The 111081-nt window shown below is 61.7% G+C and carries 118 protein-coding genes, 5 tRNA genes and 1 riboswitch (1 of these 124 only partly in view); of the genes, 38 read left to right on the top strand and 85 right to left on the bottom strand.

Annotated features, from left to right (window positions below):
- A protein-coding gene (locus tag CAG18_RS20610) for a C13 family peptidase (RefSeq protein ID WP_043936054.1) crosses the window boundary here: on the top strand, positions 1–1166 show its 3' portion. The gene continues 568 nt to the left of window position 1, outside the view; 1166 of the gene's 1734 nt are visible here — the last part of the coding sequence; the start codon falls outside the window, past its left edge; it ends in the stop codon at positions 1164–1166.
- Positions 1167–1193: 27 nt separating this feature from the next.
- Positions 1194–1838 carry an oxidoreductase gene (locus CAG18_RS20605; protein ID WP_085721432.1) on the top strand — a complete coding sequence of 215 codons (645 nt, stop codon included), beginning with the start codon at positions 1194–1196 and terminating at the stop codon, positions 1836–1838.
- Between the two features lie 108 nt (positions 1839–1946).
- Here the strand turns inward: CAG18_RS20605 and CAG18_RS20600 are convergent, their stop codons facing one another.
- The 4 genes from CAG18_RS20600 to CAG18_RS20585 form a co-directional block, all read right to left on the bottom strand.
- The gene (locus CAG18_RS20600) at positions 1947–2234 is read right to left on the bottom strand and encodes a YceK/YidQ family lipoprotein (RefSeq protein WP_015268804.1); all 288 of its coding nucleotides are present in this window, start codon (positions 2232–2234) and stop codon (positions 1947–1949) included.
- Positions 2231–2860 (bottom strand): flavin prenyltransferase UbiX, encoded by a 630-nt coding sequence (gene ubiX, locus CAG18_RS20595; RefSeq protein WP_013970698.1) that lies wholly within the window; start codon positions 2858–2860, stop codon positions 2231–2233. The genes CAG18_RS20600 and ubiX overlap by 4 nt, the downstream gene beginning before the upstream one ends.
- Positions 2857–4206 (bottom strand): UDP-N-acetylmuramate:L-alanyl-gamma-D-glutamyl-meso-diaminopimelate ligase, encoded by a 1350-nt coding sequence (mpl, locus tag CAG18_RS20590; protein WP_085721431.1) that lies wholly within the window; start codon positions 4204–4206, stop codon positions 2857–2859. The genes ubiX and mpl overlap by 4 nt, the downstream gene beginning before the upstream one ends.
- A 66-nt stretch (positions 4207–4272) precedes the next feature.
- Complete coding sequence (locus CAG18_RS20585; RefSeq protein ID WP_085721430.1) at positions 4273–6261, bottom strand: sigma-54-dependent Fis family transcriptional regulator; 1989 nt, start codon at positions 6259–6261, stop codon at positions 4273–4275.
- A 255-nt stretch (positions 6262–6516) separates the two neighbouring features.
- On the opposite strand from CAG18_RS20585, the gene CAG18_RS20580 reads away from it, so the two are divergent.
- The 17 genes from CAG18_RS20580 to CAG18_RS20500 all read left to right on the top strand — a co-directional run bounded on the left by CAG18_RS20580 (position 6517) and on the right by CAG18_RS20500 (position 24700).
- Complete coding sequence (locus CAG18_RS20580; RefSeq protein WP_012270312.1) at positions 6517–8037, top strand: aldehyde dehydrogenase family protein; 1521 nt, start codon at positions 6517–6519, stop codon at positions 8035–8037.
- A 234-nt stretch (positions 8038–8271) separates the two neighbouring features.
- Positions 8272–9720, top strand: coding sequence for an ethanolamine permease (gene eat / locus CAG18_RS20575; RefSeq protein WP_013970695.1), 1449 nt, complete (start codon positions 8272–8274; stop codon positions 9718–9720).
- Between the two features lie 46 nt (positions 9721–9766).
- Positions 9767–11161, top strand: a complete 1395-nt coding sequence (locus CAG18_RS20570; protein ID WP_013970694.1) for an ethanolamine ammonia-lyase subunit EutB — start codon at positions 9767–9769, stop codon at positions 11159–11161.
- Between the two features lie 8 nt (positions 11162–11169).
- Positions 11170–11988, top strand: coding sequence for an ethanolamine ammonia-lyase subunit EutC (gene eutC / locus CAG18_RS20565; protein ID WP_038410336.1), 819 nt, complete (start codon positions 11170–11172; stop codon positions 11986–11988).
- A 108-nt stretch (positions 11989–12096) separates the two neighbouring features.
- Positions 12097–12555: a GNAT family N-acetyltransferase gene (locus CAG18_RS20560; protein ID WP_003257044.1), complete on the top strand. Its 459-nt coding sequence runs from the start codon at positions 12097–12099 to the stop codon at positions 12553–12555.
- A gap of 250 nt (positions 12556–12805) precedes the next feature.
- Positions 12806–13453, top strand: a complete 648-nt coding sequence (locus CAG18_RS20555; protein ID WP_015268798.1) for a DedA family protein — start codon at positions 12806–12808, stop codon at positions 13451–13453.
- Positions 13454–13462: 9 nt separating this feature from the next.
- Positions 13463–14278, top strand: coding sequence for a zinc-dependent peptidase (locus tag CAG18_RS20550; protein WP_013970691.1), 816 nt, complete (start codon positions 13463–13465; stop codon positions 14276–14278).
- A 93-nt stretch (positions 14279–14371) separates the two neighbouring features.
- On the top strand, positions 14372–14899 hold the full coding sequence (ppa, locus tag CAG18_RS20545) for an inorganic diphosphatase (RefSeq protein WP_003255365.1): 528 nt from the start codon (positions 14372–14374) through the stop codon (positions 14897–14899).
- Between the two features lie 369 nt (positions 14900–15268).
- Complete coding sequence (locus CAG18_RS20540; protein WP_015268796.1) at positions 15269–15970, top strand: helix-turn-helix transcriptional regulator; 702 nt, start codon at positions 15269–15271, stop codon at positions 15968–15970.
- Between the two features lie 432 nt (positions 15971–16402).
- On the top strand, positions 16403–17554 hold the full coding sequence (locus CAG18_RS20535; protein ID WP_085721429.1) for an efflux RND transporter periplasmic adaptor subunit: 1152 nt from the start codon (positions 16403–16405) through the stop codon (positions 17552–17554).
- Positions 17551–18237: an ABC transporter ATP-binding protein gene (locus CAG18_RS20530; protein ID WP_054573491.1), complete on the top strand. Its 687-nt coding sequence runs from the start codon at positions 17551–17553 to the stop codon at positions 18235–18237. The genes CAG18_RS20535 and CAG18_RS20530 overlap by 4 nt, the downstream gene beginning before the upstream one ends.
- Positions 18237–19448: an ABC transporter permease gene (locus CAG18_RS20525; protein ID WP_054573497.1), complete on the top strand. Its 1212-nt coding sequence runs from the start codon at positions 18237–18239 to the stop codon at positions 19446–19448. Before CAG18_RS20530 ends, CAG18_RS20525 begins: the two co-directional genes overlap by 1 nt.
- A complete protein-coding gene (locus CAG18_RS20520) occupies positions 19448–20644 on the top strand; it encodes an ABC transporter permease (RefSeq protein WP_054573492.1) in 1197 nt (398 codons plus the stop codon). Before CAG18_RS20525 ends, CAG18_RS20520 begins: the two co-directional genes overlap by 1 nt.
- 366 nt (positions 20645–21010) lie before the next feature.
- Positions 21011–22756: a copper resistance system multicopper oxidase gene (locus CAG18_RS20515; protein WP_054573493.1), complete on the top strand. Its 1746-nt coding sequence runs from the start codon at positions 21011–21013 to the stop codon at positions 22754–22756.
- Between the two features lie 14 nt (positions 22757–22770).
- Positions 22771–23076: a hypothetical protein gene (locus CAG18_RS20510; protein WP_223998038.1), complete on the top strand. Its 306-nt coding sequence runs from the start codon at positions 22771–22773 to the stop codon at positions 23074–23076.
- Complete coding sequence (locus CAG18_RS20505) at positions 23066–24013, top strand: copper resistance protein B (protein ID WP_054573495.1); 948 nt, start codon at positions 23066–23068, stop codon at positions 24011–24013. Before CAG18_RS20510 ends, CAG18_RS20505 begins: the two co-directional genes overlap by 11 nt.
- 9 nt (positions 24014–24022) lie before the next feature.
- Entirely contained in the window at positions 24023–24700 is a 678-nt protein-coding gene (locus CAG18_RS20500; protein WP_085721428.1) for a c-type cytochrome, read from the top strand.
- 172 nt (positions 24701–24872) lie between these two features.
- On the opposite strand, the gene CAG18_RS20495 is transcribed toward CAG18_RS20500, so the two are convergent.
- From CAG18_RS20495 to CAG18_RS20485, 3 genes are all read right to left on the bottom strand, one after another.
- Positions 24873–25136: a DUF3077 domain-containing protein gene (locus CAG18_RS20495; protein ID WP_085617830.1), complete on the bottom strand. Its 264-nt coding sequence runs from the start codon at positions 25134–25136 to the stop codon at positions 24873–24875.
- 156 nt (positions 25137–25292) lie between these two features.
- The gene (locus CAG18_RS20490) at positions 25293–25535 is read right to left on the bottom strand and encodes a hypothetical protein (RefSeq protein WP_085721427.1); all 243 of its coding nucleotides are present in this window, start codon (positions 25533–25535) and stop codon (positions 25293–25295) included.
- A gap of 375 nt (positions 25536–25910) precedes the next feature.
- The gene (locus CAG18_RS20485; protein ID WP_013970683.1) at positions 25911–27116 is read right to left on the bottom strand and encodes an RtcB family protein; all 1206 of its coding nucleotides are present in this window, start codon (positions 27114–27116) and stop codon (positions 25911–25913) included.
- A gap of 91 nt (positions 27117–27207) precedes the next feature.
- Positions 27208–27349: riboswitch (FMN riboswitch) on the top strand.
- An 80-nt stretch (positions 27350–27429) separates the two neighbouring features.
- Here CAG18_RS20485 and ribB point away from each other — a divergent pair.
- The 4 genes from ribB (at position 27430) to dxs (ending at position 31487) form a co-directional block, all read left to right on the top strand.
- A complete protein-coding gene (gene ribB, locus CAG18_RS20480) occupies positions 27430–28080 on the top strand; it encodes a 3,4-dihydroxy-2-butanone-4-phosphate synthase (protein WP_054572940.1) in 651 nt (216 codons plus the stop codon).
- 207 nt (positions 28081–28287) lie between these two features.
- Positions 28288–28530, top strand: coding sequence for an exodeoxyribonuclease VII small subunit (locus tag CAG18_RS20475; RefSeq protein WP_003255380.1), 243 nt, complete (start codon positions 28288–28290; stop codon positions 28528–28530).
- Positions 28527–29414 (top strand): (2E,6E)-farnesyl diphosphate synthase, encoded by an 888-nt coding sequence (gene ispA, locus CAG18_RS20470; RefSeq protein WP_015268783.1) that lies wholly within the window; start codon positions 28527–28529, stop codon positions 29412–29414. Before CAG18_RS20475 ends, ispA begins: the two co-directional genes overlap by 4 nt.
- 177 nt (positions 29415–29591) lie before the next feature.
- A complete protein-coding gene (gene dxs, locus CAG18_RS20465; RefSeq protein ID WP_024086183.1) occupies positions 29592–31487 on the top strand; it encodes a 1-deoxy-D-xylulose-5-phosphate synthase in 1896 nt (631 codons plus the stop codon).
- 132 nt (positions 31488–31619) lie between these two features.
- Here the strand turns inward: dxs and CAG18_RS20460 are convergent, their stop codons facing one another.
- The 12 genes from CAG18_RS20460 to nrdR all read right to left on the bottom strand — a co-directional run bounded on the left by CAG18_RS20460 (position 31620) and on the right by nrdR (position 40358).
- The gene (locus CAG18_RS20460) at positions 31620–32432 is read right to left on the bottom strand and encodes a cobalamin-binding protein (RefSeq protein ID WP_085721426.1); all 813 of its coding nucleotides are present in this window, start codon (positions 32430–32432) and stop codon (positions 31620–31622) included.
- Complete coding sequence (locus CAG18_RS20455) at positions 32432–32851, bottom strand: hypothetical protein (protein WP_015268780.1); 420 nt, start codon at positions 32849–32851, stop codon at positions 32432–32434. Before CAG18_RS20455 ends, CAG18_RS20460 begins: the two co-directional genes overlap by 1 nt.
- Positions 32848–33465 carry a GTP cyclohydrolase II gene (gene ribA, locus CAG18_RS20450; protein WP_015268779.1) on the bottom strand — a complete coding sequence of 206 codons (618 nt, stop codon included), beginning with the start codon at positions 33463–33465 and terminating at the stop codon, positions 32848–32850. Before ribA ends, CAG18_RS20455 begins: the two co-directional genes overlap by 4 nt.
- Positions 33466–33629: 164 nt before the next feature.
- Positions 33630–34373, bottom strand: coding sequence for an ABC transporter substrate-binding protein (locus CAG18_RS20445; RefSeq protein WP_015268778.1), 744 nt, complete (start codon positions 34371–34373; stop codon positions 33630–33632).
- A 16-nt stretch (positions 34374–34389) separates the two neighbouring features.
- Complete coding sequence (locus CAG18_RS20440) at positions 34390–34893, bottom strand: phosphatidylglycerophosphatase A (protein ID WP_004376077.1); 504 nt, start codon at positions 34891–34893, stop codon at positions 34390–34392.
- Positions 34890–35858 (bottom strand): thiamine-phosphate kinase, encoded by a 969-nt coding sequence (gene thiL, locus CAG18_RS20435; protein WP_015268776.1) that lies wholly within the window; start codon positions 35856–35858, stop codon positions 34890–34892. Before thiL ends, CAG18_RS20440 begins: the two co-directional genes overlap by 4 nt.
- Before the next feature lie 18 nt (positions 35859–35876).
- Positions 35877–36377 carry a transcription antitermination factor NusB gene (nusB, locus tag CAG18_RS20430; protein ID WP_013970674.1) on the bottom strand — a complete coding sequence of 167 codons (501 nt, stop codon included), beginning with the start codon at positions 36375–36377 and terminating at the stop codon, positions 35877–35879.
- Positions 36374–36850 (bottom strand): 6,7-dimethyl-8-ribityllumazine synthase, encoded by a 477-nt coding sequence (gene ribE, locus CAG18_RS20425; protein ID WP_003255395.1) that lies wholly within the window; start codon positions 36848–36850, stop codon positions 36374–36376. Before ribE ends, nusB begins: the two co-directional genes overlap by 4 nt.
- A gap of 92 nt (positions 36851–36942) precedes the next feature.
- Positions 36943–38034, bottom strand: a complete 1092-nt coding sequence (gene ribBA, locus CAG18_RS20420) for a bifunctional 3,4-dihydroxy-2-butanone-4-phosphate synthase/GTP cyclohydrolase II (protein ID WP_003259341.1) — start codon at positions 38032–38034, stop codon at positions 36943–36945.
- An 18-nt stretch (positions 38035–38052) separates the two neighbouring features.
- A complete protein-coding gene (locus tag CAG18_RS20415) occupies positions 38053–38718 on the bottom strand; it encodes a riboflavin synthase (RefSeq protein WP_003255399.1) in 666 nt (221 codons plus the stop codon).
- A gap of 42 nt (positions 38719–38760) precedes the next feature.
- Positions 38761–39891, bottom strand: a complete 1131-nt coding sequence (gene ribD / locus CAG18_RS20410) for a bifunctional diaminohydroxyphosphoribosylaminopyrimidine deaminase/5-amino-6-(5-phosphoribosylamino)uracil reductase RibD (protein WP_085721425.1) — start codon at positions 39889–39891, stop codon at positions 38761–38763.
- Positions 39892–39893: 2 nt separating this feature from the next.
- Positions 39894–40358, bottom strand: a complete 465-nt coding sequence (gene nrdR / locus CAG18_RS20405; RefSeq protein ID WP_003255402.1) for a transcriptional regulator NrdR — start codon at positions 40356–40358, stop codon at positions 39894–39896.
- Positions 40359–40464: 106 nt separating this feature from the next.
- Here nrdR and CAG18_RS20400 point away from each other — a divergent pair, with 106 nt between their 5' ends.
- Genes CAG18_RS20400 through trxA form a run of 3 tightly spaced genes read left to right on the top strand, consistent with a single transcriptional unit; the run spans position 40465 to position 42493 of the window.
- Entirely contained in the window at positions 40465–40917 is a 453-nt protein-coding gene (locus CAG18_RS20400; RefSeq protein ID WP_039614618.1) for a YbaY family lipoprotein, read from the top strand.
- Between the two features lie 48 nt (positions 40918–40965).
- Entirely contained in the window at positions 40966–41589 is a 624-nt protein-coding gene (locus tag CAG18_RS20395) for a methyltransferase (protein ID WP_256573421.1), read from the top strand.
- 31 nt (positions 41590–41620) lie between these two features.
- Positions 41621–42493 carry a thioredoxin gene (gene trxA, locus CAG18_RS20390; RefSeq protein ID WP_013970670.1) on the top strand — a complete coding sequence of 291 codons (873 nt, stop codon included), beginning with the start codon at positions 41621–41623 and terminating at the stop codon, positions 42491–42493.
- Between the two features lie 131 nt (positions 42494–42624).
- Here the strand turns inward: trxA and CAG18_RS20385 are convergent, their stop codons facing one another.
- Entirely contained in the window at positions 42625–42969 is a 345-nt protein-coding gene (locus CAG18_RS20385) for a hypothetical protein (RefSeq protein WP_085721424.1), read from the bottom strand.
- A gap of 130 nt (positions 42970–43099) precedes the next feature.
- On the opposite strand from CAG18_RS20385, the gene CAG18_RS20380 reads away from it, so the two are divergent.
- From CAG18_RS20380 to CAG18_RS20360, 5 genes are all read left to right on the top strand, one after another.
- Complete coding sequence (locus CAG18_RS20380; protein WP_085721423.1) at positions 43100–43678, top strand: DUF2796 domain-containing protein; 579 nt, start codon at positions 43100–43102, stop codon at positions 43676–43678.
- Positions 43679–44389 carry an ABC transporter ATP-binding protein gene (locus tag CAG18_RS20375; protein ID WP_015268771.1) on the top strand — a complete coding sequence of 237 codons (711 nt, stop codon included), beginning with the start codon at positions 43679–43681 and terminating at the stop codon, positions 44387–44389.
- Entirely contained in the window at positions 44389–45654 is a 1266-nt protein-coding gene (locus CAG18_RS20370) for an ABC transporter permease (RefSeq protein ID WP_085721422.1), read from the top strand. The genes CAG18_RS20375 and CAG18_RS20370 overlap by 1 nt, the downstream gene beginning before the upstream one ends.
- Positions 45655–45804: 150 nt before the next feature.
- Entirely contained in the window at positions 45805–46299 is a 495-nt protein-coding gene (locus CAG18_RS20365; RefSeq protein WP_015268769.1) for a DUF3299 domain-containing protein, read from the top strand.
- A gap of 109 nt (positions 46300–46408) precedes the next feature.
- On the top strand, positions 46409–47092 hold the full coding sequence (locus CAG18_RS20360) for an OmpW family protein (RefSeq protein WP_015268768.1): 684 nt from the start codon (positions 46409–46411) through the stop codon (positions 47090–47092).
- Here CAG18_RS20360 and CAG18_RS20355 read toward each other — a convergent pair.
- On the bottom strand, positions 47080–48285 hold the full coding sequence (locus tag CAG18_RS20355; RefSeq protein ID WP_015268767.1) for an MFS transporter: 1206 nt from the start codon (positions 48283–48285) through the stop codon (positions 47080–47082). The genes CAG18_RS20360 and CAG18_RS20355 overlap by 13 nt on opposite strands.
- A gap of 102 nt (positions 48286–48387) precedes the next feature.
- Between CAG18_RS20355 and CAG18_RS20350 the strand changes: the two genes are divergently transcribed.
- Positions 48388–48831, top strand: a complete 444-nt coding sequence (locus tag CAG18_RS20350; RefSeq protein ID WP_015268766.1) for a helix-turn-helix domain-containing protein — start codon at positions 48388–48390, stop codon at positions 48829–48831.
- A 114-nt stretch (positions 48832–48945) separates the two neighbouring features.
- Here the strand turns inward: CAG18_RS20350 and CAG18_RS20345 are convergent, their stop codons facing one another.
- The gene (locus CAG18_RS20345) at positions 48946–49878 is read right to left on the bottom strand and encodes an NAD-dependent epimerase/dehydratase family protein (protein WP_015268765.1); all 933 of its coding nucleotides are present in this window, start codon (positions 49876–49878) and stop codon (positions 48946–48948) included.
- Positions 49871–50755 carry a sugar nucleotide-binding protein gene (locus CAG18_RS20340; protein WP_085721421.1) on the bottom strand — a complete coding sequence of 295 codons (885 nt, stop codon included), beginning with the start codon at positions 50753–50755 and terminating at the stop codon, positions 49871–49873. The genes CAG18_RS20345 and CAG18_RS20340 overlap by 8 nt, the downstream gene beginning before the upstream one ends.
- Positions 50756–51019: 264 nt before the next feature.
- Between CAG18_RS20340 and CAG18_RS20335 the strand changes: the two genes are divergently transcribed.
- On the top strand, positions 51020–52060 hold the full coding sequence (locus CAG18_RS20335; protein ID WP_043935265.1) for a hypothetical protein: 1041 nt from the start codon (positions 51020–51022) through the stop codon (positions 52058–52060).
- 17 nt (positions 52061–52077) lie between these two features.
- The gene (locus CAG18_RS20330) at positions 52078–52872 is read left to right on the top strand and encodes a TSUP family transporter (protein ID WP_013970658.1); all 795 of its coding nucleotides are present in this window, start codon (positions 52078–52080) and stop codon (positions 52870–52872) included.
- An 8-nt stretch (positions 52873–52880) separates the two neighbouring features.
- Here the strand turns inward: CAG18_RS20330 and CAG18_RS20325 are convergent, their stop codons facing one another.
- Complete coding sequence (locus CAG18_RS20325; RefSeq protein WP_015268762.1) at positions 52881–53690, bottom strand: helix-turn-helix transcriptional regulator; 810 nt, start codon at positions 53688–53690, stop codon at positions 52881–52883.
- 178 nt (positions 53691–53868) lie between these two features.
- Between CAG18_RS20325 and CAG18_RS20320 the strand changes: the two genes are divergently transcribed.
- Positions 53869–55311 (top strand): sodium:alanine symporter family protein, encoded by a 1443-nt coding sequence (locus tag CAG18_RS20320; protein ID WP_013970656.1) that lies wholly within the window; start codon positions 53869–53871, stop codon positions 55309–55311.
- A 71-nt stretch (positions 55312–55382) separates the two neighbouring features.
- Positions 55383–56372, top strand: a complete 990-nt coding sequence (locus tag CAG18_RS20315) for an asparaginase (protein WP_039614609.1) — start codon at positions 55383–55385, stop codon at positions 56370–56372.
- A 38-nt stretch (positions 56373–56410) separates the two neighbouring features.
- Here the strand turns inward: CAG18_RS20315 and CAG18_RS20310 are convergent.
- The 9 genes from CAG18_RS20310 to CAG18_RS20265 all read right to left on the bottom strand — a co-directional run bounded on the left by CAG18_RS20310 (position 56411) and on the right by CAG18_RS20265 (position 67454).
- Positions 56411–56506 (bottom strand) — tRNA-Sec (locus CAG18_RS20310).
- A 6-nt stretch (positions 56507–56512) separates the two neighbouring features.
- Positions 56513–58435 (bottom strand): selenocysteine-specific translation elongation factor, encoded by a 1923-nt coding sequence (gene selB / locus CAG18_RS20305; RefSeq protein ID WP_085721420.1) that lies wholly within the window; start codon positions 58433–58435, stop codon positions 56513–56515.
- Positions 58432–59859 (bottom strand): L-seryl-tRNA(Sec) selenium transferase, encoded by a 1428-nt coding sequence (gene selA, locus CAG18_RS20300; protein ID WP_085721419.1) that lies wholly within the window; start codon positions 59857–59859, stop codon positions 58432–58434. The genes selB and selA overlap by 4 nt, the downstream gene beginning before the upstream one ends.
- A gap of 158 nt (positions 59860–60017) precedes the next feature.
- On the bottom strand, positions 60018–60938 hold the full coding sequence (gene fdhE, locus CAG18_RS20295; RefSeq protein WP_085721418.1) for a formate dehydrogenase accessory protein FdhE: 921 nt from the start codon (positions 60936–60938) through the stop codon (positions 60018–60020).
- A 4-nt stretch (positions 60939–60942) separates the two neighbouring features.
- The gene (locus tag CAG18_RS20290) at positions 60943–61599 is read right to left on the bottom strand and encodes a formate dehydrogenase subunit gamma (RefSeq protein WP_013970651.1); all 657 of its coding nucleotides are present in this window, start codon (positions 61597–61599) and stop codon (positions 60943–60945) included.
- Complete coding sequence (gene fdxH / locus CAG18_RS20285) at positions 61596–62546, bottom strand: formate dehydrogenase subunit beta (protein ID WP_054572947.1); 951 nt, start codon at positions 62544–62546, stop codon at positions 61596–61598. Before fdxH ends, CAG18_RS20290 begins: the two co-directional genes overlap by 4 nt.
- Complete coding sequence (gene fdnG, locus CAG18_RS20280) at positions 62546–65614, bottom strand: formate dehydrogenase-N subunit alpha (protein ID WP_137108957.1); 3069 nt, start codon at positions 65612–65614, stop codon at positions 62546–62548. The genes fdxH and fdnG overlap by 1 nt, the downstream gene beginning before the upstream one ends.
- 271 nt (positions 65615–65885) lie before the next feature.
- A complete protein-coding gene (locus tag CAG18_RS20270) occupies positions 65886–66647 on the bottom strand; it encodes an SDR family NAD(P)-dependent oxidoreductase (protein WP_085721417.1) in 762 nt (253 codons plus the stop codon).
- Positions 66648–66668: 21 nt separating this feature from the next.
- A complete protein-coding gene (locus CAG18_RS20265; RefSeq protein ID WP_085721416.1) occupies positions 66669–67454 on the bottom strand; it encodes a TSUP family transporter in 786 nt (261 codons plus the stop codon).
- 199 nt (positions 67455–67653) lie between these two features.
- Here CAG18_RS20265 and CAG18_RS20260 point away from each other — a divergent pair, with 199 nt between their 5' ends.
- Positions 67654–69036 carry a PLP-dependent aminotransferase family protein gene (locus CAG18_RS20260; protein WP_061303915.1) on the top strand — a complete coding sequence of 461 codons (1383 nt, stop codon included), beginning with the start codon at positions 67654–67656 and terminating at the stop codon, positions 69034–69036.
- Positions 69037–69179: 143 nt separating this feature from the next.
- On the opposite strand, the gene CAG18_RS20255 is transcribed toward CAG18_RS20260, so the two are convergent.
- Together CAG18_RS20255 and CAG18_RS20250 are read right to left on the bottom strand one after the other, a co-directional pair.
- Positions 69180–69722 (bottom strand): single-stranded DNA-binding protein, encoded by a 543-nt coding sequence (locus CAG18_RS20255; RefSeq protein ID WP_085721415.1) that lies wholly within the window; start codon positions 69720–69722, stop codon positions 69180–69182.
- A gap of 9 nt (positions 69723–69731) precedes the next feature.
- On the bottom strand, positions 69732–71126 hold the full coding sequence (locus CAG18_RS20250) for an MFS transporter (protein WP_061551338.1): 1395 nt from the start codon (positions 71124–71126) through the stop codon (positions 69732–69734).
- A 129-nt stretch (positions 71127–71255) separates the two neighbouring features.
- Here CAG18_RS20250 and uvrA point away from each other — a divergent pair, with 129 nt between their 5' ends.
- Entirely contained in the window at positions 71256–74090 is a 2835-nt protein-coding gene (gene uvrA, locus CAG18_RS20245; RefSeq protein ID WP_085721414.1) for an excinuclease ABC subunit UvrA, read from the top strand.
- 136 nt (positions 74091–74226) lie between these two features.
- Here the strand turns inward: uvrA and bfr are convergent, their stop codons facing one another.
- The 50 genes from bfr to birA form a co-directional block, all read right to left on the bottom strand.
- Positions 74227–74691 carry a bacterioferritin gene (bfr, locus tag CAG18_RS20240; RefSeq protein ID WP_003257116.1) on the bottom strand — a complete coding sequence of 155 codons (465 nt, stop codon included), beginning with the start codon at positions 74689–74691 and terminating at the stop codon, positions 74227–74229.
- Positions 74692–74855: 164 nt separating this feature from the next.
- Positions 74856–76295 (bottom strand): catalase, encoded by a 1440-nt coding sequence (locus CAG18_RS20235; protein WP_085721413.1) that lies wholly within the window; start codon positions 76293–76295, stop codon positions 74856–74858.
- A gap of 172 nt (positions 76296–76467) precedes the next feature.
- Positions 76468–76854 carry a 50S ribosomal protein L17 gene (gene rplQ / locus CAG18_RS20230; protein ID WP_003255451.1) on the bottom strand — a complete coding sequence of 129 codons (387 nt, stop codon included), beginning with the start codon at positions 76852–76854 and terminating at the stop codon, positions 76468–76470.
- 42 nt (positions 76855–76896) lie between these two features.
- A complete protein-coding gene (gene rpoA, locus CAG18_RS20225; protein ID WP_003255452.1) occupies positions 76897–77898 on the bottom strand; it encodes a DNA-directed RNA polymerase subunit alpha in 1002 nt (333 codons plus the stop codon).
- 22 nt (positions 77899–77920) lie between these two features.
- The gene (rpsD, locus tag CAG18_RS20220) at positions 77921–78541 is read right to left on the bottom strand and encodes a 30S ribosomal protein S4 (RefSeq protein WP_003257114.1); all 621 of its coding nucleotides are present in this window, start codon (positions 78539–78541) and stop codon (positions 77921–77923) included.
- Between the two features lie 15 nt (positions 78542–78556).
- Positions 78557–78946: a 30S ribosomal protein S11 gene (gene rpsK, locus CAG18_RS20215; protein ID WP_003255454.1), complete on the bottom strand. Its 390-nt coding sequence runs from the start codon at positions 78944–78946 to the stop codon at positions 78557–78559.
- A gap of 18 nt (positions 78947–78964) precedes the next feature.
- Positions 78965–79321, bottom strand: a complete 357-nt coding sequence (gene rpsM / locus CAG18_RS20210) for a 30S ribosomal protein S13 (protein ID WP_003257112.1) — start codon at positions 79319–79321, stop codon at positions 78965–78967.
- 131 nt (positions 79322–79452) lie between these two features.
- Positions 79453–79569: a 50S ribosomal protein L36 gene (gene rpmJ / locus CAG18_RS20205; protein WP_002555468.1), complete on the bottom strand. Its 117-nt coding sequence runs from the start codon at positions 79567–79569 to the stop codon at positions 79453–79455.
- A 28-nt stretch (positions 79570–79597) separates the two neighbouring features.
- Complete coding sequence (gene secY / locus CAG18_RS20200; protein ID WP_003257108.1) at positions 79598–80929, bottom strand: preprotein translocase subunit SecY; 1332 nt, start codon at positions 80927–80929, stop codon at positions 79598–79600.
- On the bottom strand, positions 80930–81364 hold the full coding sequence (gene rplO / locus CAG18_RS20195) for a 50S ribosomal protein L15 (RefSeq protein WP_003257107.1): 435 nt from the start codon (positions 81362–81364) through the stop codon (positions 80930–80932).
- Between the two features lie 3 nt (positions 81365–81367).
- Positions 81368–81544, bottom strand: a complete 177-nt coding sequence (rpmD, locus tag CAG18_RS20190; RefSeq protein ID WP_003255463.1) for a 50S ribosomal protein L30 — start codon at positions 81542–81544, stop codon at positions 81368–81370.
- 2 nt (positions 81545–81546) lie between these two features.
- Positions 81547–82047, bottom strand: coding sequence for a 30S ribosomal protein S5 (gene rpsE, locus CAG18_RS20185; RefSeq protein WP_003255465.1), 501 nt, complete (start codon positions 82045–82047; stop codon positions 81547–81549).
- A 3-nt stretch (positions 82048–82050) separates the two neighbouring features.
- Entirely contained in the window at positions 82051–82401 is a 351-nt protein-coding gene (gene rplR / locus CAG18_RS20180; protein WP_009397496.1) for a 50S ribosomal protein L18, read from the bottom strand.
- A 10-nt stretch (positions 82402–82411) separates the two neighbouring features.
- Entirely contained in the window at positions 82412–82945 is a 534-nt protein-coding gene (gene rplF, locus CAG18_RS20175; protein WP_009681972.1) for a 50S ribosomal protein L6, read from the bottom strand.
- A gap of 12 nt (positions 82946–82957) precedes the next feature.
- Positions 82958–83350 carry a 30S ribosomal protein S8 gene (rpsH, locus tag CAG18_RS20170; RefSeq protein ID WP_009681971.1) on the bottom strand — a complete coding sequence of 131 codons (393 nt, stop codon included), beginning with the start codon at positions 83348–83350 and terminating at the stop codon, positions 82958–82960.
- Positions 83351–83559: 209 nt separating this feature from the next.
- A complete protein-coding gene (gene rpsN, locus CAG18_RS20165; protein WP_013970638.1) occupies positions 83560–83865 on the bottom strand; it encodes a 30S ribosomal protein S14 in 306 nt (101 codons plus the stop codon).
- A 13-nt stretch (positions 83866–83878) separates the two neighbouring features.
- Complete coding sequence (gene rplE / locus CAG18_RS20160) at positions 83879–84418, bottom strand: 50S ribosomal protein L5 (protein WP_003257095.1); 540 nt, start codon at positions 84416–84418, stop codon at positions 83879–83881.
- Positions 84419–84438: 20 nt separating this feature from the next.
- The gene (gene rplX / locus CAG18_RS20155; protein ID WP_013970637.1) at positions 84439–84753 is read right to left on the bottom strand and encodes a 50S ribosomal protein L24; all 315 of its coding nucleotides are present in this window, start codon (positions 84751–84753) and stop codon (positions 84439–84441) included.
- Positions 84754–84764: 11 nt separating this feature from the next.
- Positions 84765–85133: a 50S ribosomal protein L14 gene (gene rplN, locus CAG18_RS20150; RefSeq protein ID WP_002555479.1), complete on the bottom strand. Its 369-nt coding sequence runs from the start codon at positions 85131–85133 to the stop codon at positions 84765–84767.
- Between the two features lie 23 nt (positions 85134–85156).
- Entirely contained in the window at positions 85157–85423 is a 267-nt protein-coding gene (gene rpsQ / locus CAG18_RS20145) for a 30S ribosomal protein S17 (protein ID WP_003255478.1), read from the bottom strand.
- A 2-nt stretch (positions 85424–85425) separates the two neighbouring features.
- Positions 85426–85617, bottom strand: coding sequence for a 50S ribosomal protein L29 (gene rpmC, locus CAG18_RS20140; RefSeq protein WP_002555481.1), 192 nt, complete (start codon positions 85615–85617; stop codon positions 85426–85428).
- The gene (gene rplP / locus CAG18_RS20135) at positions 85617–86030 is read right to left on the bottom strand and encodes a 50S ribosomal protein L16 (RefSeq protein WP_003255479.1); all 414 of its coding nucleotides are present in this window, start codon (positions 86028–86030) and stop codon (positions 85617–85619) included. Before rplP ends, rpmC begins: the two co-directional genes overlap by 1 nt.
- Positions 86031–86042: 12 nt before the next feature.
- Positions 86043–86729, bottom strand: a complete 687-nt coding sequence (rpsC, locus tag CAG18_RS20130; RefSeq protein WP_003255481.1) for a 30S ribosomal protein S3 — start codon at positions 86727–86729, stop codon at positions 86043–86045.
- 13 nt (positions 86730–86742) lie between these two features.
- Positions 86743–87075, bottom strand: coding sequence for a 50S ribosomal protein L22 (gene rplV, locus CAG18_RS20125; protein ID WP_003103908.1), 333 nt, complete (start codon positions 87073–87075; stop codon positions 86743–86745).
- Positions 87076–87086: 11 nt separating this feature from the next.
- Positions 87087–87362 (bottom strand): 30S ribosomal protein S19, encoded by a 276-nt coding sequence (gene rpsS / locus CAG18_RS20120; protein ID WP_003255482.1) that lies wholly within the window; start codon positions 87360–87362, stop codon positions 87087–87089.
- A 16-nt stretch (positions 87363–87378) separates the two neighbouring features.
- On the bottom strand, positions 87379–88203 hold the full coding sequence (gene rplB, locus CAG18_RS20115) for a 50S ribosomal protein L2 (protein WP_015268750.1): 825 nt from the start codon (positions 88201–88203) through the stop codon (positions 87379–87381).
- A gap of 14 nt (positions 88204–88217) precedes the next feature.
- On the bottom strand, positions 88218–88517 hold the full coding sequence (gene rplW / locus CAG18_RS20110) for a 50S ribosomal protein L23 (RefSeq protein ID WP_003255484.1): 300 nt from the start codon (positions 88515–88517) through the stop codon (positions 88218–88220).
- A complete protein-coding gene (rplD, locus tag CAG18_RS20105; protein WP_008089819.1) occupies positions 88514–89116 on the bottom strand; it encodes a 50S ribosomal protein L4 in 603 nt (200 codons plus the stop codon). The genes rplW and rplD overlap by 4 nt, the downstream gene beginning before the upstream one ends.
- Before the next feature lie 12 nt (positions 89117–89128).
- The gene (gene rplC, locus CAG18_RS20100) at positions 89129–89764 is read right to left on the bottom strand and encodes a 50S ribosomal protein L3 (RefSeq protein ID WP_003257089.1); all 636 of its coding nucleotides are present in this window, start codon (positions 89762–89764) and stop codon (positions 89129–89131) included.
- Between the two features lie 80 nt (positions 89765–89844).
- Entirely contained in the window at positions 89845–90156 is a 312-nt protein-coding gene (gene rpsJ, locus CAG18_RS20095) for a 30S ribosomal protein S10 (RefSeq protein ID WP_003186070.1), read from the bottom strand.
- A 141-nt stretch (positions 90157–90297) separates the two neighbouring features.
- Positions 90298–91491: an elongation factor Tu gene (tuf, locus tag CAG18_RS20090; RefSeq protein ID WP_013970626.1), complete on the bottom strand. Its 1194-nt coding sequence runs from the start codon at positions 91489–91491 to the stop codon at positions 90298–90300.
- A 27-nt stretch (positions 91492–91518) separates the two neighbouring features.
- Positions 91519–93666, bottom strand: coding sequence for an elongation factor G (fusA, locus tag CAG18_RS20085; RefSeq protein ID WP_015268748.1), 2148 nt, complete (start codon positions 93664–93666; stop codon positions 91519–91521).
- 30 nt (positions 93667–93696) lie between these two features.
- Positions 93697–94167, bottom strand: a complete 471-nt coding sequence (gene rpsG, locus CAG18_RS20080; protein ID WP_003246741.1) for a 30S ribosomal protein S7 — start codon at positions 94165–94167, stop codon at positions 93697–93699.
- A gap of 106 nt (positions 94168–94273) precedes the next feature.
- Positions 94274–94645, bottom strand: coding sequence for a 30S ribosomal protein S12 (rpsL, locus tag CAG18_RS20075; protein WP_003257088.1), 372 nt, complete (start codon positions 94643–94645; stop codon positions 94274–94276).
- Positions 94646–94856: 211 nt separating this feature from the next.
- Positions 94857–99056: a DNA-directed RNA polymerase subunit beta' gene (gene rpoC / locus CAG18_RS20070; RefSeq protein ID WP_013970632.1), complete on the bottom strand. Its 4200-nt coding sequence runs from the start codon at positions 99054–99056 to the stop codon at positions 94857–94859.
- Positions 99057–99120: 64 nt separating this feature from the next.
- The gene (gene rpoB / locus CAG18_RS20065) at positions 99121–103194 is read right to left on the bottom strand and encodes a DNA-directed RNA polymerase subunit beta (protein ID WP_013970631.1); all 4074 of its coding nucleotides are present in this window, start codon (positions 103192–103194) and stop codon (positions 99121–99123) included.
- A 220-nt stretch (positions 103195–103414) separates the two neighbouring features.
- Positions 103415–103786 (bottom strand): 50S ribosomal protein L7/L12, encoded by a 372-nt coding sequence (rplL, locus tag CAG18_RS20060; RefSeq protein WP_013970630.1) that lies wholly within the window; start codon positions 103784–103786, stop codon positions 103415–103417.
- A gap of 78 nt (positions 103787–103864) precedes the next feature.
- Positions 103865–104365 carry a 50S ribosomal protein L10 gene (gene rplJ, locus CAG18_RS20055; RefSeq protein WP_003257082.1) on the bottom strand — a complete coding sequence of 167 codons (501 nt, stop codon included), beginning with the start codon at positions 104363–104365 and terminating at the stop codon, positions 103865–103867.
- 197 nt (positions 104366–104562) lie between these two features.
- On the bottom strand, positions 104563–105258 hold the full coding sequence (gene rplA, locus CAG18_RS20050) for a 50S ribosomal protein L1 (protein ID WP_013970629.1): 696 nt from the start codon (positions 105256–105258) through the stop codon (positions 104563–104565).
- Positions 105258–105689, bottom strand: a complete 432-nt coding sequence (gene rplK / locus CAG18_RS20045) for a 50S ribosomal protein L11 (RefSeq protein WP_003255500.1) — start codon at positions 105687–105689, stop codon at positions 105258–105260. The genes rplA and rplK overlap by 1 nt, the downstream gene beginning before the upstream one ends.
- Positions 105690–105808: 119 nt before the next feature.
- A complete protein-coding gene (nusG, locus tag CAG18_RS20040; protein WP_003255501.1) occupies positions 105809–106342 on the bottom strand; it encodes a transcription termination/antitermination protein NusG in 534 nt (177 codons plus the stop codon).
- A 9-nt stretch (positions 106343–106351) separates the two neighbouring features.
- Positions 106352–106720 (bottom strand): preprotein translocase subunit SecE, encoded by a 369-nt coding sequence (secE, locus tag CAG18_RS20035; protein WP_003257081.1) that lies wholly within the window; start codon positions 106718–106720, stop codon positions 106352–106354.
- Positions 106721–106764: 44 nt separating this feature from the next.
- Positions 106765–106840 (bottom strand) — tRNA-Trp (locus CAG18_RS20030).
- Between the two features lie 54 nt (positions 106841–106894).
- Positions 106895–108088, bottom strand: a complete 1194-nt coding sequence (gene tuf, locus CAG18_RS20025) for an elongation factor Tu (protein WP_013970626.1) — start codon at positions 108086–108088, stop codon at positions 106895–106897.
- A 78-nt stretch (positions 108089–108166) separates the two neighbouring features.
- Positions 108167–108242 (bottom strand) — tRNA-Thr (locus CAG18_RS20020).
- Between the two features lie 29 nt (positions 108243–108271).
- Positions 108272–108345, bottom strand: a tRNA-Gly gene (locus CAG18_RS20015).
- Positions 108346–108369: 24 nt separating this feature from the next.
- Positions 108370–108453, bottom strand: a tRNA-Tyr gene (locus tag CAG18_RS20010).
- A 152-nt stretch (positions 108454–108605) separates the two neighbouring features.
- Positions 108606–109031 carry a hypothetical protein gene (locus CAG18_RS20005; protein WP_023662661.1) on the bottom strand — a complete coding sequence of 142 codons (426 nt, stop codon included), beginning with the start codon at positions 109029–109031 and terminating at the stop codon, positions 108606–108608.
- 7 nt (positions 109032–109038) lie between these two features.
- On the bottom strand, positions 109039–109788 hold the full coding sequence (locus CAG18_RS20000) for a pantothenate kinase (RefSeq protein ID WP_085721412.1): 750 nt from the start codon (positions 109786–109788) through the stop codon (positions 109039–109041).
- Entirely contained in the window at positions 109778–110737 is a 960-nt protein-coding gene (gene birA / locus CAG18_RS19995; RefSeq protein ID WP_085721411.1) for a bifunctional biotin--[acetyl-CoA-carboxylase] ligase/biotin operon repressor BirA, read from the bottom strand. The genes CAG18_RS20000 and birA overlap by 11 nt, the downstream gene beginning before the upstream one ends.
- Between the last annotated feature and the right edge of the window lie 344 nt (positions 110738–111081).

Here is a 111081-nt window from a genome sequence, read left to right as displayed (position 1 = left end):
ACGGCGAGCAGTACATCGGCGAGTTCAAGGACAACCGCCTGGAAGGCCGTGGCCGCTACGAAAATGCCGATGGTGATGTGTGGATCGGCGAATTCAAGGACGGCTCGCTGGTTGGCGAAGGCGAACTGCTGGGCAGCGATGGCAGCCACTACAAAGGCACCTTCGCCGACTGGCGCCTGTCGGGCCAGGGCAGCCTGCAACTGGCCGACGGCAGCAAGTACATCGGTGGCTTTCTCAACGATGCCTACCACGGCCAGGGCCGGCTGATCCTGGCCAACGGCAAGGTCGAAAGTGGCACCTGGAGCAACGGCGTGCGCGTACGGGACCAGAACGGCAAGCTGTTGCCCGACCCGCTGGACCTGACGCTGCTCAACCAGGGCCGTTTGCTGGATGAAGCGCTGGCCCGGGTACCGCGCTCGGCGCCACCAGTTCAGCTATACAGCCTGGTGGTGGCCGGCGATGGCCAGCAGAGCGTGTTCATGCGTGAAGCCGACTATGTCAGCAACATGCTCAAGGTGCGCTTTGGCGCCAGTGGCCAGGTGACCCTGGTCAACCACCGCGACCACATGACCACCCGAGCCATGGCCACACGCGAAAACCTGACCCGCGCCGCCCGTACCCTGGCCGAGCGCAGCGGCCCCGAAGACCTGGTGTTCATCTATCTCACCAGTCATGGCAGCCAGGACCATCAGCTGGTACTCGACCAACCGCGCCTGCAGTTGGCCGATCTGTCTGCCGACGAGCTGGCGAGCGCGCTGGCACCGCTGAAGAACCGCGACAAGGTGATTGTCATATCCGCCTGCTATTCAGGGGGCTACATCACGCCGCTCAAAGATGAGCGCACGCTGATCATGACCGCCGCCCGGGCCGACCGCGTGTCTTTCGGTTGCTCGGAAGAAGCCGATTTCACCTATTTCGGCGATGCCCTGTTCGCCGAAGCGCTGAACCAGACCGACGACCTGAAACAGGCGTTTGAACTGGCGCGCGCCAGCGTTGCCGAAAGAGAACAAAGGGAAGGTTTCGAGGCCTCCGAACCGCAGCTGTGGGCGCCGCCGAACGTGCTTGAGCACTGGCAGCACCTGCGCCGGCAACAGGCCGAAGAAGCATTGCGTAACGCCGCACAGGCCAACGTGGGGGAACAGGCGGAAACGCCACGCAGCCACTAAGCTTGTGTGTAACAAGGGAGAGACATCATGTATTTGACGCCTCAGCATGTCCTGCTTGCCGGTGCCACGGGTCTGACAGGTGAACACCTGCTCGACCGTCTGCTCAACGAGCCCACCATCACTCGCGTACTGGCGCCTACCCGCCGGCCATTGGTCGAGCACCCGCACCTGGAAAACCCGGTAGGCGACCCGGCTGTGTTCCTTCCACAACTGGGTGGGCGGGTCGATATCGCCTATTGCTGCCTGGGCACCACACTGAAGCAGGCCGGTTCCGAATCGGCCTTCCGCGCGGTGGACCTGGACATGGTGGTGGCTTTCAGCAAGCGTGCCCGGGAGTTGGGCGCGCGGCATCTGCTGGTGGTCAGTGCATTGGGCGCCGACCCGAAATCGTCGATTTTCTACAACCGGGTCAAGGGTGAGATGGAGGAGGCACTCAAGGCTCAGGATTGGCCGCAGCTGACCATCGTGCGGCCGTCGTTGCTGCTGGGTGAGCGGGTCGAGCCTCGGCTTAGTGAACAGTTGGCTTCGCCGTTTGCCAAGCTGATACCCGGGAAGTATCGGGGGATCGAGGCTTGTACCTTGGCCCGGGCGCTGTGGCGGCTGGCGCTGGAGGAAGAGGACGGGGTGCGGATTGTGGAGTCGGATGAGTTGCGCAGGTTGGGCAAGAAGTAGGCTTCACTTGTGATGGCCTGTTCGCGGGCACGCCCGCTCCCACAGGTACAGTGATCACAAGAAGATTACACAGATCCTGTAGGAGCGGGTTTACCCGCGAAAGGGCCCTTACAGGCCACCAGTGGCCTGGAAGCCTACACCGGCCGCTGTCAGCAACGACAACGGCAGCAACAAGGTATCGAGCAACATGCTACCCGGCAGGTCCAGCCCCGGATACGCTGGCGCCTCAGCCCCGTAACGATCCCGCGGGCAGCACCCGCCATTGATCACATACAAGTCCAACCGGGTACCGGCATACACCACCGGTGCCCCGGGTTTGTTGGCATCCAACGTGCGCACCGTGGCGCAGCCACCGAGCAGCACCAGCGCCAGCAAGCCCACCAGCGCTCGCTTCAATCATCCACCCCGAAGTGGTGCTCACCCCAGCGCGGCAACATGTCCTGGGGAATGTTCAGCAGGTTGAGAATGCGCGCCACCACGAAGTCGACCAGGTCGTCGATGGTCTGCGGCTGGTGATAAAAGCCCGGCGCCGCCGGCAGGATCACCGCGCCCATCTGCGACAGCTTGAGCATGTTCTCCAGGTGGATGGTGGAGAACGGCGCCTCGCGCGGCACCAGGATCAGTTGGCGACGCTCCTTGAGGGTAACGTCGGCAGCACGTTCGATCAGGTTGTTGCAGGCACCGGTGGCAATCGCCGACAACGTGCCGGTGGAACAGGGCACCACGACCATTGCCGCCGGGGCGCCGGAGCCCGAGGCCACCGGCGACATCCAGTCTTCCTTGCCATACACGCGGATCTGCCCGTCGGCAGCGCCGGTATATTCGGTGAGGAAGGCCTGCATCGCCTGTGGCTTGGCCGGCAGCACCACGTCCGTCTCGGTGGCCATCACCAGTTGCGCGGCCTTGGAGATCAGGAAGTGCACCTCGCGGTCCTCACGCACCAGGCAGTCGAGCAGGCGCAGGCCATACTGGGCACCAGAGGCGCCCGTCATGGCCAGGGTGATGCGTTCCGGCCCGCTCACTTCAGTGCCTCGGCCAGCTTGCCGTGCAGGCCGCCGAAGCCGCCGTTGCTCATGATCACTACATGGGTACCCGGGCGGGCCTGCCCCTTGACCCGCTCGATGATCGCTTCGAGGCTGTCGGCCACCACGCTGGGCACTTTGCATTGCGCGGCGGTGGCAGCCAGGTCCCAGCCAAGGTTGGCCGGGGCGTACCAGATCACCTGGTCGGCGTCGTTGACGCTTTCCGGCAGGCCGTCACGGTGGGCACCGAGCTTCATCGAGTTGGATCGCGGCTCGATCACGGCGATCACCGGGGCTTCGCCAACGCGCTTGCGCAGGCCGTCTAGGGTGGTGGCGATGGCGGTCGGGTGGTGGGCGAAGTCATCGTAGATGGTCACGCCCTGCACTTCGGCAACCTTCTCCATGCGCCGCTTGACGCTCTTGAAGGCGCTCAGGCCTTCGATGCCCATGGCTGGCACCACGCCTACATGGCGCGCCGCTGCCAGGGTAGCCAGGGCGTTGGCGACGTTGTGCTGGCCATTCAGCGCCCAGTCCACCACGCCCTGCGCTTCACCGTCGAACAGCACTTCGAAGCGCGAGCCGTCGGGGCTGAGCAGACGGGCTTGCCACTGGCCACCTTCGCCGGTGGTCTGCACCGGGGTCCAGCAACCCATACCGATCACTCGCTCCAGCGCCTGCTCGGTGGTGGGGTGGATGACCAGGCCTTCGCTGGGGATGGTGCGCACCAAGTGGTGGAACTGCCGCTCGATCGAGGCCAGGTCGGGGAAGATGTCCGCATGGTCGAACTCGAGGTTGTTGAGGATCGCCGTGCGCGGGTGGTAGTGGACGAACTTCGAGCGCTTGTCGAAGAAGGCGCTGTCGTACTCGTCGGCTTCGACCACGAAGAACGGCGTATCGCCAAGGCGCGCCGACACCGAGAAGTTCTGCGGCACACCGCCAATCAGGAAGCCCGGGCTCATGCCAGCGTGTTCCAGCACCCAGGCCAGCATGCTGCTGGTAGTGGTCTTGCCGTGGGTACCGGCAACGGCCAGTACCCAGCGGCCCTGCAACACGTGGTCGGCCAGCCACTGCGGGCCGGAAACATAGGGCAGGCCCTTGTTCAGCACGTACTCCACCGCCGGGTTGCCACGCGACATGGCGTTGCCGATGACCACCAGATCTGGCGCCGGGTCCAGCTGGGCCGGGTCATAGCCTTGGGTCAGCTCGATGCCCTGGGCTTCAAGCTGGGTGCTCATCGGGGGATAGACGTTGGCGTCCGAGCCGGTGACGCGGTGGCCAAGTTCCTTGGCCAGCACCGCCAGCGAGCCCATGAAAGTGCCGCAAATACCGAGAATGTGAATATGCATGGTCGACCTCGCAAAACATCGAGGCAGGGTAGCCCAGGGCGCGACAAATCGCACCAGATGTTTCGCTCAGTCGGCCCTGGTGATGCCGTGTTTGCGCAGTTTTCGATACAAGGTATTGCGGCTGATGCCCAAGTGCTCGGCGACACGGGTGAGGTGCCAGTGTTTTGCCTCTAGCGTCTCCAACAATGCTTGCCGCTCCGCATCCTGTAGGAGCGGCCTTGTGTCGCGATCGGGCTGCGCAGCAGCCCCTGCAAATTGGTCGGCGCGGCTGGGCCCCTGGGGCCGCTCTGCGGCCCTTTCGCGACACAAGGCCGCTCCTACAGGGACGGTGCTGTTGCGAACAATGGCTGGGAGATCCGGGAACACGATGCGGGAGTCTTCGCAAAGTGCCACCAGGGTACGCAGCACGTTGCGCATCTGCCGCACGTTGCCCGGCCAGGCGAAGTCGAGCAGTGCCTGCCGCGCCCTGGGCTCGATATCGATCGGTTCTCCCTGCGCCTCCTGACGCAGAAGAAAGTCCAGCAACTGCGCCTTGTCACTGCGCTCGCGCACCGCAGGCAATGCCACTTCCAGGCCATTCAGCCGGTAATACAGGTCCTCGCGGAAACTGCCCTGCTCCACCCGTTCCAGCAGGTCACGGTGAGTAGCGCTGACAATGCGCACGTCGACCGCCTGCGGCTCGCCACCGATCGGCACCACCTGGCGCTCCTCCAGCACGCGCAGCAGGCGGGTTTGCAGGGCCAGTGGCATGTCGCCAATCTCGTCCAGCAGCAAGGTGCCGCCATCGGCCTGCAGCAGCTTGCCGCGCATGCCTTCCTTGCGTGCACCGGTAAAGCTGCCGCCGCGGTAGCCGAACAGTTCGCTCTCGATCAGGCTCTCCGGGATCGAGGCGCAGTTGATGGCAACGAACGGCTTGCCGCGCCGCTCGCTGGCCTGGTGCACGGCCTGGGCAAAAGCCTCCTTGCCACAGCCGGTCTCGCCGCGCAGCAACAGCGGCACATCGCGCTCGAACACCCGCACGCTGCGGCGGAAGTCGTTCTGCAAGGCGGGGTCGAGCAGGCAGATAAGCGGCTCCACTTCCCGCGTGGGCCGCGGCTGGGCGGCTGGCACCGACCACACCGGGGCTCGCGCCTGGCCACGCAGGCTGGCGAACACCTGGCGCCCGTCCAGGGTATGCAGCGGCCAGGCCGTGCTGCCGCTGGGCGTGGCGCGGCTGAACAGTTCGTCGTGGCTGCAAGCGAAAAAGCGTTCCAGCGGTTTGCCCAGCACGCCACCACGCACCGTGCCCAGCAGGTTCAGCGCGCTCTGGTTGGCGGCGCAGATGCGCCCGTCACCGTCGAACGCCAGCAGGCCTTCGCTGAACAGGCCGACCGACTCCGCCTGCAGGTGAAAACGCAGCAGCCATTGCTGTTCGAAATGGCGCAGGAAATAGCAGCTTTCGATCATCTTCGCCGACAGGTTGACCAGGGCCATGGTGTGGAACTGGCTCTGCCGGGAAACGTCGGGCCGCGCCGAAGACACATCCAGCACTGCCAGCAACTCGCCATGCGGGTCGAACACCGGGCTGGCCGAGCAGGTCAGGCCGGTGTGGCGACCGCGGAAGTGCTCGTTCTGGTGAATGGTCAGCGCCTGGCGCTCGACCAGGCAGGTGCCGATGCCGTTGGTGCCCTCGCGCGCCTCGCTCCAGTCAGCGCCCAGCCACAGCCCGGCGCGCTCGAAGCTGCGCCGCTCGGTCGGCGCGCTGACGCAATTGAGGATCACCCCACGGGCATCGGTCAGCAGCACCGCATGGCCGGCCCCGGAAAGCTGCTGGTGCAGGCTGTTCATTTCATGGTCGGCAATCTGCAGCACCTGGCGCAGGCGCTCGCGGCTTTCCAGCAGGCGCCCATGCTCGAGCACCACCGGGGCCTCGATCACCGACGGGTCGAGGTGGTAGTCCTCCAGGCAGCGCAGCCAGGAGCGGGCGATGGACGGGTCACTGCCACCCTCCCCGGCCCCACCATGGGCGACGGTATGGACTTGCTGGGCATGGCGACTGAAATGATTGCTCTGCATTGTTGTAGTTCTCCGCAGATAGAGAGTCCCGCCAGCATCCTCCACCCGGGAAGGCTTTGCAATGCACCCTCCGGTTACGTGTCGCAAATGGCACAAAGTGTCACCCACACGCGTACCGGCGCTGGCACAGCGACCGTTGACCCGGCCCAAAGAACCGAGCCAAGTCATTGATTTCCCTGGCGCTCGAAACGCTGGCCCAACCTTTGCTCTACGCTTTCCAACTCCCTAACAAACACAATAGCCAGGAGACACACCATGCGTTACGCACATCCCGGTACCGAAGGCGCGAAGGTTTCCTTCAAGAGCCGCTACGGCAACTACATCGGTGGTGAGTTCGTTCCTCCGGTAAAGGGGCAGTACTTCGAAAATACCTCCCCGGTGAATGGCAAGCTGATCGCTGAATTCCCTCGCTCCACTGCCGAAGACATCGATAAAGCCCTGGATGCAGCCCACGCTGCGGCCGACGCCTGGGGCCGCACTTCAGTGCAGGACCGCTCCAACGTTCTGCTGAAGATCGCCGACCGTATCGAGCAGAACCTCGAACTGCTGGCCATTACCGAAACCTGGGACAACGGCAAGCCGATCCGCGAAACCCTCAATGCCGACATTCCGCTGGCGGTCGACCACTTCCGCTACTTCGCTGGCTGCATCCGCGCCCAGGAAGGCGGCGCCGCGGAAATCAACGAAGGCACCGTGGCCTACCACATCCATGAGCCACTGGGCGTGGTCGGGCAGATCATCCCGTGGAACTTCCCGATCCTGATGGCCGCCTGGAAGCTCGCCCCGGCACTGGCCGCTGGCAACTGCGTGGTGCTCAAGCCAGCCGAACAGACCCCGCTGGGCATCACCGTGCTGCTGGAAGTGATCGGTGACCTGCTGCCACCTGGTGTGCTCAACGTGGTGCAAGGCTATGGCCGCGAAGCCGGTGAAGCACTGGCCACCAGCAAGCGCATCGCCAAGATCGCCTTCACCGGCTCGACCCCGGTTGGCTCGCACATCATGAAATGCGCCGCCGAGAACATCATCCCGTCCACCGTCGAACTGGGCGGCAAGTCGCCGAACGTGTATTTCGAAGACATCATGCAAGCCGAGCCAAGCTTCATCGAGAAGGCGGCCGAAGGCATGGTGCTGGCGTTCTTCAACCAGGGCGAGGTATGCACCTGCCCGTCACGGGCACTGGTGCAGGAGTCGATCTACCCGCAGTTCATGGAAGTGGTGATGAAGAAGGTGCTGCAGATCAAGCGCGGCGACCCGCTGGACACCGACACCATGGTCGGCGCCCAGGCCTCGCAACAGCAGTTCGAGAAGATCCTGTCGTACCTCGACATCGCCCAGAAGGAAGGCGCCGAGTTGCTGACCGGCGGCAAGGTCGAAAAACTGGAGGGCTCGCTGGCCACCGGTTACTACATCCAGCCGACCCTGCTCAAGGGCAACAACAAGATGCGCGTGTTCCAGGAAGAAATCTTCGGCCCGGTGGTCAGCGTCACCACCTTCAAGGACGAAGCCGAAGCCCTGGCGATCGCCAACGACACCGAGTTCGGCCTGGGTGCCGGCGTGTGGACCCGCGACATCAACCGTGCCTACCGCATGGGCCGTGGGATCAAGGCTGGCCGCGTGTGGACCAACTGCTACCACCTGTACCCGGCGCATGCCGCGTTCGGTGGCTACAAGAAGTCGGGGGTCGGGCGTGAGACGCACAAGATGATGCTTGACCACTATCAGCAGACCAAGAACCTGCTGGTGAGCTACGACATCAATCCGTTGGGCTTCTTCTAAACCTGGGATGGCCTCGGGGCTGCTTTGCAGCCCATCGCCGGCAAGCCAGCTCCCACAGGGATCGCAGGGGATTCCAGACCTGCGCAGTACCTGTGGGAGCCGGCTTGCCGGCGATGAGGCCGGACCTGCAAACACAATATCCAGAGCACCAACCGCTCTGGCTCGCTTCCTGCAGTGCCCATCACCATCGGCCCGGAACCCGTCCGGCCACCAAGAAAAACAACAGGTGAATCTATGCCAAGCGATCATTCCGCCGGCTCGCCGGCAGGCTCTTCCGTCGACTTCGAAAAAGTCGGCTCGGACTATTTCCAGCAACGTGAACTGAAAAAAGGTGCCGCCGGCTGGGTCCTGCTGGTCGGCCTGGGCGTGGCCTACGTCATCTCCGGCGACTATGCCGGCTGGAACTTCGGCCTGGCCCAGGGCGGCTGGGGCGGCATGTTCCTCGCCACCCTGCTGATGGCCACCATGTACCTGTGCATGTGCTTCTCGCTGGCCGAGCTGTCGTCGATGATCCCCACCGCAGGCGGCGGCTACGGCTTTGCCCGCAGCGCCTTCGGCCCCTGGGGCGGCTTCCTCACCGGCACGGCAATCCTCATCGAGTACGCTATCGCCCCCGCCGCCATCGCCGTGTTCATCGGCGCCTACTGCCAGTCACTGTTCGGCATCGGCGGCTGGATGATCTACCTGGCGTTCTACATCGTGTTCATCGGCATCCACATCTTTGGCGTGGGTGAGGCGTTGAAGCTGATGTTCATCATCACCGCCATCGCAGCCATCGCTCTGGCCGTGTTCCTGGTGAGCATGGTGCCCCATTTTGATGCAGCCAACCTGTTCGACATCGCCAAAACGGACGCTGTGGGCGCCAGCAGCTTCCTGCCGTTCGGCTATGTCGGCGTGTGGGCGGCCATCCCCTATGCCATCTGGTTCTTCCTTGCCGTAGAGGGCGTGCCGCTGGCTGCCGAAGAAACCAAGAACCCCAAGCGTGACCTGCCACGCGGCCTGATCGGCGCCATGCTGGTGTTGCTGGCCTTCGCCCTGCTGATCCTGGTGGTCGGCCCTGGCGGCGCAGGCTCCGAAGCACTGAAAGCGTCCGGCAACCCGCTGGTAGAAGCCTTGTCCAAAGCCTACGGCGGTAGCACCTGGATGGGCGGCTTCGTCAACCTGGTCGGCCTGGCCGGGCTGATCGCCAGCTTCTTCTCGATCATCTACGCCTACTCCCGGCAGATCTTCGCCCTGTCCCGCGCCGGTTACCTGCCGCGCAAGCTGTCGGAAACCAACAAGAGCAAGGCCCCGGTACTGGCCTTGATCATCCCCGGGATCATCGGCTTTGCCCTGTCGCTGACTGGCCAAGGTGACCTGCTGATCCTGGTGGCGGTGTTCGGCGCTACCCTGTCGTACGTGCTGATGATGGCCGCGCACATCACCCTGCGCATCCGTCGGCCGAAGATGGAGCGCCCATACCGCACCCCTGGTGGCATCTTCACCTCGGGCCTGGCACTGGTACTGGCCTGCATCGCTGTGGTCGCCGGTTTCCTGGTAGACCCACGGGTGGTGATTGGCGCCGCAGTGATCTATGCGGTATTAATTGCCTACTTTGCTTTCTACAGCCGCCACCACCTGGTCGCGGGTACACCGGAAGAGGAATTCGCCGCGATCCAGAAGGCCGAAGAGGCCTTGCACTGATCGCCGCCACCCGCCGCGGGGCAACCCGCGGCTCTGGAGAGTCTGTATGGCAAGTTTCGTACACACGGTCGGCCACCTGGTCTACCGCTTCGACAGCCTCAAGGAAGTGATGGCCAAGGCCAGCCCCGCCCGCTCGGGGGACTACCTGGCGGGCGTCGCGGCCAGCAATGATGGCGAACGGGTCGCCGCGCAGATGGCCCTGGCCAATATCCCGCTGACGCATTTCCTCAACGAAGCGCTGATCCCTTACGAAGATGATGAAGTCACGCGCCTGATCATCGACACTCACGACGCCCAGGCCTTCGCCCCGGTCAGCCACCTGACCGTGGGTGGCCTGCGCGACTGGCTGCTGAGCGAAGAGGCCAACGAGGACAGCCTGCGCAGCCTGGCACCCGGGCTGACGCCGGAAATGGCCGCAGCGGTGTCGAAGATCATGCGCGTGCAGGACCTGGTGCTGGTGGCACAGAAGATCCGTGTGGTCACCCGGTTCCGTGGCACCATGGGCCTGCGCGGGCGCCTGTCGACCCGGCTGCAGCCCAACCACCCGACCGACGAGCCGGCCGGCATCGCCGCCAGCATTCTCGACGGCCTGCTGTACGGCAACGGCGACGCCATGATCGGCATCAACCCGGCCACAGACAGCATCGCCTCGATCTGCGCCCTGCTGGAGATGCTCGACGCCATCATCCAGCGCTACGACATCCCCACCCAGGCCTGCGTGCTGACCCACGTCACCACCTCGATCGAGGCGATCAACCGTGGCGTGCCACTGGACCTGGTATTCCAGTCCATCGCCGGCACCGAAGCGGCCAACGCCGGGTTCGGCATCAACCTGAACGTGCTGCAGGAAGGCTACGAAGCAGGCCTTTCGCTGAAACGCGGCACCCTCGGGCAGAACCTGATGTACTTCGAAACCGGCCAGGGCAGCGCGCTGTCGGCCAACGCCCACCACGGCGTCGACCAGCAGACCTGTGAAACCCGCGCCTATGCCGTGGCCCGCCACTTCAAACCGTTCCTGGTCAACACGGTGGTCGGTTTCATCGGCCCCGAATACCTGTACAACGGCAAGCAGATCATCCGCGCCGGCCTCGAAGACCACTTCTGCGGCAAGCTGCTGGGAGTGCCGATGGGTTGCGACATCTGCTACACCAACCACGCCGAAGCCGACCAGGACGACATGGACACCTTGTTGACCCTGCTGGGCGTGGCCGGGATCAACTTCATCATGGGCATCCCAGGCTCCGACGACATCATGCTCAACTACCAGACCACCTCGTTCCACGACGCGCTTTATGCACGCCAGACCCTGGGCCTGAAGCCCGGGCCGGAATTCGAGGCATGGCTGGCCCGCACCGGCATCTTCACCCAGGCCGATGGCCGGGTGCGGTTTGGTGACAACCTGCCGCCGGCCTTCCGCCAGGCCTTGGCACAGCTTGCATAGGGATGACCATGGACCACCGCACGCCTACCCCCGAAAACCCCTGGCTGGCCCTGCGCAACCTGACCCCGGCGCGTATTGCCCTGGGCCGTACCGGTACCAGCCTGCCTACCGGTGCGCAACTGGACTTCCAGTTCGCCCACGCCCAGGCACGCGATGCCGTGCACCTGGCCTTCGACCATGCCGGCCTGGCTACCCAGCTGAGTGACCGCGGGCGCGAAAGCCTGGTGCTGCACAGCGCCGCCAGCGACCGCAACCAGTACCTGCAACGCCCGGACCTGGGGCGACGGCTGAGCGAAGATTCGGTTGCCGTGCTGCGCCAGCATGCCCAGGCCAACCCCGGCGGGGTCGACCTGGCCATCGTCGTCGCTGACGGCCTGTCGGCGCTGGCCGTGCACCGCCACACCCTGCCGTTCCTGGCGCGCTTCGAGGAACAGGCCGCCGCCGACGGCTGGACCAGCGCCCCGGTGGTGCTGGTGCAGCAGGGCCGCGTGGCAGTGGCCGACGAGGTCGGTGAACTGCTGGGCGCACGGATGACCGTGATGCTGATCGGCGAACGCCCGGGGCTCAGCTCGCCCGACAGCCTTGGCCTGTACTTCACCTATGCGCCAAAGGTCGGCCTGACCGATGCCTACCGCAACTGCATTTCCAACATCCGCCTGGAGGGCCTGAGTTATGGCATGGCGGCGCACCGCTTGCTGTACTTGATGCGCGAAGCCTGCCGGCGCCAGCTTTCCGGGGTGAATCTGAAGGACGAGGCCGAGGTCCATAGCCTGGAGAGCGAAAACAGCACCGGCCAGAAAGGTAACTTCCTGCTCGGCAAAGGATAAAAAACATGTCACGGAAGGCGGATTGCACTTGCGCCAAGCATTGGGCAGCATGCCTTTGAAAGCTGCTGGCAATCCGCTGTTTCCCCTAATGGACTCTGAGGGCCGCACATGCGCATCATCAAGGCAACCCTGGAACACCTCGATCTGCTTACGCCGATGTTCGTCAAATACCGCGAGTTCTATGGGCAGCTACCCTACCCCGACAGTTCGCGCAGCTTCCTGGAAAAGCGCCTGAAGCGGGATGAGTCGGTGATCTACCTGGCGCTACCCGATGATGATGACGGCAAGCTGCTGGGCTTCTGCCAGCTGTACCCGAGCTACTCGTCGCTGTCGCTGAAGCGGGTATGGATTCTCAACGATATCTACGTGGCCGAGGACTCGCGGCGCATGCTGGTGGCCGACCACCTGATGCGCGAGGCGAAGAAAATGGCCAAGGAAACCAACGCCGTGCGCATGCGGGTGTCGACCAGCGCGGACAATGAGGTAGCGCACAAGACTTACGAATCCATCGGGTTTCGTGAGGATAACGAGTTCAAGAGCTATATCCTGCCGATCAGCCAGGATTGACCTGTACCGGCCTTTTCGCGGGTAAACCCGCTCCCACAGGCATAGCGGCACATCTGAAGTCGGTGCTGTACCTGTGGGAGCGGGTTTACCCGCGAAGAGGCTGGTACAGGAGTACCCCCTGCCGTAACCCCCCGCTACAAACTCCCCGGGCATGTTCCTGACTTAGCCGTATAATGGCCCACCTGTCGTGTGTGAAAATTTACCCATCCGCAGGTAACCGAGCCTACGCCCAAGAACACAGGTGCTGTACATGGATTTCAACCCGCTGGACCTTATCCTGCATCTCGATGCCTACCTCGATCTGCTGGTCACCAACTACGGTCCCTGGATCTACGCCATCCTCTTCACCGTGATCTTCTGTGAAACCGGGCTGGTGGTCATGCCCTTCCTGCCTGGCGATTCGCTGCTGTTCATTGCCGGCGCCGTGGCCGCCGGTGGCGGCATGGACCCGTTGCTGCTGGCCGGCCTGCTGATGGCCGCCGCGATCCTCGGCGACAGCACCAACTATGTGATCGGCCGCACGACGGGCGAGCGGTTGTTCAACAACCCCAACTCGAAGATCTTCCGTCGCGACTACCTGCAGCGTACCCACGACTTCTATGAACGCCACGGCGGCAAGACCGTGACCATGGCGCGCTTCCTGCCCATCCTGCGCACCTTTGCGCCGTTCGTCGCCGGCATCGCCCACATGCACTACCCGCGCTTCCTCGGTTTCAGCGTCGCCGGTTCGCTACTGTGGGTCGGCGGCCTGGTGACCCTGGGCTACTTCTTCGGCAACGTGCCATTCATCAAACAGCACCTGTCGCTGATGGTGGTGGGCATCATCATCCTGTCGCTGGTACCGATGATCCTCGGCCTGCTGCGTGGCCGTCTGGGCCGCACGGCCAAAGCGCACTGAAACTTGCCGATGTGGTCGTTCAGCGCCTGGCGGCGCAAGCGCACCCTGGCGCGCTATCCCATCACCCCCCAGCAATGGCAGGCCGTGCGCGAGCGCCTGCCAATGCTGGACGGCATCACTGACGAAGAGGATCGCTGGCTGCGTGAAGCCTGCATCCTGTTCCTGCTCGACAAGCACCTCACCTGCCTGCCCGGCGTCGAACCGGATGACGAGCAGCGCCTGTTGCTGGCGGCCCAGGCGCAGTTGCCGCTGCTGCACCTGGGCGAGCTGAACTGGTACCAGGGTTTCCACGAAATCATCCTCTACCCCGACGATTTCAAGAGCCCCCAGCGCCACCGCGATGCCAGTGGCGTGGAGCACGTGTGGGACGGTGAGCACAGCGGCGAAGCCTGGCAGCAGGGCCCGATCATCCTCGCCTGGAGCGGCGTGCTGGCCAGTGGTGGCTGGGAGGCCTACAACCTGGTCATCCATGAACTGGCGCACAAGCTCGACATGCTCAATGGTGATGCCAACGGCCTGCCGCCGCTGCACAGCGGCATGCCCGTGGATGAATGGGCAACCGCCATGCAACAGGCCTATGACGACCTCAACCGCCAGCTGGACGCCAACCCCGACGCCGAAACCGCCATCGATCCATATGCCGCAGAGAACCCCGCAGAATTCTTTGCCGTAACCAGCGAGTACTTCTTTAGTGCTCCCGACCTGCTGCAACAGGCTTATCCACAGGTCTACCGCCAGTTGTCGCTGTTCTACCGCCAAGACCCGCTGGCGCGCCTGTGCCGGCTGCAGGCCGAACACCCGGAATACCGCGAAAGCCACGCCTGACGGGGCCGCACATCAGGCCAGGCGTGGCATGCCCATGCAGAATGTGCCTATAATCGCCGCCACTTTTTTGGTCAAACACGGGGGCACTGCCCAATGAGCTACAGCAAGATTCCGGCGGGCAAAGACCTGCCGAACGACATCTACGTCGCCATCGAGATCCCGGCCAACCACGCGCCGATCAAATACGAGATCGACAAGGACAGCGATACCCTGTTCGTCGACCGTTTCATGGCTACCCCGATGTTCTACCCAGCCAACTACGGCTTCATCCCGAACACCCTGGCCGATGACGGTGATCCGCTGGACGTGCTGGTCGTTACCCCTTACCCGGTAGCCCCAGGTTCGGTTATCCGCGCCCGTCCGGTCGGCGTGCTGAACATGACCGACGACGGCGGCGGCGACGCCAAGGTCATCGCTGTTCCTCACGACAAGCTGTCGCAGCTGTACGTCGACGTGAAGGAATACACCGACCTGCCAGCCCTGCTGATCCAGCAGATCGAGCACTTCTTTGCCAACTACAAAGATCTCGAGAAGGGCAAATGGGTCAAGATCGAAGGCTGGGAAGGCGCTGACGCCGCCCGCGCCGCGATCACCAAATCGGTTGCTGCCTACAAGGGCTGATGCCGGTTGCATGAAGAACCCCGCCTCGGCGGGGTTTTTTTATGCCTGATGGATGGCTGGTCGCCCTGGCACTGGATGACCTGCCTGCGCAGCACTTTTGTGGGAGCAACTGCCTTGCTCAAATTCTAAATGCTGGCGCGATCCCTGTGGGAGCGGGCGTGCCCGCGAACACCGGCGCAGCCGGTGCCAGCCACCGCGCTGGCCTCTTCGCGGGCACGCCCGCTCCCACAGGAACCGCGCACTTGCTTGGGAGAGTAAAAAATCCTACGCAGTCCTACTCCAACGCCCTACAAACAGGCGCTTTTCACACAAGCCCCATCAACATCCGGTTCATATCCTTGCTGGCACCCCGCCGCTACACTCGCCGCCATGAACACATCCGGTGACAGACTCAAAGCCCTCCTCCACGAATGTGGCCTGACCCCTTCTGATTTCGCCGCCCAGCGCAGCGTCACGCCCCAGCACGTCAACAACTGGCTCAAGCGCGGCGTGCCCCTGGCCCGGCTGGACGAAATGGCGGACCTGTTCTGCGTGCATCGTCGCTGGTTGCGCACGGGCGAAGGCCCCAAACACCACAACCCGATCCTGCGCACCTGCCCACCGGGGCCGGCGCCCGCCAACCCGCCCACGCCGCTATCGGCGCAAGGCGGCCGTACATTGAAGGTGCCCTTTTACGAGCTGCACAACGGCCTGCTGTCGCCCGTGGCCGGCAAACACCTGTGCCTGCCCGCAAAAGCCCTGAAAGGGTTGGGAGTGCATGCCGACGACGCCATCTGCCTGGCCATGCCCGCCAGCAACATGACCCCGCTGATTCCGCTGCAAGCTACCCTGGCCATCGACCTGGGCATGACCCAGGTGGTCGAGGGCGAAACCTATGCCCTGCTGCACAACGGCGTGCTCAGGGTTAACAACCTCAGCCTCGGCCAGCACGGCACGCTGTACCTGCACAGCCATGATCGGCGCAACTATGCGGTCGAACGCTACACCGCCGCCCAGCGCCAGACACAAGGGCTGAAGATCCTGGGCTGGGTGTTCCACTGGTCGCATTTCCGCCAGCAACGGCCTGACTGAAACAAACCTGTGCCATTTTTTGCTGGGCATCCTGCGCGCGCCCTTGTATGCTACGCCCCACATTCAGCCCCGACCGGCGCAAGCCGCGGTCCAGAGGGCTCGGCGATATCCCACACGGGCATCTGCCATCTCTTTCAGGCCCTTGATGGCCACACAGTTAAGGCGATTGCGGCTTACCATAAATTAGTCGGAAGCGTCCCCGAGAAGCCGGCCACAAGCCGGCTTTTTAATGCCCGCCATTCTCATCCTCTGAACTTTCTGCAGCCTTCCCATGGCCGGGGAATCGCCGTTGCGTGAGCGAAAAAAATCTCATTCGCCATTTTTATGACGCTATACTAACGCTCATCCGAAAATAGTCGGATAAATGACGTTTCGCGTGGAGCTTTCACCCTCCTGATCTAGGCTCAAGCCATATGGGAGGAGGTGTAGTCCATGCGCAAATTATTGATTGGCTCGTCGATCCTGGCTTGTCTCGTGGTGTTGGGCGGCTGGTTGAGCCGCCCGCAGCCGTTGCCGGTCAGGCTGCTGGAAGTTGAGCGGGGGCCGGTTGAGACGGTGGTGGCCAACACGCGCGCGGGTACGCTGAAGTCCTGTCGACGCTCGCACCTGTCCTTCAATGTCGGCGGCCAGGTTGCCGAGTTGCTGGTCAGCGAGGGCCAGCGGGTCCAGCCGGGTCAGGTGCTCATGCGCCTGCGGCAGGACGAGCAACAGGCCAGGCTACAGGAAGCCGAGGCGCGGCTGGAGGCCCAGCGCAACAGCCGCGAACAGCGCTGCCAGCAAGCTCTGCTGGACCGGCGCGACCTTGATCGCCTCGGCCAGTTGGCCGACCGCAAGTTGATTGCCGCCGACCGCCTCGATCAGGCCACGACCAAGGCCAACCTGGCGAAGTTGATGTGCAGTGCCAGTGCCGTGCTGATCCGCGAGGCCGACGCCAGCCTGCAGTTGCAGCGTTCACTGCTGGAACAGACAACTCTGCGTGCACCATTCGCCGGCATCGTCGCAGAAATCAACGGCGAACTCGGCGAGTTCGTCACCCCGTCGCCGCCAGGTATTCCCACGCCGCCGGCAGTCGACCTGATCGACGACAGCTGCCTGTTTGTAGAGGCACCGATCGATGAGGTGGACGCTGCCCGGGTTCACCCCGGAACCGCCGTACGGATCAGCCTGGATGCCTTCCGTGGTCAGCATTTCACCGGCCGCGTCAGCCGCATCGCGCCCTATGTGCGCGAACTGGAGAAGCAGGCGCGCACCGTCGATGTCGAGGTGCGCTTCGACCAGCCGCCGGCAGACCTGGCCCTGCTCACCGGTTATAGCGCCGATGTCGAGATCCTCCTGGAGCAGCACACGGGTGCCTTGCGCATCCCCACCGAGACCCTGCTGGAGGGGCAGCGCGTGCTGCGATATGACCCGAGCGCCCGGGTGTTGCGCGAGGTGCAGGTGCAAACCGGGCTGAGCAACTGGCGCTGGACCGAGGTGCTTGCAGGGCTGGACGAGGACGCACGCATAGTCGCCAGCCACGAGCAGGAAGGGCTCAAGGATACCGTGGCGGTGATCCCTGTGGATGCCGCGGAGACCGAGAAATGATCCGCCTGCGCGGCGGTAGCCGCAGCTTCCAGTTGGGCGAGCAGCAGGTGATGGGGCTGGATGGCCTGGACCTGGACATCGCCGCCGGTGACTACATGGCGGTGATGGGCCCGTCAGGCTCGGGCAAGTCGACCCTGCTGAACATCCTCGGCCTGCTCGACGCGCCGAGCGCCGGCGAATACTGGCTGCAGGGCGAGGCCACGGCGTCGCTGAGCGAGGCGCGCCGCGCCCAGTTGCGCAGCCGACTGATAGGTTTCGTGTTCCAGTCCTACCACCTGATCGCACGGCTGACGGTGCTGGAAAACATCGAGCTGCCGATGGTCCTCGCCGGCATTGGTGCGGCACAACGGCGCAAGCGCAGCAGCCAATTGGTGGCACGCCTGGGGCTGGGCGAGCGCATTGCCCACCGCCCGGCCGAGCTGTCCGGTGGCCAGCGCCAGCGCGTCGCGATCGCCCGGGCGATGGTCATGCAACCGGCGCTGCTGTTGGCCGACGAACCCACCGGCAATCTCGATAGCCAGGCCGGCGCAGAGGTCTTCAGCCTGCTGGAGGAGCTCAACGGCGAGGGCCTGACCCTGATAGTGGTGACCCACGATGCCAGCCTGGGCGCCCGTGCACAGCGCCAGCTGCACATGCGTGACGGGCGGATCCACAGTATTGCGCCGCAGTGGGCGCTGGCCTGATGCGCGCTGCCGATGCCCTGGGCTTCTGGCTAGGTGCCTTGCGTGGGCATCGCTCACGCAGCCTAATGCTACTGCTGGCCATCGCTATCGGGGTGGTCGCGGTCAATCTGCTCACCGGTCTTGGCGCGGGGGCGCGGGCCTTCGTCCTGAACGAGTTCTCGCTGCTCGGGCGCGACATACTCATCGTTTTCCCGGGGCGCAAGGAAACCACCGGGCGAATGCCGCCGCTCACCGGGCTGACGCCACACGAGTTGACCTTGCAGGATGTCCAGGCCATCACCCGGTTGCCGGGCATCCGCCGGGTCGCGCCGCAGCAGGCCGGGCAGATGGAGGTAATAGTCGGCAACCGCAATCGTGAGGTGCTGACGCTGGGCACCACCCGGGACTTCTTCGCCATTCGCCAACTGACGGTCGTACAAGGCCAGCCCCTACCGACGCTGGACCCTGAGCAGGCTGAAGCCGTCTGCGTGATCGGCGGCAAACTCCGGCGCGAACTGTTCGGGGCTCGCCCGGCCCTGGGTGAATGGTTGCGCGCCGGCGACCGGCGCTTCCGGGTGGTCGGCATTCTCGGTGAGCGGGGCGAATCGTTGGGGATGGATTTCGCCGAGATGTTGATCATCCCGGTGGCCAGTGCACAGGCCTTGTTCAATAGCGAGGGGTTGTCGCGGGTGTTTGTCGAGGTGCATGGTCCGAGCTTTCTCGACCCTAGCAAGCAGCTGATACTCGCCGCGCTCAAGGAGCGTCACGAGGGTGAGGAGGACGTTACCCTGGTCAGCCAGGACAGCCTGCTCAGCGCCTTCGACCAGATACTCGCGGTGCTGACCCTGGCGGTGGCTGGCATTGCCGCGATCAGCCTGCTGGTGGCAGGCATCCTGATCATGAACGTGACCTGGATTGCAGTGAGCCAGCGCAGCGCCGAGATCGGCCTGCTCAAAGCCATAGGCGTGACGGCGGCGCAGCTGCGCCTGCTGTTCCTCGGCGAGGCAGCGCTGTTGGCCCTGACAGGGGCACTGGCAGGGCTGCTGCTGGCCGAAACCTTGCTCTGGCTGGGGCGCCTGGCGTTCGATCTGCCGCTCTATGCCCCCTGGTGGGCGCGGGCTGGAGCAGTGCTGCTGGCACTTGGCACGGCGCTGCTGTTCGCCTGGCTGCCGGCCGCTCGGGCCTCGGCGCTGGAGCCGGTGGCGGCGCTACGCCCGCCGGGGGCGCACTGATGCGCTGGCAAGATGGTTTCCGGCTGACCAGCTCGGCGCTGACCTGCCGCCCGCTGCGCAGCCTGCTGACCCTGCTCGGGGTAGCGATCGGCATAGCCGCCGTGGCGCTGCTCACGGCCATAGGCGAAGGCGTGCGCGGCTATGTGCTGGAGAACTTCTCGCAGTTTGGTACGCGGATCATCACCGTGCGCCCGGGCAAGACCCAAACCAGCGGCCTCGGCGGCCTGCTCGGCAGCGTGCGGCCACTGACCATCAGTGACACCGACGCCCTGCGGCGCTTGCCGCATGTCGAGGCGGCGGTGCCGATCATTCAGGGCAGCGGGAATATCCAGTTCGGTCAACTGAGCCGACGCAGCGACATTCTCGGTGGTGGCCATCAGATGGCGCAGGCCTGGCGCATGCAACTGAGCCTGGGCGAGTTCCTGCCCCCGGCCCGTGACGGCCGTTCGCCGCCTTATGTGGTGCTCGGCCATCAGCTGCGTACCGAACTGTTCGGGGCGCGCAACCCGCTGGGTGATCTGATACGCGTCGGCGGCGTGCGTTTCCGGGTGATCGGCGTGATGGCGGAGAAAGGCCAGTTGCTCGGTTTCAACCTCGACGATATCGCCTACATCCCGGTGGACTGGGCGGAAAGCCTGTTCAACCGTACCGGGGTGGTCAAAGCCCATGTGGTGTTTGGCGCAGGTACCACTTCACGGGCGTTGAGCCGGCAGATTCGCGAGGTGCTCGGTGAACGACACGGTGCGGAGGACTTCAGCCTGACCACCCAGGACGACATGCTGCGCAGCTTCAACCGCGTTCTCGGCACCCTGAGCCTGGCCATTGGTGCGTTGGGGGGCATTTCGCTGTTGGTCGGCGCCGTCGGCATTCTCACCATCATGACGACCACTGTGGGCGAGCGCACGGCAGAAATCGGCCTGTTGCGGGCGATTGGCGCCAGTCCGCGGCAGGTACTTGGGTTGTTTCTGGCCGAAGCGACGCTGCTGTCCCTGGCCGGTGGCGTGCTTGGCCTGATGTTGATGGGCCTGCTGCTGGGGCTACTGCACCTGGCCATGCCGAGCCTGCCCTTGGCGCTGCAACCGCTGTTTCTGCTGCTGGCGCTGCTGCTGGCGGCGGTGCTCGGCATTCTCGCCGGACTGGCTCCGGCCGTGCGGGCGGCCCGCCTGCATCCGGTGGCGGCGCTGCATATCGAGTAGTGGCCAGGCCAAAGAGCCCCTTGATGGGGCTGCTTTGCAGCCCTTCGCGGGCACGCCCGCTCCCACAGAGTACATAACCCAAAGATGTCGCAGGGCCCTGTGGGAGCGGGTTTACCCGCGAACACCGGCAAAGCCGGTGCCATAAACCGCGTCGCATTCTTCGCGGGTGAACCCGCTCCCACAGGGTGCGCGGCGTGCTTACTGAATTTGACCCACCGCAAGCTGACAGAAAAGTAATCTGAAGCTCAGCCAACTGACAGCGCAGGTCCGCTAGCGTGAAGGAAGATTGTGGGGCTTCTCGACCCACGGCTGGGGCGTTCAACCGCCTGAACACCAGCAACTTTTCGACTGACTGGACGCAACGGCATGCAAAGCAAAACCACCAGACGCTCCTTCGTCAAAGGCCTTGCCGCTACCGGACTGCTTGGCGGGCTGGGCATGTGGCGCACGCCGGTCTGGGCCGTGACCAGCCCCGGCCAACCGAATGTGCTGAGCGGCACCGACTTCGACCTCTACATCGGTGAGCTGCCGGTCAACATTACCGGCGCTGCGCGTACAGCGATGGCAATCAACGGCTCCATCCCCGGGCCCATCCTGCGCTGGCGCGAAGGCGATACCGTCACGCTGCGTGTGCGCAACCGCTTGCAGCAGGACACCTCCATCCACTGGCACGGCATCATCCTGCCGGCGAACATGGACGGCGTGCCGGGCCTGAGCTTCCATGGCATCGCCCCCGACGGCATGTATGAGTACAAGTTCAAGGTCCAGCAGAACGGCACCTACTGGTACCACAGCCACTCCGGTTTCCAGGAGCAGGTCGGGGTGTATGGCGCCCTGGTCATCGACGCGAAAGACCCTGAGCCGTTCACCTATGACCGGGACTACGTGGTCATGCTCAGCGACTGGACGGATGAAGACCCTGCAGGGGTGCTGTCCAAGCTCAAGAAGCAGTCCGACTACTACAACTACCACAAGCGCACGGTGGGCGATTTCGTCAACGATGTGAGCGAAATGGGCTGGTCCGCCGCGGTAGCCGACCGCAAGATGTGGGCCGAGATGAAAATGAGCCCCACCGATCTCGCTGACGTGAGCGGCTACACCTACACCTACCTGATGAACGGCCAGGCCCCCGACGGTAACTGGACGGGCGTGTTCAAGCCGGGCGAGAAAATCCGCCTGCGCTTCATCAATGGCTCGGCCATGACGTATTTCGATGTGCGAATTCCCGGCCTGAAGATGACGGTTGTCGCGGCGGACGGGCAGCATGTCAAACCCGTTGCGGTCGACGAGTTCCGCATCGCCGTTGCCGAAACCTACGATGTCATCGTCGAGCCCGAAAGCGAGCAGGCTTACACCATCTTCGCTCAATCCATGGACCGTACCGGGTATTCCAGGGGCACCCTGGCTGTTCGCGAAGGCTTACAAGCCCCTGTTCCCGCTGTCGATCCACGGCCGACCATTTCCATGAGCGATATGGGCATGGACCATGGCGACATGGCTGGCATGGACCATGGCAGCATGGCCGGCATGGACCATGGCAGCATGGCCGGCATGGACCATGGCGAAATGGCTGGCACCAGCGCGCCCATGCAGAGCCACCCAGAGTCCGAGACCAACAACCCCCTGGTCGACATGCAAACGATGACCCCGACGCCAAAACTGGGCGATCCGGGCATCGGCCTGCGTGACAACGGCCGCCGTGTGCTGACCTATGCCGACCTGCGCAGCACCTTCCCGGACCCGGACGGCCGCGCGCCTGGTCGCACAATCGAGTTGCACCTAACCGGCCACATGGAAAAGTTCGCCTGGTCCTTCGACGGCATCAAGTTTTCCGATGCCGAGCCACTGCGCCTCAAGTATGGCGAGCGCCTGCGCATCACCCTGGTCAACGACACCATGATGACTCACCCCATCCACCTGCATGGCATGTGGAGCGACCTGGAGGATGAGAACGGCAACTTCATGGTGCGCAAACACACGATCGACATGCCGCCTGGCTCAAAACGAAGCTATCGCGTCACGGCAGATGCCTTGGGGCGTTGGGCCTATCACTGTCACCTGCTGTTCCACATGGAAATGGGCATGTTCCGCGAAGTCCGCGTGGACGAATGAACTGGAGATCCGAGATGAGCAAACCAATGAAACGAAGCGCGTTTTTTCTCTCTGCTGCGATGGCCGGCCTGTTTGCAGTTTATGCCCCATCATCCTGGTCCGACGGCAACGATCAGCAGTCTGCCGATGCCAAGGAAGCCAGGAGTGCCCAAGGCATGGACCATGGCGCCATGAAAGGGATGGATCACAGCTCGATGAAAGGTATGAACCATGACGCCATGAAGGGTATGGACCATGGTTCGATGCAGGGCATGGACCACGGCAAGATGATGGAATCCCATGGCAGTAACAAAGCCAAGGCAGGGAAAGATGCTCAATAGCCTGGCACGACCATCGCTGTTGGCACTGACCGTTACGCTGGGGGCGCTGGGCGCTGCGCCCAGCTTCGCCGCTGAAGAAATGGACCATTCGATGATGGACCACGGCGAGATGGATCATGGCAGCATGCAGGGCATGGACCATGGCGCGATGAATCATGGAGCTATGAATCATGAGGCTATGGACCATTCGACAATGAACCAAGGCTCGGCGGATACACCGACAACAAGCCGTACCCCGATCCCGGTGCTGACCGATGCCGACCGCCAGGCAGCCTTCCCCCCATTGGGCGGGCATCAGATGCACGACAGTGCTATCAACAGCTTCTTCCTGCTGGATCAGCTCGAGTACCAGGATGCGGATGAAGGCAGCACGCTGGCCTGGGATGCTTCTGGCTGGGTAGGCGGCGATATCAACCGGCTGTGGATCCGCTCCGAAGGTGAACGCACCAACGGTGTCACCGAGGATGCCGAATTGCAGCTGCTGTACGGCCGCTCGATCAGCCCATGGTGGGATGTGGTTGCCGGGGTGCGCCAGGACTTCAAGCCTGAATCCCCCCAGACCTGGGCGGCGTTCGGTATCCAGGGCATGGCGCTTTACGACTTCGAAGCCGAAGCCACCGTGTTCATTGGCGAGAACGGCCAGACTGCCGCGCGCCTGGAGGGCGACTACGACATTCTGCTGACCAACCGCCTGATCCTGCAGCCGACCGCTGAAGCCAATTTCTATGGCAAGAACGACCCTGTGCGCGGTGTGGGTTCCGGCCTGGCCAATACCGAAGTCGGGCTACGCCTGCGCTATGAAATTGTTCGCCAGTTCGCCCCATACATCGGCGTCACCTGGAACCGCTCCTACGGCAAAACCGCTGATTTCGTCCGCGACGAGGGTGGTGATGTGGATGAAGCGCGTTTCGTGGCCGGTATCCGCATGTGGTTTTGAGAACCAGACATGAAAAGAACAATAACAACGCTTGTTGCAGCAGGCGCGGTGGCCAGCGTGGCCGTGCTGGGTGCTGCGTACTCCGGCCTGGTCAACGTCGGGGCCGATGATCCCCATTTCCCCGCCGTGCATGCCTTTCTGGCCATGGCACGGGACCGCTCGATCGCAGTACGGGCCAGGGACATCGAGGTGCCAGACCTGAAAGATGAAACGCTGATTGGTACCGGCGCCGGTAACTACAACGCCATGTGCATCGGTTGTCACCTTGCCCCTGGCGTCGAGAAGACCGAGCTCAGCCAGGCTCTTTATCCATCGCCCCCCAACCTGACCAAAAGCGGGATCGGTGGCGACCCCGCTGCAGCGTTCTGGATCATCAAGCACGGCATCAAGGCCTCCGGCATGCCGGCATGGGGCAAGAGCATGGGCGATGAATACATCTGGGGCATCGTCGCCTTCCTGGATCAGCTCCCCCAGTTGAACGCCCAGCAGTACAAAACGATGGTCGCGGCCAGTGGCGGCCACCAGCATGGTGGTGGCGAAAGTGAAATGCACAACCATGAAGGCCAGCACCGCGGCAACGTGCCTGGCCACCATGGTGAGCAGGCCTCGGGCGCAAGCCAGCATGATGAGGGGCATTCAAAGGCCCATACTCATCGCGATGGCAAGCAGCACATGCATAAAGACTGAAGGCAGGTTACGCAGCACGCGATCCGCCGGGTCCAGCGGGCCAGCAGGTGTATACCGACAGGTTTGCAGCGCCTATGAGACCGAGCGCCGCGCGGGCGGCGCTCGGTCTCATAGGCGCTGAAATTGCCAAGGCGAACACCTTGCGGCCCTCATGCGAACTGAAGGCAAGCACTCACTGCTTCATGCCCAACTCAGCATCATCCATCAGCGCCTTGGCCATCGCACTCAGGTAGTGCGCAGCCCAGATCATCATCGGTTTCTCATCCATCAGGCCGGTGATGGTCAGTTCGCGGACATAGCCCATCAACTCTGAGGACTGCTCGCGGGCATCGCGGCAGGGGATGCCGGGCTCGATGCGGAACAGTGGATGGGTGCCGTGTTCGCCTTGGTAGAAGGTGGTTTTGCCGACGGTGAACTGGGTGTCTTCTGTGGTCATTGTTGAATCCCCTGAAATTTCTCGACTGCTTGCTCTGGCCCTTTCGCGGGCACGCCCGCTCCCACAGGTACTGTGCAAGTCTTGAGTACTGTGAAGATCCTGTGGGAGCGGGCGTGCCCGCGAAGAGGTCGGAACAGGCAACACATTGCTTATGCCCTAGTGCAAAGTCCTGGGCCCAGTGGGCATCTGCACCTGAATCAATGCCGACTCCAGCAAAGCCCGCAGCGTCTCCAGTTCATGCATCGACGTCATCATCAAAATCGACGCTGGCGACTTGGGCTGCAACAACATTGCCTGATGCACCACGGTTGTGGCGCACAGCACGTAGTCCGTGGCCTGGATCAGGGTGTCTTCAAGGGAATGAATATCGTGGGGTGGATCAGGAACAATCTTAAGCATGGTGACACTCTCTATTAGGTTGGCTAGAGCTGCCACTCATGACTTGCAGTGTGATGGGTGGCAGCCACGTACGGGTCTGCAAGACCGGCAGAGAGCAAAATCCGGCAGGTTCGAAAACCTCCCGTACGCAGCCACCATTAAGCGCGCGCAATGGCATGCCATTGGCATCGGTGATCGGCATTTTGCTCTGGACAGGCTTGCAGGCCCGGTCGCTGATTTGGCAACGACAGGGCCACACTAGGCCGCCAGGAACACCACCGCAATGGCTCAAGGGCGCTAGGAAGCTATTTCAGAAATGGCCTACGCGCAACGGGAAAAATCTGATTATCAGAAGTCAAACCGCGGCTCGATTGAAGGGATATCTCGGTAAACCCGTCAGCCCTTCACACACACCACCTGCCGCAAGGTGTGCACCACCTCCACCAAGTCCTGCTGCGCGCGCATCACCGCATCGATGTCCTTGTAGGCCATGGGGATCTCGTCGATCACCTCCTTGTCCTTGCGGCATTCCACATGCGCCGTGGCCCGCCGCTGGTCTTCCACGGTGAAGCGGCTCTTGGCCTTGGTCCGGCTCATCACCCGGCCGGCACCATGGCTGCAGGAACAGAACGATTCCTCGTTGCCCAGCCCTCGCACGATGAAGCTCTTGGCCCCCATCGAGCCGGGAATGATGCCCAACTGTCCTTTCTGCGCCGACACCGCCCCCTTGCGCGTCACCAGCACCTCTCGGCCAAAATGCTGCTCGCGCTGCACATAGTTATGGTGGCAGTTCACCGCTTCCAGGCTGGCCTCGAACGGTTTGCCCAGCGCCTTGCGAGCCGCACCGACCACCGCCAGCATCATCAGTTCGCGGTTCTGCCTGGCGTAGTCCTGCGCCCACTCCACCGCTTCGACGTAGTCGGCGAAATGGCGGCTGCCTTCCTCGAAATACGCCAGGTCCTTGTCCGGCAGGTTGGCCAGGTGCTGGCGCATGTCGGCCTGGGCCAGTTCGATGAACAGGTTGCCGATGGCATTGCCCACGCCCCGGGAGCCGCTGTGCAGCATGAACCAGACACGGTCGGCCTCGTCCAGGCACACCTCGATGAAGTGGTTGCCGCCGCCCAGCGTCCCCAGGTGATGACGGTTATTGGTCTTCTCCAGCCGCGGGTACTTGTCGGTGATGGCCTTGAAGCGCCCGGCCAGCTGCCCCCAGGCCTTGTCCGCCTTGGCTGGCACATCGGCCCAGGCGCCCTGGTCACGTTTGCCGAAGGTCTTGCCATGCGGCACGGCGTGCTCGATGGCATTGCGCAGGCCATGCAGGTTGTCCGGCAGGTCGCGGGCGTGCAGCGACGTGCGCGCGGCGATCATGCCGCAGCCGATATCCACCCCCACCGCGGCGGGGATGATCGCGCCAACCGTGGGAATGACGCTGCCGATGGTCGAGCCCTTGCCCAGGTGCACGTCCGGCATCACTGCCAGGTGCTTGAAGATGAACGGCATCCTGGCCGTGTTGAGCAGTTGCTTGCGGGCGTCGTCTTCCACCGGTACGCCGTCGGTCCACAACTTGACCGGCTTGCCGCCGGCAACCTGAAGAATGTCCATGGGGCTGTCCCTCGAATGCATAGCCGAATGATACCGCCAAAGGTCGTAGAGCCGTCGGTTGCCAGCGAGGTGGCAATGTGCTGTATGCTTGGCGGGTCTTCAGGGCGGGGTGAAAGTCCCCACCGGCGGTAAATCGAAAGATGAGCCCGCGAGCGCCCCGGCCATGCCGGGGGTCAGCAGATCTGGTGAGACTCCAGAGCCGACGGTCATAGTCCGGATGAAAGAAGGCGTCAGGCAGGGGCCATCCGGGCGCCCCTGCGCGCGCATTTTGTTCGCCCCGAGACGTTCATCGATCATTCACGAGGAGCGTTTCATGTCCACCACGCACCACCCGCAATTCCCCAATGTCAGCGCCGCCATCGCCGCCTTCCGGGCCGGGCGCCCCGTGCTGCTGCTCGACGACGACGACCGCGAGGACGAAGCGGACATCATCGCCGCCGCCGAGAACATCTCGCTGCAGACCATGGCCATGATGATTCGCGATTGCAGCGGCATCGTCTGCCTGTGCCTGGACGAGGCCACCGTCGACGAACTGCAACTGGCACCCATGGTGCAGAACAACCAGGCACGCCACGGCACCGGCTTTACCGTCACCATCGAGGCGGCGGAAGGCATTACCACCGGGGTGTCCGCCCAGGACCGCATCACCACCATTGGCGCGGCATTGCGCTCTACTGCGGAGCAGCGCCATATCGTCAGCCCGGGGCATGTATTCCCGCTGCGCGCCCGCAATGGCGGGGTGCTGACCCGCCGTGGCCACACCGAAGGCTCGGTGGACCTGGCACGCCTGGCCGGGTTGCGCCCGGCGGCAGTGCTGTGCGAACTGATGAACCCCGATGGCACGATGGCCCGTGGCGAGCAGGTGGCGGTGTATGCGCGGCAATACAATCTGCCGGTGCTGACCATCGAGGAACTGGCGCGTTACCGTGAGGCCATGCTGGAGTTGGAAACAGAGCCAGCCTGATGCACCGCACGGGGCCGCTTTGCGGCCCATTCGCGGGTAAACCCGCTCCCACAGGGACCGCGCAGACTCGCAACCGGTGCAGTACCTGTGGGAGCGGGTTTACCCGCGAAGAGGCCAGCAAGTCCAACCTCAGGCTGCCGGAAGTTTGCTCCCCCCGCCCCGCTCTGCTAGTGTCGCGCCGTTCTGAATGCCACCGAGACAGTCGCCATGGCCCGCAAAAAAGCCTCCCTCGATTTCGAGCAATCCCTCGCAGACCTGCAAGCACTGGTCGAGCGCCTGGAGAACGGCGAGTTGTCGCTGGAAGAGTCGCTGGCCGCCTTCGAGCAAGGCATCGCACTGACCCGCGATTGCCAGGGCGCCCTGGCCCAGGCCGAACAGAAGGTGCAAATCCTGCTGGAACGCGATGGCGAACTGGCTGCCCAGCCCTTCGACGCGGAGCCGGAAGCATGATCGGCACCTACCAGGCCAGCTGCCAGGCGCGGGTCGACGCCGCCCTCGAACCGTTGTTCGTCGCCCCGACCAAGGAACTCGAACGCCTTTACGCCGCCATGCGCTACAGCGTGATGAACGGTGGCAAACGCGTTCGTCCGCTGCTGGCCTACGCGGCCTGCGAAGCCTTGGGTGCCCCGGCCGAACACGCCAACGGCGCAGCCTGTGCGGTGGAACTGATCCACGCGTACTCGCTGGTGCATGACGACCTGCCGGCCATGGATGACGACGACCTGCGCCGCGGCCAGCCGACCACCCACAAAGCCTTCGATGAAGCCTGCGCGATCCTCGCCGGCGACGGTTTGCAGAGCCTGGCCTTCAGCGCCCTGCTCGACCCGCGCCTGAGCCCGCAAGACGACAGCATTCGCCTGGCTATGGTCCAGGCCCTGGCCAAGGCTGCCGGCCCGGCAGGCATGGTCGGTGGCCAGGCCATCGACCTGGGCTCGGTGGGCCTGAAACTGGACCAGCAGGCGCTGGAGTTCATGCACCGGCACAAGACCGGTGCGCTGATCGAAGCCAGCGTGCGCCTCGGCGCCCTGGCCAGCGCCCGCGCCGAGCAGGCGCAACTGGATGCCCTGCAGACATATGCACAGGCGATAGGCCTGGCCTTCCAGGTGCAGGACGACATTCTCGACGTGGAAAGCGATACCGCCACCCTGGGCAAACGCCAAGGGGCCGATATCGCCCGTGACAAACCGACCTACCCGGCGCTGCTGGGCCTCGAAGCGGCCAAGGCCTATGCGATCGAACTGCGCGACCAGGCGCTGGTCGCACTGCAAGGGTTCGGCGAAAAGGCCGAACCGCTGCGGGCGTTGGCGCGTTACATCGTCGAACGCCGCAATTAAGCAACGACACCAATCCCTGTGGGAGCGGGTTTACCCGCGAATGCGATGTTGAGTTTACCGCCGCATTCGCGGGTGAACCCGCTACCACAGGGGCCGCGTAACCCGTGGTTGAATGGGCAGTATTTCCTACAATGGGGTAAACTGCCGCGTCTTCACACACCTATAACGACTCGCCTGATGCCCACGACGTTTCAAGAGATCCCCCGCGAACGCCCGGTCACGCCGTTGCTCGACCGCGCTGACACGCCTGCCGGCCTGCGCCGGCTGGCCGAAGCCGACCTGGAGACCCTGGCCGACGAACTGCGCCAGGAACTGCTCTACACCGTGGGTCAGACCGGTGGGCATTTTGGTGCCGGCCTGGGTGTCATCGAGCTGACCATCGCCCTGCACTACGTCTTCGACACCCCCGACGACCGGCTGGTGTGGGACGTGGGTCACCAGGCCTACCCGCACAAGATCCTCACCGGGCGCCGTAACCGCATGCTCAGCCTGCGCCAGAAGGACGGCATCGCCGCCTTCCCGCGCCGCAGCGAGAGCGAGTACGACACCTTCGGCGTCGGCCACTCCAGCACCTCGATCAGCGCTGCACTGGGCATGGCAATTGCCGCCCGCCTGCAGAATAGCGACCGCAAGTCGATCGCGGTGATCGGTGACGGCGCGCTGACCGCCGGCATGGCCTTCGAGGCGTTGAACCACGCCCAGGAAGTCAACGCCGACATGCTGGTGATCCTCAACGACAACGACATGTCGATTTCGCGCAATGTCGGCGGCCTGTCCAACTACCTGGCCAAGATCCTCTCCAGCCGCACCTATGCGAGCATGCGCGAAGGCAGCAAGAAAGTGCTGTCGCGCCTGCCGGGCGCCTGGGAAATCGCCCGCCGCACCGAAGAGTACGCCAAAGGCATGCTGGTGCCGGGCACGCTGTTCGAAGAACTGGGCTGGAACTACATCGGCCCGATCGACGGCCACGACCTGCCGACCATGATCGCCACCCTGCGGAATATGCGTGACCTCAAGGGCCCGCAGTTCCTGCACGTGGTGACCAAGAAGGGCAAGGGCTTCGCCCCAGCCGAGATCGACCCGATCGGCTACCACGCCATCACCAAGCTGGAGCCGGCCGACAAACCCGCCGCACCGAAGAAAGCCAGCGGCCCGAAATACTCCGCAGTGTTCGGCCAGTGGCTGTGCGACATGGCTGCCGCCGACAACCGCCTGGTGGGCATTACCCCGGCGATGAAGGAAGGCTCCGACCTGGTCGAGTTCAGCGAGCGCTACCCGGAGCGTTACTTCGACGTGGCGATCGCCGAGCAACATGCCGTGACCCTGGCGGCCGGCATGGCCTGCGAGGGCAGCAAGCCGGTGGTGGCGATCTACTCCACCTTCCTGCAGCGCGCCTACGACCAGCTGATCCACGACGTGGCGGTACAGAACCTTGACGTGCTGTTCGCCATCGACCGCGCCGGCCTGGTCGGCGAAGACGGCCCGACCCACGCGGGCAGCTACGATCTGTCATACCTGCGCTGCATCCCGGGCATGCTGGTGATGACCCCAAGCGATGAAAACGAGCTGCGCAAGATGCTCAGCACCGGCCACCTGTACAACGGCCCGGCGGCTGTGCGTTACCCCCGTGGCACCGGCCCGAACGCGCCGATCAGCGGTGACCTGGAGCCGCTGGAAATCGGCAAGGGCGTGGTCCGTCGCCAGGGCGAGAAAGTCGCCTTGCTGGTGTTCGGCGTGCAACTGGCCGAGGCCATGCAGGTGGCTGAGCAGATCAACGCTACCGTGGTCGACATGCGCTTCGTCAAACCGCTGGACGAGGCACTGGTGCTGGAACTGGCCGCAAGCCATGAGCTGCTGGTGACCATCGAAGAAAACGCCATCATGGGCGGTGCCGGTGCGGCTGTGGGTGAGTTCCTGGCCAGCCAGGCGATCGTGAAACCGCTGCTGCACCTGGGGTTGCCGGACATCTATGTCGAGCATGCCAAGCCGGCGCAGATGCTGGCTGAGTGCGGGCTGGATGCGGCTGGGATCGAGGCTTCGGTGAAGGCTCGGATGGCCAGGCTCGGCCTGTAATCCCCGGGGGCCGCTTTGCGGCCCAATCGCCGGCAAGCCAGCTCCCACCTCGACCGCGCCAGCCTCAAGTCATGCGCTATCCCTGTGGGAGCCTGGCTTGCCAGCGATCGAGGGCGCAGCCCTCGCAGAACCTCACTTGGGCGTTGACGCGTTAGCCTCGAGCAGCGCACACAAGCGCGCCGTAGCTTCGATCATCTGCCCACTAGGCCGCTCCAGGCCTTTGTCTGGCACCACCAGTAAACGATCATCGGCAACCGCACTCAGTTGCGGCCAGGCCTTCCAACTCTCCAGCTGCGCCTGATCACCCGCCAGAATGACCTGCGGATTGCGCAGCAGCACAGACTCCACATTTACCTGCGGCGCCGCCTGGGTGAGATCGGCGAAGACATTACGCGCGCCGCAAACGGCCAGGGCATCGCTGACCACCTGCCGGCCACCGAGCGTGTACAGCGGTCGGTCCCAGACCTGGTAGAACACCTGCAAGGGCTCGTCCCGTCGATACTGCTGGCGCAGCTGCCGCAGCCGGTCACGCAGGGCCTGGGCATACCGATGGCCCTGTTCGGCACGGCCGATTCGTTCGGCGATGGCTTCGATCTGCTCGATCAGCTGGTCGATGTCATGGGGTTCTGCGCTATACGTTGCGATACCCAGGCGCTTGAGCTGGTCGCGTTGGGCCGGCGGCACGCTGCCCGGCCACAGCAGCAACAGGTCGGGGCGCAGGCTGAGCAGGCGTTCGAGGTCCAGTTGCCCCTGGCGCCCCACCGAGGGCAACTCGCGCAGCGCCGCCGGCCGTTCGCCACCGTCGAGCACACCGACCAGCAGGTCATCGGCCTGCAGTTCGAGCATGATCTCGCTCATCGACGGGGCCAGGCTGACCACTCGCAGGGGTTCGGCGGGCAGTGCGGAGCAGACGAGCAGCGCCAGCAGGCCGGGCAGCAGGCGCATCAGCCGAGCTGGCGTGGAATACGATAGAGGTACAGCACCACTGCGGTGGACAACGCCAGCAGGATCTGCGGCACCGCCTCGAGGCCGACCAGCACCGACAAAGCGGCGACCCAGGCCGGGAAGCAGGCATACAACATAGCCAGGCGCCGCACCCGCGCCAGTTCGATCCAGGCGGCGGGCTCTTCTCCAGTGCCGAGCACCTTGGAAGTGGCGATGAGGGCGCGCTTGTAGGCACTGAAGCGCGGCAGGCTGAGGAACATGGTCGCCGCGCCGGCAATGAACAGTGGCATGGCCAGCACCGAGGCCAGCGCATCACCGCCACCGAAGGCCCAGGCCATCACTGGCAGCGGCACCAGGCCCACCGCCAGGTATTGCCACCAGGCCAGCGCCAGGCGCCGCTTGACCTCGGCGCGGGTCACGCCTGAGGCACCTCGCCCTGGTGCTCGTTACCCAGCATGTGGCCCAGCTTGCCGGCCTTGGTTGCCAGGTAGTAGCGGTTGTGCGGGTTGTGCCCGGTGTGCAGCGGTACGCGCTCGGCGACGACGATGCTCATGTCGGTCAGGGCTTTGACCTTGCGCGGGTTGTTGGTCATCAGGCGCAACGACTTCACGCCCAGGTGCTCCAGCATCGGCAGGCACATGGCGTAGTCGCGCTGGTCGGCGGCGAAGCCCAGGCGCTCGTTGGCCTCGACGGTATCGGCGCCACCGTCCTGCAGCTCGTAGGCGCGAATCTTGTTCAGCAGGCCGATGCCACGGCCTTCCTGGCGCAGGTACAGCAGCACGCCACGGCCTTCACGGGCGATGGCCTGCAGCGCGGCTTCCAGCTGCGAGCCGCAGTCGCAGCGCTGGCTGAACAGGGCATCGCCGGTCAGGCACTCGGAGTGCAGGCGCCCCAGCACCGGCTGGCCGTCCGCGATGTCACCCAGGCTGAGCACCACGTGCTCACGGCCAGTGGCTTCGTCGAGGAAGCCATGCATGGTGAAGGTCGCGAAGGGAGTCGGGAGTTTAGAGGCGGCAACAAAGACGACGGGCACGTTGTGCTCCTGGAATAAGTTTAAATTTCTCGTGGGCCGATTGTATCAGCAGGTTGGGGGATGTGGGCTGGCTGAATACCGTGGGGTAAGATCGAAAAGTTCGATGCTTAGCAAAGGTCTGTACTCAATCCTGTGGGAGCGGGCATGCCCATGAAACGGGGCGCTCAATGTGGTTTGCTATCCGGGCTGAACGGATACGGCTGCTGCCAGTGCTCGAAGATCGGCTTCAGCTCACCACTGCGCACCAGCTCGGTCATGCGCTTGTCGAACAGGTCGCGCAGGGCCTTGGCCTGGTCGCTGCGGGCAAAGGCCAGGTACAGCGGCAGTTCGGCCACATGGGTGCGGCGGAAGCGCTCGGGCTGGGAGGTCTGGCCGAGCACATAGTCGATCTCGGTCAGCGCATCGATGTAGAAGTCCACACGGTCATGCTCGAGCATCGGCAGGATGCCTTCGCGGCGCTGGACTTCGCGGAAGTCATGCACATCGGGCAGATAGCTACCGAAGTCGTAGCCACGCACCCAGGCCAAGCGGTAGCGGCCTATGGTCTGCCGAGTAGGCACTGGCTTGCTGACCAACCCTAGCGCGTAGATGTGGTCCATGTCGAAGTGCCAGCGCGGGTACAGGTTGTCGTCGTTCTCTTCCTTGTACGAGCCTACCCAGGCGTCAGCCTCGCCACGCTTCACCAGCCCGACCGCACGGCTGTAGGGCGCGCTCTGGGTCACTACCTTGACCCCGGCCGGCTCGAACACCTTGCGCAGCACGTCCCAGGCTACCCCGGTACCGTCGGCGTTGGTGTAGTCGAGCCACTCTTCGCTGACCAGGTGGATCTGTTTCGGCACACCCTCGGCAGCCGCCGCCCACGGGGCAAGGCTCAGCAGCATTGCCAGCAGCACGGTCCTCATGGCCATTCACACGCTCCCTGTATCAGGCAACCGCCCAAACCAGAACCTGCATCCCCAGCCAGGCAAACACGCCAGCCAGGATATCGTCGAGCATGATGCCAACGCCCCCATGCACATGACGGTCGACCCAGCGGATCGGCCACGGCTTGAGAATGTCGAAGAAGCGGAACATCAGGAACCCCGCCAGCAGCCACTGCCAGCCTTCCGGCACCAGCCAGAGGGTTATCCACATGCCGACGATCTCGTCCCAGACAATGCCTTCATGGTCGTGCACGCGCAAGTCATTGGCGACCTTACCGCATAGCCAGAAGCCGAACAGCATGCTCACGCCCAGCAACAGCCAGTAGCCCCAGTCGGGCAGCATCTGCCACAGCGGGATGAACGGTATGGCCACCAGCGAGCCCCAGGTGCCCGGCGCCTTTGGCAAGGTGCCAGAACCGAAACCGAAGGCGATGAAGTGCCACGGGTTGCGCCAGACCGAAGGCGGAACAAACTCCGCAGGCACCTGGTTGGGGTGATCGGTCACGGTGTCTCCCTAAAATGTTGATAGCCGCGTTGCCGCGGGGTGATGTCCTGGCCCTGCCGGTCGCGCAGGCTCACACCCTGCCCTTCGAGCACCCGCCCGATGACGTGGAATGCCGCCAGGCCTTGTGCCTGCAGGGATGAAAGCTCGGCTGGCGGCAAGGTGAACGCCAGCACGTAGTCATCGCCACCGGTCAGCGCCGCGTGTACGGCCGCCTCGGCGCCGAGCAAGCCCTGCAGGGCGGATGACACCGGCACCTGCTCCAGGTTCACTTCGAGCGCCACGCGGGAGCCCTTGGCGATATGCCCGCAGTCGGCCAGCAGGCCGTCGGAAATATCCAGTGCCGAAGTTGCACGCCCGCGCAGCAACTGGCCCAGGGCGAACTGCGGCGACGGCGACCAGTAATGGTCGAGCAACGGTTGCGCCAGCGCGGCATCGGCCTGGCGCTGGCCCAGCACCAGCGGCAAAGCCCCTGCCGCGTTACCCAACTCGCCCCCGACGCAAAGCAGGTCGCCCGGGCGAGCGCCATCACGGCGCAACGCCTGCCCCACCGGAACCCGGCCGAACACGGTCATGGTGATACTCAGGGGGCCGCGAGTGGTGTCGCCACCGATAAGGCTTAGCTGGCAGTGGCCGGCCATGCGGTTGAGGCCGCTGGCGTAGGCTTGCAGCCAGTCGGCGCTGACCTCGGGCAAGGTCAGGGCAAGGGTGAAGCCGATGGGGGTGGCGCCCATGGCAGCCAGGTCGCTGGCCGCCACGGCCAGCGAGCGCTGGCCGAGCAACCAAGGGTCGCACAGAGCCGGAAAATGCACCCCGGCAACCAGGGTGTCGGTGGACACCGCCAGTTGCTCGCCGGCAGGAAGGCCCAGCAAGGCGCAGTCGTCACCAATGCCAAGAGCCACGCCTTCACCGCCTTGCGCACAGGGCGCGGCGGCGAAGTAATGGCTGATCAGCTCGAACTCACCCATGGTCCGCAAGCGCCAGGATCAGCGCTTGTTCGCCTTGACTTCTGCTTCGCGCAGGTTCGGGGCCAGCTTGTCCAGCACACCGTTGACGAACTTGTGGCCATCGGTGGCACCGAAGACCTTGGCCAGCTCGACACCTTCGTTGATCACCACGCGGTACGGTACGTCGACGCGTTTGATGAACTCCCAGGTAGACAGACGCAGCACGGCCAGCTCGACCGGGTCGAGCTCTTCCAGTGCCAAGTCCAGGCATGGCTTCAGGGCGCTGTCGATTTCGCTCTTGATCGCCGGGACCCCATGCAGGATCTCGCGGAAATAAGCGCCGTCGACATCGGAGAAATCGTTATCGACCCGGAACTGCGCTTCGATCTCGTTCAGCGAATGCTGCGCCATGTGCCACTGGTACAGTGCCTGGGTCGCGAGCTTGCGGGCTTCGCGGCGCTTGGCACTCTTCGATGGCTTGCCGGCATCCGCAGGTTTTGGATCGCGCGGGTTGAAACGATCGCTTTCGTCGCTAATCACTTGGCCTCCAACTGCGCCAGCAGGCTGACCATTTCCAGAGCGGACAGGGCAGCTTCAGCACCTTTGTTGCCGGCCTTGGTGCCGGAACGCTCGATGGCCTGCTCGATGGAGTCGACGGTCAGTACGCCGAAGGCCACCGGAACACCGAACTCCATGGACACCTGGGCCAGGCCCTTGGTGCATTCGCCCGCCACGTATTCGAAGTGCGGGGTACCACCACGGATCACGGCGCCCAGGGCGATGATCGCGTCGTAGGCGCCTTGCTGGGCGACCTTCTGTGCCACCAGCGGGATTTCGAATGCACCCGGGGCACGGATGATGGTGATGTCGCTTTCGCTGACACCGTGGCGTACCAGGGCATCAACGGCACCGCTTACCAGGCTTTCGACGACGAAGCTGTTGAAGCGGCCAACCACCAAAGCATAGCGACCTTTGGGGGCGATGAAGGTACCTTCGATGGTCTTCAGGGTCATTCCGATATTCTCATCTTCAAGAGCGAGGCCGCATGCTGGCGGCCTCGACAGGGGTATGGACTCGAGCTGGAGGGCGTCACTGCCGCCTCAAGTCACTCGGAGGGCACGTATTCTACAACTTCCAGATCGAATCCGGATATCGCGTTGAACTTCATCGGCGAACTCATCAGGCGCATCTTGCGCACACCGAGGTCGCGCAGGATCTGCGAACCTGCACCCACGGTGCTGTAGGTGGTCGGTGCCTTGACTGGTGCATCGCCAGCGCTTTCGCGGATGTGCGCCAGCAGCACGTCGCCGTCCAGCGGGTGCCCCAGCAGCAATACCACGCCGCTGCCGGCCTCGGCCACGGCAGCCATGGCGGCGCGCAGGCTCCAGCGGCCCGGTTGCTTGACCAGCAGCAGGTCGCGCAGCGGGTCCATGTTGTGTACGCGGACCAGGGTCGGCTCTTCGGCGCAGATCTTGCCCAGGGTCAAGGCCATGTGCACGTCACCTTCCACCGCGTCGCGGTAGGTGACCAGGTTGAACTCACCCAGCTCGCTCTCGACCGGTTGCTCGGAGACGCGCTGCACGGTGCGCTCGTGGATCATGCGGTAGTGGATCAGGTCGGCGATGGTGCCGATCTTCAGGCCGTGCTCGGCGGCAAACACTTCCAGTTCGGCGCGGCGCGACATGGTGCCGTCGTCGTTCATCACTTCGCAGATCACGCCACTTGGCTCGAAACCGGCCATGCGTGCCAGGTCGCATGCGGCCTCGGTGTGGCCGGCACGGGCCAAGGTACCGCCAGGCTGGGCCATCAGCGGGAAGATGTGGCCAGGGCTGACGATATCTTCGGCCTTGGCGTCCTTGGCAGCGGCCGCCTGCACGGTACGTGCGCGGTCAGCGGCGGAGATGCCGGTGGTGACACCTTCGGCGGCTTCGATCGACACGGTGAACTTGGTGCCGAAGCCCGAGCCGTTGCGCGGCGCCATCAGCGGCAGCTTCAGGGTCTCGCAGCGCTCGCGGGTCATCGGCATGCAGATCAGGCCGCGGGCGTGCTTGGCCATGAAGTTGATGTGCTCAGGCAGGCAGCACTCGGCCGCCATGATGATGTCGCCTTCGTTCTCGCGGTCTTCGTCATCCATGAGGATGACCATTTTGCCCTGGCGGATGTCTTCGACCAGTTCTTCGATGCTGTTGAGCGCCACGCGGCACCCCCTTCTCAATCAGGATTTCAAGAAGCCGTTGGCGGCCAGGAAGCTTTCGGTAATGCCACTGCCCTTGCTCGGTTCGGCAGCCTTGTCACCCAGCAGCAGACGCTCCAGGTAACGGGCCAGCAGGTCGACCTCAAGGTTTACCCGACGCCCTGCACGGTAGTCGGCCATGATGGTTTCGGACAGGGTGTGCGGGACAATGGTCAGCTCGAACTCGGCGCCATTGACCTCGTTGACCGTCAGGCTGGTGCCGTCGACGGTGATCGAACCCTTGTGGGCGATGTACTTGGCCAGTTCCTTCGGTGCACGCACGCGGAACTGGATGGCGCGGGCGTTATCGCTGCGCGAGATGATTTCGCCGACCCCGTCGACGTGGCCGCTGACCAGGTGCCCGCCCAGCCGGGTAGTGGGAGTCAGGGCTTTTTCCAGGTTGACCTTGCTGCCGCTCTTGAGGTCGATGAAGGCGGTGCGCTTGAGGGTTTCGACGCTGACGTCGGCCCAGAAGCCGTCGCCCGGCAGTTCGACGGCGGTCAGGCACACGCCGTTGACGGCGATGCTGTCGCCGAGCTTGACGTCACCCAGGTCGAGCTTGCCGGTTTCGACGTATACGCGCACGTCGCCACCCTTGGGGGTCAGGCTGCGGATGGTGCCGATGGATTCGATGATGCCGGTGAACATGGGGTCTTCCTCAAAAACGTTTTGCGCAGGGCAAGCCAGGCATTATACGCGGGGTGCCGGCAGGGGGATGGCCGTGACCCGCCAGTCATCGCCCACTGCGCGCATTTCGGTAATTTTCAGCCGCGGCGCTTCGCTCATCTTGTCCAGTGGCCAGTCCAACAGCGGACGGGCCTGGGAACCGAGGAAAGTGCCGGCGACGAACAGCTGGTACTCGTCGATCAGGCCTTGCCGGGCGAAGGCGCCGACCAGGCCGGCACCGGCTTCCAGCAGGACTTCGTTGATGCCGCGGGCCGCCAGTGCCTGCAGCAACGCCGACAGGTCTACCTGGCCATTGTCACCCGGCAAGCTGAGCAGTTCGTGGCCGGCAGCGGCATAGCGCGGGTCATCTGCGACAGCGGTCACCACCAGCGCCGGGCCAGCCTGGAAAAACGGCGCATCCAGCGGCAGGCGCAGGTGGCCATCGATCAGCACTCGCAGCGGTGTGCGGCTGAGAGCCAGGGCAGTGGTTTCGGCATCCAGGCCCAGCTCGGCGCCGCGCACGGTCATCCGCGCGTTGTCGGCCAACACGCTGGTGGCGCTGGTCAGTACCACGCTGGAGCGGGCACGCAGGCGCTGCACCGCCGAGCGGGCGGCCGGGCCAGTGATCCACTGGCTTTCGCCACTGGCCATGGCGGTGCGGCCATCCAGGCTCATGGCCAGCTTGGCGCGAACGAACGGCAGACCGTGCTCCATACGTTTGAGGAAACCGGGGTTGAGTGCGCGGGCCTCGGCCTCGAGCACGCCGCTGGCCACTTCGATACCGGCCTCGGCCAGGCGCCGCAGGCCCTGCCCCGCCACTTGCGGGTTGGGGTCCTGCATGGCGGCTACCACCCGTGCCACGCCTGCCTTGACCAGCGCTTCAGCGCACGGTGGCGTGCGGCCATGATGGCTGCACGGCTCAAGGGTGACATAGGCACAGGCGCCACGGGCACGCTCACCGGCCTGGCGCAGCGCATGCACTTCGGCATGCGGCTCGCCGGCGCGCACATGCCAGCCTTCGCCGACCACCTCGCCATCGCGCACGATCACGCAGCCTACGCGCGGGTTCGGGTGGGTGGTGTACAGGCCCTTGCGCGCCAGCTCCAGCGCGCGGGCCATGTAGTGGGCGTCGAGGATGGCAGCTTGACTGGGCATGGTCACTCTTTAGCCGGCTCGCGAGCCAGGCGGTCGATTTCTTCGCGGAACTCGTCGAGGTCCTGGAAGCGCCGGTAAACCGAGGCAAAACGGATATAGGCCACTTCGTCGAGCTTGCGCAGCTCGGCCATGACCATCTCACCCACTACCAGCGATTTGACTTCACGCTCGCCGGTGGCACGCAGGCGGCTCTTGATATGCGCCAGCGCAGCTTCCAGGCGCTCGACGCTGACCGGGCGTTTTTCCAGTGCCCGCTGCATGCCGGCGCGCAGCTTTTCTTCGTCGAAGGGTTGGCGCGTGCCGTCCTGCTTGATCAGCCGGGGCAGCACCAGCTCGGCGGTTTCGAAGGTGGTGAAGCGCTCGCCGCAGGCGACGCATTCACGGCGGCGGCGCACCTGCTCGCCCTCAGCGACGAGACGAGAGTCGATTACCTTGGTGTCGTTGGCACCGCAAAAGGGACAGTGCATGGTGGCAGGCAACAAAAAAAGGGAGGGCCATGGTAGCGCATCCCACTGGCAAGACAAGCCAAAGGGGTTAACATCCATGGGAAATCTGCCCGTGAAGGACTACCCCATGCACTACCGAGCGCTCGTCGTGCTGTGCTGCGCCGCCCTGCTCGCTGCCTGCGGCAGCGACAGGCCGAAGCCCGACACCCCTCCGGCACCCACGCCAGCCCGCACGGCCAAGCCGGCCGCAGTACTGGGCCCGCTGCCGGCCTACCAGCGCGAGCTGAGCGGCACCTTGCTGGAAATCCCCGCCGGTGCCGACGTGGAGCTGGCCTTGCTGGTCATCGACGAACGCGACCGCCCACAACGCTTGCTGGCCAGCAGCAACCTGACCGGCACCGGCCAGGCCCTGCCCTACCAACTGCGCTTCAACCCCGAGGCCTTCCCCGCTGGTGCCCGGGTCGAGCTGCGCGGCCGCGCCAGCAGCTCTGGCCAGCTGATCATGCACCTGCCGCCGGTGCGCATTACCCAGGCCCAGACCCAGGCCACCGGTCCGCTGCGTTTCGAGAAGGCGCCGTAAGTGGCGCCAGTCTCCCTACAACAGCCCCTGCAATAAGCCCTCAGCGGCCTGATCGGCGAAGCGCGTCTTGTCGTCAGCGAGCTACCCGGCTGCGACCTCAAGCTGTGGCTGATCGACGACCAGAACATGGACCGCGCCTTCAGTAGCGAGGAGACTCGGCGCATTCTTGAAGATCCGCCCTACTGGAGCTTCTGTTGGGCCAGCGGCCTGGCCATGGCCCGTTATCTGGCCGAGCACCCGGAATGGGTAGCCGGCAAGCGCGTGCTGGATTTTGGCGCCGGCTCCGGTATCGCCGGTATTGCCGCCGCCCGCGCCGGTGCGCTGGAAGTGGTGGCCTGCGACCTCGACCCGTTGGCACTCGATGCCTGCCGCGCGAATGCCGCGCTGAACGGGGTGGAACTGGGTTACAGCAGCGATTTCTTCGCCGAAGACGATCGCTTCGACCTGATCCTGGTTGCCGACGTGCTGTACGACCGCGCCAACCTGCCGCTGCTGGATGCCTTCCTCGGCCGCGGGCGCCAGGCGCTGGTGGCCGACTCGCGGGTACGCGACTTCAGCCATCCGCTGTACCAGCAGCTGGGCGTGCTGGAAGCGCTGACCCTGCCGGACCTGGCCGAGCCGCACGAATTCCGCCGGGTCAGCCTGTACCACGCCAGCCGCGACACCTTATAGTGGTGTTATCCACGAGTTTGCGAGAGTCGCGATGACCCAAGACACGCCTTACATTTTCGACGCTACCGATGCCACCTTCCAGCAACTGGTTATCGAGAACTCCTTCCACAAACCGGTGCTGGTGGATTTCTGGGCCGAGTGGTGCGCGCCGTGCAAGGCACTGATGCCGCTGCTGGCGAAGATCACCGAGGGTTACCAGGGCGAGTTGCTGCTGGCCAAGATCAACTGTGACGTGGAGCAACAGGTAGTTGCCCAGTTCGGCATCCGCAGCCTGCCGACCGTGGTGCTCTTCAAGGACGGCCAGCCGGTGGACGGTTTTGCCGGTGCGCAGCCGGAATCGGCGATCCGCGCCATGCTCGAGCCGCACGTGCAACTGCCTGCCGCGCCCACCGCCTCGCCGCTGGAGCAGGCCAAGGGACTGTTTGCCGAAAGCCGTTTTGCCGAGGCCGAAGCGCTGTTGCAGGCGCTGCTGGGTGAGGACAACAGCAATGCCGAGGCACTAATCCTGTATGCCCGTTGCCTGGCCGAGCGCGGGGAGCTGGGTGAGGCCCAGGTGGTGCTGGATGCGGTCAAGACTGACGAGCACAAAGCTGCACTGGCCGGTGCCAAGGCACAACTGACCTTCCTGCGCCAGGCCGCCAGTCTGCCGGAAGTGGCTGACCTGAAAAGCCGCTTGGCGCAGAACCCGCAGGATGATGAAGCGGCTTATCAGCTGAGCGTGCAGCAGTTGGCGCGCCAGCAGTATGAAGCGGCGCTGGAAGGGTTGTTGAAGCTGTTCCAGCGTAACCGTGGTTATGAGAACGGGCTGCCGCAGAAGGCGTTGCTGCAGGTGTTCGAGCTGCTGGGCGGTGATCACCCGCTGGTCGGCGTGTATCGTCGCAAGTTGTCGGCGGCGATGTTCTGACAATGCCGGGGCCGCTTTGCGGCCCATTCGCAGCACAAGGCTGCTCCTACACCACGTGTTGCGTAGTCCCTGTAGGAGCAGCCTTGTGCTGCGAATGGGCTGCAAAGCAGCCCCCAAAATCCTGAAAGCCTTCACCCAACCCAGTGATACACCGGCGCGTCCACGCCACTTTCCACCTTGACTTCACTGCTATGCCGCAAGCGCACCAGCAGCCGCTTACCCGCCGCCGTACTTCCCGCCAGCCCTTCGAGCCGATCCAGCAATTCCGGCCCGCTCATCTGCCCCGCCAGGCGCAACACCTCACGCGCCGCAGTCCATTGCCCGTCATCCTGACGAGTTGTCGCCACGGTTTCCGCTGTTGCGGTCTGTGCCACCGCAGGCAATTCGATCCGCCGCCCCAGTTGCGCCCACTCTTCAGGCGCCAGCTCGATGGTCAGATCCACAGGCCAGTCACCAATCTGTCCACGAATTCTCATGCTGCATTCCCTGAACCCAAGTCAATGCCACCATCCTACCCCAACATGAAACCTGCGCCACGCAGGCTGGCAGCACGCGGAAAAGTTGTTATAACATAACCCGATCTTCCCGCCCGCTCCGGAGTCGTCCATGCGTCGCCTGTTGCTTGCCTTGCCCTTCGCCCTGCTGCCCCTGGCCGTGGCCCAAGCCCACGATGATGACCATGATCACGACCACGCCCACGGCACCCTCGGCGCCCACGAGCATGGCGTGGCCAAGCTCAATGCCGTGCTCGATGGCAACACTCTGGAGCTGGAGTTGGACAGCCCGGCAATTAATCTGGTCGGCTTCGAACACGCTGCCAACAGCGACGCCGACAAGGCCAAGGTCGCGGCGGTGCGCCAGCAGCTGGAGCAGCCACTGAAGCTGTTCGGCCTGCCCGCCGCTGCCGGTTGCAAGGAAGACCAGCAGGAACTGGAAAGCCCGCTGTTCGGTGATGCCCCGAAAGCCGACGACGATGGTGACGACCACGAGCACAGCCACCAGCACAGCGACATCGGCGCCCATTACCAGCTGACCTGCGCCAACCCCGACAAACTGACGCAGGTGGACCTCGCTCCGCTGTTCAAGGCGTTCCCGGCTACCCAGAAAATCACCGTTCAACTGATCGGCCCCAATGGCCAGAAAGGCGTGGAAACCACACCGGCCAAGGCCGCGGTCGTGTTCTGAATGCGCCAGCCGTTGATCGAACTGCATGACCTGGTCTTCGCCTGGCCCGGACAGCCGGCGCTGCTGGATATTCCGGCATTCCGCCTGGAAGCTGGCGAAGCCCTGTTTCTCAAGGGCCCCAGCGGCAGTGGCAAGACCACATTGCTGGGCCTGCTGGGCGGGGTGAACGTACCGGGCCAGGGCCGCATCCAGTTGCTCGGCCAAGACCTCTGCCGTCTGGGCCAGGGCGCCCGTGACCGCTTCCGGGTCGACCACACCGGTTATATCTTCCAGCAGTTCAACCTGCTGCCGTTCTTCTCGGTGCGCGAAAACGTCGAGCTGCCCTGCCGCTTCTCGCGCAGCCGCAAGGCCCGCGCTGAGCAGCGCCATGGCAGTGTCGACCAGGCAGCCAGCACCTTGCTGGCCCACCTGGGCCTGGACGACCCCGCCCTGCTCGCCCGCCGCGCCGACAGCCTGTCGATCGGCCAGCAACAACGGGTTGCTGCCGCCCGCGCACTGATCGGCCAACCCGAACTGGTGATCGCCGACGAACCGACCTCGGCGCTGGATGCCGACACCCGCGAAGCGTTCATCCGCCTGCTGTTCGATGAATGCCGCGCCGCCGGTGCCAGCCTGCTGTTCGTCAGCCACGACCAAAGCCTGGCGCCGCTGTTCGACCGCCACCTGTCGCTGGCCGAACTCAACCGCGCCGCCAAGCCCCGGGAGGCCTGATGTACCTGCTCCGCCTTGCCTTGGCCAGCCTGGCCAACCGCCGCTTCACCGCATTCCTCACCGCCTTCGCCATCGCCCTGTCGGTGTGCCTGCTGCTGGCCGTTGAGCGGGTCCGTACCGAGGCCCGGGCCAGCTTCGCCAGCACCATAAGCGGTACCGACCTGATCGTCGGCGCCCGCTCCGGCTCGGTGAACCTGCTGTTGTACTCGGTGTTCCGCATCGGCAACGCCACCAACAATATCCGTTGGGACAGCTATGAGCACTACGCCAAGGACCCGCGGGTGAAATGGGCCATCCCCATCTCGCTGGGCGACTCGCACCGTGGTTATCGAGTGATGGGCACTACCGGCGACTACTTCAGCCATTACCAGTACGGCCGCCGCCAGCACCTGGAATTGAGCCATGGCCGCGCGTTTGCCGATGATCCGTTCGAGGTGGTGCTGGGTGCCGAAGTGGCCGAGGCGTTGCACTACAAACTGGGCGACAAGCTGGTACTTGCCCACGGCGTGGCCGCGATCAGCCTGGTCAAGCACGACGACAAGCCGTTCACCGTAGTCGGAGTGCTCAAGCGCACCGGTACGCCGGTCGACCGCACGCTGCATATCAGCCTGGGCGGCATGGAAGCCATCCACATCGACTGGCACAACGGGGTGCCGGCCCGTGGCGCCGGGCGTATCAGCGCCGAGCAGGCACGGACCATGGACCTGCAGCCTGCCGCCATCACTGCGTTCATGATCGGCCTGAACAGCAAGATCGCGACATTCAGCCTGCAGCGGGAGATCAATGAATACCGCAGCGAGCCGTTGCTGGCTATCCTGCCCGGGGTAGCCCTGCAGGAGCTGTGGAGCCTGATGGGCACCGCGGAGCAGGCGTTGTTCGTGGTGTCGCTGTTCGTGGTGCTGACCGGCCTGATCGGCATGCTTACGGCGATTCTCACCAGCCTCAATGAACGCCGCAGGGAGATGGCGATATTGCGCTCGGTTGGTGCCAGACCGTGGCATATCGCAGGGCTGCTGGTGCTGGAGGCACTGTCGCTGGCGGCGGTCGGGATCGCTGCAGGGCTTGGCTTGCTGTATGCGGGAATCGCCTTGGCACAAGGGTATGTGCAGGCCAACTATGGTTTGTACTTGCCGCTGGCCATGCCGAGTGCTCATGAATGGACGTTGCTGGCTATCATCCTGGGAGCTGCGCTGTTGATGGGCAGCGTACCGGCGTGGCGGGCCTATCGGCAGTCGCTGGCCGACGGCTTGTCCATTCACCTCTGAGGGCGTGCAATGATCCAATACCTCACTGCCTTCTTCGCGGGTGAACCCGCTCCCACAAGGTCCACCACAAGCTTCAAAGCCTATGCAGGACCTGTGGGAGCGGGTTCACCCGCGAAGAGGCCAGTACAGGCAGTACAACTACTACTGGTCATGCTGCTTTCGCTGGCATCGCCCATCTGGGCCTCGGAACCCCGCGAACTTGACTGGCCCGCCCTCATCCCCGAAGGCGCCCCGGTCATCCCGCCCCAACTCGCGCCGTTGCACGACATGTCGCAGCTCAGCAACGCCCTGTCCGCCGAGTCCGCCCCACCGGCGCGCCAGCAGGCCCCCGATGCTCCAGTGGTAAAAAGCCTCGACGGCCAGCAGATCAAACTGCCCGGCTACATCGTGCCGCTGGAGGTGAGCGAAGAAGGCCGCACCACCGAATTCCTGCTGGTCCCCTACTACGGCGCGTGCATCCACGTGCCACCGCCACCGTCGAACCAGATCGTGCACATCTTCAGTGAAATGGGCGTTCGCGTAGAAGACCTCTACCAGCCCTACTGGATCGAGGGGAAGCTGCAGGTTAGAGCCTCCAGCAGCGAACTGGCCGATGCCGGCTACCAGATGGAAGCCGAGAAAATATACGCTTATGAGCTGAGATGAGAACTGTTTCGAATTCGTGACGACGCTTCTTTGAGCTGGGTCAAACTTTCTGTTTAACGGCATCCGTACCATTGGACTACTCGATTACTCACGTCCTCTGGGAGCTTCCATGAACAAGTCCTTGCTCAGCGCCGCCCTCGCGGCCCTGGCGCTCGCTGCCCCTGTCGCCCACGCCCACCAGGCGGGTGATGTCATCGTCCGTGCCGGTGCCATCACCGTTGCCCCCAACGAAAGCAGCGGCGACCTGAAATTCGACGGCAGCAAGGTATCGGGCACCAAGGCGACCTTGGACAGCGACACCCAACTGGGCCTGACCTTCGCCTACATGCTCACCGACCATGTCGGCCTCGAGTTGCTGGCGGCCACCCCGTTCAAGCACACCGTCGGCGTCAAAGGTCTGGGCGGCGGCCTGGACGGCAAGTTGGCCGATATCAAGCAACTGCCACCGACCCTGTCGTTGCAGTACTACCCGATGGAACCAACTTCCAAGTTCCAGCCGTATGCCGGCGTCGGCATCAACTACACCCTGTTCTTCGATGAGGACCTCAGTAGTGCACGCAAGCAGCAGGGCTTCAGCAACCTGAAGCTGCAAGACTCGGTCGGCATCGCCGGTCAGCTGGGCATGGACTACATGATCACCGACAACCTGCTGGTCAACGCTTCGGTCTGGTACATCGACATCGACACCAAGGCCAGCGTCGACGGCCCGTCCGCACTGGGCTACAGCAAGACCAAAGTCGACGTCGATGTCGACCCATGGGTGTACATGGTCGGCCTTGGCTACAAGTTCTGACCTGAACACTGCAGGGCGGCTTCGGCCGCCCTCGCGCGTTGCAGCCATAACCAGTACCCCAACGCGACCGCGCTGATGCCCATCCCGAGCCCACACACCGCTGCCCAACCCCAATGGGCATACACCCAACTCGCCAGCACTGCCCCCACTCCACTGCCAAGCGAATAGCAGCACATGTAGGCGCCGATCAAACGGCTGGCCATTGCGCCACGCCCGGCCAGCAGCAGGCTCTGGTTGGTGACATGCACCGCCTGCACGGCAAAGTCCAGCATCAGCACACCCAACCCGAAGGCCATCAGTGAATGCCCGACGAAGGCCGTGGGCAGCCATGACAGCACAAGCAGAATCAGCGCTACCCCGGTGGTGCGCTCCCCCAGCCCCTGGTCGGCCAGGCGACCGGCGCGCGCTGCCGCCAATGTGCCGGCAACACCCGCCAGGCCGAATAGACCGATCGCGGTATGGCTCAGCGCCAGTGGCTCGGCACTCAGGGGCATGACCATGGCACTCCAGAGCACGCTGAACGCAGCGAAGATCAACACGCCGAACAACCCGCGCTGACGTAGCAGCCGGTCGTGCCGGTACAGCCTGAACTGGGCAACGATCAGCGCCCGGTAGCCAGACCGCAGCGACACCGGTTGCCCCACGGGCAGGCTGCGCCACAGCACAAGGGCCAGCAGTATCAACAACCCTGCGGTAATCAGGTACACGCTGCGCCAGCCAGCCAGGTCGGCAAGCCCGCCCGAGACCAGCCGCGCCAGCAAAATGCCCAGCACTATGCCGCTGGTGACGGTGCCCACGGCCTGCCCCTGCTGGCCGGGGTCGGCAAGGCTCGCTGCATGCGCCACCATCACCTGCACCATGACCGCCATCAGCCCGGTGATAGCCAGGGCCAGCAGCAATAGCGCCCAGTTGGGCGCCATGCCTACCCCAACCAGCGCCAGGGCCGAGAACAGCAATTGCCCGAGCAGCAGGCGCTTGCGGTCGATCAGGTCACCCAGCGGCACGATCAGCAACAACCCCAGGGCGTAGCCCGCCTGGGTCGCGCCAACTACCCAACCGATCTGCTGCTGCGCCACGCCAAGGTCAGCGGCCATCGACTCGAGCAGAGGCTGGGCGAAATACACTGTCGCCACAGCCATGGCGCTGGTAATGGCCAGCAGCAGGGTTATCCAGCGTGTAAGTGCAGGGTTCATCGGGCTGGTCTCGTCAATCTGGTTTCGAATTGAAACCACATGCTGGCTATTTAGCAAATGTAGTTTTAATCTGCAACCAGATGATCACGAAAGGCCCCGTCCATGCTCGATGAAAACAATGCGCAATGCCCCGTAGCCCGGGCGCTGGAGGTACTGGGAGACCGCTGGGCGCTGATGATCCTGCGCGACGCATTCGATGGGCTGCGGCGCTTCAGTGAATTCCAGAAGAACCTGGGGCTGGCGAAGAACATCCTCGCCTCACGGCTGAAGTGGCTGGTGGAGAGTGGGCTGCTGACGATGCAGCCGGCGTCGGATGGCAGTGCCTACAAGGAGTATGTGCTGACCGAGAAAGGGCGATCGGTGTTCCCGGTGGTGGTTGGCTTGAGGCAGTGGGGGGAGCGGTTTCTGTTCGAGGCGGGCGAGGTGCGTTCGGAGTTGGTGGATGGTGATACGGGGCAGGCGCTGGAAACACTGCAGGTGCGGGCCCGGGATGGGCGGGTGCTGGCGGCAGGGGATTGCCTGCGAAAAGTGGTGCGGCATGAGTGATTCTGGGGCTGCTGCGCAGCCCATCGCCGGCAAGCCAGCTCCCACCGGGACCGCGTACTCGCTCTCGGGGAGCTGGCTTGCCGGCGATAGGGGCGCAAAGCGCCCCCAAGCAATTCAGCCCTTGCCCAGAAGCCGCGACAAGCCCTCGACCATCGGCGTCGCCTGCGGAAACTCGAACCGCGCCAACAAGCGCTGGTTATCCGCCCGCGAATGGCGAATGTCACCCGAACGTGCCGCCACATAGCTGACCGCCGGCAAGCTACCCACCACCTTCTCAAGCGCTGCCAGCAGCTGGTTAAGCGATGTGGCCTGGTTGAGGCCGATATTCACCGCGCCCTCCTCGACCTGCGGCTGCTCCAGCGCCTGCACCATCACCTGCACCAGGTCGCCCACGTAAAGGAAGTCCCGGGTCTGCTCACCATCACCGAATACGGTAATCGGCAAACCCTGCACAGCACGTTGGGAGAAGATGCTGATCACCCCGGAATACGGCGAGGACGGGTCCTGGCGCGGCCCGAAGATATTGAAGAAGCGGAACACCACCGGCTCCAGGCCATGCTGACGACGGTAGAAGTCCAGGTACTGCTCACTGGCCAGCTTGTCCACGGCATAGGGGGTCAGCGGCGCCTTGGGAGTGTCTTCGGCAATCGACTCGCCTTCACCATTGTTGCCATACACCGCCGCACTGGAGGCGAACAGCACCCGGCGCAGCCCATGCACGCGCATGGCTTCGCACACGTTGAGGGTACCGATGAAATTGCTCTGGTGGGTCCGCACCGGGTCCTCGACCGAGGCCTGCACCGAGGCCACCGCAGCCAGGTGCACCACGGCACTGCAGCCAGCCGTAACCTGCGTAACCAGCTCGGCATCGGCGACATCGCCTTCAACCAGTTCCAGCCGAGGGTGGCCAACCTGCAGGTTGCCCCGCTGGCCAGTGGAGAAATCGTCGAGAATGCGTACGGCGTAGCCTTTCTCCAACAACGCATCGCACAGGTGGGAGCCAATAAAGCCGGCACCGCCGGTGATCAGGATGGGGGCGTCAGCCATGGCGGTAGAACCGGTCCAGTAGAGGCGGCAAGCCGGCGCGCCAGGCGCGCGGCTTGATGCCGAAGGTATGAAGGATTTTCTTGCAGGCCAGTACCGCGTGCTGCGGCTCTTCGCTGGCATCCGGCCGTGCGGCATGTGCCTGCGGCGTCGGCGCCTGCACGGCCAGCTGCCGGTACTGGTCTGCCTCGGCGAGGATCGCCTGGCCCAGCGCCAGCGGCGTGGTCGCCTCGTTGCCGGCGTAATGGTAGGTGCCCCACAGCGGCGCACTGCAATCGAGTTGTTTGAGCACCGACAGGATCACCCGGGCGGCGTCGTCGACCGGCGTAGGGTTGCCACGCCGGTCATCGGCCAGCAGCAGCTCCTGGGGTTGCTCGGCGCGGGTAAGGAAGCGGCCCAACGCCCCGTCGATGCTTTCGTCGAGCAGCCAACCAAAGCGCAACAGCACGTGTTGCGGGCAAGCCGCGCGAACGCTCTGCTCGATACGCCACAGGGCCTGGCCACGCAGGCCCAGCGGTACCGGCTCGTCCTTTTCGCTGTAGGCCGTGGCCCGAGAACCATCGAACACCCGGTAGCTGGATGGCTGAACCAGGGTGATCTGGTGGTGCTGGCACAGCTCTGCCAACCGCTCCACAGCCCGCTCCTGCTGGGCCAGGCGCTGCTCACTGACCGACTCGGCCTGGAACCAGTCGAAGTAATAGGCCAGGTTGACCAGTGCATCGGGACGATGATCGTCGAGCAGCTGGGTGAGGCTGGCCGGCGTCCAGCCGTTCTCGGGTGGACGCGGAGCCAGGAATGCGATGTCCTCCTCGGCCCCAAGACGAATCAGCGCTTGCCCGAGGGCATTGCCACCACCCAACAGCATTAGGCGCATACGCATAGAGTCAGCAGATCCGGAGAGGTTGATTGAAGGAAAGGGGTCATTTTGCGGTTTCCGGGCGGGGAAGTCCAACACCGGACCCGTTCGATGCCACAGGCGGTAGTGATTTCAAAGTTTCACCGTTCAATACCGCAACACGCAGAAATCTCCTACGACATACCAGGAACGAGCTGACTTCCGCGCAACAGCACAACCGCATTGAATAGTTGACTCCCCCACTTGCCAGCCGGGGAGCTTCACAAAAACAAGTACAGGGAACGTTCAATGCCTCATTCAGAAGCTGCATACCTGGATTTCAGCCCGGAGCAAAGCAAAGCCATAGCCTTTGCAAGCCAGACCATTGCTGACCTGGGTGGCCCAGAGGCCAAAGGAGTAGCACTTCAGGCTCGTATATTCGCCGATCAACTCGAGCAAGCCTTGAGTGTGGAACAGCGTGGGCTGCTACAACGCTTCAGTGAAGGCCATCTATCTGCCTTGATGTACAGACATATGCCTTGTGCCGACGAGCCAATACCAGAATATCTGCCCCACATTTCCACCCTGGCGCAAAACCCACGCTGCCAATACCTTGCCTCACGCAATCAACTGCTGCTGGAGCTCGTGCGCCACCGCAGTTTCGCCTTCGATATAGATAACGAGGGTAAGCAGGTTCGCCTGGTGGGCAACTTCAAGGGCGGTGGCCGCATTCCGCGACTCGACGAAGATCCCTGCCTGAAAGTTGAAACCAGCTCGCATGCGGGCTTGCGCTTGGGGCCACACACTGAAGCGCCTTACAACTGCTCGACAATTTCCAGCAACGCTCACTCCCCTGCTCCCTCTGCACTGATTCTGACTGCGCGCTGGAACCCCGCCAATGAACCTACGCATGTCTTCCCGCTCCAGGGAATCATTGAACGCTTGGGTAGCATGGGCACACTTGCACTGACTTCAGCGTCTTTCGACTTCACCCGCAGTGACTGCTTCGGTCACGGGCAAGGCAATGCAGGCAAAGCAGTTTCAATACTGCAATTCGAGCCAAATGGTGGTTTCTCTGTTCGTTACAATAGCTATCGCTTCAGTCTGAATGACCGCGCCTGCAGCGCTGCTGCGCGCGCTTTCGACTCCTTTCAAAAAATACTGGATACCACACAACCGTTGGCGTTTGTCCTGCAGCCTGACACCGCACTGCTGATCAACAACAGCCGAGCCTTGCACGGCCGCGACATGGTTCAGGACAACCGGCGCCTGCTTATCCGTCAATTCGGATATTCCCCCTTTGCCGAACCGCTGGTGCTCGCTGAAGACCCGCTGCTGGTGCGTGGCTGATCATAGGAAAACACTCAATGATCGAATTAGATTTAACGCTTGTTCTGACCCTCGCACTGGTGGCACTGATGGCCGGCTTTTTCGATGCTATCGCCGGTGGCGGGGGCCTGATCACGCTCCCGGTGTTGTTCATTGCCGGTATCGAACCCTTGGCGGCAATTGCCACCAACAAGTTCCAGGCGGCTTCGGCTACGGTTTCGGCTACGTGCGCCTTCGCCCGCAAAGGCATGATCGACTGGAGACAAGGCAGTCCAATGGCTGTCATGTCGTTTATCGGAGGGGCGTTGGGTGCCTTGTCGATAACTTACGTGCCCAAAAGCGTTCTGCAGGCGTGCGTTCCACCTCTGCTGATCCTGATAGCCGCCTACTTTGCCTTCAGTCCAAAGCCGAATGAACAAGCGCGCAAGGCAAAGATATCGACCAGCCTGTTCTGCATTACGGTTGCACCAATCATTGGCTTTTATGACGGGATCTTCGGCCCTGGCGTAGGCTCGTTCTTCATGCTGGCCTGCGTGATCCTCTTGGGCCAGCACTTGATACAAGCCGTGTGCACCAGCAAGCTATTGAACGCAGCCTGTAATCTGGGCGCGTTGTCAGTCTTTTCACTGAGCGGGGCGATCATCTGGCCGCTGGCACTGGCGATGGCATTCGCTGCTTTTGTGGGGGCTCAACTGGGCGCACGCTGCGCAGTACACTTTGGCCCCCGTCTGATCAAGCCATTGCTGGTCTGTGTTTGCTGCATCATGGCAATCAAGTTGCTGCTCGACCCAGGCAACCCTGTTGGCGAGTGGTTACATCAACTTGTTCTCTGAAAAAAGCATCACTCGATTTCGAACAGACTGTTACGCAACGGCCCCACGCTAAGGCGCTCACGCACATCGTCATCTATGCGTGGGTCATCCGGCTGGTACAGTTTTACCTGCCGGTAGACATTGATGCGATTGATCTCCTCTCCCAGGTAGTCCCACACAACCCGAGTGCAGGCCGGGTTGCGCCGGTCTCCGCTGGATACGCCGGCCTTCAGGCCGTTGAGGCGGGTAATGCGGCTCTTGAAACTGGGGATGAGGATAGTCTGGCTCATCTCGTTGAACGTCAGCGACTCGTAATCGACCAGGAACATCCGGTCTTGCAGTTGGAACGCCGCTCCCAGATAGCGGCAACGCACCTCGGCATGGGGGTTGGTGGCGCTGGAACGCTCCTGGCGTTCCTGGCGTTCGAAAAGGAACTGCCCGCGCTCCTCCCACAGGTGCACCAATGACACCAGGACCGTGCCCGGAACCGACATGCAGTTGGAATATTCCAGGTAGTAACCGCAATAGCGCGACAGGTTCCCCGCATGGGCGTGCAACGGACGGAACAGATCACTGATCGGGTCGCCAGGCTGCTCGGCCGGGGTCGACACGCGAGCACCGATCAGGCGGCTGAACTGCTCGGGTGGCAAATTCAATTCGTAATCTTCGACCCCGAAGAAATCGCCGATGCGCTTGAGGTTGTAGGCCGTCGGGCGGCTTTGCCCACTCAGGTACTTGTTGAACTGTGCGCGGTTGATCGACAGCTGGCGGCAAACTTCGGAGATAGAGCGGTAGTGGCTGCAGGCCAGTTTGAGGTTGGTAGCGAAATGATCGCTCATGACTCGGGACTCAGGTGACGCGAATGGCGCAATTGTAGCATCAAGTTGCACCAAATCAGAGCAACCCGCGAAATTGTAACCGCTCTTGTCATAGCCAACCATGCGCCCCACGAATAGCGGTGCGCCTGCCGTCCGCTGATCTTTCCACACGAACAATAAGAATCGAGGTCATTTTCCAATGCTCGAAGTACTCAACGATTTCCTCTCGGGGAAACTTCTCATTGTGCTGATCGTAGGGCTGGGTAGCTACTTCACTATCCGCTCCCGGTTCGTCCAGTTCCGCCACTTCGGCCACATGTTCGGTGTGTTCAAGGAATCGCTGCGTGGCCAGGCAGGCCAGCTGAGCTCCTTCCAGGCCCTGATGCTGAGCCTGGCTGGCCGCGTTGGTGCCGGTAACATCGCCGGTGTCGGCATTGCCGTGACCCTGGGTGGCCCAGGCGCCGTGTTCTGGATGTGGGTCACCGCACTGGTGGGTATGTCCAGCAGCTTCTTCGAATGCACCCTGGCCCAGGTCTACAAGCGCGCCGATGGCGACGGCCTGTACCGTGGTGGCCCGGCGTACTACATCCAGCACGGCCTGAAGCTGAAAAGCATGGCCATCGTGTTCTCGGTCCTGCTGCTGGTCACCTACGGCTTCGCCTTCATCGGCCTGCAGTCGTACACCGTGACTCACTCGCTGCAGAACGCCTTCGCCTTCGACCCCAAGCACACCGGCATCGTCCTCGCCGTGCTGCTGGCCATCACCTTCATCGGCGGCATCAAGCGCATCGCCGCGGTGTCGGACCTGCTGGTACCGGTCAAGACCCTGGCGTACATCGGCGTGACCCTGTACGTGATCGGCACCCAGATCGAGCACGTGCCAGCCATGCTGGAAACCATCTTCAAGAGTGCCTTCGGCCTCGACCCGGCGTTCGGCGGCCTGCTCGGCAGTGCCATCGTCATGGGCGTGAAGCGTGGTGTGTTCGCCAACGAAGCGGGCCTGGGCAGTGCGCCAAACGTCGCAGCCGTGGCCGCCGTGAAACACCCGGGTGCGCAGGGCGTTGTCCAGGCATTCAGCGTGTTCCTCGACACCTTCGTGATCTGCACCTGCACCGCGTTGCTGATCCTATTGTCGGGCTTCTACACCCCGGGCTTCGAAGGTGACGGCATCGTCCTGACCCAGAACTCGCTGGCCGCCGTGGTTGGTGACTGGGGCCGCGTGTTCGTCAGCGTGGCACTGTCGCTGTTCGTGTTCACCTGCATCCTCTACAACTACTACCTGGGCGAGAACAGCCTGCAGTTCCTCAGCCGCAATCGTGTGGTACTGATGGTATTCCGTGGCTTGGTACTGGCGCTGGTTGTATGGGGCTCGTTGCAGGACCTGTCGACTGTGTTCGCCTTTGCCGATATCACCATGACCTGCCTGGCCTTCGTCAACCTGGTGGCCCTGGCCCTGCTGTTCAAGGTCGGCCTGCGGGTGATGCGCGACTACGACGACCAGCGCAAGGCGGGCGTCGACCAACCGGTGTTCGACTCGGCCAAGTTTGCCGACCTGGACCTGGATCGCAATGCCTGGCCTGCCAATCCGCAGGCGGAAACAGCCACTGACAAAGCAGTCGGCGAAGTCCAGACTCAACGCTGATACTCTCCCCTGCCAGCCGCCCCGTCCGTGGGCGGCTTACCTTCTTCCGCTCACCGCTACGGATACTTCCCATGCGAGCAGTAAAGAATCTCCTCGTGCTCTATACCGGGGGCACCATCGGCATGCTCGAAACCCCCGAAGGCCTGGCGCCCGCCGGTGGCTTCGAAGCACGCATGCGCGAACACTTTGCCCAGTTGGCCGACGCCCCCCAGGTGCAATGGACCTTGCAGGAACTGAACCCGCTGCTCGACAGCGCCAACATGCAACAGCACAACTGGCTGGCGATGCGCGATGCAATCGTCGCAGCGGTAGAGGTGGCTGGCCATGATGGCGTGCTCGTGCTGCATGGCACCGACAGCCTGGCCTACAGCGCCGCGGCGTTGTCGTTCCTGCTGCTGGGCCTGCCGGTGCCAGTGCTGCTGACCGGCTCGATGCTGCCGGCAGGTAGCGCGGACAGCGACGCCTGGGGCAACTTGTGCGGCGCACTGCGCCAGTTCGAACAAGGGCTGGAAGATGGCGTGCAGCTGTACTTCCATGGGCAGCTGCTGCATGGCTGCCGGGCGTCGAAGCTGCGCAGCGAGGCGTTCGATGCCTTTGCCGCGCTGCCGCGTCATCGTGACAGTGAGCGCGCAACGGCGATCCCTGCCGAGCTTGGCTACAAGCACCCGCGCCAGCCGGTCAACCTGGCGGTAGTGCCGGTGTTCCCGGGCCTGCAAGCCGGGCATTTGCAAGCACTGCTGGGCAGCGGCGTGCAGGGATTGCTGCTGGAGTGCTACGGCAGCGGTACCGGGCCGTCGGATGACCAGGCGTTACTGGATGTGCTGAGCGCGGCACGCCAGCGGGGTGTGATGCTGGCGGCTATCAGCCAGTGCCCTGAAGGGTCGGTGGTGTTCGATACCTATGCGGCGGGTAACCGCTTGCGCGGGGCCGGGCTGGTCAGTGGCGGGGGCATGACCCGGGAGGCGGCGCTGGCCAAGATGGTTGCGTTGCTGGGGGCCGGGCTGGATGTCGAAACGGCAGAGCGGTGGTTTGCCCTGGACCTGTGTGGGGAACGGGCCTGAGTGTTGCCGACGATAGGGCCCTGACAGGCAAAGGAAAATGGCGGAAGGCAGCGGGAGTCGAACCTGCCCGGGAACGGCTGCCGTCCCCAACCGGGTTTGAAGCCCGGCCGCGCCACCGGGCGCGATTGCCTTCCTTGAACTCAGTGCCTGGCCTGCTGCTGGGCCAGGGCGCTGTCGGCGCGAATGTGACGCTGATCGGCCACCCTCCGGGTCAGGCCGATGCGGTCGAAGTACTCCAGAATCTGCACACTGCGCTTGCGACCGATGCCCAACATATCGCGAAACGCGGCAACCTGCACTATCGGCGTTTCACTGGCCTGCCCCAGCAGCAGCTCTGCCATGCGCTGTAGCGTCGCCTCGGGGTAGAACAGGTCGCGCACCACCTGGTGCACCAGGCCCAACCGGGCCAGCTTGCGCAGCAACAGGCGCACATCGGCTTCGGCACAATTTTCCTCGCTCGCCAGCGTCCGGACCCAAGGCGGATCGTATTGCCCCGCCAGCAACTTCGGTTGCAGACTCGCCCATAATGCACTGTCGGCTTCGCTCAACTGCACCTTGTGATCGGGCAGGTGCAGCCAAGGCCCGCTGCTGGCAATGGCGCCGTCTTCGAGCAACTCATCCAGCAGGCTGACAAAAGCGGGCCGCTCCAGCGGCAAGGCAGCAAAGCGGCGCAGGCGGTCGCGGTCCGGGCCGAGCTGGTCGGGCTCCTGTTCATGGAACCGCACCAACTGCTCCAGCACCTGGCGCTTGAGCGCCTGCCACCGGACACTGGCAAACAGCAGTTGGCCCTGCCGCGTGGCCACCACCAGCACATCTTCCGGCAACTGCCAGGTTTCGCGCAGGCGATTGAACTGCCGTTCCAGACGTTGCGGGTCGATACCCCCGGGTGCGCTGGCAAGCAGTGCCGGCAAGGCCTGCTCCAGGTCCTCGGCATCACGCAGCACCTGCAATTGGCGCAGGCGCTCATCACTGCGACGCTGACGGCTTGGCGCGAACGGATCGAGTACCTTGCCGCCCCCCAGTGTGCGCTGGGCACGCTGATCGCGCAGCACCAAGCGGTCGCCGTGTACCGCCTGCAGCGGCGCGTTGAGCAGCAACTGGGCGAACATGCGCTGGCCTGCCACCAAGGTTTCACCCTCGAGCAAGGCTACCCGGGCCGTTACATCCTGGGTGCCCAGGTGCACGTGCACAGCGCTGAAATGCTCGAAGGTACGGGTCTCGCCCGGCAACAGGTTCAACTCGACATCCACCCGCACGCTAGGCGCATGCAGCCACTCGGGCACCAGCCAGTCCCCCCGGCGCACCTGCTCCACCGCCAGGCGTTCGGCAGCAATGTTCAGTGCCACCCGCTGGCCCGCTTCGGCCACCAGTGCGGCCTGGTTCTGCGCATGCAGGCCACGCACCCGCACCGGTTTGCCGGCCTTGCCCAGTAACAAGGTGTCACCGGCACTGACCCGCCCGGCCAGCGCCGTGCCCGTGACCACCACACCCGCACCGGTAACGGCAAAGGCGCGGTCGACGGCCAGGCGGAAACCGCCGCGCACGCTGCGCTGGCACACGCGCTGTTGCGCGGCCAGCAAGGCCTGGCGCAAGGCATCGATACCTTCGCCGGTCACACTGGACAACGGAAACTGCCGCGCACCGGCATATGGGCCCGGCGCGAGAAGTTCGCTGACCTGTGCCTGCACTTCGGCCAGGCGGGCCGGCTCTACACGGTCGCATTTGCTGATCGCCACCACGGCTTGTGGGATGCCCAGCAACTCGATGATCGCCAGGTGCTCGCGGGTTTGAGGCATCACCCCGTCGTCGGCCGCGACTACCAGCAGCACCAGATCGATACCATGGGCGCCGGCCAGCATGTTGTGGATAAAGCGCTCGTGACCGGGCACGTCGATGAAGCCGGTCAGCGCTGCGCCCTCGGTCAACGCCGCATAGCGATAGCCAAGGTCGATGGTCATGCCACGGGCGCGCTCCTCCTGGCGCTGGTCACCGGCCTGGCCGGTCAGGGCCTGGAGCAGTGCGGTCTTGCCGTGGTCGATGTGGCCGGCGGTACCAACGATCACTGTACCGGCCCCAATTGCAGGGTGGGCAACTGAGCCAGCCACTGGGCCTCGTCATCCAGTTGGCGCAGGTCCAGCCACAGGGCGTCATCGTCGATTCGGCCGAGCACTGGCACGGGCAGACCGCGCAAGGCGCGCTCCAGTACATGCAGGCTGCGCCCGCGCAACTTCTTCGACACCTGCGGGCGCAGGCACAATGCCGCGCTTGGCAGGCGGGCCACCGGTTGGCTGCCACTGCCAATCATGCCCAACGCCGGCTCCACACTGACCGCCCATTGCTCGCCGAGGCGGGCTTTGATTTCAGGGGCCAGGCGCTCGGCCTGGGCCTGGATTTCGGCCTGACTGCGGGTCAGCAGGCGCAGGCTGGGCAGGCGCTCGGCCAGGCGGTCGGGGTTGCGGTACAACGCCAGCACCGCTTCGAGTGCGGCAAGGGTGATCTTGTCGACCCGCAGCGCGCGCTTGAGCGGGTTCTTCTTGATTCTGGCGATCAGCTCCTTGCGCCCGACGATGATTCCGGCTTGCGGCCCGCCCAGCAGTTTGTCGCCGCTGAAGGTGACGATATCGGCGCCGTCAGCCAGGGCCTGACGCACAGTAGGCTCGGCGGGCAGGCCCCAGCGGGTAAGGTCAAGCAGGCTGCCGCTGCCAAGGTCTTCAAGCAACGGCAAGTCATGTTGGTGGGCGATACGCGCCAGCTCGGCGGTGGGCACCTGGGTAGTGAAGCCCTGAATGCTGTAGTTGCTGCAATGCACCCGCATCAGCAGGCCCGTACGCGGGCTGATGGCGGCCTCGTAGTCACGGGCATGGGTGCGGTTGGTGGTGCCGACTTCGTGCAGCTTCACGCCGGCGCGGGCCATGATGTCGGGGATGCGGAAGGCACCGCCGATCTCGATCAGTTCACCGCGGGAGATGATCCCCTCCTTGCGCGCACCCAGGCTGTTGAGCGCCAGCAGCACGGCGGCGGCGTTGTTGTTGACCACGGTGACGGCTTCGGCGCCTGTCAGCTCGCGGATCAGGCCCTCGATCAGGTCGTCACGGTCGCCGCGCTTGCCGGTGGCCAGGTCGAACTCAAGGTTGAGCGGGTAGCGGGCGGCGGTCTGCATGGCCTCGATGGCCTCCTCTGGCAACAGTGCGCGGCCGAGGTTGGTGTGCAACACGGTGCCGGTGAGGTTGAACACTCGGCGGACCTGGCTGCGTTGCTGGGTGGCCAAGCGTTCGCCAGTGCGGCCCAGCAGGACTTCAGCGGCCAGTTCGGCGGTGCTGAGCTGGCCGGTGCGGGCGGGGTCGCGCAGGTCGTCGAGCAGTTGCCGCAGGGTGGCGAGGACCGCGTCGCGACCGTGGCGGTCGATCAGCGGGAGGCAGGCTGGGTGGCGCAAAAGGGTGTCGATGGAGGGCAGGCGTGGGGTGTCGCTGGCTAGGCTGGAGGACATGCGGTACTACCTTGGACTGATCCGTTGTCTGTACTGGCCTCTCGCGGGTAAACCCGCTCCTACAAGGGCCGCGCAAGCCTCAAAAGCTGCGCGGGCCCTGTGGGAGCGGGTTTACCCGCGAAGAAGGCGACTCGGTCTTACAGTGTAGACACTCTCCATTACCCGGGTGCGAGCATCAGGTTCGGTGCCAACCGATGGAAGCCCTCCTCGTCCAGGCGAATGTCCAGTGCCAGGCTGGCCAGGTCATCGGCCAGCGGCTCGGCCGCCGCGTCGTTTTCCAGGTAGTTCTGCTTCAGGTAGCTCTCGCACTCCGGGCAGCACTCCGCCCGTAGCGGCGCCTTGCCCGGCGCATGGCGGTCATCGTCAAGGCTGGTATAGCGCAGGTCCTTGCTCGACTCGCAGTACACGCATTTGACCCGCACCACGTGCCATTCGCAGGCACACAGCGAACAAGCCAGGTAGCGCAGGCCATTGTGCTTGCCGCGGTTGCGCACCACCCCGGCCATCGCCGGCGAACCGCAGGCCGGGCACTGGGCCAGGCTGTCGGCGGGCTTGAGCTCTGGCGCGGGCAGCGCCAGCAACCAGCTGGACCAGGCCGCCTGCAAGGCCGCCCCAATGAACGGCACCAGTGCTGCGGGCACTGCGTCGTACTGGCCGGCGAGCAAGGCGATGCCCCAACCCTTGCGTTGATGGTCGTCACTGCTGCGCAGGGTTTGCAGCGCCTCCCCCAACGGACCGCTGGTGTCCGCGTCGAGGTGCTCAAGCAAGGCCTGCAGCCAGACCAGCCAAGGCCCTTCACGCACCAGGCTGTCCGCCGCCAGTGGCGGCAAACCATGACTTATGCACAGGCGCTGACGCTCCTCGGCCACCGGCATGCCAGCGGGCGGGTTATCCACAAGCTGCTGCTGGATACGGCACAAACGAGCCACCAGCTTCAGGTATTCGCCAAGGGCATTGCCCTCAGCCAGCTGCTCCAGACGCGCGGCGCGCAGTTCGAACAGGTTGGCGGGGGGCAGGTGCAGAAACGGCGGCATCACTGCCGACGCTTCGATCTGCCCGGGTTCGAGTATCGTGCTCAAGCGCTCATCCTTCTTTTCGTCCGTGATTGCCCGGCGTCTTGTCACCAGTCACTTCGCGGTACCACAACTCATGGTGCTTGCGCGCCCAGGCGCGGCTGACCCAGCCATGCAGCATGGCGCCGATCGAGCCCTTGATCCAGATACCGGCGTAGATGTGCACGATGATGCTGAGGATCAGCACGAACGCCGCCAGGGCGTGGAGCAGCGCAGACAGGCGAATGACCTCGATGCCGAACAAATGGCTGAAGTATGCGCGCCAGATCACCACGCCGCTGACCAGCAGAACCAGCATGCACACCAGCAGGGTCCAGAACAACAGCTTCTGCCCGGCGTTGTACTTGCCGATCGGTGGCACACCCTCCTCCTTGTTGAGCATCACCCGGTCCACCCGGCGCAGCCACAGTCGGTCATTGGCAGTGATGAAATTGGCGCGCCAGAAACGCAGCACCAGGCCGAGGAAGAACACGAACATCGCCACCCCGAGGAAGGGGTGCAGGATGCGTGTCCAGGGCCCACCGCCGAACAGGTTGCTGAGCCAGAACAGCGCCGGATGGAACAGCGCCAGCCCCGACAGGCCAGCCAGGATGAACAGGATCGCGACGACCCAGTGATTGCTGCGCTCGTTGGCGTTGTAGCGCAGGATGGGTTTGTTGTCGTTCATGGTCGCTGCTCCCCTTGCCCACCGGGCTTGGTCGGATCATAGACATGGACCGACGGGTCCACCTGGTGCACGCTTTCATCCGCAGGTGCCGGGTGTTCGTCCTCCTCCACCCGCTGTGGCCCTACCCGCACATAGTGGAAGAACCCGGCCAGCACCGCAGCCCCCATGGCCAGCAGCGCCAGCGGCTTGGTAAAGCCCTTCCACAGCCCCACCAGCGGGCTGATCACCGGCTGGTCCGGCAGGCCGGCGTACAGCTTCGGTGTGTCGGCATGGTGCAGCACATACATCACGTGGGTGCCACCGACGCCGTCCGGGTCGTACAGCCCGGCCTTGTCGTAGCCCCGCGACTTGAGGTCGACGACGCGCTCGGCGGCATGCACCTTCATCTCATCCTTCGTGCCGAACACGATCGCCCCGGTCGGGCAGGTTTTCACGCAGGCCGGCTCCAGGCCCACGGTTACGCGGTCGGAACACAGGGTGCACTTGTACGCCTTGTGGTCCTTCTGCGAAATACGCGGGATATTGAACGGGCAACCGGTGATGCAGTACCCACAACCGATGCAGTGGTCCTGGTTGAAGTCGACGATGCCGTTGGCGTGCTTGATGATTGCTCCCGGGCTTGGGCACGCCTTCAGGCAACCTGGCTCGGCGCAGTGCATGCAGCCATCCTTGCGAATCAGCCACTCCAGGTTGCCGTCGTCGCGCTCGTGCTCGGTAAAGCGCATCAGGGTCCAGGTCTCGGCAGTGAGGTCCTGGGGGTTGTCGTAGGTGCCGTGGTTGTGGCCGACCTCGTCACGCAGTTCGTTCCACTCCGAACACGCCACCTGGCAGGCCTTGCAGCCGATGCACTTGGTGGTGTCGATCAGCTTGGCGACTTCCTGCTGCTGGCGTACCGAAGGCGGTACGGTGGTGGTGGCCGAGCGGGCGATGATGTCTTGGCTGGCCATCAGAGTTTCTCCACTTTGACGAGGAACGACTTGGACTCTGGCGTCTGGGTATTGCCGTCACCCAGGAAAGGCACCAGGGTGTTGGTCAGGTAGCCATGCCGCGTAGCCCCGGTGAAGCCCCAGTGCAGCGGGATGCCGATCTGGTGCACGGTCTGGTTATTGACCTGGAGCGGGCGAATCCGCTTGGTCACTACCGCCACCGCATCGATGTGTCCGCGCTTGCTCGATACCCGCACCCGGTCGCCGGCCTTGATACCTTTCTCGTTGGCCAGCACCTCGCCGATTTCGACGAACTGCTCGGGCTGGGCAATGGCGTTGAGCCGGCAATGCTTGCTCCAGAAGTGGAAGTGCTCGGTCAGCCTGTACGTGGTCGCCGCGTACGGGAACTCGTCGTGCTTGCCGAGGGTGTCCCACACCGAGTCGAATACCCGCCCGGCCGGGTTACTGGTGGCCTTCTTGTTCTGCGGGTGCAGCGGGTTGATGCCAATCGGCGTCTCGAACGGCTCGTAGTGCTCGGGGAACGGGCCTTCGGCCATCTTGTCGATGGCGAAGAACCGCGCCACGCCTTCGGGGTTCATGATGAACGGGTTCATCCCCGCCTCGGGCGGCGAGTCGACCTTGAAGTCGGGCACATCGGTCCCGGTCCAGGCCTTGCCGTTCCACCACACCAGGCGCTTCTTCTCCGGGTCCCACGGCTTGCCTTGCGGGTCGCTGGAGGCACGGTTGTAGAGGATGCGGCGGTTGGCCGGCCAGGCCCAGGCCCAGTTCTGCACTTGGTGCATGCCGTACGGGTCGCTGTTGTCACGGCGAGCCATCTGGTTACCCTGCTCGGTCCAGCTGCCGGAGAAGATCCAGCAACCGGACGCAGTGCTGCCGTCGTCCTTGAGCTGGCCAAAGCCCGCCAGTTGCTGGCCGGCCTTGAGCACTGCGCCAGTCGGATCGGTGACGTCCGTCACCGCCCAGCCGTTCATTTCCTTGGCCAGCTCCTCCGGGGATGGCTCTTCAGGGACCTTGTATGGCCAGTTGATGTTCATCAGCGCGTCAGGATAGGCGCCGCCTTCGGCCTGGTAGCGTCGGCGCAGGCGCAGGAACAGCTCGCTCATGATGTGAACGTCGGTGCGGGTCTCGCCCGGGCCGTCGGCGCCCTTCCAGTGCCACTGCAGCCAGCGGCTGCTGTTGACCAGCGAGCCGTCTTCCTCGGCAAAGCAGGTAGTGGGCAGGCGGATCACTTCGGTCTGGATGTTGGCCGTATCGACATCGTTGAACGGCCCGGCGTTGCGCCAGAACTCCGAGGTCTCGGTGGCCAGCGGGTCCATGATCACCAGCCACTTGAGTTTGCTCAGGGCGGCAGTGACACGGTTCTTGTCCGGCAGCGCGGCAATCGGGTTGAAACCTTGGCACATGTAGCCGTTTACCTTGCCCTGGCCCATCATCTCGAACATGCGCAGCACGTCGTAGGCCGGCACATCGAGCTTGGGCAGCCAGTCGTAGCCCCAGTTGTTCTCCGCCGTGGCATTGGCGCCGTACCACGCCTTCATCAGGCTGACATGGAACTTGCCGTAGTTCTGCCAGTACGACAGTTGGCCAGGACGCAGTGGCTTGGAGGCGCGCTTGTCGATATAGGCGGCATAGTCCTGCTCGGCATCGCCGGCCAGGGTCAAGTAACCCGGCAACGAGTTGGACAGCAGGCCGAGGTCGGTCAGGCCCTGGATATTGGAGTGCCCGCGCAAGGCGTTGACCCCGCCACCCGGCATGCCGACGTTGCCCAGCAGCAACTGCACCATGGCCGCACTGCGGATGATCTGTGCGCCGATCGAGTGCTGCGTCCAGCCAAGCGCATAGAGGATCGTCATGGTCTTGCCCGGTACCGAGCAGGTGGCGATCTCTTCCCAGATCTTCAACATGGCGTCCTGCGGCATGCCACAGGTCATGCTTGCCAGTTCCGGTGTATAGCGGCTGTAGTGCTGCTTCATCAGCTGGAACACGCAGCGCGGGTGCTGCAGCGTCGGGTCGACCTTGGCAAAGCCGTCTTCACCCAGCTCGTAACCCCAGCCGGACTTGTCGGAATACACGCGCTTGGCCTCGTCGTACCCGCTGAACAGGCCATCCTCGAAGCCATAGTTCTCTTTGACGATGAACGACACATCGGTGTAGTTGCGCACGTACTCGTGCTGGATCTTGTCATTGCTCAGCAAGTAATTGATCAACCCGCCCATGAAGGCGATGTCGGTACCGGTACGAATCGGTGCGTAGTAGTCGGCCACCGAAGCGGTACGGGTAAACCGCGGGTCGACCACGATCAGCCGCGCCTTGTTGTGCGCCTTGGCCTCGGTCACCCACTTGAAGCCGCACGGATGCGCTTCTGCTGCGTTGCCACCCATCACCAGGACCAGATTCGCATTGGCGATATCGGACCAGTGGTTGGTCATGGCGCCACGGCCGTACGTCGGGGCAAGACTTGCCACCGTCGGGCCATGTCAGACACGAGCCTGGTTATCGAACCCCAGCATGCCTGTTGCGCGGATGACCTTGTGGGTCAGGTAGCCGGCCTCGCTGGAGGCGGCGGAAGCAGCAAGAAAGCCGGTGGTGAGCCAGCGATTGACCGTTTGCCCCTGGGCGTTCTTTTCGATGAAGTTGGCGTCGCGGTCCTGCTTCATCAGGTCGGCAACGCGATCGAGCGCCTCGTCCCAGCTGACCCGCACCCACTCCTTGCTGCCCGGCTTGCGTACCTCGGGGTACTGCAGGCGGCTCGGGCTGTGGATGAAGTCCAGCAGGCCAGCGCCTTTCGGGCAGAGGGTGCCGCGGTTGACCGGGTGGTCGGCGTCACCTTCGATATGGATGATGTTTTGTTTGACGTTCTTGCCCGCATCGCCCTGGCTGTACATGATCAGGCCGCAGCCGACCGAGCAGTAAGGGCAGGTGTTACGGGTTTCCTTGGTATGCGCCAGCTTGAAGTGACGCACCTGCTCGGCGAATGCGGGTGTCGGGGCCATGCCCAACGCCGCAAGGCTCGAGCCTCCAAGGCCGACGGCGGCGACCTTGAAGAACTGCCGACGGTTCAGGTCCATCGTGCACTCCTGATCAGGTGGTGGACGCACGGAACATGGCCGGCGCCTCTTGGTAGTCACGGTGGCGGCCAATTGATGGCCGCCAACAGTTAAGACTAGCCAAGAATCGAGAAGGTGCGATGACATGGGTCAGCTGAAGGCGCTGTGTTGCCTGATTCGCGGGTGAACCCGCTCCCACAGTTACTGCACATGCCCGAAGCAGGGCGCTATTCCTGTTGCAGCGGGCGTGCCCGCGAACACCGGCAACGCCCGGCCATCCACCACCGGCCGATCAGCAAGGCGGCAGGTTGCGCACCACGTTCAGCGCCGCACTGCTCTGGGCCACCGGCATGATCTCGATGGTATTGATGTTCACATGCGCCGGCTGCTCGGCAATCCAGGCCACCGTGGCCGCGATGTCCTCGGGCAGGATGGCCTCCACGTCCCGATACAGCGCCTGCACGGCATCCAGATCACCGTTCAGGCGCACCACCGAGAAATCGGTCCCCGAGCACAGCCCAGGCTCGATGTTGCTCACTCGCACGCGGGTGCCCGCCAGGTCGGCGCGCAGGTTGAGGCTGAACTGGCGAACGAAGGCCTTGCTGGCGCCATACACGTTACCGCCCGGGTAGGGATAGGTGCCGGCGATCGAGCCAATATTGATGATCATGCCGCTGTCAGCTTCCACCATCTGCGGCAGGATTCTGTGGGTGACCATGGCCAGGCCAGTGATGTTGGTGTCGATCATCCGCTGCCAGTTTTCCGCACTACTGGCCTGGGCACGGTCCACGCCCAGCGCCAGCCCGGCATTATTGACCAGCAGGTCGACCTGCAGTGACGCATCACTAATCTGCTCGACCGCCTTCTCGAGCGACACCGGGTCGGTGACATCCAGCGCCAGCGGAATGAAATTGACGCCCAGCTCGGCGGCCAGCGCTTGCAGCTTGTCCATGCGCCGGGCGCCACCGATCACGCGGTAGCCTTTGCCGATCAAGGTACGGCAGATGGCGCGGCCAAAGCCCGAGGAGGCGCCGGTTACGAATGCAGTTTTCATCAGTTGTCTCCTATCGAAGGGTCAGGCCAGGTACTTAACGCCCAGGCTGGTGAACAGGCAGAGCATCGAGAACACCAGCGCCTTGCGCACCACTTCGTTGCCCTTGCGCAGGGCCAGTGCACTGCCAAGGTGGTTGCCGAGGATGTTGCAGGCCACCAGCGGCACCGCCAGCAGGTAGACGACCTTGCCGGCAATGACGAAGGCCACCAAAGCGCCGATGTTGGATGCGAAGTTGAAGGTTTTTGAATTGGCCGAACTGGAGACCAGGTCCATGCGCAGCAGGTAGTGGAACGCGATGATGAACATGCTGCCGGTACCCGGGCCGAAGAAGCCGTCGTAGAAGCCGATGGCCAGGCAGGTCAGCGGCACCACGGTGAAGAGCATGCGCGATGACAGTTCGCGCTCCTCGACCAAGCGGTCCTTGGGGGTGAGGAAGATGAGGATGCCGAAGGGGATCAGCGCCAGGATGATCTTGCCCACGGCTTCCTGGGAGATCGAGACGATCAGGTGCGCTCCCAGGTAGGCACCGAGCAACGAGAATGGCACGCCGACCAGCGCCACCTGCCAGACCATCTTGCTGTTGGCCAGGAAGTTGCGAATGGCTGCCAGTGTGCCAAGGGTACTGACCAGTTTTTCCTGGCCGAGGGCAACCTGCGGTGACATGCCGACCAGCAGAAAGCCCGGCACCAGGAACAACCCGCCGCCACCGGCAATGCTGTCTACGAAGCCGGCAACGAAAGCGATAGCCCCAAGCATGAGCACCGCCAGCAACCAGTGTTCCGCCCAGAAAGCGCCCAGAATTTCCATAGCGAAGTCCATCCAGTGGAGTTTTCTGCCAAACACAACGCAAATGTGCATGTCCCAATCAGCGCGATGATTGTAATTACAAAAATTGAATCGATGCAATATCGAATTAAATCGACTCAATGGCGAAGATTGCCATCATTACCCGCATCTTGGCTTTCATGTTAGGCTGCGCGCAATTGCAGAATCTGGTGCCATTTCCATGTGGGTCCCTCAATACGGCGATCAAACCCAGCCGGTTTACCTGATGATCGCTAATGCCCTTGAACAGGACATCGAAAGCGGTCGGCTTGCAGCAGGCGATCGTTTGCCCACCCTCAAAGACCTTGCCGAGGCACTGAATGTAACCCCCGGCACAGTTGGAAGAGCCTACGACGAAGCCGCCAAGCGCGGCCTGGTGGTTGGAGAGGTAGGCCGTGGCACATTTGTCAGGCAGTTGCGACAGCGGTTATCCGCCCCGTCGGTGCACACACCAGCTACTGGCGAAAGCAGCCAGATCGATCTCTCGATCATCAAACCCAACGACGCCCACATGAGTGAGTGGCTGGGTGCGGCCATCAGCGAGCTGGCCACCTCTGCGGACCTGGGACAGGTACTCGACTATGTGACAGAAGGTGGTCACACCTCCCACAAACAAGCAGGTGCAGCCTGGATTCAGCGCTGGCTGCCTGATGCGCGCTGGCAACAGGTTGTACTGACCTCTGGCGCCCAGCATGGACTATTGGTGGCCATCAGCAGCCTGTCGAACAGCGACGATGTGGTGCTGTGTGAATCGTTCTGCTATCCCGGCATCATCTCCCTGGCCCACAGCATGGGCCGCCGCCTGCGTGGCGTGGCCATGGACGAGCATGGCCTTATTCCCGAGGCATTGCGCGCGGCCTGCCTGGAGCATCGCCCTTCCCTGCTGGTGTGTGTCACCACCCACCAGAACCCCACCAACTCGATCATGCCCCACGCACGGCGCCAGGCCATCGCAGAGATCGCCCGCGAGTTCGACCTGTTCATCGTCGATGACGATATCTACGGCTTCCTTGAACCCGCTCCGGATTACCAGCCACTGGCAGCGTATGCGCCAGAACGTTCGGTGTATCTCACCAGCCTGTCCAAAAGTGTGCTGCCGGCGCTGCGTATCGGTTACCTGTACGCCCCACCGCAAACCCTCTCGCGGCTATCGTCGATGGTACGCAGCAGCGTCTGGATGCCATCGCCGTTGATGGCACAACTAGCCAGCAACCTGATCAACAGCGGCATGGCCGACCAGTTGGTGCGAGAACAACAGGAAGAGGCTGCCGCGCGCCAGCAAATGGCCCAGGAGATCCTTGGCAAGTACAAGATCCGCAGCCAGCCCAACAGCTTCCACATCTGGCTGGAGTTGCCCGAGCCGTGGACCAGCGATGAATTCGCCAACCTGGCGCGTAACAACGGCGTCACTGTAGTCAGTGGCAGCCAGTTCCTGCCAGAGCGCAGCCACGCCAGCTGCGGCGTGCGCATCGCCTTGATGGCCCCCAGCCGTCAGGAGTTGGGCTTTGCCCTGACCAAGCTGGTCAGCCTGCTGGACTCGCCAGAGCCACGGTTGTTCTATTGATCAGGCTCGCTATTGGAGTGGCAGTCGGTACCAATTCATTCTCGGGCAAGCCCGCCCACAAAAAGGTACGCGGCACCGCCCATAAAAAAACCCAGGGCAACTGCCCTGGGTTTCTGGTCTTGCCAGACGCCTAACCGTTCTGATCAGAACGGAATATCGTCATCGAAGCTGTCGAAGTCAGCCGCCGGCTGCGGGGCTGGCTGCTGCGGGGCCGGGCGCTGAGGAGCCTGTTGCGGGCGCGGGGCCTGCTGGCGTGGGGCCTGGTTGTACTGCTGCGGCTGGCCGCCACCGTAGTTGCCACCACCCTGGTTGTACGGGTCACCGCCCTGCTGCTGGCTCTGCGGGCGGCCGCCGAGCAGCTGCATGGTGCCGTTGATGTCGACGATGATCTCGGTGGTGTAGCGCTTGATGCCGTCTTTTTCCCACTCGCGGGTCTGCAGCTTGCCTTCGATGTAGCACTGCGAACCTTTGCGCAGATATTCGCCGGCGATTTCGGCAACCTTGCCGAACAGCGACACACGGTGCCACTCGGTACGCTCGACCTTCTGGCCCGACTGCTTGTCGGTCCACTGCTCGCTGGTAGCCAGGCTCAGGTTGGTCACGGCGTTACCGTTGGGCAGGTAGCGGACTTCGGGATCCTGGCCACAGGTGCCGACCAGAATGACTTTGTTAACCCCACGGGCCATAACGTTCTCCTAGGCTTCGCACGCCGAAGAGGCCGGGTTTACCAGGCGCTCGAGGGTCGTACGGTCCAAAATTTTCGTATCCAGTTTGATATAGATGGCGGCTTCTTCCGCCACCACGACGGCGTCGGTCACACCTGGCACAGCCATCAGGCGCTCGGTCAGGCCGGCTTCCCGGACTGCCTCTGGCGTCAGCGGCATGCGCAGGCTGGTCACATAGGGCGGCTCGTTCATGCGCAAGGCGACGACCAACCAGATGGCACACAGTACCGCACAACCGAGGAACACCATGTTCAGCCCGCCGTGCTGGAACAACCAGCCACCGAGGATTCCTCCCAGGGCAGCGCCGAGGAACTGGCTGGTGGAGTAGACCCCCATTGCCGTCCCCTTGCCACCTGCAGGCGACACCTTGCTCACCAGCGAAGGCAGCGATGCCTCCAGCAGGTTGAATGCAGTAAAGAATACCACGGTGCCGATCACCAGTCCGCGCAAACCGTCAGCCCACTGCCAGAAGAACACCTCCACCAGCAGCAACACACTGACCGCCCCGGCCAGCACGCGTTTCATCTTGCGCTTTTTTTCGCCATAGATGATGAACGGGACCATTGCAAAAAATGAGATGAACAACGCGGTCAGGTATACCCACCAGTGCTGCTCCTTCGGCAGGCCGCCGCGCTCGACAAAGGCCAGTGGCAATGCGACGAAGCTGGCCATGAGGATGGCGTGGAGGATGAAGATGCCCACATCCAGGCGCAGAAGGTCCGGATGGCGCAGGGTCGGGCCGATGGCCTGGCGCGCCACACCCGACTCACGGTGCTGCAGGATGCTGTGGGTATTGGGCACTACAAAGGCGATCAGCAGGATGCCGACCAGGGCAAGTCCTGCCGTGGCGAGGAACAATCCTGACAAGCCAAAGGCACGAGTCAGCAATGGGCCGACGACCATGGCGACAGCAAACGAAAGGCCGATGCTCATGCCGATCATGGCCATGGCCTTGGTCCGATGCTGCTCGCGGGTGAGGTCGGACAGCAGCGCCATGACCGCAGCGGAAATCGCCCCGGCACCCTGCAGGATACGCCCGGCAATCACACCCCAGATGGAGTCGGCCTGGGCCGCCAATACACTGCCCAGGGCAAAGATGACCAGCCCCAGGTAAATCACAGGCCGGCGGCCGATGCGATCGGAAATGATCCCGAACGGGATCTGCAATACGGCCTGGGTCAGGCCATAGGCACCAATGGCCAGGCCGATCAGCGCAGGCGTGGCACCGGCCAGGTCCATGCCGTAGGTGGCCAGCACCGGCAAGACCATGAACATGCCCAGCATACGAAAGGCAAAGACCAGGGCCAGGCCGCCAGCGGCGCGGGTTTCGCCGCCACTCATACGCTCGTTGTGGGTGTCGTGCATGGATTAACCTCGTGTGAACCGGCGGCGATTCTATCAGTCCGACAGCTTGACGGCATCTACGCGACGCTTTGCCGCGTAATGGCTGGGCGCCGTATACTTCCTTGTTTATGCCCGCCGAGCGAGGCCGCAGTGGACAAGATCCTGATTCGTGGGGCACGTACCCACAACCTGAAGAACATCGACCTGACCCTGCCCCGGGACAAGCTGATCGTGATCACCGGCCTATCCGGTTCCGGCAAGTCGTCCCTGGCGTTCGACACTCTGTACGCCGAAGGCCAGCGCCGCTATGTGGAATCGCTGTCGGCCTACGCCCGGCAGTTCCTGTCGATGATGGAAAAGCCCGACGTCGACACCATCGAAGGCCTGTCGCCGGCCATTTCCATCGAGCAGAAGTCGACCTCGCACAACCCCCGCTCCACGGTCGGCACCATCACCGAAATCTACGACTATCTGCGCCTGCTGTACGCTCGCGTGGGTACCCCACGCTGCCCGGATCACGATATCCCGCTGGAAGCGCAAACGATCAGCCAGATGGTCGACCTGGTGCTGGAGCGACCGGAAGGCAGCAAGCTGATGCTGCTGGCGCCGGTGGTGCGCGAGCGCAAGGGCGAGCACCTGGCGGTGTTCGACGAGCTGCGGGCCCAGGGCTTTGTGCGTGCCCGGGTCAACGGCAAGCTCTACGAGCTCGACGAACTGCCCAAGCTGGACAAGCAGAAAAAACACAGCATCGATGTGGTGGTGGACCGTTTCAAGGTCCGCGCCGACCTGCAACAGCGCCTGGCCGAGTCGTTCGAGACCGCGCTCAAGCTGGCCGACGGCATAGCCCTGGTCGCGCCGATGGAGGACGAGCCCGGCGAAGAGACGATCTTCTCCGCGCGTTTCGCCTGCCCGGTCTGTGGTCATGCCATCAGCGAGCTGGAGCCGAAGCTGTTCTCCTTCAACAACCCCGCCGGCGCCTGCCCGACCTGCGATGGCCTGGGGGTGAAGCAGTTCTTCGACACCAAGCGCCTGGTCAATGCCGAGCTCACCTTGGCCGAAGGCGCGATCCGCGGCTGGGACCGGCGCAACGTGTACTACTTCCAGATGCTCGGCTCGCTGGCCGCGCATTACGGCTTCAGCCTGGAGGAACCATTCGGCCAGCTTTCGGCCGAGCACCAGAAGGTGATCCTGCAGGGCAGCGGCAAGCAGAGCGTCGACTTCAAGTACCTCAACGACCGTGGCGACATCGTCAAGCGCTCGCACCCGTTCGAAGGCATCGTGCCGAACCTGGAGCGTCGCTACCGCGAGACCGAGTCGGCCACCGTGCGCGAAGAACTGGCCAAGTTCCTCGGCACCCAGCCGTGCCCCGATTGCCGCGGCACCCGCCTGCGCCGTGAGGCAAGGCATGTGTGGGTGGGCGAAAAAACGCTACCGGCAGTGACCAACCTGCCGATCGGTGAAGCCAGCAACTACTTCGGCGAGCTGACTCTGACCGGACGCCGTGGCGAGATTGCGGCGAAGATCCTCAAGGAAATCTGCGAGCGCCTGCAGTTCCTGGTGAACGTCGGTCTCGACTATCTCACCCTGGACCGCAGCGCTGATACCCTGTCCGGTGGCGAAGCGCAGCGTATCCGCCTGGCCAGCCAGATCGGTGCTGGCCTGGTGGGAGTGATGTACATCCTCGATGAGCCGTCCATCGGCCTTCATCAACGTGACAATGACCGCCTGCTGGCCACCCTCAACCACCTGCGCGACCTGGGCAACACGGTGATCGTGGTGGAACACGACGAGGACGCCATCCGCCTGGCCGACTACGTGGTGGACATCGGCCCTGGGGCCGGCGTGCACGGCGGTCAGATCGTCGCCGAGGGGTCGCCGCAGGAGGTCATGGAGCACCCCGACTCGCTGACCGGCAAGTACCTGTCAGGGCGCAAGAAGATCGTAGTGCCGGCCAAGCGCACGCCGCGCAACAAGAAGCTGCAACTCAAGCTCAAGGGCGCGCGTGGCAACAACCTGCAAAACGTCGACCTTGAAATCCCGATCGGCCTGCTGACCTGCGTGACCGGGGTGTCCGGTTCGGGCAAGTCGACACTGATCAACAACACCCTGTTCCCACTGGCCGCGACCGCCCTGAATGGCTCAAGCAGCCTGGAAGCGGCACCGCATGCCAGCATGGATGGCCTGCAGCACCTGGACAAGGTAGTGGACATCGACCAGAGCCCGATCGGCCGCACCCCTCGCTCGAACCCGGCGACCTACACCGGCATCTTCACGCCGATCCGCGAGCTGTTCTCCGGTGTGCCGGAATCGCGTTCGCGCGGCTATGGTCCGGGGCGTTTCTCGTTCAACGTCAAGGGAGGCCGTTGCGAGGCCTGCCAGGGCGATGGCCTGATCAAGGTGGAGATGCACTTCCTGCCGGACATCTATGTGCCGTGCGACGTGTGCAAGAGCAAGCGCTACAACCGCGAAACCCTGGAGATCAAGTACAAGGGCAAGAACATCCACGAGGTGCTGGAAATGACCATCGAGGATGCCCGCGAGTTCTTCGACGCAGTGCCGGCGCTGGCGCGCAAGCTGCAGACGTTGATGGATGTGGGGCTGTCATACATCAAGCTGGGCCAGTCGGCGACCACGCTGTCGGGCGGTGAGGCACAGCGAGTGAAGCTGTCGCGCGAACTGTCCAAGCGTGACACCGGCAAGACCCTGTACATCCTCGACGAGCCGACCACGGGCCTGCACTTTGCCGATATCCAGCAGTTGCTGGACGTGCTGCATCGCCTGCGCGACCACGGCAATACCGTGGTGGTGATCGAGCACAACCTGGATGTGATCAAGACCGCGGATTGGCTGGTGGATCTGGGGCCGGAGGGTGGCTCGAAAGGCGGGCAGATCATTGCCTGCGGTACGCCGGAAGAACTGAGTACGATGAAGCAGTCGTATACCGGGCACTACCTGAAACCGTTGCTGGAGCGGGATCGGGCGTAAGGCCTTGGGGGGCGCTTTGCGCCCATTTCGCGACAAAAGGCCACTCCTACAGGCGATCGCGTAATCTCTGGATTGACGCGATCAAATGTAGGAGCGGCCTTGTGTCGCGATAGGGCTGCAAAGCAGCCCCAGGCTTTTACATCTGCGACTGCAGGTAATTCTCGAGGCCAATGGCCTTGATCAGCCCTTGCTGCTTCTCAAGCCAGTAGGTGTGATCTTCTTCGGTATCAGCCAACTGTGCGCGCAGGATATCGCGGCTGATGTAGTCCTTGTGCAGTTCGCACAGTTCGATGCCTTTGCACAGCGCGCCGCGTACCTTGTACTCGAGCTTGAGGTCGGCCTCGATCATTTCCGGCACGGTGCTGCCCACTTCCAGGTCATCCGCGCGCATGTCAGGGGTGCCTTCGAGCATGAGGATGCGACGCATCAGGGCATCGGCGTGCTGCGTCTCTTCTTCCATTTCGTGGTTGATGCGCTCGTAGAGCTTGGACAGGCCCCAGTCTTCGTACATACGCGAGTGAATGAAGTACTGGTCGCGAGCCGCCAGTTCGCCCTTCAGCAGCGTAACGAGGTAGTTGATTACGTCCGGGTGACCTTGCATCGCCCTGCTTCTCCATGTGAAAACGTCTATGCCATATAGTGTGAACCAGCTTTTGCCTGCGGTCACTGAAAAACCGCGCAATTAGAAGCAAAAAATCGGTTAAACAGTAGTGATATTCATTGAAAAACCGCCCAAATGAGGGCGGTTCTTCTTATCACTTCGACTTAGGCGAGATTGATGCCCAAGGCCTTGGCAACCCCTTCGCCATAGGCCGGATCGGCCTTGAAGAAGTATTGCAGCTGACGCCGGATCACGTCTTCGCTGACGCCTGCCATGGTGCCGGCAATGTTGTTTATCAGCAGGGCTTTCTGCTCATCGTTCATCAGGCGGAACAGCGCGCCGGCGTGGCTGTAGTAGTCGGTGTCCTCGCGGTGGTCGTAGCGGTCTGCCGAACCATTCAGGGCCAGTGCAGGCTCGGCGTGGCTTGGCGACTGCTTCGGCGCATCGCTGTAGCTGTTGGGCTCATAGTTCGGCGCGCTGCCGTAAGTGGCAGTGGCCATGGAACCATCACGCTGGTAGCTGTTGACCGGGCAGCGTGGTGCGTTCACCGGCAGTTGCTGATGGTTGGTGCCCACCCGGTAGCGGTGCGCGTCGGCGTAGGCGAATACCCGCCCTTGCAGCATGCGGTCCGGCGACAGGCCAACACCCGGCACCATGTTGCTCGGGCCAAACGCAGCCTGCTCGACCTCGGCAAAGTAGTTGAGCGGGTTACGGTTGAGCTCCAGCACGCCCACTTCAATCAGCGGGTAGTCCTTCTGCGACCAGGTCTTGGTCACGTCGAAGGGGTTTTCGTCGCGGCTGGCAGCCTCGGCTTCGCTCATCACCTGGATGCATACGGTCCAGCGTGGGTAATCGCCCCGCTCGATGGCTTCGAACAGGTCGCGCTGGGCGTAGTCCGGGTCAGTACCTGCCAGGCGCGCAGCATCTGCCGGTGCGAGGTTCTTGATGCCTTGCTGGGTCTTGAAGTGCCATTTGACCCAGGTGCGTTCACCCTTGGCATTGATCAGGCTGTAGGTATGGCTACCGAAGCCGTGCATGTGGCGGTAGCCGTCCGGAATGCCGCGATCGGAGAACAGAATGGTGACCTGATGCAGCGCCTCGGGAGAGTGTGACCAGAAGTCCCACATCATCTGAGCGTTCTTCAGGTTGGATTGTGGGTGACGCTTCTGGGTGTGGATAAAGTCCGGGAACTTCAGTGGGTCGCGGATGAAGAACACCGGCGTGTTGTTGCCGACGATGTCCCAGTTACCTTCCTCGGTGTAGAACTTGACGGCAAAACCACGGGGATCGCGCTCGGTATCAGCGGAGCCACGCTCACCACCAACGGTGGAGAAGCGCAGGAAGGTTTCGGTCTGCTTGCCAACCTGTTCAAACAACTTGGCACTGGTGTAATCGGTGATATCGCGGGTGACGGTAAAAGTGCCGTAGGCGCCCGAGCCTTTTGCGTGTACGCGGCGCTCAGGAATGTTCTCGCGATTGAAGTGGGCGAGCTTCTCGATCAGGTGGAAGTCGTCGAGCAGCAGCGGGCCGCGCGGGCCGGCGGAACGGGAATTCTGGTTGTCTGCTACAGGTGCACCGCTGGCGGTGGTGAGAATCTTGCTCATGGGCTCTCCTTATCGGTCTTCAAGCGCCGGCTAATCGGCTCTGGAGAGAGTATTGACGAGCAAGGTTACAAGAACAAATGCATTACACGACTTGAATCAATAGAAATAAACAATACATCTTGAAACAAAAAACCGGGCACTAGGCCCGGTTCTTTGTAGCAGACAGAACGTCTTACTCAGCAGCTTCTACAGCACCGCCGACCGGACGATCAACCAGCTCGACGTACGCCATAGGAGCGTTGTCGCCAGCGCGGAAACCGCACTTCAGGATGCGCAGGTAGCCGCCCTGACGGGTGGCGTAACGCTTGCCCAGGTCGTTGAACAGCTTGCCAACAGCGGACTTCGAACGGGTACGATCGAAGGCCAGACGGCGGTTAGCTACGCTGTCTTCCTTGGCCAGGGTGATCAGCGGCTCGGCAACGCGGCGCAGTTCCTTGGCTTTCGGCAGGGTGGTTTTGATCAGCTCGTGCTCGATCAGCGACACTGCCATGTTCTGGAACATAGCCTTGCGGTGAGAGCTGGTACGGCTCAGGTGACGTCCACTTTTACGATGACGCATGATTCATTCCTTACCAAACACTACGTTCGGTGATTACGACGATCAGGCGGTCGCCTTGTCGTCTTTCTTAAGACTTGCAGGCGGCCAGTTGTCGAGGCGCATGCCGAGAGACAGACCACGAGAGGCCAGGACGTCCTTGATTTCAGTCAGGGACTTCTTGCCCAGGTTAGGAGTCTTCAACAGCTCTACTTCGGTACGCTGAATCAGGTCGCCGATGTAGTAGATGTTCTCCGCCTTGAGGCAGTTGGCCGAACGTACAGTCAGTTCCAGGTCGTCAACCGGACGCAGCAGGATCGGATCGATCTCGTCTTCCTGCTCGACTACGACAGGCTCGCTGTCACCTTTGAGGTCGACGAACGCGGCCAGCTGCTGTTGCAGGATGGTCGCAGCGCGGCGGATAGCCTCTTCAGGATCCAGGGTGCCGTTGGTTTCCAGATCAATGACCAGCTTGTCCAGGTTGGTACGCTGTTCAACACGGGCGTTCTCGACCACATAGGCGATACGACGCACCGGGCTGAACGAAGCGTCCAACTGCAGACGGCCAATGCTACGGCTTTCGTCTTCGTCGGTTTGACGGGAGTCGGCCGGCTCGTAACCACGACCACGAGCTACAGTGAGCTTCATGTTCAGGGCGCCGTTCGACGCCAGGTTCGCGATTACGTGATCGGGGTTGACGATCTCGACATCGTGATCCAGCTGAATATCGGCAGCGGTAACCACCCCCGAACCCTTTTTCGACAAGGTCAGCGTAACTTCGTCACGACCGTGCAGTTTGATAGCCAGGCCTTTCAGGTTCAACAGGATTTCAATGACGTCTTCCTGAACACCTTCGATCGCGGAGTACTCGTGGAGTACGCCGTCGATCTCGGCCTCGACTACTGCACAGCCAGGCATGGAGGACAACAGGATGCGGCGCAGCGCGTTGCCCAGGGTATGGCCGAAACCACGCTCGAGAGGCTCGAGCGTAATCTTGGCGCGGGTCGGACTGACTACCTGCACATCAATGTGGCGGGGAGTCAGGAACTCATTTACCGAAATCTGCATGGATGCACCTATTTTCTAGCCCTTACTTGGAGTAGAGCTCGACAATCAGGTTCTCGTTGATGTCGGCAGACAGGTCGCTGCGAGCAGGAACGTTCTTGAAAACGCCCGACTTTTTAGCAGCATCCACGTCAACCCACTCAACGCGGCCACGCTGGGCGCACAGTTCAAGGGCTTGAACAATGCGCAGCTGGTTCAGCGACTTCTCGCGAACCGCGACCACGTCACCCGGACGAACTTGGTAGGATGGAATGTTTACAGTCTTACCGTTGACGCTGATCGCTTTGTGCGAAACCAGCTGACGGGACTCGGAACGAGTCGAGCCGAAGCCCATACGGTAGACGACGTTATCCAGACGGCACTCGAGCAGTTGCAGCAGGTTCTCACCGGTTGCGCCTTTTTTCGAGGCTGCAGCCTGGTAGTAACCGCGGAACTGACGCTCCAGAACACCGTAGATACGACGAACTTTTTGCTTCTCGCGCAGCTGGGTACCGTAGTCGGACTGACGGCCACGGCGCTGGCCGTGGATACCTGGGGCTGCTTCGATGTTGCACTTCGATTCCAGAGCGCGAACGCCGCTCTTCAGGAACAGGTCAGTGCCTTCACGACGAGACAGTTTGCATTTTGGACCAATGTAACGTGCCATTTATCTGTCTCCTGATTACACGCGACGCTTCTTCGGCGGACGGCACCCGTTGTGCGGGATTGGCGTCACGTCGGTGATGCTGGCGATCTTGTAGCCGCAGCTGTTCAATGCACGAACGGCGGACTCACGACCTGGACCTGGACCCTTGACGTTTACGTCGAGGTTCTTCAGACCGTATTCCAGCGCAGCTTGACCAGCACGCTCAGCAGCGATCTGGGCTGCGAACGGGGTGGATTTGCGCGAACCACGGAAACCCGAACCACCGGAGGTCGCCCAGGACAAAGCGTTGCCCTGACGGTCGGTGATGGTCACGATGGTGTTGTTGAAAGAGGCATGGATGTGGGCGATGCCATCAACCACTGTCTTTTTGACTTTCTTACGAGGACGAGCAGCAGGTTTTGCCATGTCTATATTCCTGGGCGATTACTTGCGGATCGGCTTACGCGGGCCCTTACGGGTGCGTGCGTTGGTCTTGGTGCGCTGACCGCGAACCGGCAGACCTTTACGATGACGCAGGCCGCGGTAGCAACCCAGGTCCATCAAGCGCTTGATCTTCATGTTGATGTCACGACGCAGGTCACCTTCGGTGGTGAACTTCGCGACTTCGCCACGCAGGGTTTCGATTTGCTCGTCGCTCAGATCCTTGATCTTAGCGGCTGGGTTTACACCAGCGTCTGCACAGATCTTCTGTGCAGTAGTGCGACCGACACCATAGATGTAGGTCAGCGAGATAACAGCATGCTTGTTATCTGGAATGTTGACGCCTGCAATACGGGCCATTCAGTGGGACTCCAATTGACAGCTACCTACGCCCCGGAAGCCAAGAAATAGGGCGCGAGATAATATCGCTGTAGAAACGAATAATCAACCCAGCAGCACACTAGCTGCTGGGTTTGAAGCGCAGATCACACTCAGCCTTGGCGCTGTTTGTGACGCGGTTCCGCGCTGCAGATCACTCGTACGACGCCTTCGCGACGGATGATCTTGCAGTTACGGCACAGCTTTTTCACCGATGCACGAACTTTCATTACCGACTCCTCGAACCTTAGGGGCGTATCAGCGCAGCAGACCGCTGCCACCGTAGCCTTTCAGGTTGGCTTTCTTCATCAGGGATTCGTACTGGTGCGAAACGAGGTGCGATTGTACTTGGGACATGAAGTCCATCACAACCACTACCACAATCAGCAACGAGGTCCCGCCAAGGTAGAACGGCACATTTGCTGCCACCACCAGGAACTGGGGCAGAAGGCAGACGGCCATCATGTAAAGAGCACCGAACATGGTCAGACGGGTCAGAACGCCATCAATGTAGCGTGCCGACTGCTCACCAGGACGGATACCCGGAATAAAGGCACCGGACTTCTTCAGGTTTTCCGCTACGTCTTTCGGGTTGAACATCAGCGCTGTGTAGAAGAAGCAGAAGAAAATGATCCCTGCACTAAACAGCAGAATGTTCAACGGCTGACCAGGAGCGATCGACTGCGAGATGTCCTGCAGCCAGCCCATACCTTCGGACTGACCGAACCAGGCACCCAGCGAAGCCGGGAACAGCAGAATGCTGCTCGCGAAAATGGCCGGGATAACCCCCGCCATGTTCACCTTCAGCGGCAAGTGGCTGGTCTGCGCAGCGAAGACCTTGCGGCCCTGCTGACGCTTGGCGTAGTGAACGGCGATACGACGCTGACCACGCTCAATGAACACCACAAAACCGATAATCGCTACTGCCAGCAAACCGATAGCGACCAGGGCGAAAATGTTGATATCGCCTGTGCGCGCAGACTCGAAAGACTGCCCGATTGCTCTCGGAAGACCGGCAACGATACCCGCGAAGATCAACATCGAGATACCGTTGCCCACACCGCGCTCGGTGATCTGCTCGCCCAGCCACATCATGAACATCGCGCCTGCCACGAAGGTGGAGACGGCAACGACATGGAAGCCCAGGCCTACAGAAAACGCAACGCCCTGGTTGGCCAGGCCAATGGACATGCCAATGGCTTGAACCAGTGCCAGGATAACGGTGCCGTAGCGGGTGTACTGGCTGATCTTGCGACGGCCAGCTTCACCTTCCTTCTTCAACTGTTCCAGTTGCGGGCTGACCGCCGTCATCAGCTGCATGATGATCGATGCCGAGATGTACGGCATGATCCCCAGTGCAAAGATGCTCATGCGCTCAAGCGCGCCACCGGAAAACATGTTGAACAAGCTAAGAATGGTCCCCTCATTCTGCCGAAACAGATCCGCCAGACGGTCTGGATTGATGCCAGGAACCGGGATATGCGCACCTATCCGATAGACGATGATCGCCATGAACAGAAAGCGCAGACGAGCCCAGAGTTCCGACATCCCGCCCTTACCGAGCGAAGAGAGAGCACCTTGCTTAGCCATTTATTCCTCGAACTTGCCGCCAGCTGCTTCGATAGCCGCACGCGCACCCTTGGTGGCTGCGATACCCTTGATGGTGACTGCGCGAGTGACTTCGCCAGACAGCATGATTTTCACGCGCTGTACGTTCTGGCCGATCACGTTGGCATCCTTCAGGGATTGCACGGAGATCACGTCGCCTTCCACCTTGGCCAGCTCGGACAGACGCACTTCGGCGCGGTCCATGGCTTTCAGGGAAACGAAGCCGAACTTCGGCAGACGACGGTGCAGCGGCTGTTGACCGCCTTCGAAGCCAGGAGCGATCGAACCACCCGAACGGGAAGTCTGACCTTTGTGGCCACGGCCGCCGGTCTTGCCCAGACCGCTACCGATACCACGACCTGGACGATGCTTCTCGCGACGGGAACCCGGCGCTGGACTCAGATCATTGAGTTTCATCGATTAACCCTCGACCTTCAGCATGTAGTAAGCCTTGTTGATCATCCCGCGGTTTTCGGGAGTATCCTGGACTTCTACAGTGTGACCGATGCGACGCAGACCCAGGCCCTTAACGCACAGCTTGTGGTTAGGCAGACGGCCCGAGACGCTCTTGATCAGCGTTACTTTTACGGTTGCCATGATCAGAAGATCTCCTCGACGCTCTTGCCGCGCTTGGCAGCAATGGATTCAGGAGATTGCATGGCTTTCAGACCCTTGAAGGTGGCGTAAACCACGTTCACAGGGTTGGTCGAACCGTAGCACTTGGCCAGAACGTTCTGAACACCAGCAACTTCCAGGACAGCACGCATTGCGCCACCGGCGATGATACCGGTACCTTCCGAGGCAGGCTGCATGTAAACCTTCGAGGCGCCGTGGGCAGCCTTGGTGGCGTACTGCAGGGTGGTGCCCTTCAGGTCAACCTGGATCATGTTGCGGCGAGCAGCTTCCATGGCTTTCTGGATCGCGGCAGGTACTTCGCGCGATTTGCCACGGCCGAAGCCAACACGGCCCTTACCATCACCTACCACGGTCAGCGCGGTGAAGGTGAAGATACGGCCGCCTTTTACGGTTTTGGCAACGCGGTTAACTTGAACCAGCTTCTCGATGTAGCCTTCGTCGCGCTTTTGATCGTTATTTGCCATAACTTAGAACTCCAGCCCGCCTTCACGAGCAGCATCGGCCAGCGCTTTGACGCGGCCATGGTACTTGAAGCCGGAACGGTCAAAGGCAACTTGAGATACACCGGCGGCTTTCGCACGCTCAGCTACCAGCTTGCCAACCTTAGTGGCCGCGTCGATGTTGCCAGTGGCGCCATCACGCAGTTCTTTGTCCAAGGTCGAGGCGCTTGCCAGAACCTTGCTGCCGTCGGCCGAAATGACCTGGGCGTAGATGTGCTGCGAGGAGCGGAACACGCACAGGCGCACGACTTCGAGTTCGTGCATCTTGAGACGTGCTTTGCGAGCGCGACGCAGTCGAGTAACTTTTTTGTCGGTCATTTGCTAGGCCCTACTTCTTCTTGGCTTCTTTACGACGGACTACTTCGTCCGCGTAACGCACACCCTTGCCTTTGTAAGGCTCTGGCGGACGGAAGTCGCGGATTTCAGCGGCCACCTGACCCACCAGCTGCTTGTCGATACCCTTGATCAGGATGTCGGTCTGGCTTGGGGTTTCAGCGGTGATACCGGCTGGCAGTTCGTAGTCCACTGGGTGCGAGAAGCCCAGGGCCAGGTTCAGGACGGTGCCCTTGGCCTGTGCCTTGTAACCAACACCGACCAGCTGGAGCTTGCGCTCGAAGCCTTGGCTTACGCCCTGGACCATGTTGTTCACCAGAGCGCGGGTGGTACCGGCCATGGCGCGAGCTTGCTGGTCACCGTTACGAGCGACGAAACGCAGCTCGCCAGACTCTTCGGTAACTTCAACAGACGAGTGAACGTTCAGTTCGAGAGTGCCTTTGGCACCCTTCACCGAAAGCTGCTGGCCGGCGAATTTGACTTCGACGCCTGCTGGCAGCTTAACGGGGTTCTTAGCGACGCGAGACATGCCTATCTCCCCTTAGAACACTGTGCACAGAACTTCGCCGCCGACACCGGCAGCGCGCGCAGCGCGATCAGTCATCACACCTTTGTTGGTGGAGACGATAGACACGCCCAGACCGCCACGTACTTTCGGCAGTTCTGCAACGGACTTGTACTGGCGCAGGCCTGGACGGCTGGAGCGCTTCAGTTCCTCGATGACCGGACGGCCTTCGAAGTACTTCAGTTCGATCGACAGGGAAGGCTTGGCCTCACCAGTTACCTGGTAGCCGGCGATGTAACCTTCGTCTTTCAGAACTTTGGCAACCGCGACCTTCAGGGTGGAGGAAGGCATGCTTACGACGGACTTTTCAGCCATCTGGGCATTACGGATGCGAGTTAGCATGTCCGCTAACGGGTCCTGCATACTCATGGGCTAGATGCTCCTGATACAAGAATTATTAGCCTTGCGGCTATCACAACCACCCGAGCGGACAGGGCAAAAAACCCAGGCTCAGGTGAGCCGGTCATTCTAGACACAAGGTAGAAACGAAACAAGCCCCATATAGGGGCTTGTTTGTTGGCGAGGTCACCGGCGGTCGGAAGATTGCTCCCCTTCCGCCGGGATCCAGCCTGCTGCGATTACCAGGAGGCCTTGACCAGACCTGGTACGTCACCGCGCATTGCAGCTTGACGCAGCATGTTACGGCCCAGGCCGAACTTACGGTATACACCGTGAGGACGACCGGTCAGGCGGCAACGGTTGCGCAGACGCGAAGCGCTGGCATCACGTGGCTGCTTCTGCAGGGCGACAACGGCAGCGAAACGCTCTTCAGGAGAGGCGTTCAGGTTGACGATGGTCGCTTTCAGCTCGGCACGCTTTTTGGCGTACTTGGCTACCGTGAGCTGACGCTTCAGCTCGCGGTTTTTCATGCTCTTCTTGGCCATTTTCCTACTCCAATCAGTTGCGGAACGGGAACTTGAAAGCACGCAGCAGAGCGCGGCCTTCGTCGTCCGAACGAGCAGTGGTGGTCAGGGTGATGTCCAAACCGCGCAGAGCATCGATCTTGTCGTAGTCGATTTCCGGGAAGATGATCTGCTCTTTCACGCCCATGCTGTAGTTGCCACGGCCATCGAAGGACTTGGCATTCAGGCCGCGGAAGTCGCGAACCCGAGGCAGGGAGATCGCCAGCAGGCGGTCCAGGAATTCGTACATCTTGTCGCGACGCAGGGTCACCTTGACACCGATCGGCCAGCCTTCACGGACTTTGAAGCCCGCGATGGATTTACGAGCGAAAGTCACGACCGGCTTTTGACCGGTGATCTTTTCCAGGTCGGCAACAGCGTGCTCGATGACTTTCTTGTCGCCGATCGCTTCGCCCAGACCCATGTTCAGGGTGATCTTGGTAACGCGCGGAACTTCCATCACGTTCGACAGCTTAAGTTCTTCCTTAAGCTTAGGAGCGATTTCGTTCCGGTAAATCTCTTTCAGTCGTGCCATGGTCTTCTACCTAGCAGTGTTCAAGCATCAACCGCTTTTTGGGTCGACTTGAAGACACGAATTTTTTTACCGTCTTCTACTTTGAAACCAACGCGGTCAGCCTTGTTGGTTTCGCCGTTGAAGATGGCAACGTTGGAAGCGTGCAGAGGCGCTTCTTTTTCGACGATACCGCCCTGTACGCCCGCCATCGGGTTAGGCTTGGTATGACGCTTGACCAGGTTCACACCACCAACAACCAGACGGTTGTCAGCCAGAACCTTCAGCACCTTACCGCGCTTACCTTTGTCTTTGCCGGCGATCACGATGATCTCGTCGTCACGACGAATCTTTTGCATGTCGGATCTCCTTACAGCACTTCAGGGGCGAGCGAGACGATCTTCATGAACTTCTCGGTACGAAGTTCACGGGTCACTGGCCCGAAGATGCGAGTGCCGATCGGCTCTTGCTTGTTGTTCAGCAGAACAGCAGCGTTGCCGTCGAAACGAATGATGGAACCGTCAGCGCGACGAACACCGTGACGGGTGCGCACGACAACAGCAGTCATCACTTGGCCTTTCTTGACCTTACCGCGCGGAATTGCTTCCTTGACGGTTACCTTGATGATGTCACCGATGCCGGCGTAACGGCGGTGCGAACCACCGAGCACCTTGATGCACATGACGCGACGAGCGCCGCTGTTATCGGCCACATCGAGCATGGATTGAGTCTGAATCATAAAATTTCTCCGACCCCTAGCCCTTAGACTTCAACAGCGCGTTCGAGGACTTCAACCAGTGCCCAGGACTTGGTCTTGGCCAGCGGACGGGTTTCACGGATGGAAACCTTGTCGCCGATCTTGCACTGGTTGGCTTCGTCGTGCGCGTGCAGCTTAGTCGAACGCTTAACGTATTTACCGTAGATCGGGTGCTTTACGCGACGCTCGATCAGAACGGTGATGGTCTTGTCCATTTTGTCGCTGACGACACGGCCAGTCAGCGTACGGACGGTTTTTTCAGCTTCAGCCATGATCACTTACCTGCCTGCTGGTTGAGCACAGTTTTCACGCGAGCGATGTCACGCTTAACTTGCGAGAGCAGGTGCGACTGCCCCAACTGGCCAGTTGCTTTCTGCATACGCAGATTGAACTGGTCGCGCAGCAAGCCGAGCAGTTGCTCATTCAGTTGCTGTGCCGATTTTTCACGAAGTTCATTCGCTTTCATCACATCACCGTCCGCTTAACAAAGGAGGTGGCGAGAGGCAGCTTTGCAGCAGCCAGGGCGAAAGCTTCGCGCGCCAGCTCTTCAGAAACACCCTCGATTTCATACAGGACTTTGCCTGGCTGAATCTGGGCAACCCAGTATTCCACGGAACCCTTACCTTTACCCATACGAACCTCGAGAGGCTTCTTGGAGATCGGCTTGTCCGGGAACACACGGATCCAGATCTTACCGCCACGTTTTACGTGACGGGTCAGCGCACGACGTGCGGACTCGATCTGGCGAGCGGTGAGGCGACCGCGAGCAACAGCTTTCAGGGCGAATTCGCCGAAGCTGACTTTGCTACCGCGCAGTGCCAGACCACGGTTGTGGCCAGTCATCTGCTTGCGGAATTTTGTACGCTTTGGTTGCAACATTTGGCGTACCCCTTACTTAGCAGCTTTTTTACGAGGCGCTGGTGCTTGTGGTTTCAGTTCTTCTTGGCGACCACCAATAACTTCGCCTTTGAAGATCCAAACCTTCACACCGATCACACCGTAAGTGGTGTGAGCTTCGTAGGTGTTGTAGTCGATATCGGCACGCAGGGTGTGCAGAGGCACACGACCTTCGCGATACCACTCGGTACGAGCAATCTCAGCACCGCCGAGACGACCGCTCACCTGGATCTTGATGCCCTTGGCACCAATACGCATGGCGTTCTGTACGGCGCGCTTCATGGCGCGACGGAACATTACGCGGCGCTCCAGCTGCTGAGCTACGCTCTGCGCAACCAGCATAGCGTCGAGTTCCGGCTTGCGGATCTCTTCGATGTTGATGTGCACAGGCACACCCATCTGCTTGGTCAGGTCCTGACGCAGCTTCTCGACATCTTCACCTTTCTTACCGATAACGATACCGGGACGAGCGGTGTGGATGGTGATGCGTGCAGTTTGAGCCGGACGATGAATATCGATACGGCTTACGGACGCGCTTTTTAGTTTGTCTTGGAGGTACTCACGCGTTTTCAGATCCTTCAACAGGTAATCTGCGTAAGTAGCACCGTCTGCGTACCAGACGGAGGTGTGCTCCTTGACGATTCCCAGGCGAATGCCAGTGGGATGTACTTTCTGACCCATCTGATCGACTCCGTTACTTGTCCGCAACCTTGACAGTGATATGGCAAGACCGCTTGACGATGCGATCAGCACGGCCTTTGGCACGTGGCATGATGCGCTTCAGCGAACGCCCTTCGTTGACGAAGACGGTGGAGACCTTCAGGTCATCAACGTCTGCGCCTTCGTTGTGTTCGGCGTTGGCAACGGCCGACTCGAGGACTTTCTTCATGATTTCAGCGGCTTTTTTGCTGCTGAAGGCCAACAGGTTGAGCGCTTCGCCCACCTTCTTCCCGCGGATCTGGTCGGCGACCAAGCGGGCTTTCTGGGCGGAGATGCGAGCGCCCGACAACTTAGCGGCTACTTCCATTTCCTTACCCCTTAACGCTTGGCTTTCTTGTCAGCCACGTGCCCGCGATAGGTGCGGGTACCGGCGAACTCGCCCAGTTTGTGGCCGACCATGTCTTCGTTCACCAGAACTGGGACATGTTGACGACCGTTGTGTACCGCGATGGTCAGACCGACCATTTGTGGCAGGATCATCGAACGGCGCGACCAGGTTTTAACTGGCTTGCGATCGTTCTTCTCCACCGCCACTTCGACCTTCTTCAGCAGGTGAAGATCGATAAAAGGACCTTTTTTCAGAGAACGTGGCACTGTCGTATCCCTCTAGTTACTTGCGACGACGGACGATCATGTTGTCGGTACGCTTATTACCACGGGTCTTCGCACCCTTGGTTGGGAAGCCCCATGGCGATACCGGATGACGACCACCGGAGGTACGACCTTCACCACCACCATGTGGGTGGTCAACCGGGTTCATGGCAACACCACGAACGGTTGGGCGAACGCCGCGCCAGCGTTTGGCACCAGCTTTACCCAGCGAACGCAGGCTGTGCTCGGAGTTCGAGACTTCGCCCAGGGTCGCACGGCACTCAGCCAGTACTTTACGCATCTCACCGGAACGCAGACGCAGAGTCACGTAGACGCCTTCACGAGCGATCAGCTGAGCCGAAGCACCAGCGGAACGAGCGATCTGAGCACCTTTACCCGGCTTCAGTTCGATGCCGTGAATGGTGCTACCTACTGGGATATTGCGCAGCTGCAGGGAGTTACCGGCCTTGATTGGGGCCAGGGCACCTGCGATCAGCTGGTCACCAGCGCTCACGCCTTTAGGGGCGATGATGTAGCGACGCTCACCGTCTGCGTAGCACAGCAGGGCGATGTGAGCAGTACGGTTCGGGTCGTATTCGATACGCTCGACAGTGGCTGGGATGCCATCTTTGTCGTTGCGACGGAAGTCGACCAGACGGTAATGCTGCTTATGACCACCACCAACGTGACGAGTGGTGATGCGGCCATTGTTGTTACGACCACCAGACTTCGATTTTTTCTCGATCAGCGGTGCGTGAGGAGCGCCTTTGTGCAGCTCCTGGTTGACCACCTTGACCACGAAACGGCGGCCAGGGGAAGTCGGTTTGCATTTAACGATTGCCATGATGCACCCCTTCCTTACTCAGCACTGCTGCTGAAATCGAGATCTTGGCCTGGCTGAAGGGAGACGATCGCCTTCTTCCAGTCATTACGCTTGCCCAGACCACGTGCGGTACGCTTGGTTTTACCCAGAACGTTAACAGTCGACACGTTTTCAACTTTTACGTTGAACAGGCCTTCGACAGCTTTCTTGATTTCCAGCTTGGTTGCATCGGTAGCAACCTTGAATACGAACTGGCCTTTTTTCTCAGCCAGAACGGTAGCCTTCTCGGAAACGTGCGGGCCAAGGAGGACTTTGAATACGCGTTCCTGGTTCATCCCAGCAGCTCCTCGAATTTCTTCACGGCCGAGACAGTGATCAACACTTTCTCGTATGCGATCAGACTGACCGGGTCGGAACCTTGTACGTCACGTACGTCAACGTGCGGCAGGTTGCGAGCAGCCAGGTACAGGTTCTGATCAACAGCGTCGGAAACGATCAGTACGTCGTTCAGACCCATGCCGTTCAGCTTGTTCAGCAGATCTTTGGTTTTCGGTGCTTCAACAGCGAAGTCCTGAACCACGACCAGACGGTCGCTACGCACCAGCTCAGCGAGGATGGAGCGCAGGGCTGCGCGGTACATCTTCTTGTTGAGCTTCTGCGAGTGATCTTGAGGGCGAGCTGCGAAGGTTACACCACCGCCACGCCAGATCGGACCACGAGTGGTACCAGCACGAGCACGGCCAGTACCCTTCTGACGCCATGGGCGCTTACCGCCACCGGCCACGTCGGAACGGGTCTTCTGCTGCTTGGTGCCCTGACGGCCGCCGGCCATGTAGGCCACGACTGCTTGGTGTACCAGCGTCTCGTTGAATTCGCCACCGAAAGTCAGTTCGGAAACTTCGATCGCCTGAGCGTCATTTACATTGAGTTGCATGTCAGTTTCCCCTTAACCGCGAGCCTTGACAGCTGGACGTACAACCACGTCGCCGCCAGTAGCGCCTGGAACGGCACCCTTGACCAGCAGCAGGTTGCGTTCAGCGTCTACGCGAACTACTTCCAGGGACTGAACAGTCACGCGCTCGGCGCCCATGTGACCGGACATTTTCTTGCCCTTGAACACACGACCAGGAGTCTGGCACTGGCCGATGGAACCTGGGACACGGTGCGACACGGAGTTACCGTGGGTGTTGTCCTGGCCACGGAAGTTCCAGCGCTTGATGGTACCGGCGAAGCCTTTACCTTTGGACTGACCAGTAACGTCTACCAGCTGGCCTGCAGTGAAGAGTTCAGCTTTGATCAGATCGCCAGCCTGGAAATCGCCTTCTTCAAGACGGAACTCCCAGACACCGCGACCAGCGGCAACGTTGGCCTTGGCGAAGTGGCCTGCCTGAGCGGCAGTCACGCGCGAAGCACGACGCTCGCCGACAGTGACTTGCACTGCACGGTAGCCATCGGTTTCTTCAGTTTTGAACTGGGTGACGCGATTCGGCTCGATCTCGATGACCGTGACCGGAATGGAGACACCTTCTTCGGTGAAAATGCGGGTCATACCGCACTTGCGACCGATTACACCAATAGTCATGTTGTAAACCTCATGAGTGTACGGGGCTTTCACCCGCTATGGCCGCCCATTTCAGAGCGTTACACGACCAGACCGAAGTCTTAGCCGAGGCTGATCTGTACTTCCACACCTGCCGCCAGATCAAGCTTCATCAGCGCATCAACGGTTTTATCCGTTGGCTGGACGATGTCCAGAACACGCTTATGAGTGCGGATCTCGTACTGGTCACGCGCGTCTTTGTTGACGTGCGGGGAAACCAGAACGGTGAATCGCTCTTTGCGGGTAGGCAGTGGAATTGGACCACGCACTTGTGCACCAGTACGTTTCGCGGTTTCCACGATTTCCTGGGTGGATTGGTCGATCAGGCGATGGTCGAAAGCCTTCAACCTGATACGGATTTGCTGATTTTGCATTGGATTTCAGACTCCAGGCTGTTCCCAACGGACGCACTACGCCCGCTAAAAGGAGGCGTGATTCTATAGACGCCCCCATTTAGTGTCAACCCAATAAAAAAAACCCCCGCTGAGCGGGGGTTTTTTCAATCGGTCGAGTGATTACTCGATGATTTTTGCTACGACGCCGGCGCCGACGGTACGACCGCCTTCACGGATAGCGAAGCGCAGACCGTCTTCCATTGCGATGGTCTTGATCAGGGTGACAGTCATCTGAATGTTGTCACCTGGCATTACCATTTCAACGCCTTCCGGCAGTTCGCAGTTACCGGTCACGTCAGTGGTACGGAAGTAGAACTGAGGACGGTAGCCTTTGAAGAACGGAGTGTGACGACCGCCTTCTTCCTTCGACAGAACGTAGACTTCTGCGGTGAACTTGGTGTGCGGCTTGACCGAACCTGGCTTGACCAGAACCTGGCCACGCTCAACGTCGTCACGCTTGGTACCACGCAGCAGAACGCCGCAGTTCTCGCCAGCACGACCTTCGTCCAGCAGCTTGCGGAACATCTCAACACCGGTGCAGGTGGTGGTGGTGGTGTCACGCAGACCAACGATTTCCAGCGGATCCTGAACGCGGACGATACCACGCTCGATACGACCGGTAACAACGGTACCACGACCCGAGATCGAGAATACGTCTTCGATCGGCATCAGGAACGGCTGGTCAACGGCACGAACTGGCTCAGGGATGTAGGCATCCAGAGTCTCTACCAGCTTCTTGACAGCGGTAGTACCCATTTCGTTGTCGTCTTTGCCTTCCAGGGCCATACGAGCCGAACCGATGATGATCGGGGTATCGTCGCCTGGGAAGTCGTAGGTGGACAGCAGGTCGCGAACTTCCATCTCGACCAGTTCCAGCAGCTCGGCGTCGTCTACCAGGTCAGCCTTGTTCAGGAAGACCACGATGTAAGGAACGCCTACCTGACGGGACAGCAGGATGTGCTCACGGGTTTGTGGCATCGGACCATCGGCGGCCGAGCAAACCAGGATCGCGCCGTCCATCTGGGCAGCACCGGTGATCATGTTCTTCACGTAGTCAGCGTGACCTGGGCAGTCAACGTGAGCGTAGTGACGAATGTTCGAGTTGTACTCGACGTGAGCGGTGTTGATGGTGATACCGCGCGCTTTTTCTTCCGGAGCCGAGTCGATCTTGTCGAACTCAACGACTGCCGAACCGAAAACTTCGGAGCAGACGCGAGTCAGAGCTGCGGTCAGAGTGGTCTTACCGTGGTCAACGTGGCCGATGGTGCCGACGTTAACGTGGGGAAGGGAACGATCAAATTTTTCTTTAGCCACGACAGTGAACCTCTTGCCTAAAGGGGATTAGCCTTGTTTTTTAACGAGTGCTTCGACGATGTTCGACGGAGCTTCGGCGTATTTGGAGAATTCCATGGAGTAGCTTGCGCGACCCTGAGACATGGAACGAACGTCGGTTGCGTAACCGAACATCTCTCCGAGCGGAACTTCAGCGCGGACGACACGGCCAGAGACCGATTCATCCATACCCTGGACCAGACCACGACGACGGTTCAGGTCACCCATCACGTCACCCAGGTAGTCTTCCGGAGTTACAACTTCGACCTTCATGATCGGCTCGAGAACCACGCCACCGCCCTTCTGGGCCAGTTGCTTGGTTGCCATCGAAGCGGCGATCTTGAACGCCATTTCGTTGGAGTCGACGTCGTGGTACGAACCGTCGAATACCGCGGCCTTCAGGCCGATCAGAGGATAGCCGGCAACAACGCCGTTCTTCATCTGCTCTTCGATACCCTTCTGGATCGCAGGGATGTATTCCTTAGGAATCACACCACCAACGACTTCGTTGGCGAACACCAGACCTTCGGTGATGTTGCCCTTGTCGTCCTGATCCGGCTCCGAGAAACGGATCCAGCAGTGACCGAACTGACCACGACCGCCCGACTGACGAACGAACTTGCCTTCGATCTCGACGTTGGACTTGGTGATCTTCTCGCGGTACGAAACCTGCGGCTTGCCGATGTTGGCTTCGACGTTGAACTCGCGCTTCATGCGGTCAACGAGGATGTCCAGGTGCAGCTCACCCATACCGGAGATGATGGTCTGACCAGTTTCTTCGTCGGTCTTGACGCGGAACGACGGGTCTTCCTGGGCCAGCTTGCCCAGTGCGATACCCATCTTCTCCTGGTCAGCCTTGGTTTTCGGCTCTACGGAGAGCGAAATCACAGGCTCCGGGAAGTCCATACGTTCGAGGATGATCGGCTTGTCGGCGTTGCACAGGGTGTCACCAGTGGTGACGTCCTTCATGCCGATCAGAGCGGCGATATCGCCCGCACGCACTTCCTTGATCTCTTCACGCTGGTTGGCGTGCATCTGCACCATACGACCAACGCGCTCTTTCTTGCCCTTGACCGAGTTGATGACGGAGTCACCGGAGGTCAGGAAGCCCGAGTAAACGCGAACGAAGGTCAGAGTACCAACGAACGGGTCGGTGGCAATCTTGAACGCCAGAGCCGAGAACGGCTCATCGTCGTCAGCATGACGCTCGTCGTACTGCTCTGGGGTGACTTCATCCTTCGGCACTTCGGCCAGATCAGGGTGGATACCCTTGATCGCAGGAATTTCGGTCGGAGCAGGCAGGTAGTCGATAACGGCGTCGAGAACCAGGGGAACGCCCTTGTTCTTGAACGACGAACCGCAGACAGCCGGAACGATCTCGCTGGCCAGGGTGCGCGCGCGCAGGCCTGCCTTGATTTCTTCGACGGTCAGCTCACCTTCTTCAAGGTACTTGTTCATCAGCTCTTCGCTGGCTTCGGCGGCGGCTTCAACCATGTTGTTGCGCCATTCGTTAGCCAGGTCGACCATGTCCGCTGGAATTTCTTCTTCGCGGTAGGTGGTGCCCTTGTCGTCTTCGTTCCAGTAGATGGCTTTCATCTTGATCAGGTCGACCTGACCCTGGAAGTCGTCTTCTGCACCGATAGCCAGCTGGACCGGAACCGGGGTGTGACCCAGGCGGTTCTTGATCTGACCGACAACGCGCAGGAAGTTGGCACCAGCACGGTCCATCTTGTTCACGTAGACAACACGTGGAACGCCGTACTTGTTGGCCTGACGCCATACGGTTTCGGACTGCGGCTCAACGCCGGAGGTACCGCAGAACACAACGACCGCGCCGTCGAGTACACGCAGCGAACGCTCTACTTCAATGGTGAAGTCAACGTGGCCGGGGGTATCGATGACGTTTACGCGGTAGTTGTCGTACTGACCACGGGAACCTTTCCAGAAGGTGGTAACGGCAGCGGAGGTAATGGTGATACCGCGCTCCTGCTCCTGCACCATCCAGTCGGTGGTCGCGGCGCCGTCGTGCACCTCGCCCATTTTGTGGCTCAGACCTGTGTAGAACAGGATCCGCTCGGTAGTGGTAGTCTTGCCCGCGTCAACGTGGGCGCAGATACCGATGTTACGGTAGCGGTTAATTGCTGTAGTACGAGCCATAAAGCCCTCGCAAAATGATTGATGCTTGAATTAGAAGCGGTAGTGCGAGAACGCTTTGTTGGCCTCGGCCATACGGTGCACGTCTTCACGCTTCTTGACTGCAGCACCCTTGCCTTCAGCAGCATCCAGCAGTTCGCCGGCCAGGCGCAGGGCCATCGACTTCTCGCCGCGCTTGCGGGCGTAGTCTACGAGCCAGCGCATTGCCAGAGCGTTACGACGGGACGGACGAACTTCAACCGGAACCTGGTAAGTGGCACCGCCAACACGGCGGGACTTAACTTCGACCAGCGGAGCGATGGCGTCGAGAGCTTTCTCGAAGATTTCCAGGGGGTCGCTGTTCTTGCGTGCTTTGACGGTATCCAGGGCACCGTAAACGATGCGCTCGGCTACGGCCTTCTTGCCGCTTTCCATCACGTGGTTCATGAACTTGGCGAGAATCTGGGATCCGTACTTCGGATCGTCAAGGATCTCACGTTTTGCTGCTACACGACGTCTTGGCATGATAAGCCCTCAAACGGTCTTCAGGTTAGCCCGGAACCAGGTCTTTCGACCCCTGCCCGACCTTACTCTTATCGACTCAAATAAATGGATGTCTGCAAACGGCCGATTACTTCGGACGCTTGGTACCGTACTTCGAACGACCCTGGTTACGGCCTTTAACGCCCGAAGTATCCAGAGAGCCGCGAACGGTGTGGTAACGAACACCTGGCAAGTCTTTTACACGGCCGCCACGGATCAGGACGACGCTGTGCTCTTGCAGGTTGTGGCCTTCACCACCGATGTACGAGGAAACCTCGAAACCGTTGGTCAGACGGACACGGCATACTTTACGCAGTGCCGAGTTAGGTTTTTTCGGCGTGGTGGTGTACACGCGGGTGCACACGCCACGACGCTGCGGGCAGTTCTGCAGCGCAGGTACGTCGGATTTCTCGACGGTACGCTTACGCGGCTGACGTACCAGCTGGTTGATAGTTGCCATCTACTAGCTCCACTGATTGTCTTGCGACGCTATTGTCTTGCAAGAAAGCCAAAAATTGGCGAGACGGAGCCTCACCAAATTTAAGGGTACAAAAGTCTAAAGAGGATCTTGCACCCAGTCAAGACGAGGCCCCGGCCCTCCCCGCCCGATCATCGGCAACATTTCATGTCGCCGCTGATCGCTCGGGGCTTGCCGGGGCCCTGCCCTGTACTTAGTTACCGCTGGAGTTCAGCGCTTCGGTCAGTGCGGCTTCCACCTCACTGGCGCTCACACGCAGCGGCTTGTCGGCATCACGGCGACGCTTACGCTCGCTGTGGTAGGCCAGACCAGTACCGGCCGGAATCAGACGACCCACGACCACGTTCTCTTTCAGGCCGCGCAGGTAGTCGCGCTTGCCGGTTACCGCCGCTTCGGTCAGTACGCGGGTGGTTTCCTGGAAGGAAGCCGCGGAGATGAACGACTCGGTCGACAGCGAGGCCTTGGTGATACCCAGCAGCACGCGGGAGAACTTGGAGATGAACTTGTCCTCGCTGGCGAGACGCTCGTTCTCTACCAGTACCTGGGTCAGTTCCATCTGGTCGCCCTTGATGAAGCTGGAGTCACCCGACTCGGTGATCTCGACCTTGCGCAGCATCTGACGCAGGATGGTCTCGATGTGCTTGTCGTTGATCTTAACGCCTTGCAGACGGTAAACGTCCTGGATCTCGTTGACGATGTACTTCGCCAGCGCGCTCACACCCAGCAGACGCAGGATGTCGTGCGGATCGCTCGGGCCGTCGGAGATAACTTCGCCGCGGTTTACCTGTTCGCCTTCGAAGACGTTCAGGTGGCGCCACTTCGGAATCAGCTCTTCGTACGGATCGCTACCGTCGGTCGGGGTGATGACCAGACGACGCTTGCCCTTGGTCTCCTTGCCGAACGCGATGGTGCCGCTGACTTCAGCCAGAATCGAGGCCTCTTTCGGACGGCGCGCTTCGAACAGGTCGGCAACGCGCGGCAGACCACCGGTGATGTCACGGGTCTTCGACGTTTCTTGCGGGATACGCGCGATAACGTCACCAACACCGATCTGGGCACCGTCAGCCACGCCGACGAGGGCGTTGGCCGGCAGGAAGTACTGGGCAGGTACGTCGGTACCTGGCAGGTACAGATCCTTGCCAGAAGCGTCGACCATCTTGATAGCAGGACGGATTTCCTTGCCAGCGGCAGGGCGATCCTTGACGTCCAGTACTTCAATGTTGGTCAAACCCGTCAATTCGTCAGTCTGACGCTTGATGGTGATGCCTTCTTCCATGCCAACGAAGGTCACGGTACCTTTCAGTTCGGTAACGATCGGGTGGGTGTGCGGGTCCCACTTGGCGACGATGGCGCCAGCTTCGACCTTTTCACCTTCCTTGACCGAAATTACCGCACCATAAGGCAGCTTGTAGCGCTCACGCTCACGACCGAACTCGTCGGCAATGGCCAACTCGCCCGAACGCGATACGGCAACCAGGTTGCCATCGGCACGTTCTACCTGCTTCAGGTTGTGCAGACGCACCATACCGCCGTTCTTCACTTGGACGCTGTCGGCAGCCGAGGTACGGCTTGCAGCACCACCGATGTGGAACGTACGCATGGTCAGCTGGGTACCCGGCTCACCGATCGACTGCGCAGCGATAACGCCGACAGCTTCACCGATGTTCACCTGGTGACCGCGAGCCAGGTCACGACCGTAGCACTTGGCGCAGATGCCATAGCGGGTTTCGCAGTTGATCGGCGAACGCACGACCACTTCGTCGATGCTGTTCAGCTCGATGAATTCGACCCACTTCTCGTCGACCAGGGTACCGGCAGGAACGATGACGTCCTCGGTGCCTGGCTTGAACACGTCACGGGCGATGACACGACCCAGCACACGCTCACCCAGCGGCTCTACAACGTCGCCGCCTTCGATGTGCGGGGTCATCAGCAGGCCCTGGTCGGTGCCGCAGTCGATCTCGGTAACAACCAGATCCTGGGCAACGTCTACCAGACGACGAGTCAGGTAACCGGAGTTGGCGGTCTTCAGTGCGGTATCCGCCAGACCCTTACGAGCACCGTGGGTCGAAATGAAGTACTGCAGAACGCTCAGACCTTCACGGAAGTTCGCAGTGATCGGCGTCTCGATGATGGAGCCGTCCGGCTTGGCCATCAGGCCACGCATACCGGCCAGCTGACGGATCTGGGCTGCGGAACCCCGCGCACCGGAGTCAGCCATCATGTACATCGAGTTGAAGGACTCTTGCTCGACTTCCTTGCCTTCGCGATCGATGACCTTCTCTTTCGAGAGGTTGGCCATCATCGCCTTGGACACTTCGTCGTTCGCCTTCGACCACAGGTCGATGACCTTGTTGTACTTCTCGCCCTGGGTTACCAGACCGGAGGCGTACTGGCTCTCGATTTCCTTCACTTCGTCGGTAGCGGTACCGATGATGCGTGCTTTCTCGTCCGGGATAACGAAGTCGTTAACACCGATCGAAACGCCGGAAATGGTCGAGTAAGCGAAACCGGTGTACATCAGCTGGTCAGCGAAGATAACGGTCTCTTTCAGACCAACCACGCGGTAGCACTGGTTGATCAGCTTGGAGATCGCCTTTTTCTTCATCGGCTGGTTGACCACGTCGTAAGGCAGGCCTGCCGGTACGACCTGGAACAGCAGCGCACGGCCGACGGTGGTGTCGACGATGCGGGTGTTCTTGACCACGGAGCCGTCACGCTCTTTCACGGTTTCGTTGATACGAACCTTGATTTTCGCGTGCAGGGCAGCCTCGCCGGCGCGGAATACGCGGTCGACTTCCTGCAGGTCGGCGAACACGCGACCTTCGCCCTTGGCGTTGATGGCTTCACGGGTCATGTAGTACAGACCCAGTACCACGTCCTGCGACGGAACGATGATTGGCTCACCGTTGGCTGGCGACAGGATGTTGTTGGTCGACATCATCAGCGCGCGCGCTTCGAGCTGGGCTTCCAGGGTCAGCGGCACGTGAACGGCCATCTGGTCACCGTCGAAGTCGGCGTTGTACGCGGCACAGACCAGCGGGTGCAGCTGAATAGCCTTGCCTTCGATCAGAACCGGTTCAAATGCCTGGATACCCAGACGGTGCAGGGTCGGTGCGCGGTTGAGCAGCACGGGGTGTTCGCGGATCACCTCGGCGAGCACGTCCCACACCTCTGGCAGCTCACGCTCGACCATCTTCTTGGCAGCCTTGATGGTGGTCGCCAGACCACGCATTTCCAGCTTGCCGAAAATGAACGGCTTGAACAGCTCGAGAGCCATCTTCTTCGGCAGACCGCACTGGTGCAGACGCAGGGTCGGGCCTACGGTAATTACCGAACGGCCGGAGTAGTCCACACGCTTACCGAGCAGGTTCTGACGGAAGCGACCTTGCTTACCTTTGATCATGTCGGCCAGGGACTTCAGCGGACGCTTGTTCGAGCCAGTGATGGCGCGACCGCGACGGCCGTTGTCCAGCAGGGCGTCGACCGCCTCCTGCAGCATGCGCTTTTCGTTGCGCACGATGATGTCCGGCGCCGACAGATCCAGCAGGCGCTTCAGACGGTTGTTACGGTTGATCACCCGACGATACAGGTCGTTCAGGTCGGAGGTCGCGAAGCGGCCGCCATCCAGCGGTACCAGCGGACGCAGGTCCGGCGGCAGCACTGGCAGGACGGTCAGGACCATCCACTCAGGCAGGTTGCCCGAACCCTGGAACGCTTCCATCAGCTTCAGGCGCTTGGACAGCTTCTTGATCTTGGTTTCCGAGTTGGTCTGCGGAATCTCTTCGCGCAGGCGGCCGATCTCGTGCTCCAGGTCGATAGCGTGCAGCAGCTCGCGGACAGCCTCGGCACCCATGCGGGCGTCGAAGTCATCACCGAACTCTTCCAGCGCTTCGAAGTACTGCTCGTCGTTCAGCAGTTGGCCTTTTTCCAGGGTGGTCATGCCCGGGTCGATAACGACGTAGCTCTCGAAGTAGAGCACGCGCTCGATGTCACGCAGGGTCATGTCCATCAGCAGGCCGATACGGGACGGCAGCGACTTCAGGAACCAGATGTGGGCAACCGGCGAGGCCAGTTCGATGTGCGCCATGCGCTCACGACGAACTTTTGCCAGGGCGACTTCAACGCCGCACTTCTCGCAGATCACGCCGCGGTGCTTGAGGCGCTTGTACTTACCGCACAGGCACTCGTAGTCCTTGACTGGGCCAAAGATCTTGGCGCAGAACAGGCCGTCACGCTCAGGCTTGAACGTACGGTAGTTGATGGTTTCCGGCTTCTTAACTTCACCGAACGACCACGAACGGATCATTTCAGGCGACGCCAGACCGATGCGGATGGCGTCGAACTCTTCGACTTGACCCTGGTTTTTCAGCAAATTCAGTAGGTCTTTCAAGGCCTTTCCTCCTGGCGGAGCAGGGAGCGGGCATTACCTGCCCCACTCCCCTTCGCGTCACGTGTTATTCGGTTTCCAGATCGATATCGATACCGAGCGAACGGATCTCTTTGATCAACACGTTGAAGGACTCGGGCATGCCCGGCTCCATACGGTGATCGCCATCCACGATGTTCTTGTACATCTTGGTACGGCCGTTCACGTCGTCCGACTTCACTGTGAGCATTTCTTGCAGGGTGTATGCGGCGCCGTATGCTTCCAGCGCCCACACTTCCATCTCCCCGAAACGCTGACCACCGAACTGCGCCTTACCACCCAGCGGCTGCTGGGTAACCAGGCTGTAGGAACCAGTGGAACGCGCGTGCATCTTGTCGTCCACCAAGTGGTTCAGCTTGAGCATGTACATGTAACCAACGGTCACAGGACGCTCGAACTTGTTGCCGGTACGGCCATCGAACAGCACCATCTGGCCGCTCTCTGGCAGGTCGGCCAGCTTCAGCATGGCCTTGATCTCGCGCTCCTTGGCACCGTCGAAGACCGGGGTAGCCATTGGCACTCCCTTCTTCAGGTTGTGGGCCAGGGCCAGGATCTCTTCGTCGGTGAACTCGTCCAGGTTTTCCTGACGACCGCCGATCTCGTTGTAGACCTCGGTCAGGAACACGCGCAGTTCAGCGGCCTTGCGCTGCTCTTCGATCATGCGGTCGATCTTCTCGCCCAGACCTTTGGCCGCCAGGCCCAGGTGGGTTTCGAGGATCTGACCGACGTTCATACGCGAAGGTACACCCAGCGGGTTCAGTACGACATCGACCGGAGTACCGTTGGCGTCGTGCGGCATGTCTTCGACCGGCATGATTACCGAGACGACACCCTTGTTACCGTGACGACCGGCCATCTTGTCACCCGGCTGGATGCGACGGCGGATTGCCAGGTAAACCTTGACGATCTTCAGTACGCCCGGTGCCAGGTCATCACCCTGCTGCAGCTTGCGCTTCTTGTCTTCGAACTTGTCGTCCAGCAGACGGCGACGATCGACGATGTACTGCTGAGCCTTTTCCAGCTGCTCGTTCAGTGCATCTTCGGCCATGCGCAGTTTGAACCACTGCCCGTGCTCCAGACCATCCAGCACTTCGTCAGTGATCACGGTGCCTTTCTTCAGGCCCGCGCCACCGTCGACCACCTGGCCGTTCAGAGCAGAACGCAGACGCTCGAAGGTTGCACCTTCGACGATGCGGAACTCTTCGTTGAGGTCCTTGCGGATCTCGTCCAGCTGCATCTTCTCGATGGCCAGAGCGCGGCTGTCGCGCTCGACGCCATCACGGGTGAAGACCTGTACGTCGATGACGGTACCCTTGGTGCCGGTTGGCACGCGCAGGGAGGTGTCCTTAACGTCGCTGGCCTTCTCACCGAAGATTGCGCGCAGCAGTTTTTCTTCCGGAGTCAGCTGGGTTTCGCCTTTTGGCGTTACCTTGCCGACCAGGATGTCGCCAGCGCCGACTTCGGCACCCACGTAGACGATACCGGCTTCGTCCAGCTTGTTCAGTGCGGCTTCACCCACGTTCGGGATGTCCGCAGTGATTTCCTCTGGGCCAAGCTTGGTGTCACGCGCCACACAGGTCAGTTCCTGGATGTGGATGGTGGTGAAGCGGTCTTCCTGAACCACACGCTCGGACAGGCAGATGGAGTCTTCGAAGTTGAAGCCGTTCCACGCCATGAACGCGATGCGCATGTTCTGACCCAGTGCCAGTTCACCCATGTCGGTGGACGGGCCGTCGGCCATGATGTCGCCACGCTGAACCTTGTCACCCTTGCTCACCAGCGGACGCTGGTTGATGCAGGTGTTCTGGTTCGAACGGGTGTACTTAGTCAGGTTGTAGATATCCACACCTGCTTCGCCGGTTTCCACTTCGTCGTCGGCAACGCGAACAACGATACGGCTGGCGTCGACCGAGTCGATCACGCCACCGCGACGAGCAACCACGCAGACACCGGAGTCACGGGCAACGTTGCGCTCCATGCCGGTACCTACCAGCGGCTTGTCGGCGCGCAGGGTCGGTACAGCCTGACGCTGCATGTTCGAACCCATCAATGCACGGTTGGCGTCGTCATGCTCGAGGAACGGAATCAGCGACGCAGCGACGGAAACAACCTGCTTCGGCGAAACGTCCATCAGGGTGACGTCTTCCGGCGCCTTGACGGTGAATTCGTTCAGGTGACGAACAGCTACCAGCTCATCGATCAGCTGCTTCTTCTCGTTCATCGCGGCCGAAGCCTGGGCGATGACGTGATCCGCCTCTTCAATGGCCGACAGGAACACGATGTCGTCACTGACCACGCCTTCCTTCACTACGCGGTACGGGCTTTCCAGGAAGCCGTACTGGTTGGTGCGGGCATAGGCTGCCAGGGAGTTGATCAGACCGATGTTCGGACCTTCAGGGGTCTCGATCGGGCACACACGGCCGTAGTGGGTCGGGTGTACGTCACGGACTTCGAAGCCGGCACGCTCACGGGTCAGACCGCCTGGGCCGAGTGCGGAGACGCGGCGCTTGTGGGTGATCTCGGAGAGCGGGTTGTTCTGGTCCATGAACTGGGACAGCTGGCTGGAACCGAAGAACTCTTTCACCGCTGCCGCAACCGGCTTGGCGTTGATCAGGTCTTGCGGCATCAGGCCTTCGCTTTCCGCCATCGACAGGCGTTCCTTGACCGCGCGCTCGACACGCACCAGGCCAACGCGGAACTGGTTCTCGGCCATCTCACCGACGCAACGTACACGACGGTTACCCAGGTGGTCGATGTCGTCGACGATGCCTTTGCCGTTACGGATGTCGACCAGGGTCTTCAGAACCTCGACGATATCTTCCTTGCTCAGCACGCCCGAACCTTCGATCTCGGTACGACCGATCCGACGGTTGAACTTCATGCGGCCAACGGCGGACAGGTCGTAACGCTCGGCGCTGAAGAACAAGTTGTTGAACAGGGTCTCGGCAGCATCCTTGGTTGGCGGCTCGCCAGGACGCATCATGCGGTAGATCTCGACCAGGGCTTCCAGCTGGTTGCTGGTGGTGTCGATCTTCAGGGTGTCGGAGATGAACGGACCGCAATCGATGTCGTTGGTGTACAGGGTCTCGATACGGACGACCTGAGCCTTGGCGACCTTGATCAGCAGTTCAGTGGTCATCTCGGTGTTGCATTCAGCCAGGATCTCGCCGGTAGCCGGATGCACAATAGCCTTGGCAGTAGTGCGGCCCAGGACGTATTCCATTGGAACGTCCAGCTGCTTGACGCCGGCCTTCTCGAGCTGGTTGATGTGGCGCGCAGTAATACGGCGGCCCTGCTCGACGATGACTTTGCCGGTTTCGTCATGGATATCCATGACTGCAACCTCACCACGCAGACGCTGCGGTACCAGTTCCAGGCTGAGTTTCTCGCCGGAAATGTGGAACACGTTGGTGGTGTAGAAGGTGTTCAGCACTTCTTCAGTGCTGTAACCCAGGGCACGCAGCAGCACCGAGGCCGGCAGTTTGCGGCGACGGTCGATACGCACGAACACGCAGTCCTTCGGGTCGAACTCGAAGTCCAGCCAGGAGCCGCGGTAAGGGATGATGCGAGCGGAGTACAGCAGCTTGCCGGAGCTGTGAGTCTTGCCACGGTCGTGGTCGAAGAACACACCAGGCGAACGGTGCAGCTGGGAAACGATCACACGCTCGGTACCGTTGATAACGAAGGTACCGTTCTCAGTCATCAGGGGGATTTCACCCATGTAGACTTCTTGCTCTTTGATGTCCTTGATCGCTTTGTTCGACGATTCCTTGTCGAAGATGATCAGGCGCACCTTGACCCGCAGTGGGACCGCGAAGGTCACGCCACGCAGGACACATTCCTTCACATCGAAGGCGGGTTCGCCCAGGCGATAGCCTACGTACTCCAGGGCAGCATTGCCGGAGTAGCTGATGATCGGGAATACCGATTTGAAGGCCGCGTGCAGGCCGACGTCGCGGAACTGATCCTTGGATGCTCCCGCTTGCAGGAATTCGCGATACGAATCCAGCTGGATGGCCAGGAGGTAAGGCACATCCATGACGTCCGGCAACTTGCTAAAGTCCTTGCGGATACGTTTTTTCTCAGTGTATGAGTAAGCCATCAGCGTTCCCCAGCTTGGTCACCTGCTTGTTTGGCTTCTCCCGGCGGGAGCAGCCAGAAAATCGTGCAAACCTCTTGGTTTGCGCCACCCACATGGGTGTCTTGCAGCTTGTTATCGGGGCCGGCCTGACCGGCCACCAATAACGGAAAAAGGCCGGTGGCATAAGCCACCAGCCATCAGCCCTTCGCTCAACGCTCGGACTGGAGTCGCAAGGTCGAGATTACTTCAGCTCGACTTTAGCGCCAGCTTCTTCCAGCTTCTTCTTCGCGTCTTCAGCGGCTTCTTTCGAAACGCCTTCAGCGATAACCTGAGGAGCGCCGTCGACTTTCTCTTTGGCTTCTTTCAGGCCCAGACCGGTCAGTTCACGAACGGCCTTGATCACGTTTACTTTCTTGTCGCCAGCTTCGGTCAGAACGACGTTGAACTCGGTCTGCTCTTCAACAGCGGCAGCAGCGCCAGCAGCTGGGCCAGCAGCAACAGCGGCAGCAGCGGTAACGCCGAAGGTTTCTTCCATCGCTTTGATCAGTTCAACAATTTCCAGAACAGTTTTCTGGCCGATCGCTTCGATGATTTGTTCGTTAGTCAGAGACATGACTTAAATCCTGTATTGGGGTGACAGCCTACGCAGCCATCAAATTAAACGTATGATTTTGAAAGAGTTGCGCGTGCCTTAGGCAGCAGCAGCTTCTTTCTGGTCGCGCAGAGCTGCCAGGGTACGAGCCAGCTTGCTGGTTGCACCTTGGATTACGCTCATCAGCTGTGCGATAGCCTCGTCGCGAGTTGGCAGGGTTGCCAGCACGTCGATCTGGTTAGCGGCAAGGAACTTGCCGTCGAACGCAGCTGCCTTGATCTCGAACTTGTCCTGACCCTTGGCGAACTCTTTGAACAGACGAGCAGCAGCGCCCGGGTGTTCGTTGGAGAAAGCAATCAGGGTCGGGCCTTTGAACGCGTCGTTGAGGATCGAGAATTCGGTGCCTTCAACAGCGCGCTTCAGCAGGGTGTTACGTACGACACGTACGTATACGCCAGCTTCGCGGGCCTCTTTACGGAGTCCGGTCATTGCGCCTACAGTCACACCACGGGCATCAGCCACGACAGCGGACAGAGCGACTTTGGCAGCCTCGTTGACTTCAGCGACGATGGCCTTCTTGTCTTCGAGTTTAATTGCCACGGGTTTACTCCTGGTTTTTACCGTTTCATCTGGCCGAAGCCGGATGTCGTTTTGGTGTCTGATTCGGTAACGAATCGGGAGCACCATCTGCGTGGGCTGGTATTTTAAGGCTTGCGCCGCCTACGGTCTTGGATAGCCCCCGCCAGGCAGGGACCCCAATTTTTGCTGGTGGCGCGACAGGTCGCGCCACCATGTTCTTACACGTTCAGCGAGCTCTGATCGATGACCAGACCTGGGCCCATGGTGGTGCTCAGGGTAACGCGCTTGACGTAGATACCTTTCGAGGAAGCTGGCTTGATACGCTTCAGATCAGCGATCAGGGCTTCAACGTTTTCCTTCAGCTTGCCGGCTTCGAAGCCGACCTTGCCAACGGAGGTGTGGATGATACCGTTCTTGTCGGTACGGTAGCGAACCTGACCAGCCTTGGCGTTCTTGACAGCGCCGGCTACGTCTGGGGTCACGGTACCAACTTTCGGGTTAGGCATCAGGCCGCGAGGACCCAGAACCTGACCCAGTTGACCTACAACGCGCATGGCATCAGGCGATGCGATGACGACGTCATAGTTCAGGTCGCCGCCTTTCATTTCGGCAGCCAGATCGTCCATACCTACGCGGTCAGCGCCGGCAGCCAGAGCGGCTTCAGCAGCTGGACCCTGGGTGAAGACAGCAACGCGAACGGTCTTGCCAGTGCCGTGTGGCAGCACGGTAGCGCTACGTACGACCTGGTCAGATTTACGCGGGTCAACACCAAGGTTAACGGCGATGTCGTAGGACTCTACGAACTTGGCAGCCGGCAGCGAAGCCAGCAGAGTGGCCGCTTCTTCGAAGTTGTAGGCCTTGCCTGCTTCGATTTTCTCGGCGATTGCCTTTTGGCGTTTGGTCAGCTTAGCCATTACACACCCTCCACGTTCAGGCCCATGCTGCGGGCAGAGCCAGCGATGGTGCGTACAGCAGCGTCCAGGTCAGCGGCAGTCAGATCAGCCTGTTTAGCTTTGGCGATGTCTTCCAGCTGAGCACGGGTAACGGTACCGACTTTAACGGTGTTCGGGCGAGCCGAACCACTGGTCAGGCCAGCAGCTTTCTTCAGCAGAACCGAGGCAGGGGTGCTCTTGGTCTCGAAGGTGAAGCTACGGTCGCTGTAGACAGTGATGATCACAGGAGTCGGCAGGCCGGCTTCTTGACCCTGGGTACGGGCGTTGAAGGCCTTGCAGAATTCCATGATGTTCACACCGTGTTGACCCAGTGCTGGACCAACGGGTGGGCTTGGGTTGGCCTGGCCGGCCTTAACTTGCAGCTTGATGTAAGCCTGAATCTTCTTAGCCATGAGCTACTCCAAAATCGGGTACGAACGCCTGTTGGCTCCCCGGATGACTTGCGTTTTATCCCAGTGACGACAAAACCCCGCAGCACACAGGGCTGCGGGGTATGGGATGCTTCGTCCGCCTAGACCTTTTCGACCTGGCTGAACTCGAGCTCCACCGGAGTAGAGCGACCGAAAATGAGCACCGCTACCTGCAGGCGACTCTTTTCGTAGTTAACCTCTTCGACACTACCATTGAAGTCAGCGAACGGACCGTCAATGACTCGAACCACTTCACCCGGCTCGAACAGCGTCTTCGGCTTCGGCTTGTCGCTACCGTCGGCAACGCGACGCAGGATAGCCTCTGCTTCTTTATCGGTGATCGGCGCAGGCTTGTCTGCGGTGCCGCCAATAAAGCCCATCACACGAGGGGTGTCCTTGACCAAGTGCCAAGTCCCTTCATTCATCTCCATCTGGACCAGTACATAGCCAGGGAAGAATTTACGCTCGCTCTTGCGCTTCTGGCCATTGCGCATTTCGACGACTTCTTCGGTCGGGACCAAGATCTCGCCGAAACCGTCTTCCATGCCAGCCAGCTTGACGCGCTCGATCAGGGAGCGCATTACATGCTTCTCGTAACCCGAGTAAGCATGCACAACATACCAACGCTTAGCCACGGGACACCTTTAGCCAACGATCAAGGAGACCGCCCAGCCGAGCAGGGAATCAAGACCCCACAGCAGCAGTGCCATAACCAGCACGACAGCCACGACAATCAGCGTGGTCTGGGTGGTTTCCTGGCGGGTCGGCCACACGACTTTACGAATCTCGGTACGAGCTTCCTTCGCCAGCGCAAAGAACGACTTACCCTTCGCAGTCTGCAGAGCTACAAAGCCCGCGACAGCAGCCAGGACGAGAAGTGCAAGGACGCGATACAGGATCGGGGAGGCGGAGTAATACTGGTTACCCACTACACCGACAACCACCAAAGCCACTACAGCCAGCCACTTGAACAGATCAAAACGCGATTCTTGGGCTTCAGTTTTGGGAGTCATCGAGGAGGATCCTGTGAGAAGAAAGCCATCACACCGAGGTGAAATGGCAGGTCAGGAGGGAATCGAACCCCCAACCTACGGTTTTGGAGACCGTCGCTCTGCCAATTGAGCTACTGACCTGTAACGCTGTATCAGGCCGGCCATTATACCGGCCTGATCAAGTAAATCAACTACTTATTCAATAATTTTTGCTACGACGCCGGCGCCGACGGTACGACCGCCTTCACGGATAGCGAAGCGCAGACCGTCTTCCATTGCGATGGTCTTGATCAGGGTGACAGTCATCTGAATGTTGTCACCTGGCATTACCATTTCAACGCCTTCCGGCAGTTCGCAGTTACCGGTCACGTCAGTGGTACGGAAGTAGAACTGAGGACGGTAGCCCTTGAAGAACGGAGTGTGACGACCGCCTTCTTCCTTCGACAGAACGTAGACTTCTGCGGTGAACTTGGTGTGCGGCTTGACCGAACCTGGCTTGACCAGAACCTGGCCACGCTCAACGTCGTCACGCTTGGTACCGCGCAGCAGAACGCCGCAGTTCTCGCCAGCACGACCTTCGTCCAGCAGCTTGCGGAACATCTCAACACCGGTGCAGGTGGTGGTGGTGGTGTCACGCAGACCAACGATTTCCAGCGGATCCTGAACGCGGACGATACCACGCTCGATACGACCGGTAACAACGGTACCACGACCCGAGATCGAGAATACGTCTTCGATCGGCATCAGGAACGGCTGGTCAACGGCACGAACTGGCTCAGGGATGTAGGCATCCAGAGTTTCTACCAGCTTCTTGACAGCGGTAGTACCCATTTCGTTGTCGTCTTTGCCTTCCAGGGCCATACGAGCCGAACCGATGATGATCGGGGTATCGTCGCCTGGGAAGTCGTAGGTGGACAGCAGGTCGCGAACTTCCATCTCGACCAGTTCCAGCAGCTCGGCGTCGTCTACCAGGTCAGCCTTGTTCAGGAAGACCACGATGTAAGGAACACCTACCTGACGGGACAGCAGGATGTGCTCACGGGTTTGTGGCATCGGACCATCGGCGGCCGAGCAAACCAGGATCGCGCCGTCCATCTGGGCAGCACCGGTGATCATGTTCTTCACGTAGTCAGCGTGACCTGGGCAGTCAACGTGAGCGTAGTGACGAATGTTCGAGTTGTACTCGACGTGAGCGGTGTTGATGGTGATACCGCGCGCTTTTTCTTCCGGAGCCGAGTCGATCTTGTCGAACTCAACGACTGCCGAACCGAAAACTTCGGAGCAGACGCGAGTCAGAGCTGCGGTCAGAGTGGTCTTACCGTGGTCAACGTGGCCGATAGTGCCGACGTTAACGTGGGGAAGGGAACGATCAAACTTTTCCTTAGCCATCGATACAATCCTCCGCAGAAGAAATAGTCTTGCGCTGATAAAACAAAGGCAGATATTTTCATATCTGCCTTGTTTATATGGAGCTCTTGAGCGGACTTGAACCGCTGACCTCACCCTTACCAAGGGTGTGCTCTACCAACTGAGCTACAAGAGCGAAACACTTTGTGCAAAATCCAGCAAACTTGGAGCGGGTAGCGGGAATCGAACCCGCATCATCAGCTTGGAAGGCTGAGGTTCTACCACTAAACTATACCCGCGGAGCTTGCGGCTCTCGCTAAAACTGGTGGAGGGAGAAGGATTCGAACCTTCGAAGCTCTCGCAACGGATTTACAGTCCGTCCCCTTTGACCGCTCGGGAATCCCTCCAGATGTGGCCGGCATTCTATTTGTCTGCCGTCCTAGTGTCAAGCGTTTTTTCAAATTTTTTCAATCAAATCTGAAACTTAGCTGCTTTGACACTGCTTCCAGTTCTGCCACCTGAGTGGTCTTCCCTGTGAAGCGGGCGCCATTCTATCAAGCTATTCGCCAGTTGCAATACCCTGGCAGAAAATAATTTTGTGTTTTAAGTCTTTGAAATCGTTGGAAAGAGTCGCAAGGACGGTTTGGTCCAGCAAACGCTCGCTTTCCGGGGCAACCTTGAGCCAACGACCGTCCGCCCCTGGCAGCTGCCCCACCACCGGCAGCGTGGCAATATCCAAGCTCACCAAACGCTGACGCAGCGCATCGAGCTGCCCCTGCCCCATCACACCACCGACCACCAGGCATTCGTCCCGCCGCTTGGGCGGTGCCGACACCCCTGTTTCGCGCAACAGGCGGATTTCTTGCTGATTGCCCTTGTACAGCGACAAGGGCGCGACTTCCTTGACCTTCAGCGGGGCTTCCTGCTGGTGCCACACGTAATAGAAGACGTTAAGCACCAGTAACAGCAGAAACAACCAACGCATAGGCACCTCAATCCAATGGGCAGGCCATGGCCAGGCCTACGAAAACCAGGTCAGGCACGACACGCGCCTGGGGGACGGCCTCCTTTACCAGCGGCGCATCGCCACCTGTGAGGAACACCGTGAAATCCTCCCCCCACAATGCACGCGCCTGTTCGAGCTGGGTACGCGCAAAACCCTGAAGCATCAACACGCAACCGCGCTCGACCGCCTCGACCGTCGAGCGTCCCGGCGCCAGACTGGCCAATGCCCGCTCGGCGGAAGCATCGTCATAACGGATACGCCGGGTGTGCGTACGCAACTGGCTACGCATCAATGGCATCCCCGGGCAGATGTAGCCACCCAGATGCTCGCCATCCGCCGCCACGAAATCCGCTTTTGCAGCGGTCCCCAGATCAATGACCAGGCAGGCGCCCCTGGCCAAGTGAAAGGCTCCTAGCGCCGCCAACCAACGGTCCATGCCCAGGCGCTGGTAATCGTCATAGCCATTGCGCACACCCGCCATTTCCCGGGCCGGGTGCGCCACCCGTGCCTGCACGGCAAACGCCTGGGCAATCAGCGCGCAAAGCGCATCGGTTTCGTCCTCACTGCGCACACTTACAATGCGGCAACCGCTGAGACGCACCGAAGCCAGTGCAGCCACTTCGGCCACCAGCGCCTGATCGGAGTCGACGATACCGCCGCTTTCAATCACTGCATCAGCGACATGGATTACTCGCCATTTGATGAAGCTGTTACCGCAATCGAGCTCAAGAATCATCACGCAACCTCAAACTGAGCTCACCACCACTGAAGCTCTTCTCCACCCCGTCCACCTCAAGGCGCAAGCCGCCCTGCCCGTCGACGCCAAGAACCACGCCATCAATACGCGTGCTACCGGCAACCAGAGAAACACTGCGCCCCTGCCAGAGGTGCGCCTGCTCCCATTCTTCCTGGAATGCGGCAAACCCATAGCGACGATGCCGTGCCAATTCGTGCTGCAACTGCTGACTGAGCAACGCTACCAGCCGGTTACGGTCTATTGCCGCACCTATTTCGCGACGCATCGAGGTCCACATCTGGTCGACCTGATCGTTGGTCTGCATGTTCACATTGATGCCAATACCCAGCACCACATGACAAACATCTGCCGGGTCGCCCACTAACTCCAGGAGGATACCGGTGATCTTTTGCCCGCGAACGAGGACATCGTTGGGCCATTTGAGCCCCACATCCCTTACACCAAAAGCCTGCAGGGTACGCATTACCGCCAATCCAACCACCAGGCTCAAGCCCTCGAGCTGGCGCATGCCACCATCCACGCGGAGAACCAGGCTGTAATAGAGGTTTTCGGCAAACGGGCTGACCCACTGCCGACCGCGCCGACCACGGCCGGCGCTCTGGCGCTCGGCCAGGACCAGGAATGGAGCGATCTGCCCTTCCCCGGCGAGCCGCAAGCCTTCGGCATTGGTCGAGTCGATGGTTTCGTGGATGAACACGGGCCAATGCTCGCCTTCGGCAAACTCGGAGATCGCCTGTGCATCGAGCAAAGCCAGTGGCGCCGCCAGCTGATAGCCGCGCCCACGAACCTTGTGAATGGTGAGGTTCAGTTCGCTCTCCAGGTGCTGCAGCTGCTTCCAAACGGCGCTGCGACTTACCCCGAGGGCCGACCCCAGAGCTTCTCCGGAATGGAACCGACCATCCTTGAGGAGATTCAACAACTTCAGCATGCCAGTCTCGACTTGGAATAAGGCAGGCATGATAGCTATGGGCCGTTGGCTTGCATAGGAAAAGGGCCCGCCGGCAGGGCGATGGGGATCCTGCAGCATACCCTGAAGACCCCGCCGCACTTATGGGCTTTCGCCGCAAAGCAGGCGACGCGGTGGATGGCACCGGTCTTGCTGGTGTTCGCAGGTGAACCCGCTGTATGCCCGGGAATTTTTGCACCACAAAGACAAAACCCCTACCTGCATGTGCAGATAGGGGTTTTGCGAAATGAATCTTGACGATGACCTACTCTCACATGGGGAAACCCCACACTACCATCGGCGATGCATCGTTTCACTGCTGAGTT

It is taken from the genome of Pseudomonas sp. B22(2017), from assembly GCF_002113105.1.
Taxonomy (GTDB): domain Bacteria; phylum Pseudomonadota; class Gammaproteobacteria; order Pseudomonadales; family Pseudomonadaceae; genus Aquipseudomonas; species Aquipseudomonas asiatica.
Note: the sequence above shows the minus strand (reverse complement) of the source record. Positions and strands in the feature narration are given on the sequence as shown.

What these genes read in the sequence shown, in the direction of transcription:
- rpsE (WP_003255465.1), bottom strand. Translation starts at nt 82,047, where the DNA reads ATGGCAAATAACGATCAAAAGCGCGACGAAGGCTACATCGAGAAGCTG.
- rplQ (WP_003255451.1), bottom strand. Translation starts at nt 76,854, where the DNA reads ATGCGTCATCGTAAAAGTGGACGTCACCTGAGCCGTACCAGCTCTCAC.
- CAG18_RS20335 (WP_043935265.1), top strand. Translation starts at nt 51,020, where the DNA reads ATGCCTCATTCAGAAGCTGCATACCTGGATTTCAGCCCGGAGCAAAGC.
- rpsD (WP_003257114.1), bottom strand. Translation starts at nt 78,541, where the DNA reads ATGGCACGTTACATTGGTCCAAAATGCAAACTGTCTCGTCGTGAAGGC.
- fdxH (WP_054572947.1), bottom strand. Translation starts at nt 62,546, where the DNA reads ATGGCCAGCCAAGACATCATCGCCCGCTCGGCCACCACCACCGTACCG.
- rplO (WP_003257107.1), bottom strand. Translation starts at nt 81,364, where the DNA reads ATGAAACTCAATGATCTGAGTCCAGCGCCGGGTTCCCGTCGCGAGAAG.
- CAG18_RS20580 (WP_012270312.1), top strand. Translation starts at nt 6,517, where the DNA reads ATGCGTTACGCACATCCCGGTACCGAAGGCGCGAAGGTTTCCTTCAAG.
- CAG18_RS20265 (WP_085721416.1), bottom strand. Translation starts at nt 67,454, where the DNA reads ATGGAAATTCTGGGCGCTTTCTGGGCGGAACACTGGTTGCTGGCGGTG.
- CAG18_RS20350 (WP_015268766.1), top strand. Translation starts at nt 48,388, where the DNA reads ATGCTCGATGAAAACAATGCGCAATGCCCCGTAGCCCGGGCGCTGGAG.
- bfr (WP_003257116.1), bottom strand. Translation starts at nt 74,691, where the DNA reads ATGCAAGGTCACCCGGACGTAATCAACTACCTCGTTACGCTGCTGAAG.
- CAG18_RS20500 (WP_085721428.1), top strand. Translation starts at nt 24,023, where the DNA reads ATGAAAAGAACAATAACAACGCTTGTTGCAGCAGGCGCGGTGGCCAGC.
- CAG18_RS20415 (WP_003255399.1), bottom strand. Translation starts at nt 38,718, where the DNA reads ATGTTCACCGGCATCATCGAATCCATCGGCACCATCCGCAGCCTGACC.
- CAG18_RS20260 (WP_061303915.1), top strand. Translation starts at nt 67,654, where the DNA reads ATGTGGGTCCCTCAATACGGCGATCAAACCCAGCCGGTTTACCTGATG.
- secY (WP_003257108.1), bottom strand. Translation starts at nt 80,929, where the DNA reads ATGGCTAAGCAAGGTGCTCTCTCTTCGCTCGGTAAGGGCGGGATGTCG.
- rplN (WP_002555479.1), bottom strand. Translation starts at nt 85,133, where the DNA reads ATGATTCAGACTCAATCCATGCTCGATGTGGCCGATAACAGCGGCGCT.
- ribD (WP_085721425.1), bottom strand. Translation starts at nt 39,891, where the DNA reads ATGCCCAGTCAAGCTGCCATCCTCGACGCCCACTACATGGCCCGCGCG.
- CAG18_RS20375 (WP_015268771.1), top strand. Translation starts at nt 43,679, where the DNA reads ATGCGCCAGCCGTTGATCGAACTGCATGACCTGGTCTTCGCCTGGCCC.
- rplR (WP_009397496.1), bottom strand. Translation starts at nt 82,401, where the DNA reads ATGACCGACAAAAAAGTTACTCGACTGCGTCGCGCTCGCAAAGCACGT.
- ispA (WP_015268783.1), top strand. Translation starts at nt 28,527, where the DNA reads ATGATCGGCACCTACCAGGCCAGCTGCCAGGCGCGGGTCGACGCCGCC.
- CAG18_RS20360 (WP_015268768.1), top strand. Translation starts at nt 46,409, where the DNA reads ATGAACAAGTCCTTGCTCAGCGCCGCCCTCGCGGCCCTGGCGCTCGCT.
- CAG18_RS20385 (WP_085721424.1), bottom strand. Translation starts at nt 42,969, where the DNA reads ATGAGAATTCGTGGACAGATTGGTGACTGGCCTGTGGATCTGACCATC.
- ribE (WP_003255395.1), bottom strand. Translation starts at nt 36,850, where the DNA reads ATGACCCTGAAGACCATCGAAGGTACCTTCATCGCCCCCAAAGGTCGC.
- CAG18_RS20005 (WP_023662661.1), bottom strand. Translation starts at nt 109,031, where the DNA reads ATGCGTTGGTTGTTTCTGCTGTTACTGGTGCTTAACGTCTTCTATTAC.
- tuf (WP_013970626.1), bottom strand. Translation starts at nt 108,088, where the DNA reads ATGGCTAAGGAAAAGTTTGATCGTTCCCTTCCCCACGTTAACGTCGGC.
- CAG18_RS20505 (WP_054573495.1), top strand. Translation starts at nt 23,066, where the DNA reads ATGCTCAATAGCCTGGCACGACCATCGCTGTTGGCACTGACCGTTACG.
- CAG18_RS20605 (WP_085721432.1), top strand. Translation starts at nt 1,194, where the DNA reads ATGTATTTGACGCCTCAGCATGTCCTGCTTGCCGGTGCCACGGGTCTG.
- CAG18_RS20555 (WP_015268798.1), top strand. Translation starts at nt 12,806, where the DNA reads ATGGATTTCAACCCGCTGGACCTTATCCTGCATCTCGATGCCTACCTC.
- CAG18_RS20000 (WP_085721412.1), bottom strand. Translation starts at nt 109,788, where the DNA reads ATGATTCTTGAGCTCGATTGCGGTAACAGCTTCATCAAATGGCGAGTA.
- rpmJ (WP_002555468.1), bottom strand. Translation starts at nt 79,569, where the DNA reads ATGAAAGTTCGTGCATCGGTGAAAAAGCTGTGCCGTAACTGCAAGATC.
- CAG18_RS20520 (WP_054573492.1), top strand. Translation starts at nt 19,448, where the DNA reads ATGCGCTGGCAAGATGGTTTCCGGCTGACCAGCTCGGCGCTGACCTGC.
- rpsK (WP_003255454.1), bottom strand. Translation starts at nt 78,946, where the DNA reads ATGGCAAAACCTGCTGCTCGTCCTCGTAAGAAAGTCAAAAAGACAGTG.
- birA (WP_085721411.1), bottom strand. Translation starts at nt 110,737, where the DNA reads ATGCTGAAGTTGTTGAATCTCCTCAAGGATGGTCGGTTCCATTCCGGA.
- rplX (WP_013970637.1), bottom strand. Translation starts at nt 84,753, where the DNA reads ATGCAAAAGATTCGTCGTGACGACGAGATCATCGTGATCGCCGGCAAA.
- CAG18_RS20255 (WP_085721415.1), bottom strand. Translation starts at nt 69,722, where the DNA reads ATGGCCCGTGGGGTTAACAAAGTCATTCTGGTCGGCACCTGTGGCCAG.
- CAG18_RS20550 (WP_013970691.1), top strand. Translation starts at nt 13,463, where the DNA reads ATGTGGTCGTTCAGCGCCTGGCGGCGCAAGCGCACCCTGGCGCGCTAT.
- rpsN (WP_013970638.1), bottom strand. Translation starts at nt 83,865, where the DNA reads ATGGCCAAGAAGAGCATGAAAAACCGCGAGCTGAAGCGTCAGCTCACG.
- rplK (WP_003255500.1), bottom strand. Translation starts at nt 105,689, where the DNA reads ATGGCTAAGAAGATTCAGGCTTACATCAAGCTGCAAGTTAAGGCCGGC.
- CAG18_RS20355 (WP_015268767.1), bottom strand. Translation starts at nt 48,285, where the DNA reads ATGAACCCTGCACTTACACGCTGGATAACCCTGCTGCTGGCCATTACC.
- rplF (WP_009681972.1), bottom strand. Translation starts at nt 82,945, where the DNA reads ATGTCTCGCGTCGCTAAGAACCCCGTTAAGCTGCCAGCAGGCGTCGAA.
- CAG18_RS20235 (WP_085721413.1), bottom strand. Translation starts at nt 76,295, where the DNA reads ATGAGCAAGATTCTCACCACCGCCAGCGGTGCACCTGTAGCAGACAAC.
- CAG18_RS20380 (WP_085721423.1), top strand. Translation starts at nt 43,100, where the DNA reads ATGCGTCGCCTGTTGCTTGCCTTGCCCTTCGCCCTGCTGCCCCTGGCC.
- CAG18_RS20510 (WP_223998038.1), top strand. Translation starts at nt 22,771, where the DNA reads ATGAGCAAACCAATGAAACGAAGCGCGTTTTTTCTCTCTGCTGCGATG.
- trxA (WP_013970670.1), top strand. Translation starts at nt 41,621, where the DNA reads ATGACCCAAGACACGCCTTACATTTTCGACGCTACCGATGCCACCTTC.
- CAG18_RS20250 (WP_061551338.1), bottom strand. Translation starts at nt 71,126, where the DNA reads ATGCACGACACCCACAACGAGCGTATGAGTGGCGGCGAAACCCGCGCC.
- CAG18_RS20515 (WP_054573493.1), top strand. Translation starts at nt 21,011, where the DNA reads ATGCAAAGCAAAACCACCAGACGCTCCTTCGTCAAAGGCCTTGCCGCT.
- rpsG (WP_003246741.1), bottom strand. Translation starts at nt 94,167, where the DNA reads ATGCCAAGACGTCGTGTAGCAGCAAAACGTGAGATCCTTGACGATCCG.
- CAG18_RS20495 (WP_085617830.1), bottom strand. Translation starts at nt 25,136, where the DNA reads ATGACCACAGAAGACACCCAGTTCACCGTCGGCAAAACCACCTTCTAC.
- CAG18_RS20460 (WP_085721426.1), bottom strand. Translation starts at nt 32,432, where the DNA reads ATGCGCCTGCTGCCCGGCCTGCTGGCGCTGCTCGTCTGCTCCGCACTG.
- fusA (WP_015268748.1), bottom strand. Translation starts at nt 93,666, where the DNA reads ATGGCTCGTACTACAGCAATTAACCGCTACCGTAACATCGGTATCTGC.
- rpsQ (WP_003255478.1), bottom strand. Translation starts at nt 85,423, where the DNA reads ATGGCTGAAGCTGAAAAAACCGTCCGTACGCTGACTGGCCGTGTCGTC.
- CAG18_RS20535 (WP_085721429.1), top strand. Translation starts at nt 16,403, where the DNA reads ATGCGCAAATTATTGATTGGCTCGTCGATCCTGGCTTGTCTCGTGGTG.
- CAG18_RS20560 (WP_003257044.1), top strand. Translation starts at nt 12,097, where the DNA reads ATGCGCATCATCAAGGCAACCCTGGAACACCTCGATCTGCTTACGCCG.
- eutC (WP_038410336.1), top strand. Translation starts at nt 11,170, where the DNA reads ATGGACCACCGCACGCCTACCCCCGAAAACCCCTGGCTGGCCCTGCGC.
- CAG18_RS20475 (WP_003255380.1), top strand. Translation starts at nt 28,288, where the DNA reads ATGGCCCGCAAAAAAGCCTCCCTCGATTTCGAGCAATCCCTCGCAGAC.
- CAG18_RS20525 (WP_054573497.1), top strand. Translation starts at nt 18,237, where the DNA reads ATGCGCGCTGCCGATGCCCTGGGCTTCTGGCTAGGTGCCTTGCGTGGG.
- CAG18_RS20325 (WP_015268762.1), bottom strand. Translation starts at nt 53,690, where the DNA reads ATGAGCGATCATTTCGCTACCAACCTCAAACTGGCCTGCAGCCACTAC.
- rpoA (WP_003255452.1), bottom strand. Translation starts at nt 77,898, where the DNA reads ATGCAGATTTCGGTAAATGAGTTCCTGACTCCCCGCCACATTGATGTG.
- CAG18_RS20315 (WP_039614609.1), top strand. Translation starts at nt 55,383, where the DNA reads ATGCGAGCAGTAAAGAATCTCCTCGTGCTCTATACCGGGGGCACCATC.
- rpsJ (WP_003186070.1), bottom strand. Translation starts at nt 90,156, where the DNA reads ATGCAAAATCAGCAAATCCGTATCAGGTTGAAGGCTTTCGACCATCGC.
- selA (WP_085721419.1), bottom strand. Translation starts at nt 59,859, where the DNA reads ATGTCCTCCAGCCTAGCCAGCGACACCCCACGCCTGCCCTCCATCGAC.
- CAG18_RS20365 (WP_015268769.1), top strand. Translation starts at nt 45,805, where the DNA reads ATGCTGCTTTCGCTGGCATCGCCCATCTGGGCCTCGGAACCCCGCGAA.
- rpmD (WP_003255463.1), bottom strand. Translation starts at nt 81,544, where the DNA reads ATGGCAACCGTAAAAGTAACGCTGATCAAGAGCGTCTCGGGCCGTCTG.
- CAG18_RS20370 (WP_085721422.1), top strand. Translation starts at nt 44,389, where the DNA reads ATGTACCTGCTCCGCCTTGCCTTGGCCAGCCTGGCCAACCGCCGCTTC.
- dxs (WP_024086183.1), top strand. Translation starts at nt 29,592, where the DNA reads ATGCCCACGACGTTTCAAGAGATCCCCCGCGAACGCCCGGTCACGCCG.
- rplP (WP_003255479.1), bottom strand. Translation starts at nt 86,030, where the DNA reads ATGTTGCAACCAAAGCGTACAAAATTCCGCAAGCAGATGACTGGCCAC.
- rplV (WP_003103908.1), bottom strand. Translation starts at nt 87,075, where the DNA reads ATGGAAGTAGCCGCTAAGTTGTCGGGCGCTCGCATCTCCGCCCAGAAA.
- rpmC (WP_002555481.1), bottom strand. Translation starts at nt 85,617, where the DNA reads ATGAAAGCGAATGAACTTCGTGAAAAATCGGCACAGCAACTGAATGAG.
- rpsL (WP_003257088.1), bottom strand. Translation starts at nt 94,645, where the DNA reads ATGGCAACTATCAACCAGCTGGTACGTCAGCCGCGTAAGCGTACCGTC.
- rpsH (WP_009681971.1), bottom strand. Translation starts at nt 83,350, where the DNA reads ATGAGTATGCAGGACCCGTTAGCGGACATGCTAACTCGCATCCGTAAT.
- CAG18_RS20445 (WP_015268778.1), bottom strand. Translation starts at nt 34,373, where the DNA reads ATGGCCATGAGGACCGTGCTGCTGGCAATGCTGCTGAGCCTTGCCCCG.
- CAG18_RS20345 (WP_015268765.1), bottom strand. Translation starts at nt 49,878, where the DNA reads ATGGCTGACGCCCCCATCCTGATCACCGGCGGTGCCGGCTTTATTGGC.
- rplB (WP_015268750.1), bottom strand. Translation starts at nt 88,203, where the DNA reads ATGGCAATCGTTAAATGCAAACCGACTTCCCCTGGCCGCCGTTTCGTG.
- rplE (WP_003257095.1), bottom strand. Translation starts at nt 84,418, where the DNA reads ATGGCACGACTGAAAGAGATTTACCGGAACGAAATCGCTCCTAAGCTT.
- CAG18_RS20340 (WP_085721421.1), bottom strand. Translation starts at nt 50,755, where the DNA reads ATGCGTATGCGCCTAATGCTGTTGGGTGGTGGCAATGCCCTCGGGCAA.
- secE (WP_003257081.1), bottom strand. Translation starts at nt 106,720, where the DNA reads ATGACTCCCAAAACTGAAGCCCAAGAATCGCGTTTTGATCTGTTCAAG.
- rpsM (WP_003257112.1), bottom strand. Translation starts at nt 79,321, where the DNA reads ATGGCCCGTATTGCAGGCGTCAACATTCCAGATAACAAGCATGCTGTT.
- CAG18_RS20570 (WP_013970694.1), top strand. Translation starts at nt 9,767, where the DNA reads ATGGCAAGTTTCGTACACACGGTCGGCCACCTGGTCTACCGCTTCGAC.
- CAG18_RS20530 (WP_054573491.1), top strand. Translation starts at nt 17,551, where the DNA reads ATGATCCGCCTGCGCGGCGGTAGCCGCAGCTTCCAGTTGGGCGAGCAG.
- CAG18_RS20270 (WP_085721417.1), bottom strand. Translation starts at nt 66,647, where the DNA reads ATGAAAACTGCATTCGTAACCGGCGCCTCCTCGGGCTTTGGCCGCGCC.
- rpsC (WP_003255481.1), bottom strand. Translation starts at nt 86,729, where the DNA reads ATGGGTCAGAAAGTACATCCCACTGGCATTCGCCTGGGAATCGTCAAG.
- CAG18_RS20585 (WP_085721430.1), bottom strand. Translation starts at nt 6,261, where the DNA reads ATGCAGAGCAATCATTTCAGTCGCCATGCCCAGCAAGTCCATACCGTC.
- rplC (WP_003257089.1), bottom strand. Translation starts at nt 89,764, where the DNA reads ATGACTATTGGTGTAATCGGTCGCAAGTGCGGTATGACCCGCATTTTC.
- eat (WP_013970695.1), top strand. Translation starts at nt 8,272, where the DNA reads ATGCCAAGCGATCATTCCGCCGGCTCGCCGGCAGGCTCTTCCGTCGAC.
- thiL (WP_015268776.1), bottom strand. Translation starts at nt 35,858, where the DNA reads ATGGGTGAGTTCGAGCTGATCAGCCATTACTTCGCCGCCGCGCCCTGT.
- rplD (WP_008089819.1), bottom strand. Translation starts at nt 89,116, where the DNA reads ATGCAACTCAATGTAAATGACGCTCAGGCGATCGAAGTTTCCGAACTG.
- nrdR (WP_003255402.1), bottom strand. Translation starts at nt 40,358, where the DNA reads ATGCACTGTCCCTTTTGCGGTGCCAACGACACCAAGGTAATCGACTCT.
- CAG18_RS20490 (WP_085721427.1), bottom strand. Translation starts at nt 25,535, where the DNA reads ATGCTTAAGATTGTTCCTGATCCACCCCACGATATTCATTCCCTTGAA.
- rpoB (WP_013970631.1), bottom strand. Translation starts at nt 103,194, where the DNA reads ATGGCTTACTCATACACTGAGAAAAAACGTATCCGCAAGGACTTTAGC.
- rplW (WP_003255484.1), bottom strand. Translation starts at nt 88,517, where the DNA reads ATGAACCAGGAACGCGTATTCAAAGTCCTCCTTGGCCCGCACGTTTCC.
- ppa (WP_003255365.1), top strand. Translation starts at nt 14,372, where the DNA reads ATGAGCTACAGCAAGATTCCGGCGGGCAAAGACCTGCCGAACGACATC.
- CAG18_RS20540 (WP_015268796.1), top strand. Translation starts at nt 15,269, where the DNA reads ATGAACACATCCGGTGACAGACTCAAAGCCCTCCTCCACGAATGTGGC.
- CAG18_RS20400 (WP_039614618.1), top strand. Translation starts at nt 40,465, where the DNA reads ATGCACTACCGAGCGCTCGTCGTGCTGTGCTGCGCCGCCCTGCTCGCT.
- rplL (WP_013970630.1), bottom strand. Translation starts at nt 103,786, where the DNA reads ATGTCTCTGACTAACGAACAAATCATCGAAGCGATCGGCCAGAAAACT.
- mpl (WP_085721431.1), bottom strand. Translation starts at nt 4,206, where the DNA reads ATGCATATTCACATTCTCGGTATTTGCGGCACTTTCATGGGCTCGCTG.
- CAG18_RS20290 (WP_013970651.1), bottom strand. Translation starts at nt 61,599, where the DNA reads ATGAACGACAACAAACCCATCCTGCGCTACAACGCCAACGAGCGCAGC.
- ribB (WP_054572940.1), top strand. Translation starts at nt 27,430, where the DNA reads ATGTCCACCACGCACCACCCGCAATTCCCCAATGTCAGCGCCGCCATC.
- rplA (WP_013970629.1), bottom strand. Translation starts at nt 105,258, where the DNA reads ATGGCTAAGCTGACCAAACGCCAAAAGGCAATCGCCGAGAAAATCGAA.
- CAG18_RS20485 (WP_013970683.1), bottom strand. Translation starts at nt 27,116, where the DNA reads ATGGACATTCTTCAGGTTGCCGGCGGCAAGCCGGTCAAGTTGTGGACC.
- CAG18_RS20330 (WP_013970658.1), top strand. Translation starts at nt 52,078, where the DNA reads ATGATCGAATTAGATTTAACGCTTGTTCTGACCCTCGCACTGGTGGCA.
- CAG18_RS20320 (WP_013970656.1), top strand. Translation starts at nt 53,869, where the DNA reads ATGCTCGAAGTACTCAACGATTTCCTCTCGGGGAAACTTCTCATTGTG.